Annotated in this window: 98 protein-coding genes, 1 tRNA gene, 1 other RNA gene and 2 pseudogenes (1 of these 102 running past the window's edge); 16 read left to right on the top strand and 86 right to left on the bottom strand. The window is 49.5% G+C overall.

Annotated features, from left to right (window positions below; all coding sequences use genetic code 11):
- The 10 genes from DW817_RS03185 to dprA form a co-directional block, all read right to left on the bottom strand.
- Positions 1 to 1155 carry the 5' portion of an NAD(P)/FAD-dependent oxidoreductase gene (locus DW817_RS03185; protein ID WP_120111016.1) on the bottom strand. 90 nt of this gene lie to the left of the window's left edge, so only the first 1155 of its 1245 coding nucleotides appear in the window; the start codon lies at positions 1153 to 1155; its stop codon lies off the left edge, out of view.
- On the bottom strand, positions 1148 to 1888 hold the full coding sequence (locus DW817_RS03180) for a pseudouridine synthase (protein ID WP_120111013.1): 741 nt from the start codon (positions 1886 to 1888) through the stop codon (positions 1148 to 1150). Before DW817_RS03180 ends, DW817_RS03185 begins: the two co-directional genes overlap by 8 nt.
- Positions 1889 to 2500 (bottom strand): SMC-Scp complex subunit ScpB, encoded by a 612-nt coding sequence (scpB, locus tag DW817_RS03175; RefSeq protein ID WP_120111010.1) that lies wholly within the window; start codon positions 2498 to 2500, stop codon positions 1889 to 1891.
- Complete coding sequence (locus DW817_RS03170; protein WP_009014727.1) at positions 2472 to 3221, bottom strand: ScpA family protein; 750 nt, start codon at positions 3219 to 3221, stop codon at positions 2472 to 2474. The genes scpB and DW817_RS03170 overlap by 29 nt, the downstream gene beginning before the upstream one ends.
- A 49-nt stretch (positions 3222 to 3270) precedes the next feature.
- Entirely contained in the window at positions 3271 to 3924 is a 654-nt protein-coding gene (locus DW817_RS03165) for a site-2 protease family protein (protein ID WP_009014726.1), read from the bottom strand.
- A gap of 107 nt (positions 3925 to 4031) precedes the next feature.
- Positions 4032 to 4808 carry a GTP-sensing pleiotropic transcriptional regulator CodY gene (gene codY, locus DW817_RS03160; RefSeq protein ID WP_016459515.1) on the bottom strand — a complete coding sequence of 259 codons (777 nt, stop codon included), beginning with the start codon at positions 4806 to 4808 and terminating at the stop codon, positions 4032 to 4034.
- Between the two features lie 14 nt (positions 4809 to 4822).
- Positions 4823 to 5731 (bottom strand): tyrosine recombinase XerC, encoded by a 909-nt coding sequence (gene xerC / locus DW817_RS03155; protein ID WP_009014724.1) that lies wholly within the window; start codon positions 5729 to 5731, stop codon positions 4823 to 4825.
- 67 nt (positions 5732 to 5798) lie between these two features.
- Complete coding sequence (gene trmFO / locus DW817_RS03150; protein ID WP_009014723.1) at positions 5799 to 7115, bottom strand: methylenetetrahydrofolate--tRNA-(uracil(54)-C(5))-methyltransferase (FADH(2)-oxidizing) TrmFO; 1317 nt, start codon at positions 7113 to 7115, stop codon at positions 5799 to 5801.
- An 8-nt stretch (positions 7116 to 7123) separates the two neighbouring features.
- Positions 7124 to 9388 (bottom strand): type I DNA topoisomerase, encoded by a 2265-nt coding sequence (gene topA, locus DW817_RS03145; RefSeq protein WP_120111006.1) that lies wholly within the window; start codon positions 9386 to 9388, stop codon positions 7124 to 7126.
- An 18-nt stretch (positions 9389 to 9406) separates the two neighbouring features.
- Positions 9407 to 10510 carry a DNA-processing protein DprA gene (gene dprA / locus DW817_RS03140; protein ID WP_009014721.1) on the bottom strand — a complete coding sequence of 368 codons (1104 nt, stop codon included), beginning with the start codon at positions 10508 to 10510 and terminating at the stop codon, positions 9407 to 9409.
- Positions 10511 to 10791: 281 nt separating this feature from the next.
- Between dprA and hydF the strand changes: the two genes are divergently transcribed.
- Positions 10792 to 12009: a [FeFe] hydrogenase H-cluster maturation GTPase HydF gene (gene hydF / locus DW817_RS03135; protein ID WP_120111003.1), complete on the top strand. Its 1218-nt coding sequence runs from the start codon at positions 10792 to 10794 to the stop codon at positions 12007 to 12009.
- A gap of 46 nt (positions 12010 to 12055) precedes the next feature.
- Here the strand turns inward: hydF and sfsA are convergent, their stop codons facing one another.
- The 20 genes and pseudogenes from sfsA to DW817_RS03035 all read right to left on the bottom strand — a co-directional run bounded on the left by sfsA (position 12056) and on the right by DW817_RS03035 (position 38585).
- Positions 12056 to 13213 carry a DNA/RNA nuclease SfsA gene (gene sfsA / locus DW817_RS03130; protein ID WP_120110999.1) on the bottom strand — a complete coding sequence of 386 codons (1158 nt, stop codon included), beginning with the start codon at positions 13211 to 13213 and terminating at the stop codon, positions 12056 to 12058.
- Between the two features lie 68 nt (positions 13214 to 13281).
- A complete protein-coding gene (locus DW817_RS03125; protein WP_009014718.1) occupies positions 13282 to 16203 on the bottom strand; it encodes an insulinase family protein in 2922 nt (973 codons plus the stop codon).
- A 179-nt stretch (positions 16204 to 16382) separates the two neighbouring features.
- Positions 16383 to 20159, bottom strand: coding sequence for a phosphoribosylformylglycinamidine synthase (locus DW817_RS03120; protein WP_009014717.1), 3777 nt, complete (start codon positions 20157 to 20159; stop codon positions 16383 to 16385).
- An 11-nt stretch (positions 20160 to 20170) separates the two neighbouring features.
- The gene (gene eis / locus DW817_RS03115) at positions 20171 to 21352 is read right to left on the bottom strand and encodes an enhanced intracellular survival protein Eis (RefSeq protein ID WP_009014716.1); all 1182 of its coding nucleotides are present in this window, start codon (positions 21350 to 21352) and stop codon (positions 20171 to 20173) included.
- 12 nt (positions 21353 to 21364) lie between these two features.
- Positions 21365 to 22210: a DUF2156 domain-containing protein gene (locus tag DW817_RS03110; protein WP_081464557.1), complete on the bottom strand. Its 846-nt coding sequence runs from the start codon at positions 22208 to 22210 to the stop codon at positions 21365 to 21367.
- Between the two features lie 128 nt (positions 22211 to 22338).
- Positions 22339 to 22950, bottom strand: coding sequence for a histidine phosphatase family protein (locus DW817_RS03105; protein WP_016459513.1), 612 nt, complete (start codon positions 22948 to 22950; stop codon positions 22339 to 22341).
- 108 nt (positions 22951 to 23058) lie between these two features.
- Positions 23059 to 23616 carry an elongation factor P gene (gene efp, locus DW817_RS03100; protein ID WP_009014713.1) on the bottom strand — a complete coding sequence of 186 codons (558 nt, stop codon included), beginning with the start codon at positions 23614 to 23616 and terminating at the stop codon, positions 23059 to 23061.
- Positions 23617 to 23648: 32 nt separating this feature from the next.
- A complete protein-coding gene (locus tag DW817_RS03095) occupies positions 23649 to 24701 on the bottom strand; it encodes a Xaa-Pro peptidase family protein (protein ID WP_009014712.1) in 1053 nt (350 codons plus the stop codon).
- 124 nt (positions 24702 to 24825) lie between these two features.
- Positions 24826 to 26049, bottom strand: a complete 1224-nt coding sequence (locus DW817_RS03090) for a U32 family peptidase (RefSeq protein ID WP_009014711.1) — start codon at positions 26047 to 26049, stop codon at positions 24826 to 24828.
- Positions 26046 to 27062, bottom strand: coding sequence for an endolytic transglycosylase MltG (gene mltG, locus DW817_RS03085; RefSeq protein WP_021736673.1), 1017 nt, complete (start codon positions 27060 to 27062; stop codon positions 26046 to 26048). The genes DW817_RS03090 and mltG overlap by 4 nt, the downstream gene beginning before the upstream one ends.
- Before the next feature lie 12 nt (positions 27063 to 27074).
- Positions 27075 to 27389, bottom strand: coding sequence for a DUF1292 domain-containing protein (locus tag DW817_RS03080; protein WP_009014709.1), 315 nt, complete (start codon positions 27387 to 27389; stop codon positions 27075 to 27077).
- Positions 27390 to 27393: 4 nt separating this feature from the next.
- Entirely contained in the window at positions 27394 to 27810 is a 417-nt protein-coding gene (ruvX, locus tag DW817_RS03075) for a Holliday junction resolvase RuvX (RefSeq protein WP_120110995.1), read from the bottom strand.
- Positions 27807 to 28070, bottom strand: a complete 264-nt coding sequence (locus DW817_RS03070) for an IreB family regulatory phosphoprotein (protein WP_009014707.1) — start codon at positions 28068 to 28070, stop codon at positions 27807 to 27809. Before DW817_RS03070 ends, ruvX begins: the two co-directional genes overlap by 4 nt.
- 75 nt (positions 28071 to 28145) lie before the next feature.
- Positions 28146 to 28676 (bottom strand): TetR-like C-terminal domain-containing protein, encoded by a 531-nt coding sequence (locus DW817_RS03065; protein ID WP_009014706.1) that lies wholly within the window; start codon positions 28674 to 28676, stop codon positions 28146 to 28148.
- A gap of 15 nt (positions 28677 to 28691) precedes the next feature.
- Positions 28692 to 31316 (bottom strand): alanine--tRNA ligase, encoded by a 2625-nt coding sequence (alaS, locus tag DW817_RS03060; protein ID WP_009014705.1) that lies wholly within the window; start codon positions 31314 to 31316, stop codon positions 28692 to 28694.
- A gap of 87 nt (positions 31317 to 31403) precedes the next feature.
- Positions 31404 to 32606, bottom strand: a complete 1203-nt coding sequence (locus DW817_RS03055) for a pyridoxal phosphate-dependent aminotransferase (RefSeq protein WP_120110992.1) — start codon at positions 32604 to 32606, stop codon at positions 31404 to 31406.
- A 160-nt stretch (positions 32607 to 32766) separates the two neighbouring features.
- Positions 32767 to 35067 carry a hydratase gene (locus tag DW817_RS03050; protein ID WP_009014703.1) on the bottom strand — a complete coding sequence of 767 codons (2301 nt, stop codon included), beginning with the start codon at positions 35065 to 35067 and terminating at the stop codon, positions 32767 to 32769.
- A gap of 37 nt (positions 35068 to 35104) precedes the next feature.
- Positions 35105 to 36283 (bottom strand): isocitrate/isopropylmalate family dehydrogenase, encoded by a 1179-nt coding sequence (locus DW817_RS03045; protein ID WP_014128488.1) that lies wholly within the window; start codon positions 36281 to 36283, stop codon positions 35105 to 35107.
- A 211-nt stretch (positions 36284 to 36494) separates the two neighbouring features.
- Positions 36495 to 37760, bottom strand: a pseudogene (locus tag DW817_RS11015) (SLC13 family permease).
- A gap of 200 nt (positions 37761 to 37960) precedes the next feature.
- A pseudogene (locus DW817_RS03035) lies at positions 37961 to 38585 on the bottom strand (PrpF domain-containing protein).
- 339 nt (positions 38586 to 38924) lie between these two features.
- On the opposite strand from DW817_RS03035, the gene DW817_RS10790 reads away from it, so the two are divergent.
- Positions 38925 to 39182 (top strand): LysR family transcriptional regulator, encoded by a 258-nt coding sequence (locus DW817_RS10790; RefSeq protein ID WP_243634056.1) that lies wholly within the window; start codon positions 38925 to 38927, stop codon positions 39180 to 39182.
- Complete coding sequence (locus tag DW817_RS03030) at positions 39167 to 39832, top strand: LysR family transcriptional regulator substrate-binding protein (RefSeq protein ID WP_243634055.1); 666 nt, start codon at positions 39167 to 39169, stop codon at positions 39830 to 39832. The genes DW817_RS10790 and DW817_RS03030 overlap by 16 nt, the downstream gene beginning before the upstream one ends.
- A gap of 211 nt (positions 39833 to 40043) precedes the next feature.
- Here DW817_RS03030 and DW817_RS03025 read toward each other — a convergent pair whose 3' ends face one another.
- From DW817_RS03025 to secG, 7 genes are all read right to left on the bottom strand, one after another.
- The gene (locus DW817_RS03025; protein WP_009014698.1) at positions 40044 to 41036 is read right to left on the bottom strand and encodes a 2-hydroxyacid dehydrogenase; all 993 of its coding nucleotides are present in this window, start codon (positions 41034 to 41036) and stop codon (positions 40044 to 40046) included.
- A gap of 178 nt (positions 41037 to 41214) precedes the next feature.
- Complete coding sequence (locus DW817_RS03020; protein WP_009014697.1) at positions 41215 to 41595, bottom strand: desulfoferrodoxin family protein; 381 nt, start codon at positions 41593 to 41595, stop codon at positions 41215 to 41217.
- Positions 41596 to 41734: 139 nt separating this feature from the next.
- Positions 41735 to 42202 (bottom strand): SsrA-binding protein SmpB, encoded by a 468-nt coding sequence (smpB, locus tag DW817_RS03015; protein ID WP_009014696.1) that lies wholly within the window; start codon positions 42200 to 42202, stop codon positions 41735 to 41737.
- Complete coding sequence (gene rnr, locus DW817_RS03010; RefSeq protein ID WP_120110989.1) at positions 42165 to 44474, bottom strand: ribonuclease R; 2310 nt, start codon at positions 44472 to 44474, stop codon at positions 42165 to 42167. The genes smpB and rnr overlap by 38 nt, the downstream gene beginning before the upstream one ends.
- A complete protein-coding gene (locus tag DW817_RS03005) occupies positions 44471 to 44878 on the bottom strand; it encodes a PaaI family thioesterase (protein ID WP_009014694.1) in 408 nt (135 codons plus the stop codon). The genes rnr and DW817_RS03005 overlap by 4 nt, the downstream gene beginning before the upstream one ends.
- The gene (locus DW817_RS03000) at positions 44875 to 45612 is read right to left on the bottom strand and encodes a carboxylesterase (protein WP_009014693.1); all 738 of its coding nucleotides are present in this window, start codon (positions 45610 to 45612) and stop codon (positions 44875 to 44877) included. Before DW817_RS03000 ends, DW817_RS03005 begins: the two co-directional genes overlap by 4 nt.
- 95 nt (positions 45613 to 45707) lie before the next feature.
- A complete protein-coding gene (gene secG / locus DW817_RS02995; protein WP_009014692.1) occupies positions 45708 to 45929 on the bottom strand; it encodes a preprotein translocase subunit SecG in 222 nt (73 codons plus the stop codon).
- 619 nt (positions 45930 to 46548) lie between these two features.
- Here secG and panC point away from each other — a divergent pair.
- Genes panC through DW817_RS02980 form a run of 3 tightly spaced genes read left to right on the top strand, consistent with a single transcriptional unit; the run spans position 46549 to position 48760 of the window.
- Positions 46549 to 47406 (top strand): pantoate--beta-alanine ligase, encoded by an 858-nt coding sequence (gene panC / locus DW817_RS02990; protein WP_120110985.1) that lies wholly within the window; start codon positions 46549 to 46551, stop codon positions 47404 to 47406.
- Positions 47403 to 47789 carry an aspartate 1-decarboxylase gene (panD, locus tag DW817_RS02985; protein WP_120110981.1) on the top strand — a complete coding sequence of 129 codons (387 nt, stop codon included), beginning with the start codon at positions 47403 to 47405 and terminating at the stop codon, positions 47787 to 47789. The genes panC and panD overlap by 4 nt, the downstream gene beginning before the upstream one ends.
- A complete protein-coding gene (locus DW817_RS02980) occupies positions 47789 to 48760 on the top strand; it encodes a bile acid:sodium symporter family protein (RefSeq protein ID WP_014128521.1) in 972 nt (323 codons plus the stop codon). Before panD ends, DW817_RS02980 begins: the two co-directional genes overlap by 1 nt.
- A gap of 91 nt (positions 48761 to 48851) precedes the next feature.
- Here DW817_RS02980 and DW817_RS02975 read toward each other — a convergent pair whose 3' ends face one another.
- Both DW817_RS02975 and DW817_RS02970 read right to left on the bottom strand, forming a co-directional pair.
- Positions 48852 to 49739: a 3-hydroxyacyl-CoA dehydrogenase family protein gene (locus tag DW817_RS02975; RefSeq protein ID WP_243634054.1), complete on the bottom strand. Its 888-nt coding sequence runs from the start codon at positions 49737 to 49739 to the stop codon at positions 48852 to 48854.
- Between the two features lie 278 nt (positions 49740 to 50017).
- Positions 50018 to 50227, bottom strand: coding sequence for a hypothetical protein (locus tag DW817_RS02970; protein ID WP_026385584.1), 210 nt, complete (start codon positions 50225 to 50227; stop codon positions 50018 to 50020).
- A 66-nt stretch (positions 50228 to 50293) separates the two neighbouring features.
- On the opposite strand from DW817_RS02970, the gene DW817_RS11010 reads away from it, so the two are divergent.
- Entirely contained in the window at positions 50294 to 50611 is a 318-nt protein-coding gene (locus DW817_RS11010; RefSeq protein WP_026385585.1) for a transposase, read from the top strand.
- Positions 50612 to 50687: 76 nt separating this feature from the next.
- Here the strand turns inward: DW817_RS11010 and DW817_RS02960 are convergent, their stop codons facing one another.
- The 4 genes from DW817_RS02960 to DW817_RS02945 form a co-directional block, all read right to left on the bottom strand.
- Positions 50688 to 51668 (bottom strand): NADPH:quinone reductase, encoded by a 981-nt coding sequence (locus tag DW817_RS02960; RefSeq protein WP_009015428.1) that lies wholly within the window; start codon positions 51666 to 51668, stop codon positions 50688 to 50690.
- Positions 51669 to 51707: 39 nt separating this feature from the next.
- Entirely contained in the window at positions 51708 to 52082 is a 375-nt protein-coding gene (locus DW817_RS02955) for a RidA family protein (protein ID WP_009015429.1), read from the bottom strand.
- A gap of 48 nt (positions 52083 to 52130) precedes the next feature.
- Entirely contained in the window at positions 52131 to 52916 is a 786-nt protein-coding gene (locus tag DW817_RS02950) for a PhzF family phenazine biosynthesis protein (RefSeq protein WP_009015430.1), read from the bottom strand.
- Between the two features lie 154 nt (positions 52917 to 53070).
- Positions 53071 to 54444 carry a PLP-dependent aminotransferase family protein gene (locus tag DW817_RS02945; RefSeq protein WP_016459508.1) on the bottom strand — a complete coding sequence of 458 codons (1374 nt, stop codon included), beginning with the start codon at positions 54442 to 54444 and terminating at the stop codon, positions 53071 to 53073.
- Positions 54445 to 54622: 178 nt separating this feature from the next.
- On the opposite strand from DW817_RS02945, the gene DW817_RS02940 reads away from it, so the two are divergent.
- Complete coding sequence (locus DW817_RS02940; protein WP_120110973.1) at positions 54623 to 55171, top strand: flavodoxin family protein; 549 nt, start codon at positions 54623 to 54625, stop codon at positions 55169 to 55171.
- A 217-nt stretch (positions 55172 to 55388) separates the two neighbouring features.
- Here the strand turns inward: DW817_RS02940 and DW817_RS02935 are convergent, their stop codons facing one another.
- The 3 genes from DW817_RS02935 to ssrA all read right to left on the bottom strand — a co-directional run bounded on the left by DW817_RS02935 (position 55389) and on the right by ssrA (position 57605).
- On the bottom strand, positions 55389 to 56378 hold the full coding sequence (locus DW817_RS02935; protein WP_207802098.1) for a reverse transcriptase domain-containing protein: 990 nt from the start codon (positions 56376 to 56378) through the stop codon (positions 55389 to 55391).
- Positions 56375 to 56626 carry a hypothetical protein gene (locus DW817_RS10660; protein WP_196800432.1) on the bottom strand — a complete coding sequence of 84 codons (252 nt, stop codon included), beginning with the start codon at positions 56624 to 56626 and terminating at the stop codon, positions 56375 to 56377. Before DW817_RS10660 ends, DW817_RS02935 begins: the two co-directional genes overlap by 4 nt.
- Before the next feature lie 632 nt (positions 56627 to 57258).
- Positions 57259 to 57605, bottom strand: a transfer-messenger RNA (tmRNA) gene (ssrA, locus tag DW817_RS02930).
- A 232-nt stretch (positions 57606 to 57837) separates the two neighbouring features.
- Here ssrA and DW817_RS02925 point away from each other — a divergent pair.
- The 3 genes from DW817_RS02925 to DW817_RS02915 all read left to right on the top strand — a co-directional run bounded on the left by DW817_RS02925 (position 57838) and on the right by DW817_RS02915 (position 60954).
- On the top strand, positions 57838 to 59100 hold the full coding sequence (locus DW817_RS02925; RefSeq protein WP_120110969.1) for a dicarboxylate/amino acid:cation symporter: 1263 nt from the start codon (positions 57838 to 57840) through the stop codon (positions 59098 to 59100).
- Positions 59097 to 59927 (top strand): S9 family peptidase, encoded by an 831-nt coding sequence (locus DW817_RS02920; RefSeq protein WP_009015435.1) that lies wholly within the window; start codon positions 59097 to 59099, stop codon positions 59925 to 59927. The genes DW817_RS02925 and DW817_RS02920 overlap by 4 nt, the downstream gene beginning before the upstream one ends.
- A 106-nt stretch (positions 59928 to 60033) precedes the next feature.
- Positions 60034 to 60954: a LysR family transcriptional regulator gene (locus DW817_RS02915; RefSeq protein ID WP_009015436.1), complete on the top strand. Its 921-nt coding sequence runs from the start codon at positions 60034 to 60036 to the stop codon at positions 60952 to 60954.
- A 1290-nt stretch (positions 60955 to 62244) separates the two neighbouring features.
- On the opposite strand, the gene DW817_RS02910 is transcribed toward DW817_RS02915, so the two are convergent.
- Together DW817_RS02910 and DW817_RS02905 are read right to left on the bottom strand one after the other, a co-directional pair.
- The gene (locus DW817_RS02910; RefSeq protein ID WP_120110965.1) at positions 62245 to 63438 is read right to left on the bottom strand and encodes an MFS transporter; all 1194 of its coding nucleotides are present in this window, start codon (positions 63436 to 63438) and stop codon (positions 62245 to 62247) included.
- Positions 63439 to 64227, bottom strand: a complete 789-nt coding sequence (locus DW817_RS02905; RefSeq protein WP_120110961.1) for a PhzF family phenazine biosynthesis protein — start codon at positions 64225 to 64227, stop codon at positions 63439 to 63441.
- 128 nt (positions 64228 to 64355) lie between these two features.
- On the opposite strand from DW817_RS02905, the gene DW817_RS02900 reads away from it, so the two are divergent.
- Entirely contained in the window at positions 64356 to 65225 is an 870-nt protein-coding gene (locus tag DW817_RS02900; protein ID WP_014128528.1) for a LysR family transcriptional regulator, read from the top strand.
- 168 nt (positions 65226 to 65393) lie between these two features.
- Here DW817_RS02900 and DW817_RS02895 read toward each other — a convergent pair whose 3' ends face one another.
- From DW817_RS02895 to DW817_RS02835, 13 genes are all read right to left on the bottom strand, one after another.
- Positions 65394 to 68726 carry an exodeoxyribonuclease V subunit beta gene (locus DW817_RS02895; RefSeq protein ID WP_120110957.1) on the bottom strand — a complete coding sequence of 1111 codons (3333 nt, stop codon included), beginning with the start codon at positions 68724 to 68726 and terminating at the stop codon, positions 65394 to 65396.
- Positions 68719 to 71745 carry a PD-(D/E)XK nuclease family protein gene (locus DW817_RS02890; RefSeq protein ID WP_243634053.1) on the bottom strand — a complete coding sequence of 1009 codons (3027 nt, stop codon included), beginning with the start codon at positions 71743 to 71745 and terminating at the stop codon, positions 68719 to 68721. Before DW817_RS02890 ends, DW817_RS02895 begins: the two co-directional genes overlap by 8 nt.
- 167 nt (positions 71746 to 71912) lie before the next feature.
- Entirely contained in the window at positions 71913 to 72848 is a 936-nt protein-coding gene (gene murB, locus DW817_RS02885; RefSeq protein WP_120110949.1) for a UDP-N-acetylmuramate dehydrogenase, read from the bottom strand.
- Entirely contained in the window at positions 72845 to 73180 is a 336-nt protein-coding gene (locus DW817_RS02880; protein ID WP_009015444.1) for a YlbF family regulator, read from the bottom strand. Before DW817_RS02880 ends, murB begins: the two co-directional genes overlap by 4 nt.
- Before the next feature lie 152 nt (positions 73181 to 73332).
- Positions 73333 to 74637, bottom strand: a complete 1305-nt coding sequence (locus DW817_RS02875; RefSeq protein ID WP_120110945.1) for a M15 family metallopeptidase — start codon at positions 74635 to 74637, stop codon at positions 73333 to 73335.
- A 5-nt stretch (positions 74638 to 74642) separates the two neighbouring features.
- Positions 74643 to 76253 carry a HAMP domain-containing sensor histidine kinase gene (locus DW817_RS02870; protein ID WP_226828481.1) on the bottom strand — a complete coding sequence of 537 codons (1611 nt, stop codon included), beginning with the start codon at positions 76251 to 76253 and terminating at the stop codon, positions 74643 to 74645.
- Positions 76254 to 76276: 23 nt separating this feature from the next.
- On the bottom strand, positions 76277 to 76975 hold the full coding sequence (locus tag DW817_RS02865; protein ID WP_016459500.1) for a response regulator transcription factor: 699 nt from the start codon (positions 76973 to 76975) through the stop codon (positions 76277 to 76279).
- 777 nt (positions 76976 to 77752) lie between these two features.
- Positions 77753 to 78301, bottom strand: coding sequence for an NADH peroxidase (locus tag DW817_RS02860; RefSeq protein ID WP_009015448.1), 549 nt, complete (start codon positions 78299 to 78301; stop codon positions 77753 to 77755).
- Positions 78302 to 78464: 163 nt separating this feature from the next.
- Complete coding sequence (gene argC / locus DW817_RS02855; protein WP_009015449.1) at positions 78465 to 79388, bottom strand: N-acetyl-gamma-glutamyl-phosphate reductase; 924 nt, start codon at positions 79386 to 79388, stop codon at positions 78465 to 78467.
- Between the two features lie 208 nt (positions 79389 to 79596).
- Positions 79597 to 81507 (bottom strand): heavy metal translocating P-type ATPase, encoded by a 1911-nt coding sequence (locus DW817_RS02850; RefSeq protein WP_120110941.1) that lies wholly within the window; start codon positions 81505 to 81507, stop codon positions 79597 to 79599.
- Positions 81508 to 81550: 43 nt separating this feature from the next.
- Positions 81551 to 81769: a cation transporter gene (locus DW817_RS02845; protein WP_014128642.1), complete on the bottom strand. Its 219-nt coding sequence runs from the start codon at positions 81767 to 81769 to the stop codon at positions 81551 to 81553.
- 751 nt (positions 81770 to 82520) lie between these two features.
- On the bottom strand, positions 82521 to 84584 hold the full coding sequence (gene feoB / locus DW817_RS02840) for a ferrous iron transport protein B (RefSeq protein WP_120110937.1): 2064 nt from the start codon (positions 84582 to 84584) through the stop codon (positions 82521 to 82523).
- Positions 84577 to 84810: a FeoA family protein gene (locus DW817_RS02835; protein WP_009015453.1), complete on the bottom strand. Its 234-nt coding sequence runs from the start codon at positions 84808 to 84810 to the stop codon at positions 84577 to 84579. Before DW817_RS02835 ends, feoB begins: the two co-directional genes overlap by 8 nt.
- Positions 84811 to 84987: 177 nt before the next feature.
- On the opposite strand from DW817_RS02835, the gene DW817_RS02830 reads away from it, so the two are divergent.
- Positions 84988 to 85914, top strand: coding sequence for a DUF1848 domain-containing protein (locus DW817_RS02830; protein WP_014128643.1), 927 nt, complete (start codon positions 84988 to 84990; stop codon positions 85912 to 85914).
- Positions 85915 to 85928: 14 nt separating this feature from the next.
- Positions 85929 to 86384 carry a thioredoxin-dependent thiol peroxidase gene (gene bcp / locus DW817_RS02825; RefSeq protein ID WP_009015455.1) on the top strand — a complete coding sequence of 152 codons (456 nt, stop codon included), beginning with the start codon at positions 85929 to 85931 and terminating at the stop codon, positions 86382 to 86384.
- 539 nt (positions 86385 to 86923) lie between these two features.
- Here bcp and mmuM read toward each other — a convergent pair.
- The 11 genes from mmuM to DW817_RS02765 form a co-directional block, all read right to left on the bottom strand.
- On the bottom strand, positions 86924 to 87886 hold the full coding sequence (gene mmuM, locus DW817_RS02820) for a homocysteine S-methyltransferase (protein ID WP_009015456.1): 963 nt from the start codon (positions 87884 to 87886) through the stop codon (positions 86924 to 86926).
- A gap of 6 nt (positions 87887 to 87892) precedes the next feature.
- Entirely contained in the window at positions 87893 to 89323 is a 1431-nt protein-coding gene (locus DW817_RS02815) for a sodium:alanine symporter family protein (RefSeq protein WP_279108946.1), read from the bottom strand.
- A 120-nt stretch (positions 89324 to 89443) separates the two neighbouring features.
- Positions 89444 to 90478, bottom strand: a complete 1035-nt coding sequence (locus DW817_RS02810; RefSeq protein ID WP_009015458.1) for a mechanosensitive ion channel family protein — start codon at positions 90476 to 90478, stop codon at positions 89444 to 89446.
- Positions 90479 to 90508: 30 nt separating this feature from the next.
- The gene (locus DW817_RS02805) at positions 90509 to 91210 is read right to left on the bottom strand and encodes a (Fe-S)-binding protein (protein ID WP_009015459.1); all 702 of its coding nucleotides are present in this window, start codon (positions 91208 to 91210) and stop codon (positions 90509 to 90511) included.
- Positions 91211 to 91213: 3 nt separating this feature from the next.
- Complete coding sequence (locus DW817_RS02800) at positions 91214 to 92056, bottom strand: DMT family transporter (RefSeq protein ID WP_009015460.1); 843 nt, start codon at positions 92054 to 92056, stop codon at positions 91214 to 91216.
- 85 nt (positions 92057 to 92141) lie between these two features.
- Positions 92142 to 92660 (bottom strand): PPC domain-containing DNA-binding protein, encoded by a 519-nt coding sequence (locus DW817_RS02795; protein ID WP_016459498.1) that lies wholly within the window; start codon positions 92658 to 92660, stop codon positions 92142 to 92144.
- A gap of 11 nt (positions 92661 to 92671) precedes the next feature.
- Complete coding sequence (locus DW817_RS02790; protein WP_009015462.1) at positions 92672 to 93292, bottom strand: ECF transporter S component; 621 nt, start codon at positions 93290 to 93292, stop codon at positions 92672 to 92674.
- An 81-nt stretch (positions 93293 to 93373) separates the two neighbouring features.
- Positions 93374 to 93730: a hypothetical protein gene (locus DW817_RS02785; RefSeq protein WP_009015463.1), complete on the bottom strand. Its 357-nt coding sequence runs from the start codon at positions 93728 to 93730 to the stop codon at positions 93374 to 93376.
- Positions 93731 to 94228: 498 nt separating this feature from the next.
- Positions 94229 to 96139, bottom strand: coding sequence for a PTS fructose transporter subunit IIABC (locus tag DW817_RS02775; RefSeq protein WP_014128647.1), 1911 nt, complete (start codon positions 96137 to 96139; stop codon positions 94229 to 94231).
- 1 nt (position 96140) lies between these two features.
- Positions 96141 to 97046: a 1-phosphofructokinase gene (gene pfkB, locus DW817_RS02770; RefSeq protein WP_009016157.1), complete on the bottom strand. Its 906-nt coding sequence runs from the start codon at positions 97044 to 97046 to the stop codon at positions 96141 to 96143.
- Positions 97043 to 97918, bottom strand: coding sequence for a ChbG/HpnK family deacetylase (locus DW817_RS02765; protein ID WP_009016156.1), 876 nt, complete (start codon positions 97916 to 97918; stop codon positions 97043 to 97045). The genes pfkB and DW817_RS02765 overlap by 4 nt, the downstream gene beginning before the upstream one ends.
- Before the next feature lie 185 nt (positions 97919 to 98103).
- On the opposite strand from DW817_RS02765, the gene DW817_RS02760 reads away from it, so the two are divergent.
- Together DW817_RS02760 and DW817_RS02755 are read left to right on the top strand one after the other, a co-directional pair.
- On the top strand, positions 98104 to 99555 hold the full coding sequence (locus tag DW817_RS02760) for a DNA-3-methyladenine glycosylase 2 family protein (RefSeq protein WP_120110926.1): 1452 nt from the start codon (positions 98104 to 98106) through the stop codon (positions 99553 to 99555).
- Positions 99556 to 99574: 19 nt separating this feature from the next.
- Positions 99575 to 100090 carry a methylated-DNA--[protein]-cysteine S-methyltransferase gene (locus DW817_RS02755; RefSeq protein ID WP_120110922.1) on the top strand — a complete coding sequence of 172 codons (516 nt, stop codon included), beginning with the start codon at positions 99575 to 99577 and terminating at the stop codon, positions 100088 to 100090.
- 1415 nt (positions 100091 to 101505) lie between these two features.
- Here DW817_RS02755 and DW817_RS02745 read toward each other — a convergent pair.
- The 14 genes from DW817_RS02745 to DW817_RS02680 form a co-directional block, all read right to left on the bottom strand.
- On the bottom strand, positions 101506 to 102372 hold the full coding sequence (locus DW817_RS02745) for a DMT family transporter (RefSeq protein ID WP_009016153.1): 867 nt from the start codon (positions 102370 to 102372) through the stop codon (positions 101506 to 101508).
- 67 nt (positions 102373 to 102439) lie between these two features.
- Positions 102440 to 102928: an N-acetyltransferase gene (locus DW817_RS02740; RefSeq protein WP_009016152.1), complete on the bottom strand. Its 489-nt coding sequence runs from the start codon at positions 102926 to 102928 to the stop codon at positions 102440 to 102442.
- A gap of 77 nt (positions 102929 to 103005) precedes the next feature.
- The gene (locus DW817_RS02735) at positions 103006 to 103710 is read right to left on the bottom strand and encodes a DUF134 domain-containing protein (RefSeq protein ID WP_021737227.1); all 705 of its coding nucleotides are present in this window, start codon (positions 103708 to 103710) and stop codon (positions 103006 to 103008) included.
- A gap of 77 nt (positions 103711 to 103787) precedes the next feature.
- The gene (nudC, locus tag DW817_RS02730) at positions 103788 to 104654 is read right to left on the bottom strand and encodes an NAD(+) diphosphatase (RefSeq protein WP_120110911.1); all 867 of its coding nucleotides are present in this window, start codon (positions 104652 to 104654) and stop codon (positions 103788 to 103790) included.
- Between the two features lie 1076 nt (positions 104655 to 105730).
- Positions 105731 to 105821, bottom strand: a tRNA-Ser gene (locus tag DW817_RS02725).
- A 67-nt stretch (positions 105822 to 105888) separates the two neighbouring features.
- Positions 105889 to 107199, bottom strand: a complete 1311-nt coding sequence (locus DW817_RS02720; RefSeq protein ID WP_016459494.1) for an aminopeptidase C — start codon at positions 107197 to 107199, stop codon at positions 105889 to 105891.
- Positions 107200 to 107366: 167 nt separating this feature from the next.
- The gene (locus DW817_RS02715) at positions 107367 to 108551 is read right to left on the bottom strand and encodes an MFS transporter (protein ID WP_120110907.1); all 1185 of its coding nucleotides are present in this window, start codon (positions 108549 to 108551) and stop codon (positions 107367 to 107369) included.
- A gap of 321 nt (positions 108552 to 108872) precedes the next feature.
- Entirely contained in the window at positions 108873 to 109946 is a 1074-nt protein-coding gene (locus DW817_RS02710) for an alpha/beta fold hydrolase (protein ID WP_009016147.1), read from the bottom strand.
- An 11-nt stretch (positions 109947 to 109957) separates the two neighbouring features.
- Positions 109958 to 110680 carry a dihydrofolate reductase family protein gene (locus DW817_RS02705; protein ID WP_009016146.1) on the bottom strand — a complete coding sequence of 241 codons (723 nt, stop codon included), beginning with the start codon at positions 110678 to 110680 and terminating at the stop codon, positions 109958 to 109960.
- Positions 110677 to 111234, bottom strand: coding sequence for a flavin reductase family protein (locus tag DW817_RS02700; RefSeq protein WP_009016145.1), 558 nt, complete (start codon positions 111232 to 111234; stop codon positions 110677 to 110679). Before DW817_RS02700 ends, DW817_RS02705 begins: the two co-directional genes overlap by 4 nt.
- A 39-nt stretch (positions 111235 to 111273) precedes the next feature.
- Entirely contained in the window at positions 111274 to 112272 is a 999-nt protein-coding gene (locus tag DW817_RS02695; RefSeq protein ID WP_120110903.1) for an aldo/keto reductase, read from the bottom strand.
- A gap of 20 nt (positions 112273 to 112292) precedes the next feature.
- Positions 112293 to 113294 (bottom strand): alpha/beta hydrolase, encoded by a 1002-nt coding sequence (locus DW817_RS02690; RefSeq protein WP_120110899.1) that lies wholly within the window; start codon positions 113292 to 113294, stop codon positions 112293 to 112295.
- 91 nt (positions 113295 to 113385) lie between these two features.
- A complete protein-coding gene (locus tag DW817_RS02685) occupies positions 113386 to 114297 on the bottom strand; it encodes a LysR family transcriptional regulator (RefSeq protein WP_014128654.1) in 912 nt (303 codons plus the stop codon).
- 125 nt (positions 114298 to 114422) lie between these two features.
- Positions 114423 to 114989, bottom strand: a complete 567-nt coding sequence (locus tag DW817_RS02680) for a TMEM175 family protein (RefSeq protein WP_120110896.1) — start codon at positions 114987 to 114989, stop codon at positions 114423 to 114425.
- Positions 114990 to 115343: the final 354 nt, after the last annotated feature.

Raw genomic sequence — 115343 nt, 5'->3', positions numbered from 1 at the left:
GACTTCACCGGCAAAAAAGAGATTCGGGTAAAGCCTGGAAGCAAAGGTCGATGGTGAGATTTCCTTGATGCTTACGCCGCCGCTTGTAACAATGGCTTCTTCAAGAGGGCGCGTCCCCGTAACCGGAAGGGGAAAACCCTTGAGGACATCAACGAGACGAAGGCGTTCCTTGCGTGTCAGCTGATTGACAGGCTGCTCAGGCACCAAACAGGCCTCTTCTATGACAAAGGGGATAAGGGCCTGGGGCAGCAAGTCGTGCATGCCCGCTTTGAGGCCTTTGCGGCTGTATTTCTGAAAATCCCGCTGAAGCCGCGCGTCAAGCTGCTCCCGGGTAAGCGCCGGCTTAAGGTCGATGGAAAGATTCAAAAAGCCTTGCGGATGGGCTTTGAAATAACGCGCCGCTTCCCGGGAAAGGGTAAGAATAATGGGTCCGCTGACTCCAAAATGAGTAAAGAGCATTTCGCCAAATTCCTTTCCTACCAGCTTTCCTTTATCCCAAAGGGAAGCCTCTACATTGCGCAGGGATAGGCCTTGGAGGGCCTTCATGTCCCCCAGGTCGCAATTCAAGGGAACCAAAGCAGGACTCGGCGCAATAATGGTGTGGCCAGCTTGCTGGGCAAGGTCATAGCCGTCCCCCGTTGATCCAGTTCGCGGATAGGAAGCCCCTCCTGCCGCAATGATAAAGGCATCAGCATCATAATAGCGACCATCTGTATCATATACGGCACTGACCTTACCTTCTTGACACGCTAGCTGCGTGATTCGGCGGTGAAAGAAAATCTTTCCTCCAAGTCCATAAAGGATTCCTTCCAGAGTCCGAACTACATCGGAAGCTTTATCGCTTTGGGGAAAGACGCGGCCTCCCCGCTCCACTTTGGTTTTTAGTCCATGGCTTTCCAAAAGAGCAATCATATCTTCATTGGTAAAGCGATGAAAAGCACCGAAAAGGAATTTGCCATTACCCGGGATATGGGCAATCATCTCATCCATCGTGCAGTGATTGGTGATATTGCAGCGCCCTTTCCCCGTAATCATGAGCTTCCTGCCAGCCCGTTCCATTCGCTCCAGGATAGTTACGTCGGCTCCCCTCTGGGCTGCAGAGATTGCCGCCAAAAGTCCCGCCGCCCCGCCGCCAATGATAATGACCTTATTCATGATGCATCACCAGCTTCTTCAAATGCACGACTTCATCATCTGTCAATTCGCGATAGGCTCCTTTTTTGACACCCTGTAAAGAAAGGAAAGCGACCTGAGTCCGTTTGAGTTTCCTCACAGGATAGCCAATGGCTTCGCACATGCGCCGAACCTGGCGATTGCGTCCTTCGTGAATGGTGACTTCAAAAATTGACTGATCACGACGGGAATCATAGCGTTTGACCTCCACGAGGGCAGGCACTGTCATCCCATCACACAGACGGATACCCGTCCTCAGCTTGTCCAGCTTTTCTTCTTCAACGTGCCCGTCGACAACGACTTCATAGGTCTTATTGATGTGATAACTGGGGTGGGTCATGCCTTGGGCCAAGGCGCCATCATTCGTCATAATGAGAAGGCCCTCCGTCATGAAATCCAAACGGCCCACTGGATAGACGCGTTCCCGTTCCTTATCCATCAGCTCGGCGACCGTCCTGCGGCCCCGCGGATCCTTCATGGTGGTCATGACGGCAGGCGGTTTATTGAGCAGGAAATAACGGTGTCTTTCCTTGCGCAAGGGACGCCCGTCAATGAGGATCCGATCCGTAGGAGAGACCTTTGTTCCAAGTTCTATCACGGGCTTGCCATTCACGGTGACCCGTCCTTGCAGGATGATCTTTTCACACTCCCGGCGGCTTGCAACGCCAGAGGCTGCCATCATTTTCTGCAGCCGTTCAACTTGTACTTCCGTCATTTATTCATGCCCCGTCTGGTCCAGACTGGGTACTCCTTCCTCATGTACAGATTCTTTATCTCTTCCTATGTCCGCCGCCTCTTCCCTTTCAAAGACCCCATCCAGAAGTTCTTCAGGCAGTTCCGGCAACGCAGAGAGGGATTCAAGGCCAAAGGTCACAAGAAACTTTTCTGTCGTGCCATATAAAATAGGCCGCCCCATGACTTCCTTGCGGCCAACTTCCATAATGAGTTCCATCTCCGTCAAGGTACTAACAACCCCATCAACCTTGACCCCACGAATGGCTTCAATCTCACTTTTGGTAACCGGCTGTTTATAAGCCACAATGGCGAGAGTTTCCATAGCTGCGTTCGAAATCTTCTGTTCCTGCTTTTCGTAAAGATCCCGGATCACACTAATGGCCTCTTTTTTAGTGACCGCCTGAACGCCCCCAGCGACTCGCCTTAGTGTAAGGCCCCGATCCTCCTCTTGATAGGACGTTGAAAGCAGACTCAAGAGATCATCGGCTTCATTCAGCGAAAGATGAAGCGCACTGGCTATCCTGTCAAGGGATAGGGGGTCACCAGCGGCGAAAAGCAAGGCTTCAAGCTGTCCCAGTTTCGATATCGCCATGAGCGGTCTCCTTTCGTTCTGTAATATAGATAGGGGAAAAGGCGCCATCCTGCTGAATGGAAATCTGCTTTAGGCGCAGCAGTTCTAAAAGGGCCAGAAAGGCAGCAATGGTTTCACTCCGATTATGTCTGGCATGGATAAAGTCGGTAAAAGCCAGTTTCTGTTTTTTACTTTTCTTTTTTCTCAGAAGGTGGAGAACTTCTTCCATTTTGTCCTGGACATGGAACTCCTGCCGCGGAATAACAGCCGGGCGCTCGTCTGGAGCAGGAATCATCCTGATCAGGGTGCGAAGCAGATCGGCCATGGTGTAGGACTTGATCTTTCTTGTCCCTGTATCCAGCTTCATAGGTGCCCGAACAGCAAAAAGGCGGGATTCCGTAAGGCATTCCCTAAGGAGTCCAGCCCTTTTCTTGAACTTTTGGTAGAGAACAAGCATTTCTACGAGCATGTCCCGCGGATCGTTCTCTTCATCCTCTTCCGCATCATCCTTTGGCAGGAGCATACGGGATTTAATTTGAAGCAGCATCGCTGCAATGAGTAGAAACTCACTTGCCATATCAAGGTCATAGACCTGCATCTCATTGATGTATGAGATATACTGCTGCGTAATTGATACGATGGGGATATCGTAGATATCGACTTTATCTTTTTCAATGAGATGGACAAGCAGGTCCAGCGGTCCTTCAAAATCAGGCAGTTTGACGGTCAAGGCTTCCGACATAAAACGCAATCCCCCACAAGCTGTCCCCCGTAACGCAAGGCCGCTTCCCTTACGGCAGGAAAAAGGCAAAAGGCGTCAGCAGAAGATAGCTGACTTCACTAGCCAAACGAAGATAAAGCGTTGCAAGAGGACTGATGATGATTCCAATTATACCTGTAAAACACAGGACAATCAAGATAAGGTTCGAATAAGGCCCAACAAGATTGGCATAGCGATATTGCGCACTGGGCGATAAGAAATAGCTCAGGACCTTGAATCCATCCAAAGGTGGGAGAGGCACCAAATTGAAGAAGGCAAACCAAACATTGTATAAGCTTAGCCACTGCAGGAAAAAATGGACGCTGTAAAACGTTCGGGAAGCAAAATAGCGCAGGAAAAATCCGTCCAGTGAAAGGGCCAGGAAACAGAGAAACAAATTGGCCAAGGGTCCAGCAAGGGCCACCTTCATCATGTCATGTCGGGGGTGCCGATAATATCTTGAGTCGACCATGACAGGTTTGGCCCAACCAAAACCGACAAGAAGCAGGACCAAGGTTCCGATGATATCCAAATGGGCCAAAGGATTCATCGTAAGGCGCCCCTGCGCACCTGGGGTTGGGTCACCCAAATGCGTGCTCATGGCACCATGGGCATATTCGTGAACCGTAAGGGCCATAAGCAGGGCCGGGATGCGGTAGATAATGGTTGCATCAAGGGAAAGCATAATGGTATTCCTTTCTGAAACAACATAAGGAAGCATGACGTGGAACTGTCCGCTGCCCTTCAGATAAAAAGCAAGGGTGCCGAATAGACCAGCACCCTTGATGCAGATTATTTTCGATGTTCTTTTAGACCATCCCGCAGATATTCATTGAGGATACGGACATAAGTTCCTTTCATTCCCAGGGATTCGGTCTCGAGGACGCCCGCGCTTTCAAACTTACGCAGGGCATTGACGATGACGCTGCGCGTAATACCGGCCTGGTCAGCAATCTTACTGGCTACCAGAAGGCCTTCATCCCCTGGCAGTGCCTTCAGGATTTCAGAGATGGCTTCCAGTTCGCTGTAGGACAGATTTGAAAAAGCAATCTGAACCATAGCCTTTTTACGGGAGGCTTCCTCGATGTGTACAGCCTTGTCATGGAGCAGCTGCATGCCGATGACAGTAGCTGCATATTCTGACAGGAGTAAATCGGAATCGATGAACTCCTTCTTGAACTTTCCAAGGATCAGTGTACCTAGACGGACCCCGTTTCCAAAGATAGGGACAACCGTTGTATATTTGCTTTCAAAAAGACATTTGGTATCATCACTGAAGGCACACATATTCTTGACAAGTCGATAGTTGGAAGAGGTCTCACGAATCTGTTCCAGCCACTTTACATAATTTTCAGGAAAACGGCCAACGTCAAGGACCTTTTTGATCATCAGTTCACATTCAAATCCATCAAGGATTGAATAGCCCAGCAGTTCACCTTCACTGGAAACAATGTAGATATTGGCCTTGATGACGTCCTTGAGGACTTCGGCCATCTTTTTGTAGCTGATGACTTCCGTGTTCTGCAGAAGCTTGTTGATCATTCTTGTTTTTTCTAATAATGCCAGCATGCTGTCTCCTCCCATTACGCTCTTGGATGATGTTTCTTATACACCGATGCAATTCGGTCCGCTGTGACATGCGTGTAAATCTGCGTTGTTGATAAACTTGCGTGTCCAAGCAGTTCTTGAACGGAGCGCAAATCCGCTCCGTGATCGAGTAGATGTGTGGCAAAAGTATGCCGAATCGTATGAGGGCTGACGTGTTTTTGAATGGACGCCATTTCCACATAACGGTCAAGGATACGTCTCACACTGCGTGCTGTAAGAGGCGTACCTCGATGATTGACAAAGATGAAGTCATGAGAAGGGACTTCATACTTTTCCATGAGTACGCGCCGAGCTCCTGTCAAGTAAGCGTTCATGGCCCTAATACAGGGATGACCTAAGGGAACGATCCGTTCCTTATGGCCCTTTCCCAAAAGTAGGGCATAGCGATTGGATAGGTCCAAACGGGTCAACGTCAGTCCCACAAGCTCCGACACGCGGCAGCCTGTTGAGTAGAGAAACTCCAGCAGTGCCCGATCCCGCTGACCTAGCTCCGTAGAAAGATCAGGCAGCTCCAAGAGATGATTCATCTCGAACTCCTCTAAAAAAACAGGCAGTTTTTTTTCGAGTTTTGGGGTCTTGACCTTGGTAAAGGGATTCTTGTCCGTAAGGCCTTCACGCATGAGATATCGATAAAAGGACCGCAGGGAAGAAATGCGTCGGGCAATAGTTCGTCTCGCCTTTTCCTCCCGATGAAGCTGGGCGAGATAAGAACGGATATCAAGAAGGGATACCTCAAGCCAAGTAGCTTTCCCCCGACCTGACAAAAACACGGAAAAAGCAATCAGGTCATCTTTGTAGTTCAGGATTGTATTGGGGGAATCATTGCGTTCTACACGCAAATAACGAAGAAAACGCTCAGCCATTGGGTCCAGTACATTATTCATGGCAAGCACCTCCCCCATTCATGAAATTGTAGGTAAAATCCTGATAATTCATACTAGCACATATAAGTTAATTGTGCAACAAATTTTTATAATTTTCCAAAATATCCAGTGCTCTCATCGCGATGGCGTGATTCTTCTCTTTTTTACCACGGATACGTGGACCGTCCCACGGGGCAATGAGTCCAAAATTAATATTCATGGGCTGGAAATGCTTGACTTCTGGATTGCTGATGTAATGAGACAGGGCACCAATGGCCGTTTCCCTGGGGAAAAGAAGCTTTGCCTTTCCAGAAAGGGTACGGGAAAGGTAGATGCCTGCAGCAAGGCCGGAGGCTGCCGATTCCACATACCCTTCCACACCTGTCATCTGACCGGCAAAATAAAGGTGAGGATGACTCCTCAGGCTGTAATCGGCATCGAGAAGAAGCGGTGAATTGAGGTAAGAATTTTTATGCATCACACCATAGCGGATAAATTCAGCCTCTTCAAGGCCGGGAATCATCCGGAAAACTCGTTTTTGCTCTGGCCAACGCAAATGCGTTTGAAAACCAACCATGTTAAAGAGGCTCCCTGCCCCATTATCCTGACGCAGCTGGACAACGGCATAGGGATCTTCCCCCGTTCGGGGATCGGGAAGCCCAACCGGTTTCAAGGGACCAAATCGCATGGTATCCTCGCCGCGAACGGCCATTTCTTCAATCGGCATGCAGCCTTCAAAGACCATCCCATGTTCAAAGTCCTTTACGTCGGCCACTTCGGCTGTGCGCAGAGCTTCCCAAAAACGCAGGTATTCCTCTTTGTTCAAAGGGCAGTTGTAATAGGCGGCCTCCCCTTTTCCATAACGGGATGCCTTATAGGCAATCTCCTCGTTGATGGATTCCAAGGTCACAATAGGCGCGGCTGCGTCAAAGAAATGGAAATAGTCCTGGGAAACAAGATTCTGGATTGCGCCAGATAAGGGTTCACTCGTAAGGGGGCCTGTTGCTACAATGACGTAATCTTCTTCTGGAAAGGAAAGATCGATTGTTTCCTCTTCAATGACTGTCACGAGCGGATGATTCCTGATGGCTTCCGTAACTCCTTGGGCAAAACCCATACGGTCGACAGCCAATGCCCCGCCAGCGGGGACGCGGTGTGCGTCCGCCTGAGCCATGATGAGGGAGTCCAACCGCCGCATTTCCTCCTTTAAAAGGCCGACGGCATTTTCAATGTTATCGGCCCGTAGGGAATTGCTGCAGACAAGCTCACTGTAATATGCCGTATGGTGAGCAGGATCTGATTTTTTGGGACGCATTTCGTGCAGCTTGACAGGGATTTTCCGCGATACAAGCTGCCATGTGGCCTCACTGCCTGCAAGGCCCGCACCAATCACATGAACAGTCATAGTTTCTTTCATTCCTTTCCAGTTTTTTTCACGGCGGTCTTTTTAGTGGAAGCGGTCTTCTTGGTAGACGCGGTCTTCCTTACGGCAGTCTTTTTGGCCGTTGTTGTTTTTTTTGCAGTCGTTTTTTTCACTGTTTTTTCAGCGGTTCCTTCTGTTTTCGCAAGAGCGGCCTTGGCACTGACTTTCTTTAGTCCGCTCTTTTTGGCGCCGCTGTTTGGACACTCAGGATTGCTGCAGTGGTGCACGACCTTCCCGCCGCGCTGAACCGCTTCCAGCATGATATGACCGCAAAGGGGACATGTTTCGTTGATGGGCTTATCCCAGCTTGTAAAATGACATTCCGGATAATGGGAACAGCCATAAAAAGTCCGTCCTGTCTTGGTTTTTCTTACAATCAGATCATGACCGCAGAGCGGGCAGGCGACGCCAATTTTTTCGTAATAAGGTTTCGTGTTGCGGCATTCCGGAAATCCAGGGCAGGCAAGGAACTTTCCATGACGCCCTGTTTTTACGACCATCATACGGCCGCACTTCTCACACTTTACATCACTTACAATGACTTCCTGAGGTTTTACAGGAATTTCACGGTCGGCAATTTCCAGTTCCTTTTCAAAGGGCCCATAGAACTCCTTGAGGACAGTTTCCTTTTTAGTCTTGTGCTCACTGATGGCATCCAATTCATTTTCCATATGAGCAGAAAAGGGCACATCAATCAGATTGGGGAAATATTGGGTCAAAAGTTCAATGGTCGTCATGCCCAATTCCGTCGGCATGACTTTTTTTGCCTCCTTGGCTACATAACCGCGGGAAAGGATGGTCTGGATGATGGTGGCATAAGTACTTGGCCGTCCAATTCCCTTTTCTTCCAGTTCCTTGACTAAGGTAGCTTCCGTGAAATAGGCAGGCGGTTCCGTAAAATGCTGAATGGCATCATCGACGGAAATGAGGGTAAGGGGCGTCCCCTCCTTAAGGTGTGGAACCTTCTTTGTCTTTTCCCCGGCAAGTTCCTTTTTATCCATCAAAGTCAGGAAACCATCAAATTTAACAACAGATCCGGAAGCGCGCAGTTCGTAGGGCCCGCCGTTAATGATGAGGGTTGTGACCTCACTGACGCTGGGTGCCATTTGGCAGGATACGGTCCGTTCCCAAATCAGGCGGTAAAGCCGCAGCTGATCCCGTTCAAGATAGGGCGCAACCTCATCGGGGGTACGCATGACCGAGGTCGGACGGATGGCTTCATGGGCCTCCTGGGCATTCTTACGGCTGCTGTATACGTTTGGCTTTTTCGGCAAGTAGGCATCGCCATAAACCTCGCCGATATAATTGCGAATTTCCGCAACGGCAACACTGGCCAGATGGACAGAGTCCGTACGCATATAGGTAATGAGGCCGACAGGAGTCCTTTTTTCAAGGGCAATGCCTTCATAAAGCTGCTGGGCCAGCATCATGGTCTTTTTCGTTGTAAAATTAAGCCGCTTGACCGCTTCCTGCTGAAGGGAACTGGTCGTAAAAGGAGCTATGGGGCGGCGGATCCTGTCCTTTACTGCCGAAGAAGCAACGGCATAGGACTGGTTCAGCAGTTCCTTGGTCACGGTCCGGGCTTCCTCTTCGTTATGGATGACAAGTTTTTTGCCCTCTTTTTTCGTCACCTCTGCCGTAAATTTATGACTTGGTTTATCTGCCGTAAGGGTTACGGAACTCGTCCAATATTCCTGCGGCTCAAAGGCATCAATTTCCTTTTGCCGGTCGCAGATGATCTTGACTGCTACAGACTGGACACGGCCTGCCGAAAGACCTTTGGCAATCTTGCGCCACAAAAGGGGCGACAGCTTATAGCCGACAATACGATCGAGGATGCGACGCGTCTGCTGTGCGTCGACCTTATCCATATCAATGGCAGCAGGATGCTTGATAGCTTCTTTGACCGCATGAGGTGTGATTTCATGAAAGGAAATCCGGCAGTTGCTTTCTGGATCGACGCCCAATAAATAGCCCAGATGCCAAGCAATGGCTTCCCCTTCGCGGTCAGGGTCCGTTGCAAGATATATCTTGTCCGCTTTTTTGGCAAGGGTCTTCAGTTCTTTGATGAGGTCACCTTTTCCACGGATGTTGATGTACTTAGGCTCAAAATCATGATCCACGTCCACACCGAACTGGCTTTTGGGAAGATCACGCAAGTGACCCATGGAGGCCTTGACAGTATAGTTTTTTCCCAAGAAACGACCGATAGTTTTTGATTTTGTTGGTGATTCTACAATGACAAGATTAGCCATAAAACATCTGACTCCTTTTTAGCGAACTAAATATCGATTGCCCGCGCTTTTACGGACCATGCCGGCAACTTCCATACGCAGGAGAAGCATGCTGACAAAAGAAAGCGGCCAGGGAAAATGGGCCATGATTTCTTCCATCTGTTTGCCATTTCCTCCCTTGATAAAATCATAAAGGGCTTCTGCTTTTTTCCGGTCGGGAACGGGAAATGTTTCAAATAAAGAAAGTTCTACTGCGTGGGCCCCCTTGGGAACGTCCTCGGGAAAATAGACGTCCAAAAGATCCTGCGGATCATCAACAAGATGGGCACCTTCCTTGATAAGGGCGTGGGTTCCTTTGCTTGTGAATGATTCAATGGGGCCCGGTACAGCATAGACATCACGGCCTTCATCCGCCGCTAAGTGAGCCGTAATCATAGCCCCGCTTTTTAGTGCAGCCTCGACGACAAGCACTCCGGAAGAAAGCCCGACGATAATGCGGTTGCGCATGGGAAACTGATAGGCCATGGGCGGAGTAAAAGGGGAAAATTCAGAGATGACAGCACCCGTTTCGGAAATACGTTGAAAAAGACCTTTGTGTCGAACTGGATAGGGGCGCGCCAGGCCGGAGCCCAAAACGGAGATTGTCTTTCCTCCGCCAAGGAGGGCCCCCTCATGGGCTGCTGCATCAATGCCATAGGCCCCGCCACTTACGATGGCAATCTTCTCCGACGCAAGGACGCGGGAAAAACGTTCTGCAATGGATAGACCGTATCCGGTAGCTTTGCGTGACCCAACAACTGCAAGATAAGCCGTCAGATTCGGCAGCTTACCCTTGACGTACAGGACCCAAGGCGGATCCGCAATCTCCCTAAGTGAAGCTGGATACCCACTTTCCTGGATGCCAAGAAGTGAAATATGGGCGATTTCACAGTAATCGGCTATTTTTTGAGGAAGGCCAGGATCATACCACTTTCGGTAGTGCTGGGCTCCTTTTTCTGTGAGTATGCCTGACGCTTTCACCTGTTCGAAAGAAGCCTCAAAGGCTTCCTTTGCCGACCCAAAATAGGCTGCAAGTCGAGGCCCCAAAAGAGCGGCGCGGGAACCCAAAAGATGGGCCAGGGCTGCCATATAATAGACTTCCACGATGGATTCAACTCCTACTGCAAATAGACTGCAAATTCTGTCTTACAATGCTATGAAGATACCACGAATGAATAAGAATGTCCAATCTAAATTGAAAATTTTTTGCAAAATATGGAGGGATATACCAGGGGATAATGCCGGTTCATCCAGCTTTTTTCATCTTTCAGCGCCGATTTTCACCCTTTTGGAAAAAATCCCATCGACGGAGCAGGGAAGATGAGGTATAGTATAGAAGTCAAAATTTTTGAGGGATGGGTTCCCATCCCAGAAAGGAGCTTGCTATGGCCTCTTCGCTTAATGAAACCCCAGCGGCTGAACGCGTCCACATTGGACTTTTTGGCTGCCGCAATGCTGGGAAATCTTCCCTGATCAACGCCCTAACAGGACAGGACCTCTCCATTGTATCCGACTTCAAGGGCACGACGACGGACCCCGTCTCCAAGGCCATGGAAATCCTTCCTCTTGGCCCCGTACTGATTACAGATACACCTGGCCTTGATGATGAAGGGGCTCTAGGTGAAAAACGCGTCGAAAAAGCACGCTTTGTCCTGCGCAGCACAGATATTGCCCTCCTTGTTGTCGATGCGGCCCTTGGCCTGTCAGAAGTTGATCAGCGTCTTCTTAAGGAAATCAAGGAACGAAAGGTTCCCTACCTGCTCATTGTCAACAAAATCGATATATACAGCGCTCCCCTCCTACCTCAGGCAGAAAAGGACCATCTTCTTTTTGTCAGTGCCCAGACCCATGAAGGCATTACGGAGCTTAAGGAACGCCTTTCCCGGATGAATCCCACTGCAAAAGCGCAGCGCCCTCTGTTGGGAGATCTTTTGGCGCCCGGCGATCTGGTTGTTCTTGTCGTTCCTATTGACGAGTCAGCACCAAAAGCGCGGCTGATCCTGCCTCAGCAGCAGACCATCCGGGAAATCCTCGATTTCCATGGAAGGGCCATTGTTGTACAACCTGACGAACTGCCTTCCACCGTCAAGGCCTTTCATGACAGTATTCGCCTTGTCATTACGGACTCTCAAGCGTTTTCTACCGTGAAGGACATGGTGCCGGAAGATGTACCGCTTACCAGTTTTTCCATTCTCTTTGCCCGCTATAAAGGAGAACTGGAAGCCTTTATTGAAGGTGCCAATGAACTAAAACGTCTGAAAGAGGGCGACCGTGTCCTGATTTCCGAAGGCTGCACCCATCACCGTCAGTGCAACGATATCGGTACAGTGAAGATGCCTGACTGGATCCGCCGCTTTTCCAGAAAAACACCGGAATTTTCCTTTACAAGCGGCAAGGGCTTTCCCGATGACCTTTCTTCCTTTTCACTGATTGTCCACTGCGGAGCCTGCATGCTGAACCCACAGGAAGTTTCCTATCGGCAGCAACTTGCAAAAACCGAGAACATTCCCATGACCAATTATGGGATTGCCATTGCTTATATGAACGGCATCTTAAGGCGCGTTCTTTCCCCCTTTCCGGAACTTGTGAAAAAAGTCAAATAAAACATGGACCCACTCTGTATGTCATCACAGGATGGGTCCTTTTTCTTTACCCCTTTTCTTTTACTGCCCGGGCATCGAGACGGTTCATGCGGAACCTTTCGACGATATCCATGAAGCCTTTTTCATGAAGCGGGTTCTTTATAAACCCAAAAAGATGGGACCCATCTTCCGGGCAGTCTGTCGCACCAAAGTGAGAGATGGACCAGTCTGCGGCCTTTATCAGTTCCCGCGCCATGAGATGTTCCAAATCATCCTGGGTCCTTACGGGAAGGGCAGCAAGAACCTTGGCTTCATTACGAAAATAATCAATATGCCAATGCATTCCCTTGCGCTTCCGTTTATGCCGTTCCAGCCGTTTCATGAGATTTTTTTTTGCAGATCCGACATAAACATAAAAGCCCTTGGGAAAATGTACTTTCCCTAAACTGCCTACGGCAATATCTCGATTTTCGGCAAGTTCCAGAACCACAAAGTAGTCCCCGGCGTCCTGATTTTCCTCTGCAAGGAGCGTCTCTGGGTACATAAGAAGTTTTCCTGGTTCAGGATAAGTAAAGGTCTTATCCCAGTAAAGGGAAAAGGCCTTCCAATCAAGGCGGGGTGCGCAGCGCCGAAAGGCTTCCGCAAAAGCAGGATCTGTATGGTAATCAGGAAGGAACCATTCAGCCCGGTTCCAGTGGGCGAGGATGAGAAGTCCCGTCCTGATTCCCTCATCATGCATGGCGGCAAGTTCCTCGATATGCTTGCGGCCCCTTTCGGTGACCGCGTCCGGGAACATGGCACCCTTACGACCAAAAAGGGTGCATGATTTGACTTCTACATAAAATGGCTGCCCCTCCTGCTCAAGAAGCAGGTCGAAGCGGCTGTCCCCCACTGTGACTTCCCGCTTTACGACACGGCAGGACTCCCAGCCAGGGATCAAATGGTTCCGGATAAGGTACTCTGCCACATCATTGTTATACTGTGTATCAAGCAGAATCGGGACACCGTCACGCTCAATCCCGACAACATCATAGGGCGTTTTACGCGCTGGATCCTTGGCTTTTCGAAGGTAAAGCCGCGTCCCCTCATAAAGGAGCTCCCACATGCGACCCGGGTTGGGCATATGACAAGTAACAACAGCATCCCCCATGACCGCCTTTGTCACAAAGCGATTGGGCCTGCTGACAAAGGCCGCTGGAATCAGCACTTGATGATCATGCATCATCGTTTGTTCCTCCTTAGGAAAAAGGACTGCCGCCCTATGGGTGAGCAGTCCTTTTCAGATTTTTCTTCCTAGGCCTTGAAAATCTTCTCAAAGACATCCTTATTTTCTTCAATGGCTTCCTTGCTGCCTACAACGCATCGATATCCATCAGAAAGAACGTCCCGCACAACAGGCGCCAAAGCCCTGATATCTTCTACCGAGCAGTCAATGACTTCATCGCGGTAGGTCTGGGCAAGGTCCTTGGGCAGGCCGCGCAGATAGGTCGTAATGGCTTTTTCAAGCCGCATAGCATTTGTCAGCGGCGTATCAAGCAGACTGATGGTCCCGATGACATACTTGGTCATTTCCCGTTCTGAGGCTTCAAAATGTTCCAGATACTCAGGCAGTCCTTCATAGGTGCTGAGCGTCTTCATGAGCTGTGGATCGCGGTAGCTGGACAGATAGAACAGCCCGTTCTGATCAAAGCGCGCCCCTGCCCCATAAGCACCTCCCTGAACACGGATCTTGGTCCAAAGATAGCTATAGCGAAGGATAGTTTCAAGGACCTTCATAGCGCCCGTATAGTCATGGCCATGGGCACGGAAATTGCCGCCGGCAAGAACATACTGAACCTTGCCGCTGGTCGTAATGCCCTCATTAAGGCCCGGTGCAGCAAACTCCGGCACTGGCTTTCCGGCAAAGGAAGAATGGGGCAGCTGATCGACAAAGGATTCCATCTTCTTTTCTGCCGTTTCCCTGTGGCTTTCGTCACAGCAAAGGCTCATAACAAGACGGTCCTTATTGAAGAAAGCGGACATCAAAGTCTTCAGGTTTTCAATGACGCGGTCCGCCTTTTCCTCAAAATGCGCGCACAGATCCTGGAGGAACTGGTAATAGGTCAGCTGATCATGCTCGCTGGAGCGGCCGGAATCGGAGAAATAACTAGAAAGACGGATGGTGGCAACGGTCATGCCTCGTGAGAAAAACAATGCATCCCAACCCGCCTTGACTTCTTCCACGATTTCCTTGAGGCGGGCCTTGTCCCCCACATGGCTGGTTAGTGCCAGGGCTTCAAGAAGCTCAAAGAGCCGGTCCTCATTATGTTCCAGAACTTTGGCCGTCACCTTGAAATAGTTCCTGAAGTCATTCATGTCCCGATAGGAGGTATAAGGCTGGATAGCAAAGGAAAGTCCTCCAATATATTGGTCTGTAAACGTGTTTAATTCTTCATAGGTGAATGTATCCGTATTGACCTTTCCGAGGACGTCAGAAAGCAAATATGCGCATGTGAGAAGGTCTTCCGGTACGCCTGTCATATCAAAACACCAATCATAATAGACGATTTGGTTCGTAAAGGCAGGGCGGTAAAGCAGGGTATAGCTCCCCTTTTCCGTGACTACAGGTGTTTCAAAGGAAACCGTCCGCTTGATATCATCCCGCTTTAATAAAGGAATTGTTTCCAGTGCTTCCGGTGAGTCTTCTGCCGCCTGACGGGCATGGAGTTCATCGGCAATGACCTTGATTTCATTGATTTCATCCTGTGAGAGGCCTTCTTTGATGGCCTGCATCTTTTTTCGGAAGAGGGCGCCGTCCTTTTCTTCCTTCCCCGGCTCCGGCTTCAGCGTCAGGAGCACTTTATGCGTGTTATCAAGAAGGAGCGTTTCAATGAGGGACTCATAATAATGCGTGCCGATTTTACCGCGCAGGAAATCCAAGGTTTCCGTAAATTTTAGGCACGTCGTAGGATCCCCACCATAAAGCCAGGTCTCCATGATCGAAAGTCCATAGATGAGTCCTTTTGGGTAGACATTGAAATCAGCTTCGCGCATCTTGAATTCTTCGCTGCTGAGTTCTGCTTCCATAAGTTCCTGCGGGATGCCCTTGCGGGAAAGCTCCTGGAGCGTGCTGTAAAGGACCTTGATGAAACGGTCTTTTTCACTTTCCTCACTGCCGCTAATGCGGATAGAAAGAACGGGCTGGAGCTGGGAGGCATTGAGGCTGCCTGATACATCGCTGCCGAGACCGGCCCGCAGGAGGGCAAGGCGCAAGGGGGCGTTATCGCCTTCAAAAAGGACCTTTGTAAGGACTTTAAGGGCCATGGTCTGTTTCTGGTCAAGGCTTGATCCCATAACAATGTTAAGGGAAAGATAGGTCTTGTGATCCACGTCCACCCCCTGGGCTTCCGGATAGTAGGCCGTCACTTCTTTTGTCCGGTCAAAGGGGGCCTGCAGGGGAATCTTGACGGAAAAATCCGGATCTTTATCAAAATGGCTCAGGTAAGCTTCATCCAAATAAGACAAATAGGCATCAATATCCATATTGCCATAAAGATAGATGAAACTATTCTGGGGACTGTAATAAGTCTTATGGAAATCAAGGAACATTTCCTGCGTCAAAGTAGGAATCTCCTCTGGATAACCGCCCGATTCAAAACGGTACGGCGTATCCGGGAAAAGGGCCTTGTTCACCTCATTTTCTTCTACGGCATCAGGGGAAGAATAGACCCCTTTCATTTCATTGTAGACGACGCCGTTATAGACAAGCTGGCCCGCTTCATCGAATTCATAGTGCCAGCCTTCTTGACGAAGCGTGAAGGGGTTTTTATAGGTATTGGGATAAAAGACAGCATCAAGATACACATCAACTAGATTCCTGAAATCCTTATCATTGCGGCTCGCTACAGGATAGACCGTTTTATCGGAATAGGTCATGGCGTTGAGAAACGTATTGAGGGACCCTTTCACAAGTTCGACAAAGGGTTCCTTGACCGGGTATTTGCGGGACCCGCAAAGTACGGAATGTTCCGTTATATGGGCCACACCGGTATCATCCCGACTGGGCGTCCGAAACCCAATGGTAAAGACTTTGTTGTCATCGTCAGAAGCCACATAAAAAAGACGGGCCCCACTTTTTTCATGGGTCATTTCATAGCCCATGGCCTTGATATCACAAAGATCGGTGATTCGATCCACGCGAAAGCCATGGACCTTATCATTCAGGGAAAACTGCATATTGGATAACCTCCATTCAGGGAACAAAATCAGCAAAGATGGATTCTGCATCTAAGAACTGTATCACCCTGCATTATAGTAGAAATTGATGAAAAAAGCCATAGCCACCCCTTCCGGCACAGAAAAAGGACCCACCCCCCAAGGAGGTGGATCCTCTGTTTAGACAGGAGCTGAACAACTTATTTGAAGTACTGTACACCGGACAGGAAGATTGGCTGGAACTTGTTGCCCGGAATGTTCTTCATGAGGCCATCGGTGTAGCGTTCGGAATGGCCCATCTTGCCGAGGACGCGGCCATCGGGGCTGGTAACAGACTCGACGGCATAGAAGGAACCGTTCGGGTTGTACGGGCTTTCCATGGTCGGATTGCCGGCAAGGTCAACATATTGGGTGCCAATCTGGCCATTGGCAACAAGGTGTTTGATTTCCTCCTCCGTCGCTACGAAACGGCCTTCCCCATGGGAAACGGCGATGGTATGGATATCACCAGGTTCGCAAAGGCTGAGCCACGGAGATTTGTTGGAAACCACTTTTGTGTCGACCATTCGGGAAATATGACGGCCAATGGTATTGAACGTCAGCGTCGGGGAATCATCCTTCAGCGGTACAATATGACCGTACGGCACAAGGCCGAGCTTGATCAGGGCTTGGAACCCGTTGCAGATTCCAAGGATCAGGCCATCACGGTTCGTCAAAAGATCTTCCACGGCTTCTGTAAGAGTTGGGTTGCGGAACATGGTGGCCATGAACTTACCAGAACCATCCGGTTCATCACCGGCAGAGAAGCCACCGGGAAGAGCCATGATCTGCGCCTGTTTCATTCGTTTGGCCATTTCTTCCACCGATTCCTTGATGGCGTCTGGCGTCAGGTTGCGGATTACGAAGATATCCGTCTTCGCTCCAGCGGCTTCAAAGGCGGCAGCCGTATCATATTCGCAGTTGATTCCTGGGAATACGGGAATGAAGACCGTCGGTTTGGCAACGTTATAGGGAGCGGTCAGCGGAAGATCATTGGTGTAAGCCGGCATGCGTACATCCTTCTTTTCTTTCCGCGGTGCCTTCATGGGGAAAATCTTATCCAGGGTCTTCGTATAGGCGGCTTCAATTTCAGCAAGACTGATTTCTGTATCGTTGACGACCACTTTGCCCTCATCGGTCAAGGTTCCCAGAACGAGAAGATCCGTCCCCGCAAAAACTTCTTCCGCATCTGCCCCATCTTCAAGTTCTACAAGGAAACCAGCAGGCTGCAGTGTGAAGAGACATTCCTCGTGAAGGAATGGCTTAACAAAGGAAAATCCGAGCTCGTTGCCAAGGCACATGGCAGAAATCGCGGCAGCGACACCGCCTTCCTTGACCACACCAGCCGTAATGACCCGCTTGGAAAGGATGCCCTTATGGAGGGAAGCAAGGAGTTTCTTTAAGGCGTCGTAATCAATGACTTCATGTTCATCACAGCTAGCAGGCAGGAATACCACGGTATGACCGGCTTTTTTGAATTCATTGGAAATCGTGTCCCGACCATCCATGACGCCTACGGCAAAACTGATGAGCGAAGGCGGAACTTCAAGATCCATAAAAGTACCACTCATGGAATCCTTTCCGCCAATGGCAGGAAGGCCCAGCTCGCAGCAAGCTTCGTAGGCTCCTAACAGTGCGCTGAGCGGTTGTCCCCAATGCTTGCTGTCATGGAGTTTTGGGAAATATTCCTGCATGGAAAGACGCAGCTTGCTAGGATCGGCGCCAAGGGCTGCTGCACGGCAGACAGATTCCACGACTGCGTACATACCGCCATGATAAGGACTCCAGCAAGCGACGTTTGGATTATAACCAGCGGCCATGACAGAGGCCGCCGTCGTTTTGCCGCCCAGTACTGGAATCCGGGCCGCCATCCCTTCGGATTGAGTCAGTTGACGCTTACCGCCAAAAGGCATGATGACAGTCCCACGTCCGATGGTCCCATCAAAACGTTCCCCCAGCCCTTCCTGACTGCAGACGTTCAAGCGGTCCAGGTTACGGAGCCAGCGATCCTTGATGGACGAAAGGCCCTGCACTTGTTCGGGGATTTCATTGAAAGGAGAAGGCGCCGTAATGGCTTCCACTTCAACGTCAGCCTTTTGGGAAATCCCATTCGTATCGAGGAAGGCACGCGAAAGATCGACGATTTTTTCCCCACGCCAGTACATGACAAGGCGTGGATCCTTGGACACCTCGGCAACAACCGTTGCTTCCAGGTTCTCTTCATCGGCTGCATCCATGAATGCCTTCAGGTCCTTGGCGGCAATGACAACAGCCATACGTTCCTGGGACTCACTGATGGCAAGTTCCGTACCATCAAGGCCTTCATATTTCTTGGGAACCTTATCCAGATTAATGACAAGCCCCGGAGCAAGTTCCCCAATCGCCACGGAAACGCCGCCTGCGCCAAAGTCGTTACAGCGCTTGATGAGACGGGTCACTTCAGGATTGCGGAAAAGACGCTGGATCTTACGTTCGTTGGGAGGATTGCCCTTCTGGACCTCTGCCCCGCATTCACTGAGGGATTTGGTCGTGTGTTCCTTGGACGCACCCGTTGCGCCGCCCATACCATCACGGCCCGTACGGCCGCCAAGAAGTACAACAAGGTCACCATCACTGGGTCGTTCACGGACGACGGCATCACGAGGTGCCGCGCCGATTACAGCGCCGACCTCCATCCGCTTGGCTACAAAACGGTTGTGATAATATTCTTCTACAAGACCTGTAGCAAGGCCAATCTGGTTGCCATAGGAACTATAGCCAGCAGCGGCGCCTTGGGTGATTTTACGCTGTGGCAATTTCCCAACAAGGGTCTTATCATAAGGCGTACGTGGGTCACCTGAGCCCGTGACACGCATGGCTTGATAGACATAGCTGCGGCCGCTCAATGGATCACGGATGGCACCGCCAAGACAGGTTGCCGCACCACCAAAAGGCTCAATCTCCGTGGGATGGTTATGGGTCTCGTTCTTAAACATGACGAGCCATTCTTCTTCGTTTCCATCTACCGTAATGGGGACAACAATGCTGCAGGCATTGATTTCCTCAGAGGCATCCAAATCAGGCAGATGGCCTTCTTTTTTCATCTTCTTGGTCGCAAGGCAAGCCATGTCCATCAGCGTGACAGGCCGCTCTGTATCCTTGCCATAGACAAATTCTCGATCCTTCAGGTAGCGTTCCAAAGCCTGCTGGATAGGTTCCGTATAGACGCTCTCCTCAATATTGATTTTCTCAAGATTGGTTTCAAAAGTGGTGTGGCGGCAATGATCGGACCAGTATGTGTCAAGAACCTTGATTTCAGTAATGGAAGGATTCCGGCCTTCTTTCTGGAAATATTCCTGGATAAAAGCAAGGTCTGCTTCACTCATGGCCAGTTCCTGTTCCGTAAGGAACTGATGGAGTTCTTCCTTGGAAAACTGCGTGAAGCCCTTGATGATGGCAACTGGTTTCGGAGCTTCCCAGCTCATTTCCAGGCTGTCAGGTTTTTGTGTGGAGGCTTCCTGGGCTTCTACAGGGTTGATGGTGTACTTTTTGATTTTTTCAACGTCAGCATCGGTCAGATTGCCTTCCAGAAGGATGACCTTTGCAGCAGCAACTGCGGGCCGTTTACCCTGACTAATGAGCTGTACACACTGAGCGGCAAAGTCTTCCCGCTGGTCATACTGGCCAGGCAGGAGTTCAATGGCAAAGCTCTTCACGCCTTCTGGGATTTCCAGCGTCTCATCATGAACCGTATCTACCGGCGGTTCAGACAGGACAACCCGTTTAGCAGCTTCATAGTCCTCATCGGACAATCCTGCAATATCGTAGCGATTGACGATACGCAGCCCCGTCAGCTGGGTCATGCCCAAGGTTCCCACAAGATCTGCCAGGAGTCCTGCTGCTTCAACAGCATACTCCTTCTTTTTTTCCACATAAATCCTTCTCATCGATTCGCTCATGACAGCCTCCCTTAAAAATATTCATTGATAAAGTTTACTTTTTTGGGGAACAACGTTTCAAGCGTCCACAGGGATGATTCTTCTTCCACGTGGATAAAGCCCGCGTCTTTCAGCTCCCGGGCCCCGTACGTCCCGAAAAAGAGCTGGGTCAGACTGGAAATATCCATGAGAACCGTTGGATCATCAAGCGTATTGAAAAGGGTTATCCCTTTTTCATCAAAATGCATCTTCACGAGCATCGTATTGAGGGGCACCTGCTCGTCCCGGATTCCAATGACGAGTTCCCTACCTACAAGGCAATCCGGAACGGAAAGACTTTGCAGGACCTGGGCCGCGTTCACAATCCTTCCCATCATAAAAGGGACCATCCGGGGCGCCAGCTGCTGACTGGAGAGCCTCAGGTACAGCAGGTCATCACAGGGACCAAGATAGGAAAGCTTCTCAAAGGTTCCGTAAAATCCCTTGAAATAACGCAGAAGCTCCAGCTTGGCAGCCGGGGCAAGCGCCATCAGTTCCTGGATGGTTATGATTCCTTCCCCTTTCTGATAGAGGGCATAACCACAGGTTTTTTCTCCGTTTTTGAGCACAACAGTTTCGAGGCCTTCTCGGGATCCTGACCCAAGAAGATTTTCCCACTCCTGGTGGTTTCTTTTGACATATCCTGTATAAGCCGCCATGGCGTCATCATAAACCGGCGCCAGCAGCGCCTCGGCCTCTTTGGTAGAAATCCTATGAAAAGTATACCCCGTAAGGCTCTCGCCTACAAGGTCAATCTCCCGCAGGGGCAATTCATACTGGGTGCGAAGGGCCGTAAAACTAAAGCCATAAGGCAGGTAAATCCCGGCATGGATTGGCATCAGGACGACAAAGGGAACCTTCATGGCCCGCAGCATGGTAAATGTCTTATCCATGAGTTCGCCCATTACGTGGCGTCCTCGGGCTTCTGGAGCTGTGGCGACGCCAACCAAATAAGGCACGCGGAAATCCTTGTTCCTTACATGGATCGTGTAGGGGTTCAGGTGCACCATTGTCATCAGCCGATGATCCTCAAAACCGCCTAACATCTTATTCTGCTTCAATGCATACTCGGAAAAATACCATTCGTAAAATGGGGTCCCTTTTTTTTCGAAACATTCATCCCAGAGCGCCGCCACTTGGGGCAGCGTCTTTTCATTGATGAGACGAAAATCCATGCTCCACCTCCCTTAACGAATGATTGTATTGTATTTCTTGACCATGAAGATGGGGTTATAGGATTCCTTGGCTTTTCGAAGTCCTTCCTTACCCATATCCTCTTCTCGGTTGATAAACTGCACATCTGGCCAGGCATTTTGGACAAAGTCCTTATTGATGGCTGTAAAAAGTCCGCGGACATTGGGATCTGCTTTTTCGACATGGACAACAGCCGTGTGTTCACTGACCTTTTCCCCAAAGGTAAAGGCTTTTACCTGACCATCCAAACGGATGAGGCCGCCACGGATCTTCAGGAATTCCATATTATTCAGTCCTTCTTCAATGGCGCAGGCTTCGCATTTGATCGTTGGATCGGTCTCAGCCCGCTGGGCACACCACGCCTTGCCAAAGGCAATACATTCATCTTTGTTTGCCGCATTGATTTCTTCATAGACGTAATCGGGGTGTTCCTTGATGAATGCATTGTAATGGTTCTTCTTGCTGTGATACTTTCGTCCCGATAAGGTCGCAAGTTTCTCCCGGTCATAGACGTAATCCCAGTTATCCCGGTCCTCTGTGTACTCCGTAATTTCCGGCATGGTTCGTTTGAATCGTTCCATCGTTGATTCATAAATTCCATGAAATTCAAAAGGCCCGCCAAAATATTCTTTCAGTGCGTTCACGATAAGGGGCATATCCTCATCCTTGCCGCCGAAAGGAGGCAGGACGAAGGTAACCCCATTAACGGTGACCTTGAGAATAAGGGCACCATGGCTGATTGCCCAGAATGTGTCATAGCAGCCACGCCAAATGAAGGTCGATCCAAAGCAGCATTCTGAGCCGCGATAATCCGCTTCATTATAGTAGTCATCAAAAATAGGTTTATCCGATATATCGACATGTTTAAATTCTAAAATAAAAATCTCTCCTAACTTTTTTGGATGATACCATTATACCAGATATCATCAAGAGGGGAAAATGACCGCAAAAGGAGAGTGCCTCCGACTTAGGTCAAGGATCCCATTTGATTCAGGTAAATTAAGCGATACCCCATCAAATCATCATAGGTCAGTTTGGTCACACTTGTATTATCCAATGTCAAGTGCCACATGCAGTCAATAGGGGCTTGAAGAATGCAGCATAATAACAGGCGAATCATCCCGCCATGGCTTACGACCATCACTGCCGTGCCATCTTCCATGGCATCCTTGACTTCATTAAGTCCTTTCATTCCCCGTGCCTGGGCCTCTTGAAGGTCTTCAGCACCGGAGAGTGTCACTTGAGTCGGTGTCAGCCAGAGCGTCTGCAGGCGCTTCGAGTCCGTTTTTCTTAAGTCTCTGATCCGGCAGCCTTCCCACTCCCCAAAGGAAATTTCCCGGAATGCAGCAAGGGCCTGTGGGACAAGTTGTTTTTCCTCAGCAAGAGGCCGAGCTGTTTCCTTGGTCCTCATAAGATCGGATGTATAAAGGGCCGTAACCATAAGGTCACGGGCTCGTTTTTTTAGGGAAAGGGCCTGCTCCTGTCCAACTGGACTGAGCGGATGGTCCTCCCAGCCCTGGAAACGGCCTTCTTCATTGGACCTTGTTCGTCCATGACGGACGAGGTAAATGGTTTTCATGTCGCTTTCCTTTCTGTACAAAAGGGCTGGTTGCCGTCATATAGAAAAACGAGCCTATTTCCGAGGCTCGTTTTCGATTGGAAAATCCTGCCTTGGGCAGGAAGTCCCTTATGCTCTTTCGATGTATTCGCCCGTACGGGTATCGATACGAAGCACATCGCCTTCGTTGATGAACAGAGGGACTTTTACCACATAGCCCGTGTCCATGGTTGCATTCTTGTTGCCGCCCGTAGCGGTATCCCCTTTGATGCCCGGTTCCGTTTCAACAACGGTCAGTTCAACCGTATTCGGCAGTTCGACCCCGAGGATCCGGTTATCAAAAGAAGAAATCTTGACGTTCATATTTTCCTTCAGGAAATTCATAGCGCTGCCCAGTTGATCTTTGTTAAGCTCAATCTGTTCGTAGGTTTCATTGTCCATGAAGACATACATGCCATCATTTTCATAGAGGTACTGCATTTCACGGCGAACGACCTCAGCATTCGGGAGACGTTCAGCGGCGTTGAACGTACGTTCAACAACAGCACCCGTGCAGAGGTTGCGCATCTTGGCACGGACAAAGGCTGCCCCTTTCCCCGGTTTGACGTGCTGGAATTCAACTACCTGCCAAGCATCGCCGTCAATTTCAACTGTTACACCTGTTTTAAAATCGTTCGTAGAAATCATTGAAACACCCTCCAAAAATTTTCTTGTTAAGCTTATAGGATTTCCATAAGTTCCTTTTCAACCAGCGTCAGCCGCTCACAACCCCATTCCGTTACAATGACGGTATCTTCAATGCGGACACCGCCCTTGCCCGGCAAATAGATGCCCGGTTCCACCGTTACAATGGCACCCACAGGAATCGGATCCGGATTGCCTTTATTGAGGTTCGGCTTTTCGTGGATATCAAGACCCACACCATGACCCAGTCCATGACCGAAGTAGGCACCATACCCCTTGGACGCGATAAAATCACGAACGGCCTGATCCACTTCAATGCCCGTCTTGCCAGGGAACAGGACTTCTTCCCCCAGTTCATTGGCGGCAAGGACAATCTCGTAGATTTCCTTTTGCCAAGGAGCCGCTTTTCCCATGACGACCGTGCGAGTCATATCACTGCAGTAACCGTCATAGATGCAACCAAAATCAAAAGTGACGAAGTCACCTTCCTCAATGACCTTATTTGAGGCCACTCCATGAGGCAGGGCGCTGCGCACGCCGGAAGCAACAATCGTATCAAAAGAGGTTTTCTGGGCCCCTCTTTTTCGCATATTATACTCAAGTTCTGCAGCAAGTTCAGATTCCCTCCGCCCCACTTTGATATGGGGAATGAGTTCATGAAAAGCGTCGTCAGCAATGGCGGCAGCTTTGAACATTTTACGCTGTTCCTCTGGGGATTTGACTGCCCTCAAAAAGACGAGATTCACATTCTTGAAACTTGCTTTAGGAAGGGCCTTTTGCAAGGCCGTGGCTTCCGTATAGGAAAAATAGTCACCATCAAGGGCCAAACGCCATGCTGGTCTTACCTGATCCACGACGGAAAAAAGGCCATGCTGGTGTTCCAGGATTTCACATTCAGGAGCCTGCTGCTGCGCCTGCAGGATGTAGCGCGAGTCCGTAATAAGAACGGCCCGTAAAGCGTCTACATAAAGAAGACTTTCTCCGCCCGTAAAGCCCGTGAAATAGCGAATGGATGAATCCCCCTTGATGAAGATTCCCTGTACGCCTTCCTCTTGGAGGAAGGTTCTGAGCGTAGGTAATGGTTTCATAAGCGACCTCCCACAAAAGTACCCTACTATATTAGCATATTCCCTGCAATTTGCCTATATTGAAACGGGAAAATTTTAGGGAAAGTGTACAAAATCATACGGAATTTTATAGAAAAACCTTTTTCTAGGCTTTTTTGAGGCGCCTTACGAGGGAATAGGGTTCCATGCGGGCGTCCCCAACGGCCGTAAAGATCATCTGTGCATGAGGTGCGGCAGCAATGGGCGTGCCCGTTTCATCCTCCATGTCCGACAAGGTCCAGGGAAAGACCGTTCCCCCAGGCGTCAAGATTTCAAGGGTTTCCCCTTCCTTCACATTGTTTCGCTGCTCCAGCGTCACCCGCCCCGAAGCAGCGTCGTAGTCGTTCACAAGGCCTACAAAATCCGCTGTCTGTTCATAGGAACTTGTTGTATAGACCTGACCGTCTGCTTCCGGTCTGTGTTCAAAAAAGCCCGTCGTATAGGGACGATGGGAAATTTTGAGCAGTTCTTCCTGCCATTCAGGCAGCACGGAAAAGTGTTCCGGATCCCTCAGATAGGCATCAATGGCCTTGCGATAAACGCTCACCACTGTTGCGACATAATGGACACTCTTCATGCGACCTTCAATTTTGAGACTTTTTACGCCGCTTTTGATGAGGTCCGGCAGATGATCCAAGAGACAAAGGTCCTTTGAATTCATGATGTACGTGCCTTGCTCATCTTCGGCAATATCAAAGGCTTCATCAGGACGGTTTTTCTCTTTTAAGGAAAACTCCCAGCGGCAGACTTGTGCACAAGCGCCTCGGTTGCTGTCCCGACCCGTAAAGTAGTTGCTCAAAAGGCAGCGGCCTGAATAGGAAATACACATTGCACCATGGACAAAGACCTCAACCTCTGCATGGATGTTCCGCACGATTTCGGAAATCTCCCCAAGGGACAGTTCCCTCGCAAGGACCACCCGTTCAGCACCGAGCGCCTCCCAAGCCTTGGCGGCCTCATAGTTTGTCACGTTAGCCTGGGTACTGACATGAAGGGCCAGATTCGGTACGATTTTTCGGGCCATCATCCATACCCCGAGATCAGAAACAAGGAGCGCATCCACACCGGCGTCCTCTAGGTCCTTTAGATACGAGGGAAGCTGGGGAAGATCACCATTATGAGGAACAACGTTCACAGTCACATAGACTTTTTTATCCAAGTTATGGGCAAACGTGCAGGCCTCCCTGATTTCTTCCATTGAAAAATTTGCGGCAAAAGCCCTCAGTCCGAAAGCCTTGCCGCCTAAATAGACTGCATCGGCACCATAGCGGAGCGCCATTTTACACTTATCGAGGCTTCCGGCAGGTGCAAGAAGTTCAATTTGATTCATATGTCTACATCTCCATGGATGGCTCGGATCATCGCCTTATGTTCCTCATAGGTCTTGGTAAAACGATGATAGCCATCCTTATCTGCTACAAAATAGAGGTAATCCGATTTTTGGGGATTGAGGACAGCTTTGATTGCCTGCTCGCTGGGACTTGCAATCGGTCCTGGCGGAAGCCCAGGATACAAGTACGTATTATACGGAGAATCCACTTTAAGGTCATCATAGCGAAGGTCACCCTTTTGATGCCCTAAAAGATATTGGATGGTCGTATCGGATTGGATGGGCATATTCTTATGAAGGCGGTTCAGAAATACACCAGCAATAAGAGGCATCTCATCTTCATGAACGGCTTCCTTTTCCACCATGGCAGCAAGGTTCACCACATCACGAATACTCATGCCGCTTGCTTTGATCTGATTCTTTAGCTCCTCATCCAGACGACGGTTAAATTCCTTGACCATGGTGGCAAGGATTTCCTTTTCCGTGGCGCCTTCCGGCAAATCATATGTAGCCGGATAGGCAAAGCCTTCCGCCTTATAGATTACATGGGGATTGGGCGTCTCCATATAAGGATACGGTGCATAATCAATGGCCGCTTGTTGGAAAGCTTCGGCCGAACCCAACTTTTCTTTTTCCAGTTTGGCCGCAATCTGAGGGATGCTCGAAGCTTCAGGCACAGTAAACTTGTTGTAGCGCGTCTTTCCCGACGCAATGATGTCAATGATTTCGGCATCACTCATGCCTGCCGTGATTTCATAATTTCCCGCTTTCAGCATACTTTCCTTATGGGTCAGCTTTGCCGTCAGGAGAAACAATTCCGGACTGCGTACGGCCTTCTCCTCATGAAGCAAAGCAGCTATATCCCGTGTTGTCATGCCATCCTTGATGGTAAAATGGACCAATGCCCCTGTTGCAAGGTTAGCATTGCTGTTGAATCCGTGGAGGTACCAGTAGACAGCGCCACTAAAGGCTGCCAAAAGAACCAGAAGGACACATACAAGCTTTTTGGCCATGTCCTTTGCTCCTTACTCTTCATCCATCTCCTGGGTGATTTCTTCATAGGCCTTTTTAACGGCCTCAAATTCTTCATCCGTCGGATCCACATAGACAGGTTCGCCGTCAGTATCGAACTCAATGCGGGCAATCATGACCGCGTCATCTTCTTCCAAGGCTTCTGCTTCCTCTTCATCCATAGGTTCACGGACAAGAAGGGCAAAACTCTTGTTATCAATAGGGATGACCATTTCTTCTGCATAGTAGGTCTTATTCCCCTTATCGTCAGTAACAACAACCAAAGCCTCTTGATCTTCGGTTTGGAGCATATCTTGATCTTTTGTCATGGCATTACCTCCTTAGGCTGTCCAGATAATTTTGTAAGATGACGACGGCCGCCATCATATCAATGACTTTCTTGCGTTTTTTACGTGTCAGATCTGCATCGATAAGAACCTTTTCCGCCGCCACCGTGGAAAGCCGTTCATCCCAAAGGGTAATCTTTGCATCGGGGAATTCGGTTTGCAGCAATTCGGAAAAAGCCTCACTCGCTTTTCCGCGCTCACCAATGGTTCCATTCATATTTTTGGGGTAGCCCAGGACAAAAGCCCCCACTTCTTCCTTTTGGACCAATTCATGAAGGCGTGCCAAATCATTCTTGGTTCCGCTGCGCCGAATGGTTTCGATGCCGCGCGCAATCAGTCCCATCTCATCGCTTACAGCGACACCGATGGTGCGTGTTCCGAGGTCAAGACCCATGATCCTCATTTTTGGGGCAATTCCTTCAAATAGGATTGAAGAAGGGCTTCAATGAGTTCATAGCGATTGAATTGGCGGATCTTCAGACGGGCATCCTTATAGCTCGTCACATAGGCTGGGTCCCCACTCAAGAGGTAGCCAGCCAATTGGTCAATGGGATTATAACCTTTTTCCTGGAGGGCTTCCACGACTTCGTGGATGGTCCGGGAAACCGTTTCCGTCTTGGAAACGGGTTTAAACATCGTGGTTTCTTGAGTCGTACGTGACATGAACAGTCCCTCCTTTTGGGAAAAACAAGCAGCCCGCTTCCGAAACGAGCTGCACAGCATAAAGTATCTCGGCCATTAGTAAAAATACTGACTGATGGAAACAGGAATCGATTCCTGGAAGAGGACCAACATGACCTCAATAGGAACCTTCATTCCATCCATCATCCAGCGCATGGTCATTTCTTCCCCGCCATAAACAACCATTTCCACGGCAAACTGAATATGGGGGTCGTGGACGTCCACCCCATAGTGCCTCAGCATCATGGTATAGGCATCACGGACAAAGCGCCGGTTGGTCCGGCGAAAGTGCTCATTATCATCACTCTCATACAGATGGCGGAAGAATCCCTCATATTTTTTATACATAAGGAATTTCTTATAAAGAGCTTCGGACCAACTTTTGCTGCCCAGGATATCGCGGCCATGGACGGCAAGAATATGAAGAAACTCATAATGGGCCAGTTCCGTCATAGACGCAAAGGTCCTATCATATGCGTCCCGAGTGACACCGGATTCCCGAACAAGCTCTTCAACACTGATGCATTTTAGCGGTTTCTTCGTAAGGAGCCGACCCATGGCCTCTCCCATCCGTCTTTTAGCATCCATGTAACGACACCTTCTTTATTGAATCATATTTTCAATAACTTTCAGGGTTTCCGCCATGGCCTCGGCAATCTTTCCACTGTTCTTGCCGCCAGCTTGGGCCATATCGGGACGGCCGCCGCCGTTACCGCCCAAGACCTGGGCAGCGGCTTTGACAATCTTGCCGGCGTGGGCCCCTTTCGCAACGGCTTCTTTAGATGCCATGGTCAGAATGTTCACCTTCTGCGGTGCCATAGCTGCAAAGAGGACAACAATGCCGCCCGTCTTGTCACGGAGCTGGTCTCCCATGCTGCGAAGGGCCGATACATCATCGACCTTTACTTCATCAATGAGGACAGGAATCCCCTTGACATCCTTTACTTTATCTCCGGCGGACTGCGCGGCAGCGGCAACCAGTTTTTGTTCAAGTTCAGCCGCGTGATGCTTTTCTGCTTTCAGTTCATCCTGAAGCGCTTCGATCCGGCTCAGTAGGGTGTTGGGACGACCCTTCACCTTCTGGGAAGCGTCCTCGAGGAGGGCTTCTAGTTCCCGGGTGTAAAGAAGTGCTCCATGTCCTGTAACCGCTTCGATACGGCGCAGCCCAGCACCGACGCTTGATTCGCCAAGGATCTTGAAAAGACCAATGCGGGACGTATTGGAGACATGGACGCCGCCGCAAAGTTCCATGCTGTGACCTGGCACATTGACGACGCGGACAATCTTGCCGTATTTTTCACCAAAAAGTGCCATAGCCCCCATTTCCTTGGCCTTATCAATATCCTCTTCGGAAATCTGGACGTCGACCGCATCAAGGATAGCTTCATTCACAAGGTCTTCCACACGGCTTACTTCCTCAGCCGTAAGCGGCGAAAAATGAGAGAAGTCAAACCGGAGCCGGTCCGGTCCAACATAACTGCCGGCTTGGTTTACATGACCGCCCAGGACTTTCTTGAGGGCAGCATGCAGAAGGTGGGTTGCCGTATGATTGCGGGCAATGTCAGCCTTGCGGTCAAGGTTGACTTCAAAGGTGACCGCTTGACCCACCGAGAAAGCACCCGATTCTACCGTTCCTAGGTGGATAGTCGTGCCATCAGGGAGTTTCTTTGTATTTTCCACATCAAAGATTCCCGCGTCAGAAATCAGGCGGCCCGTATCACCAAGCTGCCCGCCCCCTTCGGCGTGGAAGGCAGTATTGGTCAGGATGATCGCAAGGCTGTCCCCTGTATGGCCTTCTTTGATTGGCGTGGTTTCACCTTCTTGATACAGGGCGGCGACCACGCCTTCCTTAGAAGCTTCATCCACCGTGAGTCCTTCCAAATGAAGGCTTCGCGTATCATACATAACAGGGCGGCCTTCCTTATCGTTGCGAGCCTTACGGGCCCGCTCCTTCTGGGATGCCATGGCCTTGTCGAACCCTTCCTTATCCATGGTCATGCCCTGTTCCTGAAGGATTTCATCCGTCACTTCCCAAGGAAAACCAAAGGTATCATAAAGTTTAAAGGCATCGTCACCGCTAAGGACCGTCTTGTTTTCTTTTTTCATGGCGGCAATCTTTTCATTCAGCAGATCCGTACCCTGGGAAAGGGTCTGGAGGAAGCTTGTTTCCTCCATATCGATGACCTTGTCAATGAATTCCTTCTTTTCAACGAGCTCCGTGTAATGCTCACCATACATGGAAATGACCTTATCGGCAAGGGCGGCAAGGAACTTGCCCCGAATGCCAAGGAGACGTCCATGACGGATGGCACGGCGCAAAACGCGGCGCAGGACATAGCCTCTTCCTTCATTGGAAGGAAGGATTCCGTCCCCAATCATGAAGGTCAAGCTGCGAGCATGATCAGCAACAACCTTAAGCGAAATATCGGTTTTGGCATCTGCATTATATTTCTTATGGGAGAGTTCGCAAGCAAGTTCGATGATGGGGAAAATAAGATCGGTCTCAAAGTTTGACGGCTTGCCTTGGATAACGGAAGCAAGGCGTTCAAGGCCGGCACCGGTATCGATATTCTTATGTTTGAGCGGCGTGTAGGTCCCGTCAGCGTTCTGGTTGAACTGAGTAAAGACAAGATTCCACAATTCAAGGAATCGACCGCAGTCACAGCCAGGACCACAGGTTGGTTCCCCACAGCCTTTATCGGCGCCAAGGTCGATATGGATTTCCGAGTCCGGACCGCAGGGACCGCTGCCGATTTGCCAGAAGTTATCTTCCAGACGAACAATACGTTCATCAGGGACGCCTACGACATCGTGCCAGATATGATAGGCTTCGTCATCTTTGGGATAAATGGTGATCCAAAGCTTATCCGCAGGCAATTCCAACTCTTTGGTCAAAAATTCCCAAGCCCAGGGAATGACTTCCTTTTTGAAATAATCGCCAAAAGAGAAGTTGCCCAGCATTTCAAAATAAGTATGGTGACGAGCTGTGCGGCCGACGTTTTCAATATCGTCCGTACGAACACATTTTTGGCAGGTCGTAATGCGCGGAGAAGGCGGTTTCATCTTCCCTGTAAAAAACGGTTTGAACGGTGCCATCCCAGCCCCAATCAGCAGCAGGGTCGGATCATCATGCGGAATGAGCGAGGCACTGGGAAGAACCAAATGACCGTGTGCCTTGAAAAAATCCAAGTATTTTTGACGGATTTCATTACCAGTTAAATATTTCATGCAAGTATCTCCCTCGGTTCAGTTCGTTTTGCAAGCTTAACATGCCGATGAGGCATTCCTTAAGTATATAAAATTTACAGATACGTGTCAAACACCGCCCGGTTTGACGCCATATTCCTCGGCCAATTTCCTAAAAAGCGGCAGGGACCGTTTAATGGTATCCCGATTGATGCAGTATGACGCACGGAAATAGCCTGGCACGCCAAAATCTGTTCCCGGTACTAAGAGCAGATCATACTTCATGGCCCGTTTACAGAAGGCATGATCATCTTCTTCCAGGCACTTCGGGAAAAGATAAAAAGCCCCCTGCGGACGCAGACAGGTAAAACCGGCATCAATAAGACCCTGATAAAGCAGTTCCCCGTTGATGCGATACGGTTCCGCATCCGTTGGTTTGCCTGCACAGCGGGCCACGACAAGCTGCCAGAGGCTGGGAGCATTGACATGGGTGAGGACCCGAGCCGCTCCGCAAATTGCAGGATATACTTTTTCAAAGCCTGTCACTTCACTGGGAATAGCGATATAGCCAATTCGCTCCCCTGGAAGGGAGAATGATTTACTATAGGAGTAGCAGACGATGGTATCCTTATAATATAGTGGAATATAAGGCACTTCATAGCCATGGTAGGTAATTTCCCGATAAGGTTCATCGGAGATGATATAAATGGGATGACCGTATTCCTTTTCCTTGCGCAGTAAAAGCGCGCTAAGGGCTCGGATGGTTTCCTCCGAGTAGATGGCCCCGCTTGGATTATTGGGGGAATTGACAATGACCCCTTTAGTATGGCGTGTCAGGGCCCTTTCAAAAAGGTCCATATTGATTTGGAAATCTTCAACCTGAGCGGGAACAACCACGAGACGGGCCCCGGTTGCCTCAACAAAAGGCCGGTATTCCGGGAAAAACGGGGCAACAATGACAAATTCATCGCCAGGTTCGGCAAGGGCCTTGAAGGTAATGGAAATGGAAGCCGCCGCGCCAGCGGTCATGAACAGATTGTCCTTTGTAAAATGCGTGCCAAAACGACGGTTGATATCCTTTGCAAGGATCTCCCGGACCTCTGGATTACCCGGAGCCACCGTATAGCTGTGGATCTTTTGGGTCGGCACGGTATCAAAGATATCAAGGACAGCCTCCTTGATGTAAGAGGGAGCCGGTACGTTCGGATTTCCCAAGCTGAAATCGTAGATATTTTTCTCTCCGACCTCCTGTGCCCTTTTCCTTCCATACTCAAAGATTTCACGGATCGTCGATTTTTTCGATCCAAGTTCATACATTTTTTCATTGACCATCAGGTTATCCCTACTTTCTGCATCAAAGGCAGTCCGTGAATTGGATGCACTTAGTTGTATTTTAGCACGCTTCCACAACCCATGCCAGTAGCAATTCGACAGGCAGACTGCTAGTGTCTAAAAAAGCCCTCCCTGAGGGAAGGCTCTTTTAGTGAGGTTGTTATTTTCTTTTGCTGCGATTGAAATTAATGAGGCAGCCGGCTTTGATGATTTCCTTTTCTTCCTCGTTAAGGGGCAGGATATAAAGGGTAATGGCTTTTGCCATGCCATCTTTCAGGACATAGGCGGGAATCTCATCCATGGACCCTGCGAGGATTTTCTTGATGGAAGGAACAAAAATGAAATCGTTGACATCAAAGGCAATCGTCTCATCTTTCAAATGAAAGGGCAGCATCCCCCAGTTGATGACGTTGCTGCGATACCGTTTGGTCGCATATTCACGAGTGATGTTGGCAAGGCCACCGATGACGCGCTGACAGCTGGCTGCCTGTTCACGAGCACTGCCATCACCCGGTTTATTGGCGTAAATGACAGAACCGATTTCCGTATTGGTAAGAGTAACATCTTCACTGCCAGAAATGGTGTGGATGGCGGTAAAAGCAGCTGCCACATCGGCATCCTTTTGCAGGAGGTCTTCGCCTTTTTCACGGGCAAGTTCCAGTTCCTTGACCGCTTTGGTCCGCCCCACATACTGCGGATCACGGCGCGACAGGGTAAATTCGGCAAGCCCCAATGGATTGGAACGATAGGAGGATGTTTCCCCGGAAGGAATAAGTTCATCCGTCGTCGTTACAGGGTCTTCAATCTTGGAACAGACGCGCAGGAGAATATTGTCCCCTAAAGCGGGCAGTTCAGGCCAAGCTTTGATATTCGGTCCCTCATAAAGTTTTTCTTTCGGTTCCGCCTTACCAAAACCTTCGTAGACACGGGCCTTGTAGGCACTGTCATCGAAGTGGTAACTAGGCACATGTCCAAAAGTGTCGGCAAAGGTTTCCGCACTTGTCAGGGCGCCGCCATTTGCAGCTGTTGCGGCAATGCTGCGGGAATCCATGAGGGCCACTGCCGACATCTGCCCCTGACCGGGCTTGCTCCCTTCCCGGTTCGGGAAGTTGCGCGTATTGTGACGGATGGAAAACCCATTGTTGTTTGGCGTGTCGCCTGCGCCAAAGCAAGGCCCGCAGAAAGCCGTCTTGATTACGGCACCGGACGCCATGAGGTCCGTGAGGAATCCTTTTTTGGCAAGGTCCATATAGACCGGCATGGACGAAGGATAGATATTGAGGGTAAATTCCCCAGCACCGATGCTCTTGCCACGCAGAAGGTTGGCCGCTTCTACAACGTTTGTGTAGTTACCGCCGGCGCAGCCGCCAATGACGCCCTGCTGGACCATGAACTTTCCGTCCTTGACTTTATCGGTCAAGGTATATTGGGCACGGCCTTGGGCTACTTTTTCGGCCTTTTTTTCCGTCTCACGAAGGATATCCATCAGATTGGCATTCAGTTCATCAATTTCGTAAGCATTCGACGGATGGAATGGAAGGGCAATCATCGGCTTGATGGTAGAAAGATCAACATAGACGCAGCCATCATAGTATGCCACATCTGCAGGATTCAGTTCCTTATAATCACTTTCGCGGCCGTGTTCCTTGAGAAAGTCCTTCGTATCGCTGTCTGTTCTCCAAATGGAAGACAGGCACGTCGTTTCCGTCGTCATGACGTCAACACCATTGCGATAGTCCGTTGTCATGGAAGAAACGCCCGGTCCGACAAATTCCATGATCTTATTTTTCACATAGCCCTTTTCATAGACGGCACGGCAAATAGCAAGGGCAATATCATGCGGTCCAACCCAAGGAGCCGGTTTCCCCGTCAAGTAGATGGCGACAACACCGGGATAAGGGTTATCCCAGGTATCCCCCAAGATCTGTTTATCAAGCTCCCCGCCGCCTTCACCAACTGCAATGGTCCCGAGAGCACCATAACGGGTATGACTGTCACTGCCAAGGATCATCTTGCCGCAACCAGCGTACATTTCTCGCATATACTGATGGATGACCGCGAAATGGGGAGGGACGAAGATACCGCCATATTTCTTGGCTGCCGAAAGACCAAACATGTGGTCATCTTCATTGATAGTCCCACCGACAGCACAGAGGGAATTGTGACAGCACGTGAGGATATAAGGCATGGGAAAATGGTCCATACCAGAAGCGCGGGCGGTTTGGATAATGCCAACATAGGTAATATCGTGGCTCGTCAGGGCATCAAATTTGATGTTCAGCTGCTCCATATTCGCGCTTTTATTGTGTTCCTTCAAGATACCATAGGCAATCGTGCCTTTTTTGGCTTCTTCTGCTGTTACTTCGCGGCCAAGACGGCTTTTCAGCGTCCCTGCCTGTTCTTCCGGAACAAGTTCCGTACCATTCAGCAAATAGGCACCCTTATCAAACAACTTGATCATGATAACTCTCCTCTCTTTGTTACCTGGCTCTTTTGGGTTATTCTTGCACCTCCATCTTATGGAGGGTTTCTACAACATATTCAGCAAATTCTTCTGCTGTCGCCCCGTCTTTATCCGTCGTAATGACGGCCTTGCGTTCCACTTTGGTACAAAAATCAAGGGCTTTAAAAAGACGGTCCCGTTTTTCAGGGTAACCAATGAATGCCATCATTTCCCCCATCGCCCGAATCAGGCTGGAAGGATCGGCATACTGGGCACGATTGTGCTCAACAAGATAGACCCCCACCCCATGGATGGCTTCAAACATGGCATACTGATCGCCAATATTGGAAGAGCTGGCCGTTCCAAGGCCTCCTTGGTATTCGGCAGCAATATCAGTGAGGATGTCGCCGTATAGGTTGGGCAGCACAAAGACCTGCATACCAGCATTGAATTCCGGGTCCATCAATTTAGCAGACAGGGAATCAATCAGTTCTTCCCGCACATGGATGCCGGGATATTCTTTTTCCATAGCATGGGCCACCTTCAGGAAATTTCCGTCGACGAGTTTGACAATATTGGCTTTTGTTGCCACCGTAATGTTGGTCTTCCCACTACTTTTAGCGTACTCAAATGCATTTCGGAACAGCCGTTCGGCTCCTGGCTTGGAAAGGATCTTGAAGTCAATGGCAAGGTCATCGCCGACGCAAATCCCTTTGTTGCCCCAAATGTATTCGCCTTCAATATTTTCTCTGAAAAAGGTCCAATCTATGCCCTTTTCAGGAATTCGAATGGGACGGACCGCTGCATAAAGCTGCAGCTGGCGGCGCAGCAAACTGTTGGCACTCAGGAGATTGGGCCACCTGTCGCCCGCACGGGGAGTCACGAAAGGTCCCTTTACAAGGATGTCACAGGCCTTGCAGGCCTCAAGAACGGCAGGCGGCAGACTCTTATTCTGACGGGCCCGTTCCTCAATGGTCATTCCTTTAATTGGAACAAATTCCACGCGTTGATCTGCGATTTCCTTTTTCAGCAATTTCCGTGCCACCAAAAGGGCTGCTTTCATGATATAGGGACCAATGCCGTCGCCGGGCATAATGCCCACCTTTACGTGGGATAAATGGAGAAAATCCTTACGGGGCGGCGCTTTCCTAATCCCTTCGATGCGGTCAAGATCCTCTTCAATGAGTTTCCCAAAAGCTTGCTTAGCGCGTTCAATCATTTCTTCACGGTTCATGCTGGTCTCTCCTTTTTGGTTCCATAACGGCCACGCGGCCTTTTGGTTCCATTGTAGGAAATCCCAAGCAATAAGGCCAATACTTATCCTCCCATAAGGATTATACGAAATTTTCTATGTATTTTACCAATTCGGATTTGCGATTCATATCCATCAGAATTTCTAATTGATATTTTTAATTTTATATATAATTTACAAATCTTTCCCTTATTTAAAGGAACAGACCGCCAAGGAAGAATACATGAAGCGCCGCTATCACAACATTGATACTCACATTTGCCACGGATAAGAGAAAGAGCGTCTTGAACATAGTGTTCATTTCCTCTGTCATCGTTGATTTGGAAGCAGAGTAACTTGACATGATGATGGCACCGCCCGTCGATAATGGGCTGATGGCTACAGCAAAACTGGTCGCCGTAATGACAGAGATAAGTTCTACATAGTTTGTCTGTCCGGCAAATGTCCGAGCAATCTCGTCAGCGATTGGAAAGAGCGTCGGCATGACAACACCCGTCGTAGAGCTGATCCAGGATAGAATCCCGCTTGATGCGGCAATGATAGGTACCACCGTCTGGGCCGTCATATGGCTAGCAAGAAAGTCAGATACCAGCTTGATTCCACCAAGCTTTGTAAGAACATTCACAAGGACGCCCACACCGCAGATCATCATCAAGGTGCCCCAGGGAATCTGACGAATAGCCGTTTTTTCATCGGCACAATGCAGTATGATCAGGACAGAAGCTGCCGCAAAGGCAAAAAGTCCCGTATCAAACTTAAAGCCAATACAGAAAATAACCATAGCCACAATCGAAGCCATCGTAATCTTCTGATTGCGATTAAAGGCGGGAATTTCAGAGAGCTTCAGTGAATTTTCCGAGTTGACGCGCCACCCCTTGTAGCCGATATAGACAACAAGCGTAAGGACAAAGCCGGAAAGTAACGTAGATAGGAAGAGATGCGTCCCAAAGCCTTGGTAACCCAGCGGCTCAGAAAGATTCTTGGCAAGGATGCCTGTCAAGGAAAGAACAGAGGCACAGCCCGCATTGGCTCCCAGTTATGCATAAAGGGCCGTTGCCATGGGATTGATCTTGAGTTCGAAGGCAAGATAGATGGCAAAGGTCGTCATCAAGATTCCAGCAGCAATATGTCCAGGACCAATGGCTGAAATGAAAGCAGAAAGCACAAACATCAAGATGGGAATCAAGTAAGTCCGCTTCCCTACAAGAGCGACGACCTTCTTGGAAAAAAGATTGAGCGTCCCATTGGCAGAGGCCATCCCAAACAGAAAGGTAACCCCAACCAAGGTCACAAACATGGAACTTGAAAAACCTGCAGCAATCTGCTTGGCACTCATCTGTCCATAGGAACCGAGTAGAAAAACGGCGCCAATGGAAAAGAAGCCTATATTGACTTTTTTGATAAACCCAATGGCAACGACAACGGCAAGAACAATCAATGAAATCAAGGATAGATCCATCATGATGCCTCCTTACGAGCAGTGGATTCAGTAGGAAATAGGGGCTACGCCTTTCATCAATAGACGGGCCGTTCGATACCCATACGTTTCTTTTAATGAAAGGAATCGTCTGTCCCTTTTCGGCTTCAACGCCGCAAACAAGCGTGCCGGAACCATGACCAATCCTGATTTCTTGAAGCTTACCGCAGGGGGAAAGAATGCTATGGACAAGGGTCCCTGGAATTGCGGCGGCAGCTGCCGTACACATCTCCTCGGATACATTCCAAGAGTCGGAGCAGGGCTTCGTCTTTATTGATTTCTTCCGGCTGTTCCGTCCCATTCATCTTTATGGAATCAGCAGTTACAAAAACCAAGGGGTTTGCTGCGTCGACAATGGAAAAGGACAGGCGGCCAAAATCGGGGATCTCAAGTTCATCCACCACATTTCCCGTTGGCAGGATGCCTTTACCAAGGGTACCGCTGGAATCAAGGAAACTAAGCTTGATGAGAGCGGCCGTACCGGGCACGCCAGCAATAGCATAGTCTCCGTCATAACACACCTGGCCATCTGCTGTATTAACCGTTTCAACAATGATTTTCCGGGTATTCGTATACAGGCTTATCCACAGATACTTGGGCAAAGGTGTAATCCACATCGGCATCAGAGCGACTGGATTTTTCGATAATAGCGACCTTGCTGGTTACGGACTGGGAACCGCCAAGTCCGTCGATCTGTTTGCAATCCGGGCTTCCCATGAGTTTCAAAAGGACGCTGTCCCAATCCTTCCTTTCAGGCGGCATATCCTTTCTTAATAGATAAGCTCCTTTACTCGTTCCCCCACGCATCAACGTGACAGGAAGTTTAATCTTTTTTTGTCATCATGAACCCTCCTTATTAGATAGGTAACAGTCATCGTTATTTTCTGAAAACATCATAACAAGAAAAAGTTCATAATTTAAATTCATAAAAATTATTTTTGACATGGTAAAAGCGAATGGTTTTATTGGTGGGAGCATGAAAAAATGTCGCCTTGCCATGCTTTTTTCCAGTGGACTGATGGTATAGATGGTGCATCGATTCATGTCATACGTTCATAAAAAAAATAATAATCATGGTTTATATGAATAGTTTGGGCTATAATTGGACAAAGATGATTTACAATCTGGAAGAAAGGAGTACAGCCAATGGATTTTCGAGATCTGACCTATCTTCTGGCCATTGCGCGCCAGCAAAATATCACGCGGGCGGCAGAATCCCTCTACCTTAGCCAGCCCACCCTCTCCAAGTTCTTAAAAGGCCTTGAAGGAGAACTTGGACTTCCTTTGTTTGAGAGATTAGGTAATAAATATATCCCAACCTATGCCGGTGAACAGTACATAAAAAAGCCAAGGAAATCCTGGCCCTCAAAAAAGAACTCGATCAGAAGATGGGCGATATCATAAAAAACAATGAAGGCTATTTAAAGATTGGCTTCCCCGCAATGCGGGGTACGTATATGCTTCCCTGCACGCTGCCTATTTTTCATGATAAGTATCCCAATGTAAGGATTGACCTTCACGAAGCAAATTCCGAATCCCTCATCCAAATGATTATTGAAGGGGACATTGACCTGGCTTTTTTCAATTTTGTAGAGGCCAATCCCGCTCTCGCCTACACCGTCATCAGTCATGAAGAACTGGTGCTTGTCATGAGTGCCCAGCATTCCTTTACGCGCTATGGAGGGAAACGGCCGGGCTGTAAATATCCTTATATGGACCTTCATTTCCTAAAAGACCAAGATTTCATCCTTCAAAACCGGACGCAGCACACACGGCTGATTGTGGATAGGATCTTTCATAAACGCCACATTGAACCCCACATTATCCTTGAAACAAGCAATATCCAAGCAGAAGCCGAGCTGGCAGCACGGAATTACGGCTTTACCTTCATTACGGAAACCCATTTGAAGTATATTCCCAACCGCGACCAATTAGCCTTGTTTTCAATCGGATCTCCTAAGACAACCGTTGATTTTGTAGCAACGTATCGAAAAAATTCCTACCTCCCTTTCCACGCCAAGGAATACATCAAGGTGGTCAAGGAGTTCACCTGATACGTCTCACGCATCCAAAACGCCCACATAGAAACAACACTGCCTGTCAAATCTCTTTTCTCACAACGGTTGGTCTTATAACGAAAATAACAATCAAATGCCCCCAGCCACGTGATTGGCAAGGGGCATTTGATTAAGTTACACGAAGGAGCGGATCATAAATATAAAACTCCCTGCCGCCATCGCAGCAGGGAGTTTCGGGTCGTATCGCTTAGATCTTGTTCTTGCAGTCGCCCGTTTCCATGTATTCCTTCAGGTTTTCATAGGTCGTTTCAACCATGTTCTTGACAGCTTCGTCAGTGAAGGAACCCAGATGCGGGGAAAGCAGGACTTTCGGGTACAGGTCGATGAGTTTTTGGAATATAGCATTCGGGGCCTTACCGCCTTCAAAGTCCTTACCGAACAGATCGGCTTCGCCGTCCAGCGTATCAGCAGCAAAACCACCGAGCTTACCGCTTTCTATGGCTTCGATGACAGCTTCCGTGTCAACGAGCTGGCCGCGGGCAGCGTTAACAAGGATGGCGCCGTCTTTCATCTTGCTGATGAATTCACGGGTAACCACCTTGCCGTTTTCTTTGATGTACGGGCAGTGCAGGGAGATGACGTCGGACACTTTCAGCAGTTCGTCCATTTCAACCTGCGTAGCATAGTCATCGATGCCTTTGATCTGGAAGACATCCTGACCGACAACTTTGGCACCCATACCGTGGAAGATCTGGGCGCAGACGCGGCCGATACGGCCAAGGCCGATTACGCCAACGGTGCAGTTGCGGATTTCCTTGGAGAACATATGCTTATCAACAACGAAGTTGCCTTTGTGAGCTTCGCTCGTCGTGTATGCCAGATGTCTCAGGAGCATCATGGCATGGGTAACAGCCAGTTCGGCAATGGCGTTCGGAGAATAGCCGGGAACAAATGCCATCTTGAAGCCCAGTTCCTTGGCATAGGGAATATCGATATGGTCCTTACCAACCGTTCTGGTCAGTACATACTGAACACCGAGTTTCTTGTAGATATCGAGATTCTGTTTGTTGGCAAAGCAGTTACCACGCAGGATAACAGCATCAAAACCTTTTGCCATTTCAGCCGTTTCCGGAGTATTCAAGTAATCGGGGACACATTTGATGTCATACCCAAAAGCCTTATTGCTGCTCTCAAAAATCGGTTCTTCAACGTCTCTGACGCCATAACACAAAACCTTCATGACAATACCTCCTAATTAAAGTAGCCCTTTGTTTGGGGTGATGCACAGCACCACACCCGTCTCCCCTATTCTAACATAAAAATCTGTATTTTCCTATATATTTTGTATTTTGTATACACTTTAATTTTCATAAAGGCCTAAAAATAAAGAGGGACGCCGCATGCGCCCCCCTCTTTCATTATTTTTCAGCTTTCCAAAGTCCATGCAGGTTGCAGTAAGCATAAGCAGCAACGACATCATCACTGGGAGCCAGTGCAAAAACCGCGACAGGATCAGCCCCTGGTTTCAGTTCCTTTCTCTGATTGCCTTCCTTGGTTTCCAGGGAAATCCATTCGATATAGTGTTCATCAAGCATGGGATGGGTAACGGAACCAACCTTGACCGTCACGAGGTTTTCCTTGACTTCAATGACGGGGACGTGTTTTTCTTGGGCTGCATCAACGGTATTCGGAACGATTTCCTGCATCTTTTCGCCGCAGCAAATGACAGGGACACCCGTTTCCTTTACAACAGCGATGATTTTACCACAATGACTGCATCTGTAGAATTTTTGTTCCATTTTCTCGTCCTCCTTTGATTTTCACGCACAAAATACGTGGCTTCCTTGAATGTTTGGACAATCGTTGTCCTACTTCAAGTATATCATATCAAAGGGCTCCTGTACGAAAAAAGTTGTGAAAAATATGTTTCCGTATCCCTTAGCGATTACGAGACTTGAGGGCCCGGTCAATTTCTCGTTTGGCCGACCGGTCCGCCATATCGCGCCGCTTGTCATAAAGTTTTTTACCAGTTGCAAGGGCCAGTTTTACTTTCACAAGGCCATGGGAAAAATAAAGGGTCAGAGGAACCAAGGTAAAGCCTTTTTCCTTGGTCTTACCTATGAGTTTTGCAATTTCCCGTTTATGCATGAGCAGCTTGCGGTCACGCCGCGGCTCATGGTTGAAGATATTGCCATGGTCATATTCACTGATGTGAAGGTTGTATAAATATAGTTCCCCCGATTTGGTAATGGCAGCATAACTGTCCTTCAGGTTGGCCTTACCAGCACGGAGGGACTTGACTTCTGTGCCGGTAAGCACGACGCCTGTTTCAAAGGTTTCATGAATGGCGTAGTCATGGCGGGCTTTTCTATTTTCTGCGATGATTTTGACGTTTGTTTTTTCCATGCTGACTTCCCTTCTGACGTGTACCGCCTCTTTTTTGGGTCTGTGAGGCCAGTTTATTGCGGCCGCCTTTCTTTACGGTCTGTTTTTTAGGCGTCCTTTTCTTATCTGACGGAACGGTTTCCTTTCGAGCTGTGACAAAAGTTTCGAATTCGGGAAGGATAAAATCAATCTTGCGTTCTTCCACACTGACATGGAAGACCTTGATCCTTACAGGGCTGCCAAGGCGGTAGCTCTTTCCGCCATGCTCCCCGACAAGGGCAAAATGTTCCTCATCATAACGATAATAATCGTCAAGGAGACTCGAGATATGGACAAGGCCTTCAATACCGTTTTCGAGCTGGACAAACATGCCAAAGCTTGTGACGCCGGAAATCGTTCCATCAAATTCCTGTCCTACATAGGGCAGCATATACTCCGTCATCTTGAGTTCATCCGTTTCCCGTTCTGCCTCAATGGCAAGGCGTTCCCGTGTCGAGGCATGGCTTGCCATGAGGGAAAGCTTATCGTTCAAGTTTTCCTTTTCCTTCTTGGAAAGTTTCTGCCCCGTCCGCTGCTCCTTGAGGAGACGATGGACCAACAGATCTGGATAGCGCCGGATGGGAGAGGTAAAATGCGTGTAGTCCTTGGCAGCAAGGCCAAAGTGGCCCACATTTTCCGTTTGGTACACAGCCTGCTTCATGCTCCGCAGGGCGAGGGTGGAAATCATGCCTTCTTCGGGTTTTCCCTTCACCTTGCGCAGGGCCATTTGAAGAACTTTAGGCCGCATCTTGCCCTCAATCTTGAGAACGGTCCCAAACTGGGCCATGATCTTTGAAAGGCTCTGCATCCGGTCCTCATCAGGCACGTCGTGGACACGGTAAATAAAGGGATAATGATGCTTAGTCATATGGGCGGCTACGGTTTCGTTGGCAGCGAGCATAAATTCCTCGATCATCATTTCCGCAATGGTTCTGTGCCGCAGATGAACGTCGATGGGCCGTTTTTTCTCATCCAGAATAACCTTCACTTCAGGAATCTCGAACTCAATCGCACCCCGTCTCACCCGTTTTTTATGGAGGATCGTGCAAAGTTCCTCCATGGTTTCCAACATAGGCACAATATCGCTGTATTTTTCCCGCAGGGCCGTGTCACGGTCCGTGAGGATTTTTGCCACATCAGGATAGTTCATGCGATGCCGGGAGGCAATCACGCTGGGCGCAATATCATAGGAAAGGACCTTCCCTGTCTTACCGGAAATAACCATTTCACAGCTCATGGTAAGACGTTCTTCCCCTTCATTGAGGCTGCAGATGCCATTTGACAAAAGGGGCGGCAACATGGGAAGGACGCGGTCAACCAAGTAGACGCTGGTGCCTCGGGCATAGGCCTCCCGATCAAGTTCACCGCGGGGCCGCACATAGTGACTGACATCGGCAATATAGACGCCAAGGAAGTAATTCTCGCCCCGTTTTTCGGCATAAATGGCATCGTCAAGGTCCTTGGAATCAACGCCATCGACGGTGATGATTGGCCATTTGCGCCGGTCAAGACGCCCTTTAAGATCCTTTTTAGGGATGACTTGCGGGACAAGCTGGGCGGCTTCCTTGACTTCTTTGGGAAAATCAAGGGGCAGGTCCTTATCCTTGATGATGGAGATGATATCAATGCCCACATCGCCCTTTTTGCCAAGGATTTCCGTAATGGTTCCTTCTGCTTTTTGACGTCCGTTGGGCCAGACCGTAATCTTGACGACAACCTTGTCCCCGTTGCGGGCATTCAGGAAGTCCTTGCGCCTCACATAGATATCCTGTCCAATATGGCGGTTATCAGGGGTAACAAAGCCAAAATCCCCACTGCGCGTAAAAGTCCCGACAAAACGTTCATGGGCCCGCTCCAAAATACGGATGACCTTTCCCTCACGCCTTCCCCCATAGCCATGGTCACTGACCCGTGCGATTACAAGGTCCTCGTTCATCGCACCGGATAAGTGCATCGCGGGGATGAAAAGATCACCTTCCTCCGTCTTTTCAAGGGGTACAACAAACCCATACCCTTTCTGCGTGACCTGCAGGCGCCCTGTGACAAGCCCCATGGCCCGCGGCAGGCCCAAGGTATTGAAGCGGGTCTTCACAAGAAGCCCATCCTTGATCATTAGTTCAATTTCCGTCCACAAGGCTCCCAGCCCTTTTCCTTTATACCGCAGGTCGCGGCCCAGGTCATCATAGCTGACAGGATGGGTGGCATGGGATTCCATATAAGTAAGGACATCCTGCCGAATTTTTTCGTTACTCATCTTTCTCCTTCATACATCATCTTGGCATCCGCTTCCGCCGCGACAGTTCCATCAGGGCGGATAACCTCTCCCGTCATCTCAAGGAGCAGGCCTTTACGGCGCTTCACCTTAGTCACAATCTCAATGGTTTCACCAATGAGGACGGGCGAGCGGAAACGGACTTCCAGTCGGGCCGTATAGGCCACGCGGTGTTCATACAGATAGGGATAATTCCCCATGGTTTCATCAAGCAAGGTGGAAATGAGTCCGCCGTGCATCCGCCCGTCATAGCTTTGATGACAGGGTTCGGGCGTAAAGTGTGACGAGCAGCCATTTTCATCCACTTTAAAATGCATGTGAAGGCCAATGGGATTGTTCTTCCCACAGCCAAAACACATAGGATTCGTATCATTCACATTCTTCATCGCAGGGCCTCCAGAAAACGGTCAATTTTTTGATAGACAAGTCCCCGTTCCTTATAAAGGGTCAGGACATGCTTTCCTTGGGGGAGCATCTCGATCCGCTTTAGAGGAGATGCCGCATGTTCATAGATGTACTGTGCGCTTTGCGGGCGGACGGTTCGATCCGCTTCACTTTGAATAATAAGAAGCGGAGCCGTCACGCGAGGAAGGGTGCGCTTTTTGACTGTCGACAGCAAACGCAGGAATTCGCGGACACCGGAAAGGGGCATCTCGTGATAGGCCACATCATAGCGGGCCGGAGCGTCGATATGACGAGGGCGCTTGGGAATGGATCGCGTCACTTTTTCCGCAAGCCAAAGGAAATGGGAACGCCAATCGAATAGATAGATGGGCGTTGAAATGACGATGACCCCGTCAACGGGAACAGTCGAAGCGCAATCAAGGGCAAGAAGACCTCCCATACTCATCCCCACCAAAACAACCTTGCCGTACGTTTCCTTGAGGGCACTGGCGGCGGATTTCACGGATTGAGTCCATTTTTCATAGGTTACGCCGTCAAGGTCTTCCGGGTTCGTACCGTGACCATTTAAAAGAAGGCCCTGCACGGTATAGCCTTTATAATGCAGCCGTTCCCCCAGTTCACGCAGCTCCGACGGGGAACCCGTGTAGCCGTGAATGAGAAGAACCGCTGTATCATTGGTTCCAGGAAAGCGATAAGGCTCAGCGCCTTGGAGCATAGCCGTTTCCTCCTTACTTTATACACAAAAAAAGCATTACCCTTCATGAAGGCAATGCCATAACTGCACCATTTGATTAATGCCATCCCCCACCCTCACTGCAGGCGGGCAATTACAATGTTAAGGACAGCAAAAATAAGGCCAAAGACAACCGTAATGCGGCTCAGAGCCTCATCCATATCGGTCGGTTTGCCGCTGAACATGGACTCACCGCCGCCAAGCCCAGCAAAACCGGAGCTCTTACCGGACTGGAGCAGGACGGACGCAATCAGGATGACACTGACGACGATATCTACAACCATTAAAACCGTTAACACTGGTATTTCCCTCCACTCATTAGATTCTTGTATTTTAGCATAGATTGAAAGCGAGTGCAAGTAAGGACGAGGTGCCAGCGAATTTATTCCAGTCCTTATTTTTACCGTCCCTCTTTGAAAAACTTTCTTCCATTTTTTCACTTCTGCGAGGGGTATCCGCATCTTATTGGCCTTTTTCAAGAAAAAATAATTTGAGTTAACTATATTGCAAATGATTTGACAAATTATCATCACGGTGGTACATTACTCCCCGGATAGAAAAATAGGAAGATTTGGGTAAATCTTATAGGGAGAGTGCAGACACGTTTCAGAAGGTGTGTGCCGCGAGTCGCAAAGCCGCAGGGCGGCCTTGTTTCCCGAAGGGCTCAAAGGGGAGAAATTCTTCCCTTAAGGCAGAAAATTGGAATGATGAAATGATCCTTCCGAAAAGCTGCTTCCCAAAGAAACCTGTTTTTCCATTTTGTTGTGGAATTTTTTTGCCGTGTTTCTTTGGGAACACGGCTTTTTTGTATGCGGCTTCCTATTTTTCGCATTGTCCGCCAGGATCTTGCTTATCATTTCATTTCCTTTTGAAACCTGTCCCCACACTCCACCAATCAGAAAGGAATGTGATTCATCTATGTACGTCTGTCACACAACAAAGGAACTTAGAAATGAGGTCAGCCGCGTCAAGAAAGAAGGAAAATCCATTGGTCTTGTGACCACCATGGGCGCTCTTCATGAAGGACACGCTTCCCTCATCAAGGCAGCCCGGGCAGAAAACGATTTCGTCATCGTCACCGTCTTTGTCAATCCTACACAGTTTGGACCGACGGAAGACTACGCTGCATATCCCAGGACTTTGGAAAGTGACTGCAAGATGGCGGAACGCGAAGGCGCCGACCTCGTCTTTGCGCCAGCCCCGGGCGAAATGTATCCCCACGAGGATATGACCTGGGTTGAGGTCACGGGTCCTATTACGAAGGTCCTTTGCGGAAGGACACGACCTATTCATTTTCGCGGCGTCGCTACGGTCTGTGCCAAGCTCTTTAACCTCACCCAATGTGACCGCGCCTACTACGGCCTCAAAGACGCTCAGCAGACCCAGGTCCTGCAGCGCATGGTTGAAGATCTCTTCATGAACGTCACCTTGCGCCTCATGCCCATTGTCCGCGAAAAAGACGGCCTTGCCAAAAGTTCCCGCAACGTCTACTTGAGCCCAGAAGAACATAAAGCCGCCCTTGTCCTTTCCCGCAGCCTCCGTCATGCAAAAGAAGCCTACGGAAAAGGCGAGCGGAGCAAGAAAGCCCTCGTTGACCTTGTGATGAAAGAAATCAAGGAAGAACCCATGAGCGACATCGACTACGTTGAAATGTATGGCATGCCCGGCCTCTTTGAAGTGGAAGAAACGCTCCATACGCCCGTCCTCCTTGCGGTTGCCGTCCGCTTTGGCACAACGCGCCTCATTGATAACGTCATTTTGGGGGTGGAAGCATGATCTACACCATGATGCACGGAAAGCTCCATCGCGCCACCATTACAGAAGCAAACCTGAACTACATGGGAAGCATCACCATCGATGCCGACCTGCTTGACGCCGCAGGCATCCTTCCCGGCGAACGCGTCCAGATCTGCAACAATAATAACGGCGCCCGCATTGAAACCTATACCATTGCGGGAAAACGCGGCAGCGGTGTTGTTTGCCTTAATGGTGCAGCCGCCCGTTACGCCCAGATAGGAGACATTGTCATCATCATCGCCTATGCCCAAATGGACGAAAAAGAAGCCCGCTCCTTTACGCCCAAGGTCGTCATGCTCGGCGAAGGAAATCAGCCGCTAAAAAGCCGCGGGACGGAAAAAGAACGGGAGGTGGCAGACTGATGCTCGATAAGCTCATCCGTTGGTCCACACGCTACATGGCCGTCGGCGTCATGATTGCAGGTTTTTTAGGGATTCTCTTCCCAGCGGCCATGAAACCCTACGCCCGCTTTATCCCCACCCTTTTGGGAATCATCATGTTTGGCATGGGCATGAGCCTTAAGGCCGAAGACTTTCGAAATGTCTTTCGGGATCCACGCTCTGTTGCCGTCGGGGCCATCCTGCAGTTTACCATCATGCCCCTTTTGGCCTATGTCCTTGTTACGCTCTTGGCCCTGCCTCCTGAAATTGCCATTGGTGTCGTCCTTGTGGGCTGCTGCCCTGGTGGGACTGCGTCGAACGTCATCTCCTTCATCGCTCATGCCGATGTAGCCCTTTCTGTATCCATGACCATGGTAAACACTATACTGGCCCCTTTCATCACGCCCCTTCTCATCTACCTGATTGCTGGGACGTGGATTGAAATCAGCCTTTCTTCCATGATGCTTTCCATCGTCAAGATGGTGCTCCTCCCCCTCATTTTGGGCCTTGCGAGCAACTATTTCTTTCCCCGCACTGTATCCCGTTTTTCCCGCTTCATGCCCATGTTCTCTTCCTTTGTCATTATGGTGACGGTTCTTTGCGTCGTCTCCCTTTCAGGAAGGACCATTTTGGACCACGGCCTTGTGATCCTCGTTGCCGTCATTTTGCATAACCTTGGCGGCATGGCCTTGGGCCACCTTGCAGCACGCCGCTTTGGCATGACGCCGCAAAAAGTGCGTGCCATGACCATCGAAGTGGGCATGCAGAATTCCGGTCTCGCCTCAGCCCTTGCCCTCATGTACTTTACGGCAGCTGGCGGCATTGCCGGCGCCATCTTCTCCGTGTGGCATAACGTATCCGGGTCCCTCTACGCCTCCTACTGCGTCGGAAAGGACGAGGAAATGGAAGAAAGAGAAGAGACAGTCCCTCTCCATGTAAAATCCCGCTCCTAATTCCTAGGAAATCAGCTTCATCATAGACAAAAGCCCCTCTAAAACGCATGACCTGCGCTTTGGAGGGGCTTTTTGATAGGACTATGCTTTTTTATAAAGTTTTATAAAGGGCGTTGAAGACTTTCAAGAGTTTTTCGTTCCGTCTTTCGGTTGCTTCCTTATCTTTCCCATTCGAGTAGTCGTAGAAGCCTTTCTTGGTCTTCACACCCAGTTCACCCTTTTCATAATGTTCCTTTAAAAGAGTGGGGATCTCATGGCTGTCATCAAGGTCCTTCATGAGGTAACTCGAGACATGGTAGAACGTGTCGATCCCGCCAAAATCCATGGTTTCGAGCGGTCCAATGCAGGCCCAGCGGAAAGCAAGTCCATATTTCATAACAGCGTCAATATCTTCAGCAGAAACAACACCTTTTTTCACCAAAGACAGGGCTTCCCGCACGACAGCCAGCTGGATGCGGTTTGCAGCAAAACCCAGGACATCCTTATTGACAATGACCGGTTTCTTTCCAATGGTGCGGGCAAGGTCCCGAACGGCCTCAGCCACGTCTTGGCAGGTTTCGTCATTTTTAATGATTTCAATAAGGAGAATAAGCGTCGGCGGATTGAACCAGTGCATCCCTAAAAAGCGTTCCCTGTGCGTCACAAATTGGGCCAGGGCATTGATGGAAAGACCTGATGTATTTGTCGCAAGGATCATGTCCGCATCGGCCATCTTGCAGAAAGATTCATAGAACCCCTCTTTAATGGCCATGTCTTCCGTCACGTTTTCAATGACAATATCGAGATGGGCGATGTCCTCCAGATTGGTCGTATAGTGGATCTTGTCGCGGCTCGTTTCACTGATGAGGGTCTTTGCACGCTCAAGCGTAGGCTTTCTATGGTTCCAAAGGGTCACATCAAAACCATAGGAAGCAAAGATATCCGCCATGGAATAGCCCATCGTACCAGCGCCGGCAATGCCGATTCGTTTGATCTCCATAATCAAGGCTCCTTTCAAGATCATCTCTTAGGTCTATCATAGCACTTTTAAGAAAAAGGCGGTAGTGAGCCGTATCTTTTTAAAGGCCCTTTATCTGTCGGAGCCGGGCGGTACACCCAAAAAGCACCGCATGGATTCTATGTTCCATGCGGTGCCGCCTGAGCCCAAAGCATGGCTTATTTTCAATTGGTGGAGATGAGGGGAGTCTCTTAACAAAGTGGCTACGTTTCTAACTATTTATGACTAAAATGATTTTGGTGCGCACTTAGTGCGCACTTTTAGTCAATGCTGCTTTTTCCAAGCTTTTCTACTGCGACCTTGCAAGCTTTAATTTTCCCGGATTTTATAAGCTTGGCAAATCTGTAGATGAGATCCCATTCATCATCAAAAGCCCTGACCTGATGCTGTTTTCTTGTTCCTTCTGGGCTAACAGAACCTTTAGGACGCCCAGCACCTGGGCGCATTCCCCCTCTTTTTGATTGAGTCATAATTTAGCTCTTCTGATTTGTATTGCTCGTAAAACTACGTAAACAGCCGTGGGAATCTGCTACGCCATGAAGGGAGAAATGAATAAGCTATATGCGATAACAGACTACCAGAAGGCTGTCGAGAGGTGGAAACGATGGTTTAAGGCGGCCAAGGCGAGCGTGATACCGGCCTTGGTCCGGTTCGCCAAGCTAAAGGAAAAGCGAATCGATGGTCTGGCAAATCACGCCAAATGCCCTATTAACACAAGCCGATTGGAAGGGTACAACATGATTAAGGTTGCCAAACGGAATGCATATGGGTACAAGAACGACAGATACTTTTTTACCTTGATTCGGTACTTGTCTTTACCTGCGTATGATTTGGCATCCCCCAAAAATACGTGAAGAATCGTTTTAAAATGGATTTTTAGTAAAAAGATAGTTACTTTACCAAATCAGGAATTACAATGGACTATGGTCGTTATTCGATTTTGAGGATCATTTTTCCCTTTGCCAAACCATTAATGATTTCGTTATGTGCTTGAGCAGCATCCTTCAAGAGAAGCTGTTTTCCAACTTTTGCACGAACAGCGCCGCTTTGCATAAAAGCACGCAATGCAAACAGGCTTTCCCGATATTCATTGGCCGGAGCATTCCACAGAGCCATGCCTAGGATAGTAGATTCATTGGCCATGGCCAGGCGCGGATTGATTTCAATCGTGCCACGATTGCCTACGACTACGATACGGCCATATTTTGCAATCACCTTCAAATCGGTCTGCAGATTGACATTTGCCAGGAATTCAATAATGACGTCCGGGCCTTTCCCCTTGGTTAATTCCATCAATTCATCCTGATTGTCTGCTTTGAGGTGATAGATTGCATAATCAGCTCCAAAGGAACGGACGATGTCCAAGCCTTCAGGAGTCGTGCCTGTACCAATGACGATGGCACCTACAGCTTTTGCCATCTGAACAGCTAACGATCCTACACCGCCTTCAGCCCCATGGATCATTACAATTTCGCCGGCCTTGATGTGAGCACGATGGAACAAAGCGCGGTATGCAGCCATTGCCGGAATACCAAAGGATGCGCCTTCTTCAAAGGAAATGAAATCCGGCAGCTTGTGGACCGAATCAGCATCGCAAACGACTTTCTGCGCATAGGTACCAGTATTGCGTTTTGCCAACAGAGCTGCAACGAAAACGCGGTCGCCGACTTTCACATGCGTGACACCTGCACCTACTTTTTCTATTACTCCAGCGCCGTCATAGCCGGGCGTATAAGGCAGTTCCGGTTTATAGAAATTATATGTGCCTGTACGGACATAGGTTTCATTTGGATTGACGCCGCAAAATGCAAGCTTAATCAGGACTTCGTTAGCTTCCGGTACCGGGTCAGGTACATCAACATATTTCAGTACTTCCGGTCCGCCGAATTCTTTCATTACGATAGCTTTCATGACAGGTTCTTCCTTTTTATACGGGTATTTAAAAGAATCTTATTTGATTTCAGCAATGGCTTCAATTTCACAGAGATAGCCAAGCGGCAACGCTACGACAGCCACGCAGGTGCGAGCCGGATGATGAGGGAAATACTTATTATATACTGTATTGAATTCATCAAAGTATGCAATGTCTTTGAGAAAAACAGTGGTTTTCACGACATTTTTGCAGCTTGTGCCAGCCGCCTCAAGAATATTTTGGATATTTTTGCAAGCTTGTTCTGCCTGTTCCGTTACAGTATCACCGGCAGGTTGCGTACCACCAGGAAGCAGTCCGATCTGGCCTGCTGTAAATACGAGATTCCCCGTTACCATTGCCTGAGAATATGGTGCCTGCGGATCAGCGCCTTTATTTGTATAGATGCATTTCATAATAGATAGCCTCCTCTGGATATGTTAGATATCGTACAAAATACTTGATTAATGGATATTTAATTCGGCCGTGCTATAGAGCGTTACATGGCCGCTAATCTTAACTACATTACCTCCGTCACGGCAGTAAATCGTACCGGTGCGAGGCGACAGCTGATGATTGATTATCTCTTTTTTACCGAGACGCTGAGACCAGAGCGGAATCAACGAGCAGTTAGCAGAACCACAAACCGGATCTTCCGGAATACCGATATTGGGGAAGAAAGTGCGGCTGACAAATTCACTGTCACTAGCTTGAGCCGTGATGAGGACACCTAGCTTATCGGTCATATGGGCAATAGCCTGATAATCGGGCTGGAAATTTTGGACCGTATCTGTATCTTTCGCTAAAATGATGAGATCGCGTGTCTGCCAAGCAGCTTCCGGTTTGAAGCCAAGGGCATCTTCCATTTCTTTGGTCACTGCAACTTTTTGGGGATGCCAGGATGGGAATTCAATTTCATACAATCCGCCTTCGCGAACGGTAATGACAATATCATCTTGATTGGCACGCAGATGGAATTCTTTCTTACCCGGTTCCACAAAATTTGCGAGGACAAACCCTGTACCCAATGTAGCATGGCCACACAAATCTACTTCTGATGTAGGTGTGAAAAAGCGGACACGATAAATGCCATCTACTTTATGCTTTACAAAAGCCGTTTCAGAAAGTCTATTTTCTGCAGCGATATTCGTCATGGTTTCATCTGTAGGGAATTCATCTACCAGGCAAACCCCTGCCGGATTACCTTTGAATAATTCTTCAGTAAACGCATCAACAACGTAGTACTTCATATTCATCAATCCTCCTTCTACTTCGTTTGTTTCCCGATTGGGAACCTGTTTATTTGATTTATTCAAGTATACTAGAGAGTCAATATTCATTCAATATTAAAATTGTGTGCAGTACGATTTAATAAATATATTTCAATTGATTTTTGCTTTTTCATCATAATAGTTGACGCAGAATTTTCAGGCCTTCTCGTAACTCATCATACGTAGAAGGTACACAAATACCCAGTCTAGCCGCATGGACAGGCATATCTTTACCGACAGCAAATCGTTGTGAGCCATAGACATAGACGCCATGTTCCAAAGCAAGGTGCTCAAATTGCTCTCCGGACATATCTTCTGATAAAATCAACCAGCGATGGAGACATTCTTCCGTGCCACGCACATCATAGCCTTTTAAAATTTCATCAACAATCCCGTTGCGAATTTTCAACCCCTGGCGCCGTCGTTCAAGCAAGCCTTCAAATTTTTCTGAAACGATCATGCGCGATGCCAATTCCATTAATAACGCAGATGGAGATAATTGAATCGCATATAAGGCGTTGCGCAAATTCTTAAAATATTTTTTAGGAGCCTTAATATAGGCTAAACGTAAAGCTGGAATCAGCGTTTTGGATAAACTGGCAAGAAAGATGGTTTGTTCCGGAGCCATATTGGCAATAGACTGATGAATGTGTGGAGAAAGCAGACAGTTAATGCCATCTTCTATTACCAGAAGATCCAGATCTCTGGCCAGGCGTGCAATCATTTTTCGGCAGGATAGTGGCATACTATGGGTCGTTGGATTCTGATAATCCGGCATGACATACAGACCGGTGATACCTTCATTGTGGTAGGCGTACTGAATTGCTTCAGCCGTAAATTCATTATTTTCCTGCCGAATAGGAACGAGATGAATGCCAATAAGCTTGGCAGCACTTTTTAGCCCTGGATACACAGTAGGTGCTGTACCAATACGATCACCAGGCCTGAAAAGCCCCGCTAGTACAGCATACGTTGCATTTTGGCCGCCGCTGGCGAAAAGGACATGATCAGCATCAGTATGGCATCCTGCCCGATCAAGTAATTTCACGGCCGCCTCTTTATGAAACAACATAGCAGAGTGATTATATTGCAACAGTCGTCCAAAATCATCTTCTTGTATCATTTTCTCCAAGAGCGTCACGACTTCATCCTGAGGAATTGTTTCCGGTGTAAGAGAACCCATATCTATCAGATAAGGCTTTTTTTTTGCAGGTGTATCGAAAATATTAGTCACCACATCGTACGCTACATACGTGCCACTTCCAACAGTACTAGTAAGCAGGCCTTTATTGGAGCAGAGTTTAAAAGCTCGTACTACTGTACTGACATTAATATCTAAAAAATCAGCTAATTCACGTTGTGGCGGCAGTTTAGTTCCTGGCAGCAAAACACCAGTAGCAATATCATTTTCAAGTTGTCTGGCTAACGAAATATACAATGGTTGATTGGTGCGGTTCAGTTGAGGCTTCCAGGACATATAATAGTTATCAAACGAATTAATGGACATAGGTATCGGTCCCCTTTCTGTCTGTTTTTTAACGTAAATAGTGAGTAAAGTAAATCCATTTACATTATATACGCGTAATTGTTTTACATACAATTTTATTATTGAATGCAGTATATATTCATGATATCATGAAAAAAATATAAAGAAAATATCCATAAAAAGAGAGGAAGAAAAGAGTATGGGTAAAAAAATTGTAGTTATCACATCCAGTTTTCGTAAAGATGGCAATAGTACCGCTCTTGCTGAAGCATTCATTGAAGAGGCTCAAAAAAAAGGTCACTCTGTCAAACGCTTCGATGCTGCCTATCTAAATATCGGTCCTTGTCATGGATGCGATACCTGCTTCAAGACGGGTAAAGCCTGCACCTTTGACGATGATTTCAATACGGTAGCACCTTATATTGAAGAAGCAGATGCTGTCATCCTCGCGACACCGACCTATTGGTTTTCCATACCTGGCAAAGTTAAATGCCTGATTGATAAACTCTATAGCTTCTGTGTTGGCAAAAAAGAAGCCATTGCCGGTAAAAAAGCTGGCCTGCTCTGCACTTGCCGGTCTCAGAGCACAAGCGACATGGAAGGTATCATCATGCCATACCATAAGGCCATTGACTATCTCGGATGGGAAAACATAGGCGAAATCCTTATTTTCTCTATGGATAAACCTGGCGAACTACAGCAAACTGCCGGACCTGAACAAGCTCGAGCTCTGGCTGACCAACTGTAAGGATGTACACACTACACCTTTGATCCTAAAAGATGGAGCTTTTTTAATGCTTAGTTTTGAGGTTATTGTATTGATTCGTTCAGACTGCGCCAAAAAGGGAATGTGAAATAACAATCCCCAGAAATACGAGTAGGAGGGATTTCTAAATAGAGATCCCGACCTCTCACACCACCGTGCGTACCGTTCGAAGCGCGGCGGTTTCCTCGTTTTCACAAACTTATTTGTAATAGCTCGTCATGGTTATATAACCAGGGCGGGCTATTTCTTCGTTCGTAAGGAATGAGCTCAGCATAAGCGCCACTCTCCATAGTCCTTTTCGGCAACTTGCCAGTTCATGCACTTTCCATTCTGGAATTGCGTATTGGCGCATCATGCAGTACCTTGTTCGCACCTTCTTCCACTGTTTCCAGTAGATTGCCCGGATTTTCCGCCGTATCCATGTATCCACTTCCATGAGCAGCTGTTTCATGTCTATCAGCTTGAAATCATTGACCCATCCGTGGATGAACTGTTTCAGCCTGATGGGCCTTACCGCATTCGGAGTTAGTTTGTTGCGGTCTAAAATGGCCCTCACCTTCTCCTTCATCTTTGCTGCGGATTTTGCATGCACACGAAAACGAAGTTTCCCTTTCCTCCTGTAGAATCCATATCCCAGGTATTTTACCCGGCTAATGTATGGAGCCGGCGTCTTTTCCCGATTCACTTTGAGGAACCGTTTCCTTTCTATGTATCGTGTTATGCTTTCCAAGGTCCTCTCTGCACTTCTCCTGCTTTTGCACAGTATCATGCATTCGTCGGCGTAACGGACAAATTTATGTTCTCGCCGTTCCAGTTCCTCGTCCAGTTCATTAAGCATCACGTTGCTTAATAGTGGGCTTAAGGGGCCTCCCTGTATAGCGCCTGTTTCGCTTCTCTCAAATATCCCGTGGTTCATGATTCCTGCATTCAGGTATTTGTGTATCAGTGAGATGACAGCTCCGTCCTTGATGCTTCTTGACAGGACTTCTACCAATTTACTCTGGTAGACATTGCCGAAGAATTTCTCCAAATCCATGTCCACCACATAGACATATCCTGCATCTGCATAGGCCTTACACTGTTTCAGGGCGTCATGCGCTTTGCGTCCCGGCCGGAAGCCGAAACTGCTGTCTGAGAACTGCGGTTCATATACCAGCGTCAGCTCTTGCGTAATCGCCTGCTGTATCACCGGTCCACAACCGTCGGGATTCCCAATTTACGGAATTTTCCTTTTTCTTCTTTGGGTATTTCTACCCGTCGGACGGGTTTGAATTTATACTTCCCATCCCGTATCTGCTGTAAGAGTTCCAGTCGATGCTCTCCAAGGTACGGTAGAAGTTCATCTACACTCATCTTGTCGACACCGCCTGATCCTTTGTTGGCCTTTACCCTGTGATACGCGGCATTCAGGTTGTCTCGCCTCAGGACTTGCCCCAACAAAGTGTCCGCTCACAAGTTTGCAATGATGTCGTTGTGTTCGGCACTCCTCACAGGGATAGGCGTTCCCGCATATCCTTGCCGCTTGGCAGCTGCTTTTCGCGGGCAACCTTCTCTATGAAGTTTTCTGCTTTTAATGACCTCTTTTGACTCCCTTCACTAACTGATATTTCCTAAGATTCGGCCCTTCCTGGACGGTCTATAACCCGTCCAGGACGATGGCCTCTGCTGACTTCCTCACGATAAATCTTGTTTGGGCCACAGCTGCCATTTTCATGGCTCCGGCCCTATCCGTGAGGCCTCCCCGCGTAAGAACACACTCTTTCTCTCCACCCACCTGCCGCATCTACCCTTGGGGATTCCGAGTCATTATGGGACTTCAGTCTGTTTTACTCCCTTATCCATCCCGAATTGGCCTTATGCGGTTTCTGTTCGTCAGGTCAGAGATTTGCCTGCACCTTCCTTCAGATTCCACCTCACGGTGTCGCTTTTGGTGTTCGGCTATGACTTACTCGAACAGTCTAAGGACTTGCATCCTTAAGAGTGCCCCTATGCCGGGCGCACAAAAACACCGCATGGATTGATTCATCCATGCGGTGCCGCCTGAGCCCAAAGCAGGGCTTATTTTCAATTGGTGGAGATGAGGGGAGTCGAACCCCTGTCCGAAAGCATTGCCATGCAACTTTCTCCGAGCGCATCCAACATACTTTATTTCGGGGCATCATCGCCTATTGGCGGGCTAATCAGTCCCTATCTCGATGGATTTCCCACGCGACCTCCGAGAATTGGCCCTGTGGTATCCTGCAAGTGTCGTTCACTTTCCTTCAGCAGGAATGAAGAAAAGGAACGTTAGCAATTAAGCTGCTAAAGCGTAAGAATCTTCTGCGTTTATAACGCGTTTCCACCGTTTTATGGGGTTGATGGAATCCCAGCTCGCTTATCACACAACATCTACCCCCGTCGAAACCAGTACATCCCCAGGGTTTATTTGAGCTTCATCATAGCACATCCATCGCCAAAAAGCAATGAAAGTAAAATGAGTTACACTGAGCCGAGAATGACTGCATGATTATCAGAAATCTTTTCATTAATATTAATAATTTTCATGATTTTTATTTATTTTCTTCATTTATTGTATAAAATCGCGTTATGTCTTTTCCTATTATAGCTGTAGGAATATAATAGACTTACTTATTTTTAAGGAGCGTGTTATGATGAGCACAAAAACAAAAACAGCACCCCTCAGCAGTTACCGGGATCCGATCATTCTAATTACAGGATGCGTGATTGGGGCTATATTGGGCCTTGTTTTTGGGGACAAGGTCTCTTTTCTCAAACCGATTGGACAGATTTTCCTCAATCTCCTCTTCTGCCTGATTGTTCCCCTTATTTTCTTTTCCATTGCGGGCTCCATTGCTAATACGAAGGATACGGGCAAGGTCGGCAAGATGATTGGACTAACGCTCCTTATTTTTGTAACGACGGCCATCCTTTCTGCCATCTTGATCCTTGTCGTGACCCATTTTACAGGGGTTCCGACAAATTTTACGGCCGTGACCAAAAATGCAGCGGCAGCAAAGCCCATCAGCGTCAGTGACCAGATTGTCGGGACCCTCACGGTCGGCGACCTGCCGCTTCTCATTTCCCGCTACCACGTCCTGCCCCTCATCATCATGACCATATTCTTTGGCATCTGCGTCTCCCGTCTTGGCGACGAAGCAAAGCCGATTATCGACTGGATGAACGCCATGACCAAGGTCTGCTATAAAATGGTGGCCTATCTCATGAAGCTTGCGCCCCTTGGCCTTGGTGCCTACTTTGCGGACCTCACCGGAACCTATGGTATTGAGCTCCTAAAAACCTATGGCAATGCCATGCTCGTCTTTTATTCCGTCGTTTTCCTTTATTTTTTCCATTTCCTTGGTTTTTATGCTTTCCTAGCCGCAGGTCCCTGGGGCGTACGGAATTTCTTTAAGGTCATTCTCGCTCCGGCCCTGACGGCCCTTGGGACACGTTCGTCAGCAGCAACGATTCCGCTTCAGATGGAAGCCTGTGATAAACTGGGCGTACCGCGTGACATCTCAAGTGTTGTCATTGCCATGGGCGCAACTTGCCATATGGATGGAGCCTGCATCGCCATGGTCTATGCCGAAGTGCTGGCAACGACGATGTTTGGGGTTCCCCTCGAAGGCTTTGCCTTCCTTCTTGCCATTTTTGTAGGTGTAACCTCTTCTGTTGCAACAAGCAGTGTTCCAGGCGGGGGAGCGGCCGGCGAAACCATGATTGTTTCTGTTTTCAGCCTTCCCGAAGCGGCTTTTCCCATCCTGCTCATGATTGTGGAACTCTTTGATCCAGGCTGCACACTTCTCAATTCCTGCGGCGACACCGTCGTTTCCATGCTCATTACGCGCATTTTCCACGGGAAAGACTGGTATAAACAAAACTTGAACCCAAATCAGGAGGCCATAGAATGAAAATCAATGCCCAATATGTCCTGCAGGAACCGCCTTACGGAGATGCCACTCAGCCAGATTCACAGGACTTCATCCTTGAGGTTGCAGGCGACCGCCTGTTAGGCGAAGCGTACCTTCCCAGCGGCCTTTATGATGCGCCCCATCCAGCCGTTATTGTCTGCCACGGCATTCCCGGCACCAATAACAACGACGACCTATGCCAAAGCCTGCGCCGAATGGGCTGCGTCGTCATCAGGCTCTATCACCGTGGAGCCTGGGGCAGTGCCGGCACCTACTCGTTTTCTCACTGTCTAGAAGATACGGAAGCGGTCCTTTCCTATCTTGCCACAGGCGGCACGGACCGCTATGCCATTGACCCATTGCGTGTCTTTCTCCTTGGACACTCCAACGGGGGCAACACGGTTATCAACGTTGCAAAGCGCCATCCAGAACTGCGCGGCGTCATCGCCTACTGCCCCTTTGATCACAAGGGGGCGGAAACCCTTCTCGGAAAAGAAGGCCTTGCCTCCATGCTCACAGAAGCGGCCACAGTCCTTCATATCGAAAGCCCCGAAGCGTTAGTCAATGACAGTGAAACGCACCGCGACGAATGGGCCTTCCCTCTTGCTGCCTACCCTTTGAAGGATCAGAACATCCTTATCATCGGCGGTGAAAAAGATACGACAGCCCCACCCCAATACATGATCGATCCCTTCTGGAACCTTCTTACAGACCAGCAGTCTCAGGCTATTCACCAGCGTGTCGACCTTCTGGGCAACCATTCTCTTGATACGTGCCGACTGAAACTGATTGAAACGGTGGGGACGTTTATTGAAAGCCTTTCATAAGGTAAGTCAAGGAGCCTTTCCTTTCAAGGAAAGGCTCTTTTCTGGTTTGCTATGATATAATTGATGAAAAATAAGAAATCGATTCGATTGTTTCTATGGAGGGCTTATGGATTTTCGAGAACTGCAATACGTTGTCACGGTAGCGGACTGCCGGAACATCACCCAAGCATCCAAAGAACTTTTCATTTCCCAGCCATCCCTGAGCCATGCCTTGGCCCAAATTGAAAAGGAAGTGGGTGCCAAACTTTTTGACCGCTCCCATCAGCCGTTAACACTCACGGATGCAGGGCGGATCTACGTTAAGACGGCACGCCTCATTCTTCGCGAAAAAACGGATATGAAAAATCGCATCGCTGATCTCAAGATAGGAAGTTCCGGCGATATCATTGTCGGTATCCCATCGGGCCGGGCCGGTTATATGTTTCGCCCTGTTCTGGGGCGCCTGCGTGAAAAGTACCCGGCCTCCCAGCTCTTTTTTAAAGAAGGCGGCACGAGTGACCTCTTGGAGCTTCTACAAATGGGAAAGGTCTCCTTTATCATCGTCCCCTATTTTGATGACGAGCTGCCTGTAGGAATCCATAAGGAACATATCTACGACGAAGAGATTCCTCTCATTGCCGCACCGGACTTTTTCAGCGATGCAGATTTTTGGGACAAAGGAGCGCGCCGCATTAACTTCAATAAGATTGCTAAAAAGCCCTTTATTGCCGTTAAAAAAAGACACTTCATCCGCACCATTGTGGACCGCGTCTTCCAAAAAGAAGGCATCATTCCCAATATTCTCACGGAAGTTGACAGCAGCTACGATGCCGTCCAGCTTGCAGCCTGCGGGATGGGCTACACCATTGTGCCCCAGCGCACGGTCATCATCCTCGGGGACAAACAAAATGGGACAAGTTTTTCCTACAGTGACCATCCACCCGTCTTTCCCATCCAAGCCCTTTATAAAAAAGGAACGTATCTTAATAAAGCGGAGAAATATTTGATTGAGCTGTTAAAGAAAGAGTTTGATGGGAAGGGAAAATAGCGGTCGAGCTGTCTCGAGCGTTCGGCTCTAGCTGTCTCGCGGCCATGTCCGCAGCTGTCAAGCGAAAAGAATACAAGGCTAAGGCTGCCTCCGGAAGCTGGCTAAGGATATGGAAAAGCCCTAACGCCGGCGCCAAACCGTGTCCCTGCGGGAATGGGCGCCGAATTACATTTGCCCTTAACCATGTCCCTGCGTCCTTCCACTTTGCTCCAAAACGGGCTTGGGACTCGGGCGAGTATGCCTCGCTAACGCGAGTGAGGTAACGTCACTGCGCGTCCTCATCCTCCATCAAAACGGATAAAATTCAGAGGTAACTTGTGTTTGGAAATTTCCCCGTTTCGGTCCCCCGCTTTGGCAAGGCGAAAGATCTGACGGTGACGGTTCGATGCTGGTGCATCGAACCTAAAGAATAAATAAAAAAGAAGGCCTTACCCCGAATCAAGACACCAATTCGGAATAAGACTTTTTGTTTTGAGCACTAGCTGAAGTCAGATTCTCATTCATTACTGAATTTAGAAATGAATGTAATCTTCACAGAGACTCACCTTATGGTCTTTTGTCTTAGAAACGGCGAATGCCGTTCCACCTGATCAAGACGATTTTAAAAAGGTTCGTCATACTTTTCCTTCCTGTCTTTTTTCCATTGACCTTTTTCGAATATGGCTCCAGATTGGCCCAGATGCTGAAAAAACACAAAGCAGCCAGACGACGTCGTACATTGATTGTCCGTACTTCTGGGAAGCCTGCCGTGTTTGACGACGCAGATGGACCGAGATGGACTGTAAGTGAATGAAGTTTCCTACATCATCCGAAAAAAATCCAAATTGCCATCTCATAAATCTTGAACAAGGCAACGAAGTCACCTCGTGCAGAAAATCGGAGTAATTTTTGCTCCGAGTAAAGATGAAAAAGGGGGCGGTTGTCTCCTTGCGAGCGGGAGCAAGGAATATTTTTGATAGTTCAAAACCGCTACTGGCAAGATTCCGTCGCGGCGATTCAGCCTCGCACGTGCGCGTTGAGTTGATTACTGTGAATAAGCGTCTCTCAGTAGTACAGTATTAGGGAGCTCCCATCTTCACGCGGTTGTATCCTGCCATTTTCGCAATTTTGATGATTAAACCGGCAGACGCCCCCCTTAGCGTGGCAGCCTGACAGCCTTTATCCTATCCCCCAACGTGAGACGGTCGGTCCATTGTGCGATAGGTCATAAGCCTCTTGCCTCAGAATAATCTTTTCTAAAGCAAGGGGCTCACGTTCTACATCAAATCAGCCCGACTATTGGGTCGTCCCCTATTTTTCTCGAATCAGGTAGCTCGCCAAACTCGCCACTAGGCAAAGTATAACGTCAATCAGCCAAATGAGCGTGTAATTGCCAAAAAGCTGATAGGAAAGGCCACCCAAATAAGCACTTAGGAACCCACCGATCTGATGGGCAAAAAAGAGCAAGCCCATGAGGGTTGCCACTTGATGAAGCGGAAAATGGCCGCTCAAGATGCCCGATGTGGGCGATACCGTGGCATCTCCGGTAAGGCCAAGACCCGTTGCAAAAAGGATGGCCGTTGTCATCGTTTTGGGCAGGACAAAAAGGTAGAATAGCACCCACAGGGCACGGAATCCATAGTAGAAGGAAAGGAGCCCACCTTTTCTCAGACGGGAACTGGCATACCCAGATAGCAGGGCGCCCGCAATGGTCGCAATGCCATAAAATGAAAAGGCCCAGCTTGCTTCCATCTTAGGAATCCCATAGGAGACGAATTGGGAAAAGAGATGAGATTCAATGATGACCATGTGGAACCCACACGTTGAAAACCCGGCGAGGAGGAGCTGGTACGTCCGTTCCCCCAAGGCCGACTGGATTTCCCCAAGGCCCAGTCGGGGAACATCCGTCCCGCCCTTTATCGTACTGTCCTTTTTGGTCAGATAGCGGATACAAGGAATGAGGAGCACCATAATAAGAGCAAGTCGGGGCATGGTCGACGGTACGCCGCCGTGTTGGAGAGAAAAGTTAAGGAGCGGGGCCAGAAAGAAATTGACCATACCGGCTGATGCGTTAAGGAGTCCCGCAAGAAAAAGAGAGCGCTCCTGTCCGACAAAAGAGATGGCAGACGACAGGACAAGGCCAAACGCAATGGCTCCCGTTCCAAGCCCCATGAGGACGCCGAGGGTCACGATGAGCATCCCATAGCTGGTACATAGTTTGATACCGAGGACGGAAAGGACCATGAAAAAAACACCTGACGTCAGGACGAATCGATTGGACCGTCGTGCCGCTAAGAGCCCAAATAAAGGCTGGGACGCGCCAAAGACAATCTGCATGACGGCAATGGAAAAACTGACCTCTTCATAGGAAAGGCCTGTCATATCCGCAATGGGTTCTAGCAGAATGCCAATACTTGCCCGCAGCCCTGCCCCCAGGCCATAGATGAGGCAGGCAATAAGTCCTAAAAAGAGGGCACTGCGCAAAGAAGTGTTTCCTTGTTTCATTTATTTTACCTCCAAGGGAAAGACCAGTTCCCCAATGGAATAAAGAGCGGCTTTACCGGCAAGTTCCACCCGGCTGCCCCTTATTTTGGTATAAAGGACGCCGGTCCGTTCCGATGCCTGAAAGGCCTTGATGTCATCCTTTCCTAAAATGGCGGACCAAAGAGGAACGAGATGACAGTGCCCGGACCCACAGACCGGATCTTCTGGCACACTGAGTTTTGGCGCAAAACTACGGCTTACACAGTCATAGTCCTTCCCGCGGGCCGTAATGTGAAGGAGCAATCCGTTTAGGTCAAGGGCTTGCTGTTGATTGATTTTTGCGTTCCTGACCGCGACTTCATCTGAAAGGATACAGACAAGGTCCCGTCCCATATAGGCACGTTCTGGACGCACACCGATGGCATCTGCCATGGCATCTGTGACAGGGACAGGCATGAGGGAATAGCTAGGAAAATCCATACAAATGAGATCCCCGTCGCGGCGCACAGTGAGGGGGCCGCTCAAAGTCTTAAAGCAAATTTTCTCCGCGTCCTTCTGATAAAAATGGAATATGACATAGGCCGCAGCAAGGGTGGCATGACCGCAGAGGTCGATTTCCCCGCCTGGCGTAAACCAGCGCAGATGGTATGCGCCTCCTTCCTGTACGGCAAAAGCCGTTTCGGAAAACCGGTTTTCCATGGCAATTTTCATCATGATGCCCTCTGGAATCCACGCATCCAAGATACAGACAGCAGCAGGATTTCCATTAAAGACGGTATCCGTAAAGGCATCGACAATATATTGTTTCATTGTAACGTCCTCCGTTTCTAAAGGAAGGATATCACGGTGACGAGAATTAGTAAAACGACTTTATCTAATGTTTAAATTAGAAATAGTGATGTATAATAAAGACAGCAAAATGAAAGGTGGTGCCTTTAATGCAGCGTTTCAAAGCCCTTCGGACCGTCCTGCGGCTAGGGAGTTTTACAAAAGCCGCCCACGCATTGGGCTATACCCAATCCTCCATCAGTCAAATGATGGCCTCTCTTGAAGAGGAACTGTCCTTTAAGCTCCTGATCCGTTCCAGAAATGGCATTACCCTTACCCAAGAAGGACAGCAACTCTACCCCTTTTTGGAACAGGTCCTCCATAGTTACGAAGCCATGGAAGAAAAGGCCCGTGAAATCAGGGGACTTGAAACGGGAGTGATTCGTGTAGGGACCATCTCAAGTATCACCTGCCGCTGGATGCCGCCTCTCATCAAAGGATTCAAAGCCCGCTACCCCAATGTGAAGTTTACCTTTCAGCAAGGCGATTACAGGCTCATTCCCGAATGGATCGAGTTGGGCATCATCGACTTTGGCTTTGTCTCCCCTGACTCCTGTCCCCACTTAATGACCATTCCCGTTAAGGACGGAGAACTTCTAGCGGTGCTCCCCCGTCGCCACCGCTGGGCAAAGGAAAAAGCGATTCCCTTGGAGGGCCTCCTTTCGGACCCCTTTATCCTTCTTGAAGAAGGAAACTACAGTGAACCAATGGAAGCCTTTCAAAAAAAGGGAATCAAACCCCATGTCGCCTACAGACTCCACGATGATTACGCCATCATGACCATGGTCGAAGCCGGTCTTGGTGTCAGCATCCTCGCAAAACTCATGACGGACCGAAATCCCTATGATATCGTAACTGTTCCCATAGACCCGCCCCTTTATCGACATCTTGCCATTTGTTATAAAGACTGGGATCTTTTGCCGCTGGCAAGTAAGCATTTCATCACCTATATCAAGGAGAAGGCGGATGAGTTGCCATAAGGACGTAAGACAGTCGTGCCATATACTGGGCTTACGGGCTTGATTCCAGGATTCAAGGACTCCATTTCAAGCCTCTGCCCTAAAGAAAAGCCAAAGACCCTAACCAAACCAGTCTCCTGGGTTCGGTTAAGGTCTTTTGATGATGGTGGCGCAACGATGGATGACCGCTTACTTTTTGCAAAAATAGCCATAACCGCAATAAGTGCAGGCGTCCGTTTTCACGGCAAAGTCTTCTTCTTCGCCAAGGGTTTGGAGTTTTGTAAGGAGCGCTCTAAGTTCTGCCGCTTCCCTGTCCCGGTCAGTAAGTTCCCAGGTCGAGAGATTGCGCAGAAAATGGAGCGAGGCCTGACTCACTTTCATGTGATAAAGGGCTTCGGCGGCAAGGCTATAGATGGCAAGCTGCCGCGAATAAGCTTTTCGTTCCATGCCATCAAGGGGCGGATGACCGCTCTTATAGTCGATGATTTCAAGCGTTCCATCTGGCAGATGGACGACTTTATCGATGCTGCCTTCAAAGTAGACCGACGCATTCCCTACAGTCATGAGAGGCAGTTCAAAATCGACTTCTGCATCTTGGGGAAAGTCCCCATAAGCAGCATAAAGGGGCGACGCAAGGTAGGCATCGATGAGGGGGCCCCCTTCTTTTCGGAGAACGTTCTTTTCCCCATCGCTGTATGATTCTTCAAGAAGTGCCAGTTCCTTTGCTTTTTCAGCCGGTGCCGTGCGGCAAAGTTCCAAGACTTTATGGATGTAGGTCCCCAGCGTTGCCGGCGGAATGCGGACACTCCCCGTCCCTACCACATCGGGATCAAGGCTCGGCATATGGCTCCGATACTGATAGAAGTAGCGGCGCGGGCAAAGGTCATAAGTCCCAAGGGCCGTGGCGCTAAGGATCACTTTCTGTGGAAATTCCACAGCTTTCAATTTTTCGAAGGCGCCGGCTTCAAGTTCAAGGGGCGGTGCTTCCTGGATACTAAAGGAAAGGGGTAAGGCAAGGATTTCCGACGCTTTCAGTTCCACCCATTCGACAAGGTCTTTTCCCTCACCATCATGGAAAATACGGCGCAGGCTTTCATACCAATTTTCCCGGCTCTTGACACGTCCTTTAGCCCGTTTTTCCCGTCTGACAGATTCCTTTTCTTCACTCACAGCAGCCGACAGGAAAAGATATTTTTCAGCCCGCGTCATAGCAACATAAAGCTGGCGTTTCTTTTCTTCCCACTCGAGGGCGCGATTGTCCTCGCTCAATTCTTCATAAAGGGCGGTCTTTTGCGGTCCTTCATCACCAGGAATCATAATGCCAAGACCAGCGCCGGGAAGATACTGAAGGCCGAGCCTGTCAGGAGGCGATTTATACTGTTGATCCGGTAAAAAAACAGCGGGAAATTCCAACCCTTTGGACTTGTGGATGGTCATGATCTGCACGCTTTTGGCGTCCGGTTCCAAGGCAGCGCCGCTTTCCCGAGCCTGCATCCTGCGCATCAGGTTCAATCTGTCCAAAAAGTCTTCGCTGCCGCCCCCTTCCTGCATGGCAAAGGAAGCAGCCATGGAACGCAGTTTCCACACGTTTGCCATCTTTTCTCGTCCATGAGGCATAGCAAGAAGGAGACTTTCCACATGGAGCGTCTCCATGATGGCATCAAAAAGTTCTGGCAAAGAACCCAAGCGGCTCACGTGCATGAGGACCGTGAGTTTCTTCCAAAGACTGACATGGCTCGGTTCAATAGATTGGGACAGGCTCTCCCACAGGTTCTTTTGGGGATACATGCGCAAAAGGCCAAGGATTTCTTGATCCGTGAGACCGCCGTACGGAGACCGAAGGACGCCGGCCATGGCCCAATCCACATCAGGCGAAAGAACGGCGGTCATGATGGTGATGATGTCAATGACTTCCTGCTGTTCATAAAAGCCCTTCCCATCCGTCATGGTATAGGGAATATGGGCCTCTGCAAGAGCTGCGGCATAAGGCTCAGCAAGCCGGATGGCCGGTACGAGAATGGCAATGTCCCCATACCCCAGTTCCTCATGACTTTTTACGATAGCATCAATCTTTTGTGCCACCCACTGAGCTTCGGCCCGCTGTGCGTCGGCAAATGTGCCGTCTTCTTGGTCAATGATGGCAAGAATGGGTTTTTGCGTCGCTTTCTGATGGGGCACAAGGTCCTGGGCCATGACCGCCTTTTGGGGGTCCGTCCCCAAGAGGTCACGGAAGAGACAGTTGCAGGACTCGATGATTTCTGGGGCAGAGCGGAAATTATCGGCCATGACAATGTCCGTTCCGCCAGAATGTATGATGTCATCACGGACAACACGGAAGACCGTGACATCGGCACCGCGGAATCGGTAGATGGACTGCTTGGCATCACCGACGATAAAAAGGTTCTTCCCCCGCAGCTCACTAGCTGTCGCCCCAGAAAGCAGGTAAACCAGTTCTTTTTGCTGCTCATTCGTATCCTGGAACTCGTCGACCATGATGTAGTCAAAACGATGCTGGTAGGCCCGGCAGATTTCGGGATAATTCCGCAAAAGAGAGACCGCCCGTCCTGCAAGGAAAGAGAAACTAAAAATTTCCTGACGCAGGGATTCTTCTTCGAGACGGTCCGCAAGGCGGTGCAGCAGGCCATTCCACGCTTTGGCATAAGGAATGGCCACTTCATTGCGTGCGTAACCTTGAAGTTTGATTAAGGCCTCTTTCCACTCCTTGATGAGAGGGGCCGCTTTTCCTGCTGCGCGGATAAGGTTCATAAAGGGAAGAACAGTTTCAAGATCATCTGCAACAAGGGCTTCATGGTAGATTGCCCGTGCATTTTCAAGCTCCAAGAGGGCGTCTTTCGTCTTTGAAGGTTTTAGGTCTGCCCCAGAGGCGAGCATGGCAAGGAAGGTTTCTTCCGCCCGGATCTTTGCTTCTTCCCAATCCTCTTGACGTACCACATAAGGGGAAGAAAGATCCCCCAAAGCCATGAGGTCCGGCAGGATTTCAAGAAGACCATAAAGCATGCTGCCAAGCCTCCCCGGGTGATAAAGGCCCAATAAAAGCTCCAGATCCTCATCTTCTTTTTTGAGCAGATCCCGCAGGAAGGCATCGATAACGGAAGCTTGGAATTCCTTTACTTCATATTCTTCCTTCACCGTAAACTGAGGATCCATCCCTGCTTCAACAGGATGATCGCGCAGAATCTGGGAGCAGAAGCCATCGATGGTCGTAATGGGCGCGCCATCAAGGTGGCGCAACTGTTCTTCGAAATGGGCCCGCAGTTCACCGCTCGTCTTCCCCACTTCTTCCAAGAGGGACTTACGGATGCGTTCCCGCATTTCCCGAGCCGCTTTGCGGGTAAAGGTAATGGCAAGGATCCTGTTGGCGCTTTTGTCCGGATCTTTCAAGATGGTCAGGAAACGCTCGACAAGGACCCGCGTTTTCCCAGATCCCGCACCGGCTGAGACGGAGACATTCCGGTCCAATGTGGTAATGGCAAGGGTTTGTTCTTTAGTGAAATCAGCCATTTGCATCCTCCTCAGCGCTCATCATTTCGTGGGTTTGGTTGTCCTTGATGCGGCAAATGTCACGGGCGGGGCAGTAATCCGGGCATTTTCCGTTGTACGGCTCTGCGGCAAAGTCCCCACTTCTCATGCGCCGAACAGCCGCAGCGATAACGTTTTCGGAAATCTTGAGAACGTCCTCCATATCCTTTCCTCGTACGCTCTTTGGTGCCTCTTTAGCCGCTTTGCCAACGCTCGACCACATGCCGCCCACGCGGCGTCCCGTTCGGATATCTCCATAAATAGCACCAAAAATCTGTTGGTCAATAAGACCCAGATTGCGTTCGAGGACCTTGATGTAAAGGGGCAGCTGGACGGCTTTTCCTTCATCCATACGAGCCGTGGTCGGCCGTCCGCCCGTTTTGTAGTCCATGATGAGGTAGCCTGATTCACTTCGGTCAATGCGGTCAATCTGGCCGGAAAGATAGACTTTCTTTCCATCCACCGTAAGGTCATAAGGAGGCCAAGCCGCGCCTTTTCGGCCGAAGGCCTTTTCTACGGCACAAACCTTGACTCCAGTAGGGCTCTTTTCCTCATAGTCCACTTCCATGCGGAGCCAGCGCTTCAGCCATTCTTCATAGCTTTTTCGAATGTGGTCCGAGTAGCGGGACCGGGGAATATCCCCGTTCCGTTCCATTTCGGTATAAGCAGCTTGGTACGCCTCACTAAGTTCCTGCCACAGCATTTCCAGTTCCTTTGTAAAGAGCGCTTCCCCCAAGTGACGCCCCATGAAGCGGGAAAGGGTCAGATGGATCAGGTTTCCCACAACGTCCGGTGTAGGAAATGCCGTCTTTGCTTCTTTTACGTCAAGCTTCCACACATGAGTAAATAAGTACATAAAGGGACACGTGAGAAAACCGTCAAGCTGGGATGCGGAAAGATGGAGCGTTTCTTCCTGCGGTCCCAAATAGCCATTATAAAGGCTCTTTGGAGCAAACCGATTCTTTTCGTCCTGGGCCCGCAGCAAAATTTTCGCGTCCACATGGTCTGCCAGATAGGTGGCTTCCTTTTCGCCCAGATTTTCCGCTTCCATGAGATAGCGTACCATTTGGGGCTCGCTGTAACAGTCATGGACATCTGAATGATACGTCACAAATGGCAGGGCGTGAGGCGTGAAAAAGTGCCGCAGCCGTTCAATATAATAGCTTGCGCCGCCCTCATCGTCAGCAAACCAGGAAAGATGAACTTCCTTTTCGGCAAGGCTGACAGCCGAAGCAAAGAAAAAGCGATCCCGGGCAAGGCGCCGTGCGGACGTACCCAAGGGGATATCAAGAGCAGCAAGTTCTGTCCGTTCTTCATCGCTGTAGAGCCAGCTTTCCCGGGAAATAGCCGGAAAGAGCCCATCCCTCACGCCCAGGATATAGACATAAGGATAAGGAACGCCTTGAATATCGGAGGCTTCCATGACACGGATACCTTCTTCATGACTCGGCGTCAGCGTAATAGTCGTGCCAATGAGGGCCTCCTTCCAATAAGAAAAGATGTCCCCCAATCCGACGGAGAGGTCCTTGCTGCCGACAGCTTCAAAAAGGGCTTCGAGACGGTCAAAAAAGGCCCTGACGAAGTCTTCGGACTGAGCCATGATCTTCACTTCCGAAAGGGTCACTTTTCCCTCCTGATGGAGCCTGCCAAAGGTCCGCACAAGGTCCCATTCCGTGAGCCTTTCGTCAAGATAATCCCGCCACTGCGTACAGGTCTTTGGCGTCTGGAGCGCTTCAAAAAGAGGCTTCAGGTCCGAAACACCGGAAAGATGGGAAATGCGTTCCAAAAGGAACCCTGGCGTCTCGATATAGCTTTCCTCGACAAGGTGACCTACGGCTATCCGGTCCACATGGAAAAGTTCCTGCATGAGCGTTGTCTTCATAAGGGCTAGAAGGGGCATCGTATCATCCTTCGTTAGCGCTGCTTCCCAGAGTTTTGTAAGGAACAGGGGCAAAGGCTGACCGGCAAGGTCCGTCACATCTGCAAGGGTCGACAAGAGACCGTATTCTTCCATGTACCGGCCAAGACCCTGATAGTCATTGAGATTCCGTACAAGAAGGAGAATTTCATGGGGCGCCACGCCGCTTTTGAGCTTTTTCTTGACGTCTGTAAGGACCATCTTGATTTCGCTGTCAACGCTGGACGCTTCACCAAGATAGATGTGCTGCGCAGCCACGGCATCGCCAGTTGCTTTGGGAAACGTTTCGGCAAAATAGGCAAGGTCCTCAGGACGGCTCACTTTTTTTGGTGCAATTATCTTTTCATACCCATCTCCCAAGAGATCTTCTTCGAGTTTTCGCGTTGCTTCCGATAAATCAGGTCGCGACTCATCATAAAAAAGGCCAAAAGAGATGGAAACCCGTTTTCCCAGGGCTTTTACAAGAGCCATCTGAAGACCTGTCAGTTCGTTGAACTCACTGAAATACAATTTTTCCCATGGGAGAATCGCCCCTGGATCTTGCAGCACGTCAAGGGCCGCGTCATAGAGACCATTCAGGTCGCAAAGATGGCGTTCATTCATGAGAGCTTCATAAGCAGAAAGGATGAGGGCAATTTCCTTATCCTTTTCCCCTCCCCGCTTTTCCTCACGGTTCCAGGAAAGGACGGCGTTCTTGAAATCTTCACCCGTCACATGACACGTTTCAAGTTCTGTCAATAGCTGGACGACACTGTCACAGAACCCCTTTTTATCGGCAAGGGTCCTAAAATAAGGCAATAGTTCCTTTCCAACAAGATACTCGATGGCTTCTGATGCAATGCGGGCCTGCGTATCCCGGGAAATCAGCATCCGTTCATTTTCCCGTCCGTTTAAGCGCAGGATTTCCCGCGGCAGGGCATCGATGGTACTCGTCTTGACGACGCCATGGCGACGGACCAGGTTTCTAAAATACAGGTTTGGCACAAGAAAAAGGGCTTTTCCATAAGGGTACTGGACCGCTTCTTTCAGGAAATCTGGTCGCATGGTCTCCCCAAGGCCCGTGATCCATAAGGTTTTTTCCATGGTTCCTCCTTTGCCAAGATTCTTTTCTTTGGCTTCTTCTCCTATTATGACGGAAGCAGAACAAAAGTTCAATATAGTCCGTATCATAGGGTGAAAATTAACCCAGCAATCACCTTATCCATAAAACAAAGGACCTTTCCTCGCTAAAGGAAAAGTCCTCTATGCTGTCAGCTCCCCCGCTTTTCATCCGTGTCTTCCCCAAAGATCCTGACTTCCGGTTCAAGAAGGACGCCATACTGGCTCCTGACCTTATATTGAATGGTTTTAATGAGGCGCAGCACGTCTCGCGCGGTTGCCTCCTCACGATTGATGACAAAGCCCGTATGCTTTTTGCTCACTTGAGCGCCGCCCATGACAAGGCCGGCAAGACCTGCCTGCCGGATAAGGGGACCTGTATAATAACCGGGCGGACGTTTGAAGGTGCTGCCCGCACTGGGGTACTCCAAGGGCTGCTTTTCCTTGCGGCGTTTCGTAAAGTCCGCCATTTCCGCTTCGATTTCACAGGATGCCTGAGCCCATAGCTCCATGACCGCTTCGACGATGACGCAGCCTGGATGATCCATGAAATAGGAATGACGGTAGCTGTAGGAAAGGTCCGTAGCCTTTGCGGTTTGAAAGTCCAGGTTTTCATCAAGGAAGGTCACTTCCTTGATGACATCGCTCATTTCCCCGCCATAGGCACCGGCATTCATGAGCACGGCACCGCCAAGGCTGCCGGGAATACCGATGGCAAACGTGAGGCCGCCCAGTCCATGGGCAGCCGCCAGTTGGGAAACCTGAGAAAGGGGCACGCCGCCGGCGGCGCGCAGTTCGTAACCAGTCACGAGCTGCGCGCCCCCTTCATCCAAATGAACAACAAGGCCTCGAATGCCGCCGTCACGGACGAGCATATTGGAGCCTTTCCCTAGGATAAGGTAAGGCACATCACAGTCCCGTGCCTTTTTCAAGAGGGCCTGGAGCGCTTTGGCCTCCCGCACCGTCACAAATAGATCGGCCGGTCCGCCAATAGCAAAGGTCGTATGGTCCTTCATCGGTTCCCCGATGCTGAACGAATTAGGAAAATGCACCTTTACATACGCGCAAAGACCATCAAAGTCCATCATTCGACAGCTTCCTTGATGGTATCGCTGAAAGCCTTGGACAGGTCGCCCAGCATCATCTGGAAGCGGATGTAGTTTTGGATATATTCGCTGGCAACGGGATTTAGCTGCAGCACTTCATAAAGTTTCTGCATCTTTTGTACCTGAGCTTCGTCCGGTTTCTTTCCCTGATACTGGGCCAGTTCAATTTCTGACTTCTGCTTGAGGAAGTCCTTGACCATGGATTCCGCGTCCTTATCGGCCGCGAGTTTCGGTTTGACCTCCTGCATCTTTTTGTATTCGTGGGAATCGCGGATGGCTTCGCACACCTGATTCATTTGATCATATACGTTCATGGGATTTCTCCTCCTTTTTTTGGTTACGCCTCCTATTCTAACATAGAAAAGATTGGAATGCCAATTTTCTGTGATTGTACAGAAACTCCCATGAGGAGCTAAAAAAACGCAGGCCTTCTTTGTAAAGAGAAGACCTGCTGCAAAATGTATGATTATCCTTTGTATTCGTAGTGCCACCATTCCATGTCGCTGCCGTTAAATCCACTTTGCGTCATGGCATAATCGAGAAGGCCGCGCAAATAGCGCTGGAGATCCGTACCACCTGGAAAAGCCCGATACTGAGCAGGTGACAGTTCATCAAAATCAGAGATCATCTTGATGGGGGTTCCCGTCTCAAGGTCATAGAGACTCACATCAAGGCTGCGCCCCGTATTATGGGAATAACCTTCACTTAAAGGGGGCAAAAGGCTGTCATGGGAAGGACCCAAGAGCAGCTTTGCCACAGCAAAATCTTCATAAGAACGGTAGCCTTCCCAGATAAGGAGCCCATACCCTTTAGAAGCCAGTATTTCTGCCGCCCGGCTCAAAGCTTGTGCGGCCTTACGGTTCAGTTCTGCCTTTTTGCTTGACACGATAGCTTCTCCAAATAGATTATTCGCCGTACTGTAGCGGAGGTCAAGTTTTGCCGTTGAAACAACATCGCTCACGCTTACAAGATCAAGCTTTTCTGCAGCTATTTTTGAAGGGACGGGAAAGGCCTTGGCTTTTTCCCTTGCCTGCGCCAAGGTCATGACCGGTTTGACGCGCCAAGGCCTGTCATTTTCGCCTCGCGTAAAAATTCGGCTGTAGGAATGATTGCCTATGCGCAGGCTGATTCCCAACCCTGATCCATTTCGGTCAAAACGGACGGGAGAGGACGTATCCGTATAGGGGCCCTTTTCCATCAGTGTATAGGCATCATAATGATTCTTTACCAAGGCAAAGCTGTTGCTTTTCGTAAAATCCCGATCATTTTTTTCAAGCTCATAAAGTAGTTCCAGTTCTCCTTGATGTTCCCGGACAAGGAGCACATCTCCGCCGCCGTGATAGTATCCAATCAAGGCCTCTTCATCAGGGGCCATCTCGTAGGGAGCTTCCTGAAAGGCTTCATCAGGCGGCTTGCCCGTATAGGTCATGGCAGGGTAGACATAACGGCCTGCAACAAGCTGGGATCCACCAGGGGACAGACGGACCGTACTGTCAGCTTTGACCGTAGGGCCTTCTTCCCGAAGGGTGTAGCTGTCCTTACGTTCAGGAGACAGATAAAACCAGTTCCAGCGCGTCCCATTTTCGCCGGGGAGCGCATAGCAGAGGGAAAAACCACTTTTTTGCGGCACCAAGGCAAGGGTTTCATGGGCATTTCCGAAATACCTAAGAGCAGACGGCTGGGTTGGGGTGACTGGTGCCGTGGCCTGAACAGTACCTGCTCCCCACAGCCCGATGAGGCAAAAACACAGCGTAAGGAGTTCTTTTTTCATATGGATCACTTTCCTTCCGGCTCCACTGGATCTTCATCAGGAAGAGGCACAACGGGCTCAACCACTTCTGCCACATGTTCCTTTCCCATTTTGCTTTTGACCTTGGCAGGGGGGAACGTGATCATAAAGGTCGTTCCCTTCCCCACTTCGCTCTGGACCTGGACCTTGGCTTTATGGATACGAATAATTTCCTTTGCAATGGCGAGGCCTAGGCCAGTTCCCGGGATATGGCGTGAGTGGGACTTATCCACCTTGTAAAAGCGTTCCCAGATATAGGGAAGGTCTTCCTGAGGGATCCCATACCCGTGGTCTGTCACCGTTAACACAGCGCCTCCGGTGCGGCTGGGAAGGACTTGGAAGACGATGGATGATGAATCAGGGGAATACTTCATTGCATTATCCCCCAAGATCATGACAAGCTGGAAGAGCCGGTCCCCGTTGCCCATGACCATGAGATTGTCATCAAGGTAGCGCTCGAGCCGGATATCCCGCTTTTGGGCCCGAACTTCCATCATGCTCACGACGTTTTCCGTAATCTCACCCAACGGCACAGGTTCCATTTCCTCATTTTCCTTGCGTTGGAGACGGCTGATTTCAAGAAGTTCATTGATCAGCCGTTCCAGGCGCTGGGTCTCATTATCAATGAGTTTCCTATATTTTTTTATATCATCCGGATCTGTGACCGTTCCATCGAGGATGGCCTGATTATATCCTTGGATGATAGTAATGGGCATCCGCAGTTCGTGGGAAACATTGGCTACAAAGTCGCGGCGCAGTTTTTCCATCTTATTGGTCTTAAGGACAAATTGTTCCAGGTCACGGCCCAAGGAATTCAGGGAGCGGCCCAAATCAGCCACTTCATCCTCCCCGTCTACGACAACCTTCAAGGAGTAATCGCCGGAAGCAATGGCCTTGGCGCTGTTTTTCATGTCTACAAGGGGACGCACAAGGCGCCGCGTGAGTCCTGACACAATGATGACACTGATGACGAGGGCGGCAATGCCGACAATGATCGTGTAGATATAGATATCGCGCAGGACACGGTTTAACCCATCAATGGGGGCAGCCAGCAAAATGGCCCCTGTAATTTCCTGATGTGAATCTTCCATGGGAAGCCCTACCAAGAGCACCTGTTCCTTATAGTAGGGATGAAAGAGCCGGGCATTGACACGGTTGCGTTCATAGACGCTCGAGAGAATAGATTTGACTTTATCATTGAGGGGACCGCCTTCCCGAAGCTGCTGGTCAATGGCTTCAACGGAGCTTCCCTTGCGGCGGGAGGAGGGGTCATTGGCGCCGGCACTCGGCATGTCGTGGGCTGTACGAAGATCTTTTTCCATATCCCGCATCGTTTCGGAGGCATTGATGAGGCGGTAATTGGAATCAAAGACCCAGATACGCGCGCCAATCAGTTGATCCACACTTGTAAGGTACTGGCTCAACATGGCGGACGACGCCCCTGACGCGTTGAAATAGCGGACAATGAGGGCTACTTCTCCCCCTTTTTGGTTCAGTTCCGTCTCCTTTGTACGGAAGAAATAATCCGTAATCAAATAGGAAAGTCCTACGGAAATCCCTACGATGATAATGACAATAAGGCCCATGTAGCTATACATGAGCCTCGTACTTAATGACTTTTTCACTTCTTGACCTCAAACTTATAGCCAACGCCCCAAACGGTCACGATATCCCATTTCGCATCCTTGGGAATGTCCAATTTGTGGCGAACGCGCTTGATATGCGTATCGACCGTGCGGGTATCCCCGTAATACGTATACCCCCAAATTTTTTCAAGCAGCTGATTGCGTGAAAAAACAATGCCCGGGTTTGATGCAAGGCACCACAGAAGCTCCATTTCCTTTGCCGTAAAGGTCACTTCCCGGCCAAAGGCAACGACGCGATATTCACTTAAGTTGATCATGAGATCGGGATATTCAAGGACTTGCTTGTTCTGGGATTGCAGGAACTGGCTGCTGCGACGCAGGACAGCCTTAACGCGGGCGACAACTTCGCGGGTATTGAATGGCTTTGCGATGTAATCATCGGCCCCCATCTCCAGACCCAGGATACGGTCATCATCAAAATCCTTGGCGGTCAGCATGATGATTGGCACATCAGAAATCTTACGGACCTGTTTGCAGACTTCAAAACCATCGAGGACAGGCATCATGATATCCAGAAGGATGATGTCCGGTTTCCCCGCCTGGATCTGCACCAGGGCTTCCGCCCCATCGGCCGCTTCAATCACTTTGAAGCCTTCTTTTTTAAAATAAAGGCTCAAGATCTCTCGGATCTGTGCCTCATCATCAGCAATCAGTACGGTCTGTTGTCTTTCCATAGTTATAACAACCTTCCTTAACAGAATCCTCCCTCAAAGAAAGACCCATGCAAATTGGATATACCACTTGCTCCATTATACAGCGTAAAAATCGAAAGAACAAATAAAATCTTTATGACAAAAAAAGGAAATGACTGTGAAGTGCAGGATGTCTCCTTATTTGGCCAGCGAAAAAGACGCTCATAGATTCCTAAGAAAGACGCAACCTGATGATGGGTACGGATCTAAATGAGGCGCTGGATTTCCTGCGATATTTTGTTCTAGTCTGCCCGTCTTGCGCTTTTCGGAAACGCATGATTATGGAAGAACAAGTTTCCCTTATTTTACAATGAGGGCGCTCGATTTAACAAATTCCCCTGCCATCCCTAGCGAAAGGCTCTCTTGTTATCGTGTTTTTTCCATATCCTCACCCCCTGGAAATCGTCCAGTCAAAACGATTTATGGCCCGCAAGATTGAGGTAACGCCCAATGATGCAAGCGATGGAACCAGCCATATTCCAATGGATTCACTGAAGGCGATAACAACCTCATTGAGACGGTTAAAAAATAGGCGTAGGAACACGTGATTTCGGGAGATTGAGGAACAGGTTTTCTCTCAACTTGACAAAACAAAAAACCAGCAAATGTATTGTCAGCATCCAAACGGGAATTAATCCGTGAATCAATCCATTTTTTGATAAAAACAAAACCGTACCTTGAAGCTTGAATCCATTTGCCAAAATTTTGCCACAAGAGACAAAAAGCCCGCACCCATGGAGGATGCGGGCAGATTTGTGATTATTTGCCGAAATAACGAGCCAGCAGGGCGTCGAAGGAACGGCCATGACGAGCTTCGTCTTTGCACATTTCATGAACAGTATCATGGATGGCATCGTAGCCAAGCTGTTTAGCCAAGGTAGCCAGTTCTTTCTTTCCTTTGCAGGCACCCTGTTCAGCAGCAGCTCTCATTTCGAGGTTCTTCTTGGTGCTGTCGGAAAGAACTTCGCCCAGCATTTCTGCAAACTTGGAAGCATGTTCAGCTTCTTCATGAGCAGCCTTTTCGTAATATAGACCAACTTCAGGATAGCCTTCACGGAAAGCAACGCGGCTCATTGCAAGGTACATACCAACTTCGGAGCATTCACCAGTGAAGTTTTGACGCAGGCCTTCGATGACTCTTTCATCTACGCCTTTGGCTACGCCAAGAACATGTTCATCGGCATATTCTTTTTTGCCTTCACCCATAACGGTGAACTTATCTTTCGGAGCACCGCACTGAGGGCACTTTTCAGGAGCTTCTTCCCCTTCATAAACATAACCACAGACGGAACAAATGAATTTTTTCATAGTAAAAACCTCCCCTTGAAATTGGCTTCTTCCATTCTTGGAAGAAGTATTTATTAATAATTATTTTTGCTTACATCCTTATTATAGCATCGAACTTATAAAATGCAAGCCCTTTTTACTTATTTTTTAAGAATTTTTATTTCTTCCGCCCTTCGTCCGCACCTTATAGGGACAGTCCTGTCGTTGGATCAAGACCAAGGGCAATATTCATGCTCTCCAAGGCCGCTCCGCTGGCACCTTTCCCGAGATTGTCAAACTGAGCCGATACAGTGATCCGGTCCATGTTCCCACAAATATAAAGACGCATGGAATCCTTTCCTGAAAGGGTATTTGATCCAAGCATGACTGGATTCTCCTCTTCTCCGGCTACGGAGATAAAAGGAGAAGGGCCAAAAAATTCCCGATAGCCTTGACGGATATCCTCCAGCCGCTGATGGTCCCTATTTTCGATGCCCACGGTGACCAACATGCCCGAATAATACGGTGCCACAATGGGAAGGAAGATGGGAAGCGAAGCAAGGCCCGTATACTTCTTGATCTCCGGTAAATGTTTATGGGTTTGCCCCAAGGCATAGATACGGGGGGCATCGACCTCATGATCATGCGGCCCTTCGTATTCAGCAATCATCTTTTTCCCACCGCCGGAATAACCGGTCAAGGAGGTAATGGTCAGGGTCCTACTAGGTGAGACAAGGCCCATCTGGACCAGCGGCGCGATAACGGCAATGGACCCGCTGGCGTGACAGCCGGGAACGCTGATGCGGCTGCCATTTCGGATCTTTTCCAGAAAGGAAATCCCAAGTTCCGGAAATCCATAGGCCCACCGATCATCACAGCGAAAAGCGGTCGATGTATCAATGATCTTTGTATCTACATCTTTGACGGTTTCTACCAGTTCGCGGCTTGCCGCGTCAGGAAGACAAAGAAAGGCGACATCCGCCTCAGCGACTTTTTGGGCCCGGGCAGGAAGGGATTTTCTCTCCTCTTCAGAAATTGTAAGGAGTTCAATATCTTTCCGTTCCATGAGCCGATCTTTCAGACGAAGTCCTGTGGTTCCTTGGGAACCATCAATAAATACCTTGATCATACGTTGTTTCTTCCCCTCATTGATAGTTTTTTTGGGGAAGACCGACGGTTTAGTCGCTCTTCCCTGTTATTCCATTATATCATCTTTAGTTTGATAAATCGCTTTCTTTTGGGAAGAAACTGTGAAGATTCAAGAAACCGCAGAAATAAAATGGATCTGTGAAGAAATGAAGTTCTCATTTTTCACAGATCCCTGCAGGATGATAGAATCAGACCTTTTTTACGAACAAAGCCCTCATGGCATTCATGACGGCCATGATAAGGACGCCTGTATCGGCAAAAATGGCCATCCACATATTGACCAGGCCCAACGCCCCCAAGATAAGGACAATCACCTTGATCCCGATGGCAAAATAAATATTTTGGTGGACAATGGACACGCATTTTTTAGAGATGCGAATGGCTTTCCCGATTTTCAAAGGATCATCATCCATCAAAACGACATCGGCAGCTTCGATGGCTGCATCGGACCCCATAGCCCCCATGGCAATCCCTACATCGGCTAGGGAAAGGACAGGCGCGTCATTGATGCCATCACCCACGAAAAGGACCTTTTCATTGCCATTTTTCTGCTGGGTAATCTTTTCCAGGAGTGTGACTTTATCTTCAGGTAAAAGTTCACTGTAGACACGCGAAATCCCCAGCTCCTGAGCGACCTTTTCCGCAACCTGTTTCGCATCACCAGTGAGCATAACCGTAGCGATGCCTTGTTTTTTCAGCTCGTCAATGGCCCTTATGGAATGCGGTTTCACGACATCAGCAATCAGGATGTGCCCTGCATATGTCCCATCAACGGCCATATGGACGAGAGTTCCCACTTGATGGCAGGGAAGATAGGAAATCCCCGCTTCTTCCATGAGCTTGGCATTGCCGCACAGTATGCTGCGTCCGTCAACGGTGGCCTGAATACCGCGGCCGCTCAGTTCTTTAATTTCCGTGACACGGCTGCGGTCCAGCGGTTTCCCGTAGGCTTTTTGAAGGCTTTTACTGATGGGATGGCTGGATGCATTTTCAGCAAGGGCGGCCCATTCAAGAAGGATATGGTCTTCAACAGGTGAATGATGGATGCCAACCACTTCAAAAACGCCCTTGGTCAGGGTCCCTGTCTTATCCATGACAACTGTGGCCGCCTGTGACAAGGTTTCCATATAGTTGGACCCTTTAATCAAAATGCCTTCGTGGCTTGCTCCGCCAATCCCGGCAAAGAATGTCAAAGGAACACTGAGCACCAAGGCACAGGGACAGCTGATGACAAGAAATGTCAGGCTCCGGTAAATCCAGCTTGACCACAAAGGTTCAAGGCCCATGAAGATCCGCACAAAGGGCGGAATAAGGGAAAGGGCCAAGGCACTGCAACAAACAATAGGCGTGTAATAGCGAGCGAATTTGGAGATGAAGTTTTCTGACTTAGATTTACGGCTTCCTGCATCTTCAACAAGTTCGAGGATCTTGCTGACCGTGGAATCACAGAATTCCTTTGACGTGCATATTTTAAGCACACCTTGCTGATTGATGGACCCGCTGACAACGGCCATCCCCGGTTCTACATCAAGAGGCAGGCTTTCTCCCGTAAGGGCGGCCGTATTAAGGGTAGAATGACCGCTTACGACCGTACCGTCAATCGGCACTTTTTCACCAGGCTGTACGACAATGAGGGTTCCTACGGCCACATCATCGGGATCGATGCGGATCAATTTCCCGTTTTCTTCAACATTAGCGTAATCAGGACGGATATCCATAAGTTCGCTGATGTTGCGGCGGCTCTTATCGACCGCATAGTCTTCAAATAGTTCCCCAACTTGATAAAAGAGCATAACAGCAATGGCTTCCGTGTATTCCCCATTTTGGAAGAATCCGAGGAAAAAAGCCCCTAAACTGGCAACGGCCATAAGAAAGTTTTCATCAAAAACCTGGCCGCGGCGAATATTTTTCCAAGCCTTGATCAGGATATTCCAGGAAATGACGGCGTAAGCCGCAAAATAAGGCAAGGATTCCCACAGCCTTGTCACGAGGGATTCGCCCGGTTTCATCGGGCCAGCATCCATAAAAAGATGAGCACCCGCCGTCAAGAGCGCGGCCGTAACGATGCGGATCAGGCTTTCTTTTTGTTCTGCTTCCATGATCTCTCCTTCTTGATTAAGTCAAATTTTAATTAAAAAGCAATCAGATCAGGACCTGAGCCTCTGCATCGACTTTTTCGCAGCGTTCCTTGACGGCTTTCATAACGGTTCCCGCATCCGCTCCCGGTTCAAATTCAATGGCCATCTTTTGGGTCATAAAATTAACAGCGGCCGTCTTGACGCCTGGAGTTTCCTGAGCGAGGCCCTCCATCTTGGCTGCACAGTTGGCACAGTCGACAACGATTGCATAACGTTTTTTCATCCAACTCACCTCACGATGTATTTTAATTAAATATTTATTTAATCGTTTAACTATGTTATACCCATTTTGAGTGGGTTTGTCAAGAGGATTCAGATGAATATGAAGCAAGGGGTTCATGGCCCAACCAGCACCTTTTCTATTTACTTGGATTAGAAATTGTGCCGATTCGATACAGTTACGTGTCATCATTGGCTTTAAAAGATTGATTTTATGGCAATGAGGTCATGGCACATAGTAAAATGATGCGATACACAATTTCAAGATAGTCTCGCCCGAAAAAAGCTGTCGGCGGTCGAGCCACCGCTTGGAATGATTTCGTTTGTAGAAGAAGCATGATTCCCTGGGTCCTATATCGGTCAATCTTAAAATGACGGAACATGGTGCAGCAGGTTCTCGATCCATCATCATGAAGTAGGCCACAAACTGAACGTCAGCACTGGTTCGGATCGGCACTCTTAGTTTGCAGTTGAACTTATTAACGGGCTACTCTTTTGATATGGCTGATGCTTCCTCTCAAAATAACGCAAGCAAAACACAAAAGGACATGCGGGTTTCATTGTGCACAAAAACAGTTTTCGCAATTTTGCAGCCGCAAGGAATTGTTACTGCACGCCCATAAAGGACAAAAATGCCTCAAGCTGGATCCATATACAAGTTCAGCTTGAGGCGTCTTTTATTTTTCGTTGCGTTCCGTAATACCCCGTGTTCTCTTTTGAAGAAAGGGCTCGTACCTTACCTGGGCTGGAGTGATTTACGCTCCGAAGATAATCTGAAATCCTTGATAAACAACAAAGGTCACCACCCATGCCGTCACGAGCTGAAACACCGCTTCACCAAGGGTCCAGGCCCAGCTTCCTGATTCTTTCCTGATAGTCGCAAGGGCTGCCACACAGGGGACATAAAGCAGGCAAAAGACCATGAGGCACAAGGCATTAATGGAAGTAAAACCAATGCTTTCAAGAGCCTGCTGAAACCGGTCCATGCCCTCTCCGCTTGTTGCATTGGTGATTCCAAAAAGAACGGCACAGCTTGATACAACCACTTCTTTTGCTGAAATTCCTGCAAGAAGGGCCACCGTAATCTGCCAAAATCCCAGTCCAATAGGAGCAAAAAGAGGCACCAGGGAGTGTCCTAAGAGAGCTCCCAGACTTTGTGTCGGATCTTCCGTATACGCTTGGGGTCCAAAGTTCAAGAGCCCCCAGATCACGATTGTCCCTAAGAAGATGATAGTTCCTGCTTTTTGCAGGTAGCCTTTGACTTTATCTGAAACATAGATGCCAACTGTACGCATATCCGGCATTTTATATTCAGGAAGCTCAATGAGGAGGTAATCCTCCTTGTCCAGATGACGGGCAACATCGGTCCAATGGATCAAGAGGGAAACGCCAATGGCAACAAAAATGCCAATGATGTACATGGAATAAGCAGCCACCATCGCATATTCATTGAAGAAGATTTCCGAAAAGAGAATATAGATGGTCAGGCGAGCGTTGCAGCTCATGAACGGAGTAACGAGCATGACCTTGTAGCGGTCCCGTTTATTTTCAAGACCTCGGGATGCCATAATGGCAGGCACGGTACATCCGAAACCAACGAGCATAGGGATAAAGGCACGGCCCGATAACCCAACCTTTCCCATGATATTTTCCATGACATAAGCAACGCGGGCCATATAGCCACTGTCCTCCAAAAAACCCAGGCTCAGAAAAAGAATCAGGATATTGGGAAGAAATGTGATGATGGTTCCCACCCCCGCAAGGGCCCCATCAAGGATCAGGGACTGCAGGGGCTTTGCGACCAACTGGGCCGACATGGCGGCAGCCATAAAATCTGTGAGGGCAGAAATACCGTCTTCAAGAAATCCGCTTAAAAAGTCCCCCACCGTGAAGGTAAGGAAAAAAATGAAGGCCATGATGAGAAGAAAAATAGGAATGCCCCATGTCTTATCCGTAAAGATTCGGTCCAGACGATCGGTGAATTCATCCCTTTTTTCCTTGTGGATGACCACTTCCCGAATGATTTCTTCAATAAAGTCATACTTTTGCCGAATGATATCGATTTCATAGCTCCGGTCCAGCACGTCGGGCAAGTTCACAGGAAGCTTTTCCATCACTTCCTTATCGCGCTCCAAAAGTTTGATGGAGGCCCAGCGGCGATTGGGAACATCCGTATAATGAGTTTCAAGAAAAGCGGAAATCTGGTCGATTCGGTCTTCGATATCATCGGAATAGACCATGGCATATTCCTGATGATTGAGTTCATGGGTACTGGGTTGATCATGGTCGTGAATCAAGGGATCGGTCGTATTCACGTCCTTATGGTGAGCCGCGGCGTGAATGAGCACTTCAAGGCCCCGTCGCTTTCTAGCTGATACGGGAATGACCGGGATGCCGAGCATTTCTGGCAGCCGGTGCAGGTCAATCTCCAGCCCACGTTTTTCTACAATATCCATCATGTTAAGGGCCATGACCACCGGCTTACCCAGTTCAAGGAGCTGAAGCGTCAGATAGAGACTGCGTTCAAGGGCCGATGCGTCAACTACGTTGATGACGACATCCACCTCATCACTGAGGATGAATTTCCGGGAAACAATTTCTTCCATGGTGTAACTTGTGAGACTGTAGGTCCCGGGCAGATCGACAAGACGGATATTCATGTTGTGGTGGCGGATGGCGCCCTCTACTTTTTCCACAGTCACGCCCGGCCAGTTCGCGACTTTAAGATTGGCGCCTGTATAGGCGTTGAACAAGGTCGTCTTCCCGCAGTTCGGGTTCCCAATGAAGCCAATGGTGAGATTTGTCTTTGCGTCAGCCATGATAGACCTCCCTTGTCACGTCGACATTGCGTGTCAGGTTGTAGCCCATGGCAAATCGGGTGCCCCGGACGGTCACAATCATGACGCCCTTTCCTTTACGGTCCACAACATCGACCGTTGTCCCCGGCGTCATCCCAAGGGCAAGGAGACGGCGTTCAATTTCAAAAGGCAAATGGAAAGCATCGATCATGGCGGTCTCCCCTTTGCCAAGTTCATTTAGTTTCATATCTCTGACTCCCCCAATTTAACAGCTCTTCCTATTCTAATTTGTTCTACTCATCTTGTCCACTTTATTGAGGAAAAAGACGAAGGAAAATTGCAGATTCTTTCTCGTTGCCTCTTTTCCCCCAACCGATATATACTATATGAAGAAAGGAATTTGCGTTCGAAAGGAGGCCCGGTCATGATCCTCAATACAGGCAACCGCACGGATATACCCGCTTTTTATACCCCTTGGTTCATGAACCGAGTAAAAAGCGGTGAAGTCCTAGTCCGCAGTCCTTATGCGGAAAATCAGGTCACGCGCTATCGTCTCGACCCCAGTGTCGTTGACCTCCTTGTTTTTTGTACGAAGAACCCCTATCCCATCCTGCCCCATCTAAAATCGCTGAGCATCTTTGATACCTTTTGGCATGTGACGATTACGCCCTATGGCAGGGACATCGAACCCAACGTGCCTAGCAAAAGGGACATTCTTTCGGCGTTCCAGTACCTGTCCCATCAGATAGGCGCAAATCGCATCGTCTGGCGTTACGACCCCATTCTCATCAATCATACCTACACGACGGCATACCATATCGAAGCCTTTCGCTCCATGGCAGAAACGCTTCAAGGCTATACACACCAAGTGGTCATTAGCTTCATCGATCTTTATGAAAAAACAAAGCGCAACTTTCCAGAAGCCCGTCCCGTCAGCGCCCATGACCAGGTGCTCCTCGTCAATGCCTTTTCGGAAATTGCCAAAAAGACAGGGCTCGCCATCCATCTGTGCTGTGAATCGGCCATCTTGGAGCGGGACAATGTCGATGCGAATGGCTGTCTGTCCCAGGCTGTCCTCGAAGAAGCTCTTGGTGAAAAACTTTCCGTACCACGCCGCAAAGCACCGCGGGAAGGCTGTACCTGTCTTCTTGGAGCCGATATCGGCGCTTATAATACATGCTCTCATTTCTGCCGCTATTGCTATGCCAATTACGATGAAGCCCTGGTGAGGAAAAACTACCAGCGCCACGACCCTGCGTCAGCCCTTCTCATCGGGCATCTTGAACAGGGGGATATCATCAAGGACGCCCAGCAAAAAAGCTGGAAGAGTCCTGAAATTTCATTATTCTAAGGAGGATTACACCCATGCTTGAAGTTGGAACAAAAGCACCTGATTTTACCCTGCAGAACCAAGAAGGAAAGGAAGTCTCCCTATCAGACTTCAAAGGGAAGAAAGTCATCCTCTACTTCTATCCGAAAGACTTGACAAGCGGCTGCACGAAACAAGCCTGCGGCTTTAAAGAACGCTACCCTCTCATTACGGAAAAAGGCGCCGTTGTGATCGGTATCAGTAAGGACAGCGTCAAAAAGCACGAGGAATTTGTGACGACCTACGCCCTTCCCTTTACGCTTCTTTCCGATCCAGAACATAAGGTCCAGGAACTTTATGACGTATGGAAGGAAAAGAGCCTGTACGGGCGGAAATACATGGGCACGGAACGCTCAACCTACCTCATTGATGAAGAAGGCACCATTGTAAAGGCGCTGCAGAAAGTACAGCCGGCTAAGAATCCCGAGCAGATGGTAAAGGTTTTAGGATGATTGTACTCAAAGCAAAAATCGCTCCGATTCTGCAACATGACATACCTCCATTGCTTAATCCATATTTTATGGATGCAATGGAGGAAAAGATTGGAAGGCAAAGGCCCATAACACACGGTGCCAAACCGCCATTTTCATCTACCATCCACTCCCGTAAGCAAGCATATTTGTTACAATCCTGCTAAGAAAATCTATTCGAAACTTCGTCGTACACGAAAACGATTCCGCTGCTTTTTATATCCGCCTGATACTATGCGGATGTAAGGGATAAAAGGGCTCTGCACTCCGCAGTCTTACAATGGAGCGCTCTCTGGATACGTCCCCTGCACGATTTCTCGCTTCGCTGTTTTGATCCATTTTATAGCTTTCACGGCCCTGCGGCGAGAATACAAAGACAACCCATCATAAAGCTAGCCCTAACTCGACTGTAAGCGCAGAGTCGGGTTAGGGCTCTTGTTCTTTAATTGAAGTCTTTAATTAACTGATCTTTTGAAATATAGGGATACCAATAGCAGCTGAAACGACCCACCTTCCTCATTTTATGCTTTACTTTGACGGTCCAGGAATTCTTCTCGCGCTTTTGCCACCGCGACGATATGCTCAGATACGGTGGTGCAGCAGCCGCCAACGGCACGGGCGCCGGCTTCCATATATGTCCGGGCATAGTCCTTGAAGGAATGGCCGTCGCCTTTCCCATTCCAGGTCTTGGTAACCGGATCGTAGGTTTCCCCGCTGTTAGGATACACGACAATCGGAAGATCCGTTTCTTTTCCAAGTTCCTTGATAAGGCTTTCAAGGTATTCCGGTTTTGTGCAGTTGACGCCGAGGGCCCTTAGACGCGGATAGCCGCTACGGAAGGCAGCAGCACAGTCCCGGATGAGGTCGCCTTCGTTGATATGAAGCCCATCCTTACAAGAGAAACTGATCCAGTAATCAGCGCCGAGCCGCTCTGCAATGGCCGCTTCAATTTTGGCTTCACCAAGGGAAGGCTGGGTCTCAAAAAGGAGGACATCGGCGCCGGCTTCCCACAAAAGCTCAGCCCGTCTTTGATGGAAGTCATGAAGGGCAGCGTCAGGAATGCCGTAATGGCCTTTATATTCCGAGCCATCAGCCAGATAAGCGCCATAAGGCCCGATGCCAGCTAGACACATGGGATAGGCGCGGTCCGCGGCCTTGCCTTCTTTTTCCCACCACTCGTTACGGGCTTCCTGGAAGACCTTGACTGAACGGACAATGAGATCCTCGGCTTCTTTTTCCGAAAGGCCATTTGCCATGAGTCCAGGAATGGTGGCCTGATAGCTGCAGGTAATGCCCGCGTCCGCGCCGGCATGGAAATAATCCAGATGGACCTTTTTTACTAATTCGGGCTGATCCAAGAGCACACGTGCTGTCCACAGGGAGTTATTGAGATTGGCGCCCAAATGCTCCAGGGCTGTCCCCATGGATCCGTCAATGACACAGATCTGTTTTTTTTCAAGAATCTTTGCAAGGGTTTGTCTCATCTTTTCTTACTTCCTTTCCTCAATGGTTCCAAAACTGACAACGGGCGGGTGCTCTCCACGCTCATATGCTGGTAGGTAACGGTCCCAGAAGTCCTTTACAAGCCGCATGATTTCCTTTTGCTGCGTAAAGACAAACAGCAGGGTCATCATGACATACACAGCGGACAGGATATCGGTCATAGCCCAAAGGGCATCGGCTTTGATATCATACATGATGACACAAGGAACCATGTAGTACAGCATGTAGATCTTTACGGCAACCCGATTGCGCTCCGTATCGCCAAAGGCATAGTTGATGGATTTTTCGCAGCTGTAATACATGCCTACAATGGTCGTCCATGCAAAAATCGTGATGGCAATGGCCATGAACCAAGCCCCAAAAATGCCATAAGCGTCGCGGAAAGCCACAGTCGTCAGGCGGGCACTGTCAACTCCCGGATGGGTCACATAGACATTGGTCAGGATGATCGAAAGGGCAGTCACGCTGCAGACCACGATTGTATCGAGAAAGACTTCCCCCCACCCCCATGAAGCCTGCCGCACAGGATGATCCGTACGGGCCGAAGCATGGGCAATGATGCCATATCCAGTTCCGGCATCATTGGAATAAAGCCCCCTGGCAATGCCATAGCGCAGGGCGTCTTTCACCGTGGCCCCGGCAAATCCGCCTACGGCAGCGGTCGGTGTAAACGCGCTTTCAAGGATGAGCCAAAAAGCCTTGGGCACATCGGCCAGATGGATCAAAAGAATCCCCATCCCTCCAAGAATATAGAGCAGAGCCATAAAAGGAACGATTTTTTCCATGACGGCACTGATTCTCTTGAGGCCGCCAAAGATCGTTGCAAAACAGGTCACGCCGAGGACAGCCACACTGATCCGCGGATCAAGGCCAAACCCCTCCTGCATTGCACCAACCACGGATTCGGTTTGCACGCAGTCTGTCCAAGGTCCCAAGGTAAAGCAGGCAATGGCAAGGAGGATGGCGCCTTTTTTCCAGCCCAAGGCATTTTTCATCACAAAGGAGCGGTCGCACATATATTCATCCATGGATTTTGAATACTTCACGCGGAAACGCTGCCCCAGGATGATTTCACACGCTTTCGTGGACATCCCCAAAAAGCCTGAGACCCACATCCAAAAAACAGCTCCAGGACCGCCGGATACAATTGCCGTTGCCACGCCACCAATATTCCCGACACCGATGGTGTTTGCCATGGCCGTGCAGGCAGCTGCAAAACCTGAAACCGTGCCCTGCCCTTCCCCATGAGCAAACATACGGCCAAAGGTATTGCGAAAATGAAACGCATAGCTGCGGAAATTATATCGGAACCGAAACCGGATACTCAAATAAAGTCCCGTTCCCAAAAGAATCACAATCATGGGCGTCCCCCAGAGCGCATCCGACAGAGCGGTTAAAGACGATACGATCATCTGCATTCCTTCCTTTCTTCCTCTTGCTTTGCTGCGTACCCTCCGGCTACGGCCGAGGGACCCTTTGTGTCTTCCTAGCAGCCTTGCTTTCTTTTTTCTTCATCCCTACAATAATATGGCATCTATTTAATCATGACGCACAAGAAGCTCAATGCCTTCCTGCTGATAGACCCGGATGATTTCCTTGATGAACTGGTGACGAATCTTGGTCTCATCAACGATGTTGCGGATGCGCAGGACAACCTTCAAGGTAATCCCGTATTCCCCCATTTTATCAAACCGTACAGCCGGCATAAATCCCTTGACGCCATACTGGCTCCGGTCCAGGATGCTGCGTGCAACCCTAAGGGTAACCCGCTCAACCGCTTCCAGATCATTTCCATAAGTGATGGTCAACGGGATGGCAATCGTGCATTCCGCCTGTGGCTGCTCATAATTGGTAATGATTGAGGCTGCAATGCTTTTATTAGGGACAATGATCATATTTCCTGTTGACGTCCGAAGGGTCGTATTGCGCCAGTTCATATCGACAACCCGCCCCGATTCGCCACTGGAAAGGCTGATATAGTCCCCCATATGGACCTGACGGGAAACGATCGTGGTGATGCCGGAAAACAAATTGCTCAGTGTGTCCTGCAAGGCTAAGGCCGAAGCCAGTCCCCCAGCTCCCAAAGCAGTCAGCAAGGGAGAAATGGAAATTCCGTAAGAACTGAGGATAATGAGGAAACCCGCCATGTAGATGGCTAGATCAATGACCGTCGTCAAGATAGACATGGAAGACGATTCGCTTTCCCGCCGCGTCATCCTCGCCTTAATCAGGGAAGAAGACAGATGGGCAATGAAAAAGGTCACCGTAATGAGGAGCAGACTGCGAAAATGGTTTTCCATCAGCTCCTTGATGAACCAAGGGACATTCAGGAAATCCTTGGCCATGCGGCTTCCTGCCAGCATCCCTACCAGTGTTGGCATGAAGCGGAAGGTACTTTTCCACGTCTTTTCCTTGATATGGGTGATTTTTACCAAGATTACGATCAAAAACCGGAAAACAAAATGAAAAAGGAGGATGCCCAATAAATTAAAGAAAATAAAAGCTAGAAAATGTACATGCGGTCCTCCGTGCTTTAGCTCATTTTTTGCAATGGCAAGTATTGTCTCATCCATGATAGTTGTCTAGATCCTTTCTTGACGGAATCATTTGCGTTCCGTATTTTTCAAAGATTGGCTTTCCAAATAGCGAAAGGCCTTATCATCCTGCCATTTCGCCTTGTCAAGCGCCCTGTGCCATGCCTTAATATCAAGAGAGCCTGGCTTTGTTTGCTCCCCCATAATAAGGTCCAATAGAAAGACCGGCCGCTTGCCACCCAAGGAAAGCATCTTCATACATGTAAGGCAATAGGTTAGGACATTCTCACAAGGCAGCTGCAAAACGCAGCGATCAAGCGCGCAAAAAGCACCTGCAGGATCTTTACGTTTAAAAAAGGAATTACCGCAGCACGGGGCATGGTCCCTGTTGTAGGGGGCCTCCCGTACCGTAATGCTCATTTTTCGGAGCAGGCTGCGCACACTGTCATAAAGGGAATCCCGCCCCCTTACAAGACAGGGATCGTGAATGGTCAACGTCAGCTGGTCATAGCGCGGCAAAAAAAAGGCGTCCAGGCGATCAATATATTCATACAAAGATAAGGTGCGGATGCCCTCATAACGGGTTCGCCAGTGATTGTCGCAGGAAGGACAGACATTAATGATGACCGCGCCCTGAGGCAGCTCAGGATTCCTCCGGCAACAGATGCCGTGTGGCTTAAGCGAGGGATCTATGGCATGAAGCTTTTCATAGACCCGTTCAGTGAGTTTCGGCTTATAAAGACACAAGCCGCAGCTTGGATTAAAAAACATGGATTATTCTCCTTTCACCTTGTTATGAAAAGACCGGATTTCCTGTACGGCTGTCGGCAAGAGAATCAAAACCGCACCCAGGAACATGCCAGGCGTGAAGCGTTCATGGAGCAAAAACGTGGAAAGGAGAACGGCCACAATAGGATCGATATAGGTATAAAGGGCAATGGCAGCCGCCTCCAGTTTGGGCAGGGCGCTGAAGAAAAGAGCGTACGTAAAGCCTATCACAAATAGACTCAAAAACAGCAGATAGCCCCATTCGCTACCCGTCAGCACAAGATGGGAGACGTCTTCCGTCCAGAAAACATAGGGTAAAAGGATCAGGGCGGCCAAAATGACTTCCACAAGGGTCGATTCATAGGGGGTAAGGCCCCCCAAGGTCTTATTGATCATCATGACACAGACATAAAAGAAAGCCGCTAGGAGCCCATATATCATGCCCTCTGCATTGGCCCCGCTTGATTCCCCAAAGATGCCGGAGACCAGGATCATACCGCAAAAAGCAAAGAGCACGCTGAGTACCTTACCTTTCGTCAGTTGTTCCCCAAAACTAAAGGGCGAAAAAAAGAGCACAAAGATAGGCGCCATATAGTAGCAAATGACTGCTGCGGCTACGGTCGTGCTGGCAAAGGCCTTAAAGAGAAAGATCCAGGTAAACCCCATGGCAAAGCCGCAGGAAAAAAGCTTATACCTGTGTTCCCAGAGTTTTTCCCGCGCGGCCTCTCCTTTTTGCGCAGGCAAAGATAAAGAGGAAAAAGCGCCCAAAAACGCGCGGCAAAAGGCAATGACGCTTTCGGGAAGTGGAATATGGCGCACAATGAGTCCAACCGTAGCAAAGACAAGCATGGAGAAGATGATGGATAAACGGGCTTTTGCCGATGAAGAGATTATGGCGGCCTTCCTTTCTATCGAGATTGCGTGTTTTTATATTTTAATGGGAAAAGATAAAAAAGAGCAAGAAAAAACTGGAACAAAATAAATTGCCCCAGCTTTTTACTATGAAATTGTATCGAAGGTTACGCCTTTTTGGATAGTTTCCACATATTAAAGCCCATGGATTCGTCCTTCTCCCGCATGATGATCGTGTTAAAACAGGTGACGATGATTTTGGCGGTAATTCCGATGACGCCCGAGACCATATGGCTGCCCTATGTATTGCCACTTCCCCGCCAAGGGCGATATTAAAATGTCCATAGGGCTTTTTCTGAAACATATCGAGAGTTCCTGTGAGGGAAATGATTTCCTTGATGCCGTAAAGTTTCGTTTCCCTATATTCTTTCCTGTCAGGGTGAAAAAAGCCCAACGTGACTTCCCGGACGGTGCCAATGCCCTGAATCATTCCAAAGGTGATGTGCTCTTTTTCAACAAAGGCAACAAGGCTGTCATGGATTTCATCGCCCCCCTCAAGGCAGACCACAAAATGGGGTTCATCAATTTTACCATATTCCATCAATTTTCTCCTTACCGATCAAGACGATTCACGATTTCCGTCAAGGCCACACTGGCCTTTTTATAGACAAGATAGGTAAGAAAACTTACGATTCCGTATTTGATGAGGTTAAAGGGCAGGACCGTAAATAAGAGATAATCTATGAGGGAATCTACAAAAGGATTGACGGCTCGCCCCATCTTGAGGATGGTTTCAAGAGGGATCCCGTAGAGCTTCACATACATGGGAATGGCAAAGTAATAGTTTGTCACAACGGCAAAGATACTGGCAATGAGGGAGCCAGACACAAGGGCATAGAGGGCGCCTTTTTTTGAATGATGGAGATGGTAGAAGATGGTGCTTGGGACGACATAAGCAATGGAACAGAAAAGGTTCATGACCTCTCCTACAAGGGCGCTGTTTGTCCCGATAATGACAAGTTTCAAAAGGATCTTGACAAAGGCAGCCAAGGCCCCGGCAATGGGTCCCAGAAAAAAGCCGCCGAAAAGGGCCGGCATATCAGAGATTTCGAATTTCATGTAGGCAGGTGCAAAAGGCAAGGGAAATTCGAAACTCATGAGAAGAAAGGATAAGGCCCCCAAAAGGCCGATAAAAACGACGGCACGAGTCGTCAGTGGACGATTGACAAACATAATGCCTCCCAATGATATAGAAAACTGGCGATTTCGACATAGGAAAAGGGGTGCCGCGAAAGCACCCCCTGGAATCGTTCCTTAGAGAAGGACTTCTTTATTTTCCAGGATGAAGAGACAAATCGTGCAGGACGGGCAGAAACAGTATTTCTTGCCTTCGGCCTTCAGGTCGTGGGCCTTTTTTGCAAGCTGGGCTGCCGTTTCTTCACCGAAGATCTTCTTACCTGCAGCAGATTCAAAGAACGGAATGACGTCATCAAGGGTGTTGATGTCTTCTCCCACTTCCTTTAAGAGCTTAGTGTTCATTTCCTGCTGACGGTCCGTACCAACAGCTGCGAGCCATTCCATACAGACGGCTTTCAGTTCAGGACAGGTGGAAGGCAGCGTGCAAAGTTCTTCCACCTTGGATTTGATGGCAGCAAACGTAACGGTTGACATGGGACTCCCCTCCTTATTGTTGTAGATACACTTTCATTCTACCATGAAGCGTTGTCAATGACAAGGTGGCGGAAAGTTGGATCCCGATAAAAACTAGACTGATAATTATGTAGAACATGCCATTACTTCCAATGCCCAGCTTATTGAAGCGGAAGAGAAAGACAAAGAGTCTGTCGACCAAAAGACCGTAAGAGGAATCACAATCGTCCCGGGACGACCTGCGTACGTATTTTTCCTTTGAACTCGACTCGAAGAGCCGATTCGCCTTTGCCAAGGCGGATTTGCTTCCGCCGCCCTGAGGCAATGACCCAAGAGCAAAGGACAGTATGGCAAGGTCTTGATGGAAAAGACGGGTAACCGTGACCCTGACGCGCCTTTTTTGAAGGCTTGGTGCGAATTGGTGCGATGCGGCAACCACCTTTAAGCAGTTGTGTCTTTTCTCCATAAAAAAGAGACTGTGAAAAAAGGATTTCCCCATTTTTCACAGCCTCTATGAACTTATACTTTTTTCTTTAAAACACCCAGAAGGACCGCCCCAACGACGGAGCCTACAGCAAGGGATACGAGATACATGCCGGTATTTTGGACAACGCCAAAGACAAATATTCCGCCGTGCGGCGCGGGCACAGAGCAGCCAAAGTACATGCTGAGGGCCCCTGCTACCGCAGCACCAATGGCGCATGACGGGATGACCCTCATCGGATCTTCTGCAGCAAAAGGAATGGCCCCTTCCGTAATGAAAGCAAGACCCATGACAAAAGTCGAGACAAAGGACTTGCGATCTTTTTCCGTGAACTTGCTGCGGAAGCACTGCGTTGCAATGGCAATGGCTACGGGGGGCACCATGCCGCCTATCATGACAGCAGCCATGAAGGGGGATGAAACGGCGGACCCATCGGCGCCAGCAAGGGAAGCCGTGCCAAAAACATAGGCAGCCTTGTTGAGCGGCCCGCCAAAGTCAATGCTCATCATACCACCCAGGATAAAGCCCATGAGAACTTTGCTCGTGCCGCCCATATGAGCCAGGGAACCAGTCACCCACTGATTAAAGGAAGCCATGACAGGGTTGATGACGCCAGCCATGAGAGCCCCAATGAGAAGGAGACCGATGACGGGATAGATGAGAATTGGTTTCAGGCTTTCCAGAGACTGAGGCAAACCGCTTACGAGTTTCTTTAATAGAAGAATGAGGTAGCCGGCTGCAAAACCGCCGATAAGCGCCCCAAAAAAACCACTGCCGCCCGCACTTGCAAGGGCGCCGGCCATGATACCGACAAGAAGACCCGGCCTGTCGGCAATGCTCTGACTAATGAAGCCTGCGAGCATGGGCATCATGAAGCCAAAGGCCATGCTCCCCGTATTTTTGAGGAAGGCCGCAAAAGGCGTGCTGTTCCCGAACTGGGCCGTCCCCGCAGCACTCATATCAGCAAGGAAGGCAAGGGCGATGAGGATGCCCCCGCCAATGACAAAGGGCAGCATATGGGAAACGCCGTCCATAAGGTGCTTATAGATCTTACGGGCACCGCTTTCTGCGGCTTCTTCCGCTGCGGTTTTACTTCCGCCGGTCTCCCCTTCAAAAATGGGGACCTTCCCCGAAAGGGCTTCATCAAGGAGGGCATCCGCTTTATTGATACCGTCCGCAACCTTTACGATGACGACACGTTTTCCCTTGAAGCGGTTCATGGGAACGTACTTATCAGCAGCGACGATGATGCCTTCCGCCCCTTCGATTTCTTCAGCCGTGAGGGCATGCTTGATGCCGCTTTGGCCGTTGGTCTCAACTTTGATGGAAATACCCTTTTTGGCCGCATGCTGCTCCAGGCTTTCGGCCGCCATATAAGTGTGAGCAATGCCCGTCGGGCAGGCTGTGACGGCAAGGACCTGATAGGGTGCCTTCTTATCCCCTGCCACAGCAGGAGTGGCTTCTTCTGCCGGCTCTTCGTCAGCAAACTTTTCCGCTTCAGCTTTTGTGATGAGAGCAAAAAGTTCGTCCTCACTTGTTACAGCCATGAGACCATTAATAAAATCAGGGTCCATGAGGAGCGTCGACAGGCGGCTCAATACGTCCAAATGGACGTTGTCCTTACTGTCCGGTGCGGCAATGAGGAAAAAGAGTTTTGCTGGCTGTCCGTCGAGGGAATCAAATTCCACGCCATCAAGGCAGCGCATAAAGGCAAGACCAGGACGTGTGACAGCACTCGTCTTGGCATGAGGAATGGCAACGCCCTCGCCAACACCTGTACTGCCCTCTTCTTCCCGCTTAAGAACGCAGGCTTCGTACGTTTCCACATCGGCGACGTTTCCTTGTTTGGCCATGAGACCCACCAAGGTATGGAGGGCGTCTTTTTTGTCAGTGGCGTGACCTTCTAAGAGGACACTCTCTTTTTTGAGCAGATCCGTGATTTTCATGTCATTCTCCCTTTTCAATCAGTTCTTTCATCGCCGCTTGACTTGCTAAATGCATTGTAAAGGCCGTGGCACTGCCAGCGCAGATGCCCCAATGGAGAGCCTTTGCATAATCACCGGTCTTTTCGTACCCTGCGAGAAAACCTGCGACCATACTGTCACCGGCACCAACTGTATTGAGGACTTTTCCCTTTGGGGCCCTGTGGTGATGAGCATGGCCTTTTTCATCGATAAGAAGGGCACCCTCTCCGCCTAAGGAGACAAGGACATTCCGCGCTCCCAGCTGCTGCATCTGCTGCGCCGCGATTTCGATGGCAGAAAGACCATCAAGCTTTTTACCTACGATTTCCTCGAGTTCTTCTAGATTGGGTTTTACGAGGAAGGGGTGATAGGGCAGCGCTTTTGTAAGAAGCATGCCCGTTGCATCGATAACGCAGCGTGTGCCGCGGGCTTCCATCCTCGCTGCAAGATCTGCGTAGAGCGTATCGGCAGCTTTTTTAGGTGCACTCCCGGAAAGGACGAGGGTATCATCTTTTCCGAGACCTTCAAGACGGGTTGTAAGGTCAGCTAATTCCTTTTCCGCCACTTCTGGTCCGGCGCCGTTAATAGCCGTCTCTTCCTTTCCCCGCACTTTCACGTTGATGCGGGTAAAGCCTTTTTCAACCGAAAGAAGCTGAGCCTTGATGCCTTCTTTTTGGACAAGGTGCTCCAGGTTTTCCCCTGTAAAGCCCGCTTTGAAGCCAATTACCGTTGTCTCGGCGCCGAGACGGGAAAGGATGATGGACACGTTGATGCCCTTGCCGCCGGGGTAAATGGCTTCCTTCGTGCTTCGGTTGATGGCGCCAACCGTAAGGTTTTCCACGTCCACAATATAGTCAAGGGACGGATTGAGTGTTACCGTATAGATCATGGCTGTTTCCTTTCTTCCACAAGGTCCCTGAAATTCATGACATGAATGGAAAGAGCTTCACAAATGGAGCGATTTCCCTCGTCGGTCACAGCCGCAAGTTCCGTTTCAAAGCTGTGGTCCCAGTGCGCATCGGCACTAAGAATGGCGTCATCAAGACCAGGATGGACCATGATTTCCGTTACCCCTTGATAATGACTTAAAAGGATCTGTCGGATGGTCTTTTTATCCACGGCCCGTCCTGCTACGATGCCGCCAAAGGCATCAGGCACGACAAGCTGAAAGGCTTTAGCCTTCTTTCGTGCCCGTTCGGCAAGAACGTGAAGCCCCGTACGGCCAATTTGTTCGCCCAGGTTCTTAAGCGTCGTCTGACGCAAATCCACGGGGATGGAAGGAATTCGCATGGCAGGGATCATATAGCGGGCGCACAGGTCAAGGGCCACATCGATAAGGCCAGGCAGGACATGCATATGCTGATGACTGTCCACATGGGTCGGAATGAGGCCGGAAGCAAGAAACTTCTCAATCTGGGCTTCCCACTCGTGGCGCACATCGCTCATCCGGATTTTCCCTTTCGCATAGGCTTTGACAAAGGCCCCGTGGTCTGCGTAAAAGCGGCCCGTCTTGGGGTCAATGAGGGAAGGAATCTGTTTTGGCGCTAGGATCGGCGTACCATCCACAACGGTCAAATGAACCCCGACACCGAGTTCAGGCAGCTCCTTGGCTGTCTTTACAGCATCAGCAAAGGCATTCCCCATGACCATAAGGGTTGCCGAACGGATAAGCCCATTTTGGCAGCCTTCCCGAACGGCTCCATTGATGAGCTCGTGACGGCCAAAATCATCGGCATTCACAATGATTCCTATCTTGTTCACAGCAGCAAATTCCTCTTTTCTATGGCGGACCCATGCCCGCTTTGATAAACCACAAAATTTTACCATAAATTGAAGCGTCCTTGCAACGCAGGAAGGGAAAAGCCCTTACCTATCCATGTCCGAAAACCGCGAGCTTTTTTCGTGGAATCGTGGTATAGTGTGAAAAAAGGAGGTGTTCCCCGCTTATGAAGTTACCCGTCAAAGAAGCCTATGAGGCCTACCGCAGCCGCGACACGTCCTACGACGGTGTGCTTTTTGTTGGAATCAAATCAACGGGCATCTACTGCCGGCCCATTTGTCCGGCCCGACGGGCCAGTGCAAAAAACTGTGATTTTTTTGAAAGCGCGGCCGAGGCGGAAGCAGCAGGCTATCGGCCCTGCCTCGTCTGCCACCCGGAACGGCCTTCCTTTTCAGCAAGCCTTCTAGGAACGGACAGCCTTGCGGAAAAGATGGGCGCTTACCTGTGGTCCCACGCCAGCACCCCTCTTTCCCTTGAAGGAATGGCAGCGCGTTTTGGCTATTCAAGTCGCCACATGCGCCGTGCCTTTTGGGACCGTTTCCACGTAACACCCGTGACTTATCTTGAAACCTGTCGCCTGCTTCTTGCCAAAGCCCTGCTCCAGGATTCGTCCCTTTCCATTGCAGAGATTACCCTCGCTTCAGGATTTGGCAGCACCAGGCGACTGAATGAACTTTTTCAGGAACGGTACCACTTGACGCCGACAGCCCTGCGCCGACTGGACTCGTCCCATCCTGCATTGGGGACGCTCTCGCTCACCCTCACCTATCGCCCGCCCTATCTTGCGTCGCCGCTTTTTGACTTTTTGAAAGGGCGTGCCATGAAAGGCATCGAGACCGTTTCGGAAGGCATCTATAAGCGTACCGTAACCCTTGCAGGGGAAAAAGGAGCGCGTTATCATGGAATCATTTCCGTTTCGCCCAACAAAAAGTGCAATGCCCTCACCCTGACCCTTTCGGACTCGCTGCTTCCCGTTCTCTCAGATGTTATCTTTCGCGTATCCCGGCAGTTTGACCTGGCAGCTTTTCCGGAAACCATTGCCGCCGTGCTTTACGCCATGAATGATGGGGTTCCCGGCACTTTTGCAGAAGGAATCCGCATTCCCGGAGCCTTTGACGGTTTTGAAACGGCTGTGCGGGCCATCTTAGGTCAGCAGATTACAGTGAAAGCGGCAAGTACTCTTGCCGCGCGTTTTGTGGCAGTCTTGGGAACACCTATTGAAACAGGCCATCCCGGTCTCACCCACCTTTTCCCCACACCGGAAAAGATCCTTTCCTATGGAGAAAGCCTCTCTGATGAATTGGGAAAACTCGGCATCATCTCCTCGAAATCCGCGTCCATAAGGGCCCTCGCGCAGGCCCTTATGGACGGTTCCCTGCGCCTTGACGGTACCAGAAGCCGAGAGGAAACAAAAAAAGCACTCCTAGCGCTTAAAGGCATTGGCCGTTGGACAAGTGACTATATAGCCATGCGTGTCCTCAAAGACCCGGATATTTTTCTTGAGACCGATGCCGGTATCAAGCATGCTCTGCCGGGAACAACGCCAAAAGAGCGCCTGACCCTTGCCGAAGCGTGGCGGCCTTTCAGAAGTTATGCGACCGTGAGCCTATGGCGCTAAGGAAAAGAAAGGAAGAACGATGATCTATCAAGCCATATACGACTCCCCCTTGGGAGATATTTCCGTCCAAAGTGACGGGAAAAATGTGACGGCCCTTTATTTTGTGGGCCAGCGCTATGACGGAACCATGGAAGAGGGCTCCTTTGAATCCTTGGAATCGCTGCCCCTTTGGAAAACCGTTAAGACCTATCTAATGTGCTACTTTAAGGGTAAGCAGCCAGATCCAGGAATGCTCCCCTTGGCACCGAAAGGAACAGCCTTCCAAAAAAGGGTATGGCAAAAGCTCCTTGCCATCCCTTATGGTAACGTTACGACCTACGGCGCCATTGCAGCAGAAATTGCAAAAGAAGATGGGAAACCCCACTTCTCCGCCCAAGCCGTGGGAAACGCCGTTGGACGGAATCCCATTTCCATCATCATCCCTTGCCACCGAGTGATTGGAAAGGATGGCTCGCTGACAGGATATGCGGGAGGAATAGAAAGGAAGAAGTGGCTGCTGGAGAGAGAAAATCAGCCCAAAAATCGGGCTGACTAAAAGACTATTTAGACTGCCAAGTTGACCTTTCAGGACCTAATCCCTGAAAGGCGGTCTCGAGCCTGCGGCTTTTGCTGTCGTTCTGAAGAGGACTAGAGGCCGCTGGGGGCTTTGATGCTGTAATGCTAAAAAATCGCGAGGCCAATGCCAAACCGTGTCCCTACGGGACTGGGCGCCGAATTAAATTCGTTCGGAAACATGTCCCTGCGCTCTTCCACTGGCGATCCAAAGCGAGCTTGGGACTCGGGCGAATGGTCCTCACTATCGTTCGCTGGGAAACGTCACTGTGCGTCCTCATCCATCACCAAAACCGAGAAATGTTGATGATGCCAGCTTGTAGAAATGTCCCGGTTTGGGTCCCCCGCCTTGGCAAAGGCGGATCGACTGCACGAGTCGAGCTCAGAGGGAAAACACGAACGCAGGTTGTTCCAGATTCGGTCGTGATTTCTGTATAAAAATCAATTTCTGAAGAACAAAAATATAAACGAAGAGTCCTAAACCGAACCTGTATCTAAATTCGGTTTAGGACTTGTTTCATGGTCTTAAGCTTTACAATCGTTTTGATTTCTGGTCTTTCCGCCTTACCAAGGCAGGGGTATCCACCGAAAAGGCTTGCTTGCAGGAGTAGGGAATGGATGAGGAAGGCGATTTTTGCCCGACGTCTCATCACGAGCGGCTAGCGAGGATCATTTTTCAATGGGCCAAAGCCGCAAATCGCAAGACGCTGTAGAAGCGATTCGGCTGCAGGACCGTGTGATTGAAAAATCAATTCGGCGCCCTCCCGTAGAGCGATTTGGCCCGCCCGTTCCATTCTTTTCTTCCAATTGCTTTTTGTAAATTCGGTTCAGATGGATCCAGGTACGAGGAGCCCGCGGCCTCCGCGACGAGTCAAACCTGAGACGCCAGCAATCCGCTAGCGCAGCGACGCAAGAGCTGTTGCGCGAAGGTTCTCCGAAGCGGCAACGCGTAAGTTTCCTTGCGGCCAGAGGCCGGTACGTTGAGGAAATGGAGGTCGCCAGCAACATTGTAGATAGGCCCATATGGCACGAAGATTGCAAAAAGATTCCGCTTTGATAAGCTAGGCACTGGAGGTAACGGCACATAGTTAGGAAAGGAAGCGCCCAGGCAATAGCTATCCCCTACCGTGAAACGTTCCGTTGTACGATATGCCATGAGTCCGTTGCTTCAGATTAATTTTTCTCAAAGCAATGGACTCACGTACTTCATCAAATCAGCCCAATTTTTTGGCTGACTCAAAAGGGACGGACGGAGGCATATTTCGGGCGACTTTAACATAAGATTATGGTACGTATCATGTTACGACGGGACATGCCATCATTGGCATAAGATCAATCATTTAAAATCCAATGATGACACGTAACTGCATCGAATCAGAGCAATTTTTGTTCCGAGTTCTATTTAATTTTAATCTGACTGCTAATGATTCCCATCAGCATAAACAAGCAACCCACCAATTCCCTTCCGGACAGGATTTCCCCCAAGATTAGCCAGCCGCCGATGACGCTGAAGACAGTTTCCGAACTTAAAAGCAGTGACGCTTCGGTCGGTCCCACGCCGCGCTGCCCGATAAACTGGAAGGAATAAGCAAGGCCGCCGCCCAAAAAGCCGCAGTACAAGATTGGCCAAAGGGCTGCCTCAATATGATTCAGGGTAATGACTTCGCCAGCAAGCTGACTTAAGACAAGGTTGTAGATGCTGGCAAAAAAGAATTCCACGGCAACGAGGGTAAACCCTGCGTAATGAACAGCCCAGCGGTCCACAAGCAGGATATAGATAGACCAGACGACGGAACAAATGGCAATCAGGATATCACCGCGGTTAAAAGAAGCTCCATCCGTAGGATACGCAAGAAAATACATACCGATCATGGCAAGGAGGCTCCCGATGATAGCAGTCCGACGAAGGGGCTGCCCCACAAAGTAGGCAAAAAACGGCACGATGACGATATAAAGGCTCGTAATGAACCCCGCCTTGCCCGCTGTCGTGTAGAACATTCCCAGTTGCTGAAAACCGGTCCCCGCCGTAAGGAAGATGGCAAGGATTGCCGCCGCTAGGACAAGAGAAAAAGGCTTTTTTTCTCCGTCGATGGCATGGTTATGATACCGCTGTTCCCAATAGACAATGGGCAGCATGGATAAAAAGCCCGCAAGATAGCGGACACCCATAAAGGAAAAAGCCCCGAGAAACTGTGTGCTGATGCGCTGGGCTGACAGCGTGCCGCCCCATAGGAGTGCAGCCGCTAAAAGAAGAATACGATCCATAAATAACGGTCCTTTCTATTTCATACCCTTTTATTATACGAAATGAAAAGGAGAGCGTCCACAGACTTTAAGAAAATTCCTTCACCATAACGATTTCTTCCTCCGTTTCCCCTTTGACGACAGTCAGAGATTCAAAGCCCAGTTTTTTGTAGAGAAACCGTGCCGGATTCGAGACCTGGACCGAAAGGGAAAGGGCCGGATAGCCAATGAGCTTTGCCTCTTTCATGAGTTTTGTCAGAAGCCTAGTGCCCAATCCTTTGCCCCTATGGGACGCACTGATGGAAAGGACAAGGGAAGGAATTTCCTTATTGATATGGGAATAATCTTTCATGATGCGGGCCCATACCGTGCCAATCACATGATGCTTCCACTCCGCTGCAAAACCAAAATCAGAAGCTTTTTGCCCAAACCCATGGGTATAAAGTCGCAGTTCGGGCATATTTAGGATCTTTTTGGACGGCTTCTTCCGTCCTTTGGGAACATAAATTGTTTCATATAGAAAATCGGGCAGCAGCGTATAATCCCGTTTTTCCAGGGGACGAATATGGTAATCCATGATGAACTCCTTTTTCTCAAAAGGTGCCACAAAAAAAGAGCACCTGAAAGACTCGGGTGCTCCCTGCTCCATTGATCTTACCTGTGATGACAGCCGACCTCATGGTGGTCATGATGGTCGCAGGCACGTGGCTCATTTGAATACACAAGATTCCCCGCTAAAAAAGCCGCGGCAGCGTCGTCACATAAACCGGTCACGCCGGTATAAAAGTTGATTTTTTCCGCGCCCAAGGCCTGTCTTGCGCCTTCACCGATACCGCCGCAAAGGACCGTATCCACACCGGCTTCCCGCAGAAAGCCGCTCAGCGCGCCATGGCCCTGGCCCATCGTGGACAGAAGGGCGGACGAGACAATAGCACCGTGATCAATATCGTAGACTTTAAAGGTTTCCGTCCGGCCAAAATGCTGGAACACGGAACCTTCTTCATAGGGAACAGCAACACGCATAATATCAAGTCCTTTCTGTTTTACAAAATCATTGCCTCGTAAAGCGGTTTCCTTGAGCTTGTAGTGGCCTCCGGCAATGACAAGTTTCTTGCCGCTTATAAGACAGTCAGCAAGGATGAAACGGGCATGGTCGTACATATCCGTCACCGTTGTCCGCGCAACCTGCATATTGTCAGCACAAGCCTGTTGCGTCAAATGTTCATAATCGATAAGACGGATGGTCTCAAATTCCTCGATGGAAAGAAAGACTGTCTCTGGGTGCTCCCCTTCTTCGGGGACAAAGCTATTCCACTCGGGATAAGTCCCTACCCTGCGGCTCCGTTTCGTTCTGCCCATGCATGGGCCTCCTTTTCTTTTTCTGACATATGTCATATAATACCATTATTTCTGACATTTGTCAAAAATAATGGTGATTACTCCTTCCCTTGACGAAAGAGTTTATTTTTAGGTGGATAGAGGCCTTTACGAAAGGTATCCATCATCGTTGCCGTTAGGGTAATGGTTTGAAGTTCCTCTTTTTGGAGCATCTCCGCATCCATCCATTCTGCTGTGGCAAGCTCCCTGTGATCCACATGGATGGTCGGATCCCCATCGACTTCACAGAAGTACCCCAAGAGCAGATCTGATTCAAAGCCCCAGGGCTGGGTAGCAAAGTAGGTGATGTTCTTTACTTTAAGGCCCACCTCTTCCATAACTTCCCGGCGCACCGTGTCTTCACCGGTCTCACCAATTTCAACAAAACCGGCAATAAGGGCGAGACCGCCATAAGCCCGGCCGGCATAGCGGCTTGTAAGAAGCTTTCCCTCGTGGATGACGCCGACAATAACGGCAGGCATAATCTTAGGATAGACCACATGCTCACAGCTGGGGCAGCGCATGGCCCGTTCTACTGTATCATGGACCATCTCATGGCCGCAGACTCCGCAGAACCGATTGTCCCGGTACCAGCGGTACAGATGATAGGCCGTCTCTCCCGCAAAGCAGAGGGCCTGAGGACAGGCCAAGCGGAATTTGCGGACGATTTCATAGGAAAAGCGCGCCTTCTGAAGCGGCTCCTTCCCCATCCAAAGGTAATAAGACCGTTCCCCAATGCGAAAAAGATACTGCAAATGGGGAAGCTCTGCCTCCTTTAGCGACCCAACAAGGGGTACCTCGATTCCTTCCTCGCCTTCCCGAAGAAGGGTCTTGCCGCCATCAAAGGAAAAGACAATGTCTTCTTTCTGGGGTGGCACCGGCATATATTCATTACGGAAAAGACCTTGATCAATATCCTGCAGCATAAGGATTCTCCTTTACATTGAAATCAGATACATGCTTATGATACATGAAAAGAAGGAAATTTGGAAGGCGGCTATCAAGCTGTCTATTCAGGCATGGGCCCTGAATGGCTGTCTCGAGCCTGCGGCTCTCACTGTCGAGCGAAGGATTGCATGGAAAAGGCTATGGTACTGTGACGCTGGGGTACTTTGATACTAAAAGACCATAAGGAGAAAGACCGTGATGCCGACGCCAAACCATGTCCCTGCGGTACTGGGCGCCAACCAAATTTTTCGATAACAGGGTTTTGCGGTCTGCCGGCACGGCTAAGGCCATGCCTTAAGGCAGCCTTGAACCATCGAAAAATGTTCTTCGCTTACCGCTCGTAATGTAACGTCGCCGCGCTCCTCACCCTCCACCGAAAGGGAGCGGATTGGCGCTATGCGTCAATTGTGTTGTCGAAGGGTACGTTTCTTGTCGGAAGGAGGAGCTTGTAAGGCAAATACAAAGAAATTCTAAGGCAAAAGACCGTAGCGGTCCGCCCAGTCCCGTAGGAACACGATTTGTCGTTGCTCCTTTGGTCTTTTTTATTTTCATTTGCTTTTTTCACATATGGCCTAGACGTAGTCGGATGCTAGGAGCACCCGGCCTCATCGACGACGGCGGACCTGAGACACCAGCAATCCGCTAGCGCAGCGACGCGGAATCTGTTGCGCAAAGGTTCTCCGAAGCGGCGCCACCAAAAACAAATCGGCGACGCGCGAGTTTCCTTGCGGCCAGAGGCCGATACGTCGAGGCGATTGAGGTCGTTGGCGACAACGCAGATGGCCGCGTATAGGTCCATAGGCTGAAAAAAGCTTCTTGCCTGATGAGCTGGGCGCTGGAGGTGACGACAAAAGGTTAGGAGGGGAAGCGCCCAGGCGTCATCTATCGTAAATCGTGAGATGGTCCATCTTACGATAGGTCATGAGCCTATTGCTTTAGATTCATCTTTACTTAAAGCAATGAGCTCACGTCTACATCAACTCAGCCCAATTTTTGGGCTGAGTAAAAACTAAAAAAGCCTTCAGGATTGCTCCTGAAGGCTTATCATCCAATATGGCGGAGTGGCAGGGATTTGAACCCTGGCGAGGTTTAACCCTCCTAACGATTTAGCAAACCGTCCTCTTCAGCCACTTGAGTACCACTCCGTTAAAACAGCTGACTGTGATATCTTACACAATTTTTAGGGGAATGTCAAGAACATTTTAGAATTTTTCAGTGATCCTCATCCCAAGCATTGATGATGACCGGTTCTTCTTCAAGCATCTTGCGCTGTGCTTCCGTCAAGTGCTTTTTATGGATAACGGCTTCGTATACAAAGTCCTCGAAATATTTCTCGGAACAGACGAAATAACCGCCGTCGCCTACATCCTTGCCCCAGGAATTTTCAATTTTCCAGCGGTCGGGCACACCTGTCTCATCAAAATGAACGCCTACAAGGATCATGGCATGCGTTGCCGAACTGCTGTTATACTCGAGGCGCCTGCCTTTGGGCATAGCTGTTGAAAATCCGCCCAAAAGGGCCTCGCAGCAAACGCTCTCAGGATCCCAAACGCCTTCCTTCCGCGCTCCATAAGCCCCAGCATCGCAGGCAAACCAAATGGCATCTCCAGCTTCAAGCTGTTTGACGCAGAGCGCTTCCATCTCTTTTTGCGGCAAATTAAGTGCCAGCATATCGCGGCCCACCATGTTTTCCACTCCATGGAACTGGATGGGTTTATTAAGAGGCATGATCTCCGTCGGTTCATTGACAATGGCTACGTAATCCCGGAGCGAACCTTCGACATATTGATGATAAAAATCAAGAGGCGTCAGATTCCGTTCCTCATGATAGACCTTGTCCTTGTCTCGATAGGAAAAATCAAAGGTCTGGACCGGTTCACCAAAAGCAATGCACTGGGCATCGTAGATTTCCTGCATCATTTCCTTCTTACGGGCATAAGGATCCTTTCCGGCAAGAACGAGTTCCCGCAGTTCCCAGGCGTCTTTGCGCACAAGGCGATTGATGGTGCTCACAAAGCGAGCCGTATGACTTGACTGGTACGTTTCCGGCTGGACCTGTTTGGGGACAACACCGTATTTTTCCACGAGATCAACGGCTTCGCACCAGTATCCTCCATCGGCAACGCCCTGGAGCACATACTGCATGAGCTCCCCCTTAATGGGTTCATGGGCATGGTCGATGACCATCTGCAGAACGTTATTGGATTTTTCCAGCTTATCATAAAAAGAAAGGTAGTTCTGAGAAAGCTCAAATTCATCAAGCTTGCATTTTTCCGCCACCTTTTCGCGGAGGATGTTTAGGGCCGCAAACAGCCAGCATCGACCGGACTGTTCCTGGGCCGTAATGCCGCGGGTCTTTACTTCCACGGAAAAAGCGCCTTTAAGGGCCGCCCCTTTAAGCGGCACGTAGGAAAGGTCCGCCATATCGGTTTTATAAAGCATTGTATGAAGGGTCTGTGCCCCGTCTTTTTGGGCATAGGACCGGCTAAACTCCTGAAGAAGGTCGGGGGTCAGTTCTTTCATGGGATTCATCCTTTCTGCATTCCTTTGTTTTAAGGCTGCTATCCTATTATACCATATGAAGGAGGTCAATATTTTGGCTCAGCGCACAAATTGCACCGTTTAGTTGCCGTTACATAACAAAAATCCCGAAGCAGGGCGTCTCCCCTGCTCCGGGTTCTATGATGAAGTTAAGGCTGCCCGCTTCCTGCCTTTATTTTCGGCACGTAAAAGCACAGGGCAACAAGGGTCGCACCTACAGCAAGGACGGCACCGGCAAAGCCGATGTAGGACAGCAGGTCCCTTGAAACAAGGTGTCCACCAAGCCAGGTGCCGCTTGCAATCCCCACGTTGAAAATGCCCGAATAAATAGCCATGGCAACAGGCGCTGCCGCTTGGGGGCAGCCACGGATGAGTTCGGCCTGCATAGTGGTCCCGAACATGGTAAAGATCATGCCAAAGACCATGCAGCAAAGGAGCATAGTCGGGCGGAAGGACGCTGCCGGCAAAAAGAGCACCATGACCGCAAGAAGGGCCCCCAGTTCAAAGTAAAATACGGGCTGGCGGCGCGCTTCATAAAAGCGGGAAAAGACAGCACTGCCGCCGATGCCGCAGACACCAAGGAAGACAAGTGTCCACGTAATGCCTTGGGCCGAGAAATGGGCCACCGTTTCAAGAAAGGGCTCGATGTAGCTGTAGACCGTGAAATAGGATCCTGCATACAGAAGGGCCAGGAAGGACACACCCATGACAATGGGATTTCGCAAAAGGCCGGGCAGGTCATGGAGCGTAAAGGGCGCCCCTTGCGTCAGCACAGGGAAGATACGCCACAGATAGGCCATGTCCAATAGGGAAACAAAGGAAAGGAACAGGAAGGTCATGCGCCACCCAAGGGCAAGACCAATGAGCCGCCCCAAGGGGAGCCCCAAGATCATGGCAATGGATGTACCCGTTGCGACCATGGAAAGGGCAAAAGGCTGATGCCCCCGCGGCACAATCTGCGTTGCCAACGGGCCCACAATGGCCCAAAAGATCGAATGGGCACAGGCGACGACAATGCGGAAGGCGACGAGCATGGGGAAATTGACGGCAAGACCGGAGCCCGCCTGACCTATGACAAAAAGGGCCATGGTAAAAAGGAGGAGCCGTTTCGGTGCCATGCGGCACGTTGCCAGCATGAGGGGCAGGGAAAGGAACCCTACAAACCAGGCGTAGAGCGTGATCATGATGCCCGTGTGGCCCGGCGACATGCCGAAGGATTGGGAAATATCAAGGAGCAAGCCAATGGGCATAAATTCCGACGTATTGAACAAAAAGGCGGAAGCAGAGAGGCCCAGCAAAGGGTAAAGGGATGAAACAGGAATCGAAGTACGCATGATAATCTTCCTTTGAAAAAACGGACGGATCGGTTCCTTTGGTGCACCATGCCCGCAAGGAAGACCTGCCGTCCCGCAGCTTGATGTAACTGGATAGGAACGGAACGTGCTGTCCCTATCTAGGGTAAGCCATTAGCCAAGTGGATTACTAGGCTATACTACACCATTTTTACTAAAAGTGCCACTTTTTTCTCCGTAGTGACTACAATTTTTTCTCGAAAGATTTTTCTTTCCATGGGCTTTCCCGCGGCATTCCCAGGGTAAAAAAAGACTAAATGTATTTAATCCGCCTTAGGTTCCCTGCTCTGCTACTTATGAAATTCATTTTGCGGCGTACGTTTGAAGCCACTTCTCAAGCAATTCTGCAATCTCGTCACGATTTGCTTCTTCGAACATAAAATGAGAGTTTCCTTTGATGCCGAGCTTGGGCAAATGGACGACCGTACTCGTAAGTCCTTCTTTTTCATAGGCCGCTGTAAATGTATCGGCCGTTTCTGCCATGCGCTGCCACATAGCAGCTGCGGGAATGTCAGGAAGGTCATTTCCAATATAGTCCCCATAATAGAAGGTGACAGGGATTTTTTGCTCTGCCATGGCTTTATAAGCCGCACTGCCAGGCGCTGCAGCGCCGCCCGGTTCAATGGCGACAATGGCCGCTACATGAGGCGTGTAGCGTACCGTTTCCCAGCCCGGTCCGCCGCCCTGGGAATGGGTCACGAGGATGGACTTTTTCCCCGTCCGGTCGTAGATTTCATCAATGGCAGCAGCGACGGCCTTTGCGACAACATCCGTATCAATGGCCTGCTCACCGGCGGCGTTATCCATGCCCGTATCCGGTGTCATCTGCCGGAAGAACTGGTTCAGGGCCGCTTCTCCTTTGGGGAACTTGGAGTCCTTATTATATGTAAAGGCGCCATTTTTGTAGGTACCGATGCGAAACTGCGTATACCAAGTCTGGTCACTAGGGGTCGTCGTCATGGTGCCCGCCTTCCCTGTTGCCCCTGCCTCACCACGGCGCGGTTCATCAATAAGGTACACACTGTGACCGTGGCGCAAAAAGAAATCCGCCCAGCCCGGCTTGCCGTCCGGCGTCGCCATCCATCCCGTGCGGGACTGACCATAGCCATGGAGAAAGACCATGGGAAGGCCCGTTTCCTTTTGGGGCACTTCATAAAGGACATTGGCGTGGTCCACATGGGCCGTGGACCCTTCCCGCGACGTATAGTAGTGACTGATGTCAAAGGTTCCCGGAGAATGGAGCACGGTCCCGCCGGCAGAAAAGATGCCTTGTTCCTTGATCTGAAGGGATTCTGCCGCTTCTCCGAAAGAAACCGTGCCAAAAGTCATCACGGCCGCACTAAAAAGGGCCGCTGCAAGAAATTGCCTCTTTTTCATCCCTACCCTCCTTATCCATTTACCCGCTCATAGCGGATCCACAGCGCATCTTTTGCAAGGACTTCCACACCCTTTAAGATAAAGGCCGGGTTCTTCAAAAGGGGCGCCCCATCCATGGCTTCAAAAGAGGTTGCCCCCTTTTCCATTTCCGCGACGGGAACGATGACAAGACTCAGTTCATCAATAAGGCCCTCCCGCAGGAAGGTGCCGTTCGTGAGGCCGCCGCCGCTTAAGGCAATGCGGGAAATACCAAAAAGGTCCGCTAGTTTTTGCAGGATGACGGAGCCTTTAAGGCTATCCTCGCCGGCTACAATATAGGAGACGCCCACTTCCCGGAGATAGGAAAGATAAGCGCCGGAGACTTTTTCCGACACCACTTCAATGATGTGCTGACGGGGCCCTGTACCGCGCTGCAGGAAAGGCCGATGGTAGGCAAGCCTTCCCAGGGGATCGAGGACCACCTGAAAGCCCTCATTATCTGCCACTTCCGGGCTCACCCAATCCTTTTTGGGAAGGTCCTTTTTACCTGCAAGGACTGCCTCATTAAGTTTTCCCTCGCAGAAGGCTTCCATGGTCACCGCGCCAAAAACAATGGCGTCACAATGGTAGCCGCTGCGGATCTTACCCGTGCGGTCAAGGCCAGGTCCAGCCGCCGGATTATCAAAGAAGGCCCCATCGATCTTGCCGTTGAGGCTTGTCAGCATATGGCAGACCACAAAAGGTTTCTCCGTCATTTCAGTTCGCCCCCATCCTTAAAAGCCGTGCCGACTTTTTCGCCAAGGACGTGATAGGTACGATGGAAAGGTTCAAAGGAAAGGGGCGCGAACCGCGTCATATCAAGGTTTCCCTCAACATCAAGGGCACTTTCATCGATGCTTACATTTTCAATCTTGCCAATAAGGCTTCCGTCTTCGTTCACCTTAATGAGGGTGCACTCAAGGGCAACGGGGAGATCTATTACAAGGGGGGCGTCGACAAATTCACTTTTTACAACGTGGAAGCCCGATTTTTCCACTTTCTTTGGTTCATTTTTTGCTGACACAAGGCCCACGTAATCAGCGGAAACAAGATGTGCCTTATCAGCAAAGCTGATGGTAAAGGCTTTCTTTACCTTGATGTTTTCCGTTGTCTGATGACTTTGGCTAAGGCTCAAGATCACCTTATCTGCTTCATAAAGTCCGCCCCAAGCGGCGTTCATAAGGTCCGGCTTCCCCTTTTCATCGTAGGAACCAATGATGAGGACGGGCAGTGGATAAAAGAAAGGTTTCGTTCCAAGATTTTTACGCATAATAGTGCCTCCTATTGTCACTTAGTGAATCATACCGATTTATTTTTTGATGGCCGTACCGCCAAAAACCGCAGACATTTTCGTATGGCGCAGCTCTCCGTCAAGGGACGCCAGTTCTTCCGGCGTAAATCTAAGGGCTGCAGCGCCCAAGTTTTCTTCGAGACGGCTGCACTTCCGCGTCCCTGGAATGGGCACAATATAGGGCTTTTTCTCTAGCATCCAGGCAAGGGAAACCTGGGCCGGCGTGGCGTTTTTTTCGCGGGCGATCTTTTCGAGAAGGGCTACGAGGCCTGCATTTTCAGCCTGCCCTTCACTGGAAAATTGGGGCATGACGGAGCGGTAATCGCCTTTTTCCGTAAAGGCCGTGCCCTTTTTGTAGGCCGCCGTCAAAAAGCCGTTTGCAAGAGGCGAAAAAGCAACAAAGCCCACGCCCAGTTCCTCCAAGACGGGGAAAAGAGATTCATACCAGCGGGCCATCATGGAATAGCGGTTCTGGATGGCCGTCACCGGGCAGACCTTGTGGGCCCGACGCAGCGTTTCTTCGTCCACTTCGGAAAGGCCCCAATGGGTAATCTTTCCCTCATCAATAAGGTCCTTCACCGTTCCCGCCACTTCCTCAATAGGAATCTTGGGGTCGACGCGGTGCTGGTAGTACAGGTCGATATGGTCCGTCTGAAGCCGTTTTAGGGAGCCTTCCACGCTTTTGCGGATCGTTTCCGGACAAGAATCGACGATGAGCGGTTTATTGACGGACGGTGCGTCCCAGTCAAAACTGATGCCAAACTTCGTGGCAATCTTCACCTTGCTGCGATAGGGCTTTAAAGCAATCCCCAAAAGTTCTTCATTGTCGTGAGGGTTTTCTTCCGTGCCGTAGGATTCAGCCGTGTCAAAAAATGTGCAGCCAAGCTCGACGGCGCGCGCAATCAGTTCCGTCATTTCCTTGCGGTCACTAGGCGCGCCATAAGCATGGCTCATGCCCATACAGCCAAGACCGATGGCAGAAACTTCAAGGTCTTTTCCAAGCATCCTTTTTTTCATGATGATTCTTTCCTCCTCGGTTATTTTTTCATTTGTGCTTCCCAGAAGGCAACGGCCTTATCAAACCAGCCTTCTGACGCCGTTCCGGTGCCAAGACCAAAGCCATGGCCAAGGCCGGGATAATGATGGAATTCCGTGGGAATGCCAAGATTGCTTAGGATTTCCAACCGGCGCTGCATAACGCGCCAATTGGCGATGCCATCATCGTCACCAACCACGGCAAAGGTTGGCGGGTCATTTTTGGTGTAATCCGAATGGCCCGTGTACTCCATGATGACAGCCCCTGGACGAGGCAGGTCATTCCCGCCAAAAGCTGCGGGCCCGTAAGAGCCAAGGTAGGCCGCCATGCGGGCCCCTGCCGAACCGCCCCAAAGGGAATAGTCCTTGGTATCAACGCCCAGTTCATCCGCATGGGCAAAGATGAAGCTGATGGCCCGCGCCAGGTCTTCGCAGGCCGTTTGCGCGCCCGGCCGGTAGATGAGGGCAAAGGCGTTATAGCCCCGTTTAGAAAGCTCATAAGCATGGGGAAAACTATCGTGCATGGCGCCCACATAGATAAAGCCGCCGCCAGCGTTCACAACGGCAAAAGGAGCCCCTTTCCGGCCTTTGAAGAAAAAAAGGCCCGTGTCCTTTTTGCGGGGGTCCGCCGCCTTTTCGGCAACGCTGTAGATATCATAAAATACCGTTTCTTTTTGCTGCGCCCGCTCCCAAAGGTCATTGACAATGGCTGTCGTCTCCTTGGGGTCGATGTGACAGTACCAAATGAGTCGGAGGTCTTCCAAGGTGTGACCGTTCCAGTAGCCTGTATGAACGGGGAAAAGGAGCCGCCCGTAAGGTTTAAAAACAGGCGATTCCATAACCTCTTTGATGGGCGTCTTTTGCGTGAAATGTCCGTTCATCGTCGTGTTCCTTTCCTCTATGGTCTGCTCTTTTTGCGGCGCTTGGCTCGCCTGCATGTCCCCGCAGCCGGAACCAAAGAGCAGGAGTGCCGAAAGGGCAAGGATGCCAAAGGTTATCTTCATAGGGGATCCTCCTTTTCGCTTATGTCCCCATTATAAGAAAAGCGAGACCTCCACAGAAGTCTCGTTTCGCTTTGCAGTATGAACCTTTTCGTTAAAGCTCGTTTTTAGTAAACCTTTCCGTTATCTGCGCAAGGGCGTGCAAAAAGCGCTTTACTGGCGCCGAAGGCTTATGCCCGTAAAGGAGCCCATAAGGGACCGTGTAGTCCCACCTCACAGGAAGGATCTTAAGAAGAGGATGAACAGCTTCCCACTGAGGAACGGCCATAAGGAGGGCGTTCTTCCGGTCACATTCGTTAAAGGCTTCCGTATCATAAAAATCAAAGTCTATCAATTTGATTTCAGGATGCCCGTCCATGAGATCGTGACGCAGTTCATCCACATAATGGTTCCACCCTTCCCGAATGAGCATGAGCGCCTCGCCATGAAGGTCCTCTACGGTGAGAAAGTCCTTTCTCGCCAAGGGATGATGCAGGGAAAGGGCACAGCAAAGGGGGGTCCTTTTAAGTTCAAAACCCTGGCATCTCCGCAGGCGCAGCATCGTTTCGTCAAAAATCCCCGCCACAACATCAATATTGCGTCCTAAATGAGACAAGATTTCCCGCGCGTTTTCCGGCGTGTTTTCAAAAGGAATGACCTGGAATTTGATTCTTTGATCAAAGTCCTGCAACTGAGGCATCAAATCCACAAGGACCTGGGCCGGCGTCATGGGCGAAGACCCGATGCGGATGGTCTCTGCCCCCTGCTCCATGGCCCTCCGGGCCCGGACGATGGAATCCTTGCTGTACTGAATGACGTAACGGGCATCTTCGGCAAGGGAGGCCCCTGCTGCGGTGAGAAAAAGACCGCGGTGAGTCCGTAGAAAAAGCGAAAAGCCCAAGCTTTTTTCAAGGCCATTGATCTGTTTGATGACAGCAGGCGGAGAAATGTATAAAACTTCGGCCGCTTTATTGAAACTGCCATTGTCGGCAACGCACAAAAATGTCTCAAGACGCGGATCATACAAGATGGGATCCTCCCTTCTTACCGGTTTCTACTTCCTTTCATGATACAATGAGGACCGTACCGCGTCAAGAAAAGCCCCTTACCTCCTCACTGATTGAGAAAGCAAAGGGCCTGACAAGCAGGGTTTCAAGAAGCGTGGCCTTCTACTTCAGGAAAGATCCATAAAAAGGCTGTCAGAACATAAATCAAATAGACCGCAGGAACATAGATGTAGGCAAGCGGCACCGTAATGGCATAGCTTGTGACCGTGAGAAGGTTCCGTCTGTCCCCCGTCGCCACCGTCCAAAGGCTGTCCATTTGTCCTTTGGCGTGACGGATGGTCATATCAAGGGCTTGATAAGCGATGGCCGTAAGGAAAAGGACCCCACCATAAAGAGAAACGGGTACAGCGGCAAATCCTGTATTAGAAGCCCAGGCCGTAGCAAAAGGAATGAGGGACACAAAAAACATCCACAAAAGATTGGCCCACAGGCTTCGACCCTTGATGGTCTCCACGGACTGGAGCAGTCGGTGATGATTCACCCAGTAAATCCCAACATAGGTATAGCTGATAATGTAGCCAATGAACGTCGGAATAACGGCGCCAAGATCGCGCCAAGATTTTCCTTCCGGCGCCTCCATGGCAAGGACCATGATGGTGATGATGATGGCAAGGACGCCGTCACTGAACGCTTCCAGTCTATTTTTAGGCATGTTTCCTCCTAAAGAGTGAGATGATGATAAGGGTATTATACAGGAAAAAGACAGTGATTTAAAGTGGGCTGTCAGGCTGTCTTTTCAGGGCATCAGCCCTGAAAAGCTGTTTCGATCCGGCGGATCTAGCTGTCGAGCGAAAGATACTGAGGAAAAAGCTGTATTGCTGTGATGCTAAAAGACCGGAAGGGAAAAGACGGTGAAGCAAAAGAGTAAACGGCGGTACGCGCTGGTCACAATACTCAGCTCTAAGTCTAATAAATACTGATATGAACGTAATCTAAAGAGCTCCCAATCGAAAAAGTGGTTCTATAATTTATTTTGGGGCGCTAAAGTGACCGTCCAGATGCGTGT

Origin of the sequence: Acidaminococcus sp. AM33-14BH (assembly GCF_003603525.1) — a bacterium.
GTDB classification, from domain to species: domain Bacteria; phylum Bacillota; class Negativicutes; order Acidaminococcales; family Acidaminococcaceae; genus Acidaminococcus; species Acidaminococcus intestini.
This window is presented reverse-complemented; position numbering and strand designations above follow the sequence as displayed.

Bases quoted from the DNA above. Each gene is read 5' to 3' on its own strand.
- DW817_RS03180 (WP_120111013.1), bottom strand. From the start codon at position 1,888: ATGACGGAAGTACAAGTTGAACGGCTGCAGAAAATGATGGCAGCCTCT.
- scpB (WP_120111010.1), bottom strand. From the start codon at position 2,500: ATGGCGATATCGAAACTGGGACAGCTTGAAGCCTTGCTTTTCGCCGCT.
- DW817_RS03170 (WP_009014727.1), bottom strand. From the start codon at position 3,221: ATGTCGGAAGCCTTGACCGTCAAACTGCCTGATTTTGAAGGACCGCTG.
- DW817_RS03165 (WP_009014726.1), bottom strand. From the start codon at position 3,924: ATGCTTTCCCTTGATGCAACCATTATCTACCGCATCCCGGCCCTGCTT.
- codY (WP_016459515.1), bottom strand. From the start codon at position 4,808: ATGCTGGCATTATTAGAAAAAACAAGAATGATCAACAAGCTTCTGCAG.
- xerC (WP_009014724.1), bottom strand. From the start codon at position 5,731: ATGAATAATGTACTGGACCCAATGGCTGAGCGTTTTCTTCGTTATTTG.
- trmFO (WP_009014723.1), bottom strand. From the start codon at position 7,115: ATGACTGTTCATGTGATTGGTGCGGGCCTTGCAGGCAGTGAGGCCACA.
- topA (WP_120111006.1), bottom strand. From the start codon at position 9,388: ATGGCTAATCTTGTCATTGTAGAATCACCAACAAAATCAAAAACTATC.
- hydF (WP_120111003.1), top strand. From the start codon at position 10,792: ATGGCCTCTTCGCTTAATGAAACCCCAGCGGCTGAACGCGTCCACATT.
- sfsA (WP_120110999.1), bottom strand. From the start codon at position 13,213: ATGATGCATGATCATCAAGTGCTGATTCCAGCGGCCTTTGTCAGCAGG.
- DW817_RS03125 (WP_009014718.1), bottom strand. From the start codon at position 16,203: ATGCAGTTTTCCCTGAATGATAAGGTCCATGGCTTTCGCGTGGATCGA.
- DW817_RS03120 (WP_009014717.1), bottom strand. From the start codon at position 20,159: ATGAGCGAATCGATGAGAAGGATTTATGTGGAAAAAAAGAAGGAGTAT.
- eis (WP_009014716.1), bottom strand. From the start codon at position 21,352: ATGGATTTTCGTCTCATCAATGAAAAGACGCTGCCCCAAGTGGCGGCG.
- DW817_RS03105 (WP_016459513.1), bottom strand. From the start codon at position 22,950: ATGAAAACCATTTACCTCGTCCGTCATGGACGAACAAGGTCCAATGAA.
- efp (WP_009014713.1), bottom strand. From the start codon at position 23,616: ATGATTTCTACGAACGATTTTAAAACAGGTGTAACAGTTGAAATTGAC.
- DW817_RS03095 (WP_009014712.1), bottom strand. From the start codon at position 24,701: ATGAAACCATTACCTACGCTCAGAACCTTCCTCCAAGAGGAAGGCGTA.
- DW817_RS03090 (WP_009014711.1), bottom strand. From the start codon at position 26,049: ATGAATCAAATTGAACTTCTTGCACCTGCCGGAAGCCTCGATAAGTGT.
- mltG (WP_021736673.1), bottom strand. From the start codon at position 27,062: ATGGCCAAAAAGCTTGTATGTGTCCTTCTGGTTCTTTTGGCAGCCTTT.
- DW817_RS03080 (WP_009014709.1), bottom strand. From the start codon at position 27,389: ATGACAAAAGATCAAGATATGCTCCAAACCGAAGATCAAGAGGCTTTG.
- ruvX (WP_120110995.1), bottom strand. From the start codon at position 27,810: ATGAGGATCATGGGTCTTGACCTCGGAACACGCACCATCGGTGTCGCT.
- DW817_RS03070 (WP_009014707.1), bottom strand. From the start codon at position 28,070: ATGTCACGTACGACTCAAGAAACCACGATGTTTAAACCCGTTTCCAAG.
- DW817_RS03065 (WP_009014706.1), bottom strand. From the start codon at position 28,676: ATGGATGCTAAAAGACGGATGGGAGAGGCCATGGGTCGGCTCCTTACG.
- alaS (WP_009014705.1), bottom strand. From the start codon at position 31,316: ATGAAATATTTAACTGGTAATGAAATCCGTCAAAAATACTTGGATTTT.
- DW817_RS03055 (WP_120110992.1), bottom strand. From the start codon at position 32,606: ATGGTCAATGAAAAAATGTATGAACTTGGATCGAAAAAATCGACGATC.
- DW817_RS03050 (WP_009014703.1), bottom strand. From the start codon at position 35,067: ATGATCAAGTTGTTTGATAAGGGTGCCTATTTGCTGAATGGTACGGAA.
- DW817_RS03045 (WP_014128488.1), bottom strand. From the start codon at position 36,283: ATGAACCGTGAAGAAATGATTGAACGCGCTAAGCAAGCTTTTGGGAAA.
- DW817_RS10790 (WP_243634056.1), top strand. From the start codon at position 38,925: ATGGATTTTCGAGATCTGACCTATCTTCTGGCCATTGCGCGCCAGCAA.
- DW817_RS03030 (WP_243634055.1), top strand. From the start codon at position 39,167: ATGGGCGATATCATAAAAAACAATGAAGGCTATTTAAAGATTGGCTTC.
- DW817_RS03025 (WP_009014698.1), bottom strand. From the start codon at position 41,036: ATGAAGGTTTTGTGTTATGGCGTCAGAGACGTTGAAGAACCGATTTTT.
- DW817_RS03020 (WP_009014697.1), bottom strand. From the start codon at position 41,595: ATGGAACAAAAATTCTACAGATGCAGTCATTGTGGTAAAATCATCGCT.
- smpB (WP_009014696.1), bottom strand. From the start codon at position 42,202: ATGGAAAAAACAAACGTCAAAATCATCGCAGAAAATAGAAAAGCCCGC.
- rnr (WP_120110989.1), bottom strand. From the start codon at position 44,474: ATGAGTAACGAAAAAATTCGGCAGGATGTCCTTACTTATATGGAATCC.
- DW817_RS03005 (WP_009014694.1), bottom strand. From the start codon at position 44,878: ATGAAGAATGTGAATGATACGAATCCTATGTGTTTTGGCTGTGGGAAG.
- DW817_RS03000 (WP_009014693.1), bottom strand. From the start codon at position 45,612: ATGCTCCAAGGCGCTGAGCCTTATCGCTTTCCTGGAACCAATGATACA.
- panC (WP_120110985.1), top strand. From the start codon at position 46,549: ATGTACGTCTGTCACACAACAAAGGAACTTAGAAATGAGGTCAGCCGC.
- panD (WP_120110981.1), top strand. From the start codon at position 47,403: ATGATCTACACCATGATGCACGGAAAGCTCCATCGCGCCACCATTACA.
- DW817_RS02980 (WP_014128521.1), top strand. From the start codon at position 47,789: ATGCTCGATAAGCTCATCCGTTGGTCCACACGCTACATGGCCGTCGGC.
- DW817_RS02975 (WP_243634054.1), bottom strand. From the start codon at position 49,739: ATGGAGATCAAACGAATCGGCATTGCCGGCGCTGGTACGATGGGCTAT.
- DW817_RS02970 (WP_026385584.1), bottom strand. From the start codon at position 50,227: ATGACTCAATCAAAAAGAGGGGGAATGCGCCCAGGTGCTGGGCGTCCT.
- DW817_RS11010 (WP_026385585.1), top strand. From the start codon at position 50,294: ATGAAGGGAGAAATGAATAAGCTATATGCGATAACAGACTACCAGAAG.
- DW817_RS02960 (WP_009015428.1), bottom strand. From the start codon at position 51,668: ATGAAAGCTATCGTAATGAAAGAATTCGGCGGACCGGAAGTACTGAAA.
- DW817_RS02955 (WP_009015429.1), bottom strand. From the start codon at position 52,082: ATGAAATGCATCTATACAAATAAAGGCGCTGATCCGCAGGCACCATAT.
- DW817_RS02950 (WP_009015430.1), bottom strand. From the start codon at position 52,916: ATGAAGTACTACGTTGTTGATGCGTTTACTGAAGAATTATTCAAAGGT.
- DW817_RS02945 (WP_016459508.1), bottom strand. From the start codon at position 54,444: ATGTCCATTAATTCGTTTGATAACTATTATATGTCCTGGAAGCCTCAA.
- DW817_RS02940 (WP_120110973.1), top strand. From the start codon at position 54,623: ATGGGTAAAAAAATTGTAGTTATCACATCCAGTTTTCGTAAAGATGGC.
- DW817_RS02925 (WP_120110969.1), top strand. From the start codon at position 57,838: ATGATGAGCACAAAAACAAAAACAGCACCCCTCAGCAGTTACCGGGAT.
- DW817_RS02920 (WP_009015435.1), top strand. From the start codon at position 59,097: ATGAAAATCAATGCCCAATATGTCCTGCAGGAACCGCCTTACGGAGAT.
- DW817_RS02915 (WP_009015436.1), top strand. From the start codon at position 60,034: ATGGATTTTCGAGAACTGCAATACGTTGTCACGGTAGCGGACTGCCGG.
- DW817_RS02910 (WP_120110965.1), bottom strand. From the start codon at position 63,438: ATGAAACAAGGAAACACTTCTTTGCGCAGTGCCCTCTTTTTAGGACTT.
- DW817_RS02905 (WP_120110961.1), bottom strand. From the start codon at position 64,227: ATGAAACAATATATTGTCGATGCCTTTACGGATACCGTCTTTAATGGA.
- DW817_RS02900 (WP_014128528.1), top strand. From the start codon at position 64,356: ATGCAGCGTTTCAAAGCCCTTCGGACCGTCCTGCGGCTAGGGAGTTTT.
- DW817_RS02895 (WP_120110957.1), bottom strand. From the start codon at position 68,726: ATGGCTGATTTCACTAAAGAACAAACCCTTGCCATTACCACATTGGAC.
- DW817_RS02890 (WP_243634053.1), bottom strand. From the start codon at position 71,745: ATGGAAAAAACCTTATGGATCACGGGCCTTGGGGAGACCATGCGACCA.
- murB (WP_120110949.1), bottom strand. From the start codon at position 72,848: ATGATGGACTTTGATGGTCTTTGCGCGTATGTAAAGGTGCATTTTCCT.
- DW817_RS02880 (WP_009015444.1), bottom strand. From the start codon at position 73,180: ATGAACGTATATGATCAAATGAATCAGGTGTGCGAAGCCATCCGCGAT.
- DW817_RS02875 (WP_120110945.1), bottom strand. From the start codon at position 74,637: ATGAAAAAAGAACTCCTTACGCTGTGTTTTTGCCTCATCGGGCTGTGG.
- DW817_RS02870 (WP_226828481.1), bottom strand. From the start codon at position 76,253: ATGTATAGCTACATGGGCCTTATTGTCATTATCATCGTAGGGATTTCC.
- DW817_RS02865 (WP_016459500.1), bottom strand. From the start codon at position 76,975: ATGGAAAGACAACAGACCGTACTGATTGCTGATGATGAGGCACAGATC.
- DW817_RS02860 (WP_009015448.1), bottom strand. From the start codon at position 78,301: ATGAAAAAATTCATTTGTTCCGTCTGTGGTTATGTTTATGAAGGGGAA.
- argC (WP_009015449.1), bottom strand. From the start codon at position 79,388: ATGATCAAGGTATTTATTGATGGTTCCCAAGGAACCACAGGACTTCGT.
- DW817_RS02850 (WP_120110941.1), bottom strand. From the start codon at position 81,507: ATGGAAGCAGAACAAAAAGAAAGCCTGATCCGCATCGTTACGGCCGCG.
- DW817_RS02845 (WP_014128642.1), bottom strand. From the start codon at position 81,769: ATGAAAAAACGTTATGCAATCGTTGTCGACTGTGCCAACTGTGCAGCC.
- feoB (WP_120110937.1), bottom strand. From the start codon at position 84,584: ATGGCTGACGCAAAGACAAATCTCACCATTGGCTTCATTGGGAACCCG.
- DW817_RS02835 (WP_009015453.1), bottom strand. From the start codon at position 84,810: ATGAAACTAAATGAACTTGGCAAAGGGGAGACCGCCATGATCGATGCT.
- DW817_RS02830 (WP_014128643.1), top strand. From the start codon at position 84,988: ATGATCCTCAATACAGGCAACCGCACGGATATACCCGCTTTTTATACC.
- bcp (WP_009015455.1), top strand. From the start codon at position 85,929: ATGCTTGAAGTTGGAACAAAAGCACCTGATTTTACCCTGCAGAACCAA.
- mmuM (WP_009015456.1), bottom strand. From the start codon at position 87,886: ATGAGACAAACCCTTGCAAAGATTCTTGAAAAAAAACAGATCTGTGTC.
- DW817_RS02815 (WP_279108946.1), bottom strand. From the start codon at position 89,323: ATGCAGATGATCGTATCGTCTTTAACCGCTCTGTCGGATGCGCTCTGG.
- DW817_RS02810 (WP_009015458.1), bottom strand. From the start codon at position 90,478: ATGGATGAGACAATACTTGCCATTGCAAAAAATGAGCTAAAGCACGGA.
- DW817_RS02805 (WP_009015459.1), bottom strand. From the start codon at position 91,210: ATGTTTTTTAATCCAAGCTGCGGCTTGTGTCTTTATAAGCCGAAACTC.
- DW817_RS02800 (WP_009015460.1), bottom strand. From the start codon at position 92,056: ATGCTTGTCTTTGCTACGGTTGGACTCATTGTGCGCCATATTCCACTT.
- DW817_RS02795 (WP_016459498.1), bottom strand. From the start codon at position 92,660: ATGGAATATGGTAAAATTGATGAACCCCATTTTGTGGTCTGCCTTGAG.
- DW817_RS02790 (WP_009015462.1), bottom strand. From the start codon at position 93,292: ATGTTTGTCAATCGTCCACTGACGACTCGTGCCGTCGTTTTTATCGGC.
- DW817_RS02785 (WP_009015463.1), bottom strand. From the start codon at position 93,730: ATGTCAACCGTTACGTTTGCTGCCATCAAATCCAAGGTGGAAGAACTT.
- DW817_RS02775 (WP_014128647.1), bottom strand. From the start codon at position 96,139: ATGAAAATCACGGATCTGCTCAAAAAAGAGAGTGTCCTCTTAGAAGGT.
- pfkB (WP_009016157.1), bottom strand. From the start codon at position 97,046: ATGATCTATACGGTAACACTCAATCCGTCCCTTGACTATATTGTGGAC.
- DW817_RS02760 (WP_120110926.1), top strand. From the start codon at position 98,104: ATGAAGTTACCCGTCAAAGAAGCCTATGAGGCCTACCGCAGCCGCGAC.
- DW817_RS02755 (WP_120110922.1), top strand. From the start codon at position 99,575: ATGATCTATCAAGCCATATACGACTCCCCCTTGGGAGATATTTCCGTC.
- DW817_RS02745 (WP_009016153.1), bottom strand. From the start codon at position 102,372: ATGGATCGTATTCTTCTTTTAGCGGCTGCACTCCTATGGGGCGGCACG.
- DW817_RS02740 (WP_009016152.1), bottom strand. From the start codon at position 102,928: ATGGATTACCATATTCGTCCCCTGGAAAAACGGGATTATACGCTGCTG.
- DW817_RS02735 (WP_021737227.1), bottom strand. From the start codon at position 103,710: ATGGGCAGAACGAAACGGAGCCGCAGGGTAGGGACTTATCCCGAGTGG.
- nudC (WP_120110911.1), bottom strand. From the start codon at position 104,654: ATGCTGCAGGATATTGATCAAGGTCTTTTCCGTAATGAATATATGCCG.
- DW817_RS02720 (WP_016459494.1), bottom strand. From the start codon at position 107,199: ATGAAAGAACTGACCCCCGACCTTCTTCAGGAGTTTAGCCGGTCCTAT.
- DW817_RS02715 (WP_120110907.1), bottom strand. From the start codon at position 108,551: ATGCGTACTTCGATTCCTGTTTCATCCCTTTACCCTTTGCTGGGCCTC.
- DW817_RS02710 (WP_009016147.1), bottom strand. From the start codon at position 109,946: ATGAAAAAGAGGCAATTTCTTGCAGCGGCCCTTTTTAGTGCGGCCGTG.
- DW817_RS02705 (WP_009016146.1), bottom strand. From the start codon at position 110,680: ATGACGGAGAAACCTTTTGTGGTCTGCCATATGCTGACAAGCCTCAAC.
- DW817_RS02700 (WP_009016145.1), bottom strand. From the start codon at position 111,234: ATGCGTAAAAATCTTGGAACGAAACCTTTCTTTTATCCACTGCCCGTC.
- DW817_RS02695 (WP_120110903.1), bottom strand. From the start codon at position 112,272: ATGAAAAAAAGGATGCTTGGAAAAGACCTTGAAGTTTCTGCCATCGGT.
- DW817_RS02690 (WP_120110899.1), bottom strand. From the start codon at position 113,294: ATGAAGATAACCTTTGGCATCCTTGCCCTTTCGGCACTCCTGCTCTTT.
- DW817_RS02680 (WP_120110896.1), bottom strand. From the start codon at position 114,989: ATGCCTAAAAATAGACTGGAAGCGTTCAGTGACGGCGTCCTTGCCATC.